General features: G+C 69.7%; 101 protein-coding genes, 1 tRNA gene and 9 pseudogenes (2 of these 111 only partly in view). 58 read left to right on the forward strand and 53 right to left on the reverse strand.

Annotation, left to right across the window (positions count from 1 at the left end; all coding sequences use genetic code 11):
• Positions 1 to 684, reverse strand: the start of a protein-coding gene (locus PQI07_RS08300) for a putative bifunctional diguanylate cyclase/phosphodiesterase (protein ID WP_078947229.1). The gene continues 1,113 nt to the left of window position 1, outside the view; only the first 684 of its 1,797 coding nucleotides appear in the window; it begins with the start codon at positions 682 to 684; its stop codon lies off the left edge, out of view.
• Positions 685 to 1,144: 460 nt separating this feature from the next.
• Between PQI07_RS08300 and PQI07_RS08305 the strand changes: the two genes are divergently transcribed.
• The 3 genes from PQI07_RS08305 (at position 1,145) to PQI07_RS08315 (ending at position 4,016) form a co-directional block, all read left to right on the forward strand.
• Complete coding sequence (locus PQI07_RS08305) at positions 1,145 to 1,573, forward strand: MerR family transcriptional regulator (RefSeq protein WP_043759986.1); 429 nt, start codon at positions 1,145 to 1,147, stop codon at positions 1,571 to 1,573.
• On the forward strand, positions 1,509 to 1,898 hold the full coding sequence (locus PQI07_RS08310; RefSeq protein WP_274926429.1) for a carboxymuconolactone decarboxylase family protein: 390 nt from the start codon (positions 1,509 to 1,511) through the stop codon (positions 1,896 to 1,898). The genes PQI07_RS08305 and PQI07_RS08310 overlap by 65 nt, the downstream gene beginning before the upstream one ends.
• A gap of 432 nt (positions 1,899 to 2,330) precedes the next feature.
• Positions 2,331 to 4,016, forward strand: coding sequence for a methyl-accepting chemotaxis protein (locus tag PQI07_RS08315; protein WP_274926430.1), 1,686 nt, complete (start codon positions 2,331 to 2,333; stop codon positions 4,014 to 4,016).
• A 105-nt stretch (positions 4,017 to 4,121) separates the two neighbouring features.
• Here the strand turns inward: PQI07_RS08315 and PQI07_RS08320 are convergent.
• Together PQI07_RS08320 and PQI07_RS08325 are read right to left on the reverse strand one after the other, a co-directional pair.
• Positions 4,122 to 4,253 (reverse strand): annotated as a pseudogene (locus PQI07_RS08320) (transposase); the annotation flags it as partial.
• A gap of 290 nt (positions 4,254 to 4,543) precedes the next feature.
• Positions 4,544 to 7,186 carry a bifunctional diguanylate cyclase/phosphodiesterase gene (locus PQI07_RS08325; RefSeq protein ID WP_274926431.1) on the reverse strand — a complete coding sequence of 881 codons (2,643 nt, stop codon included), beginning with the start codon at positions 7,184 to 7,186 and terminating at the stop codon, positions 4,544 to 4,546.
• 661 nt (positions 7,187 to 7,847) lie between these two features.
• On the opposite strand from PQI07_RS08325, the pseudogene PQI07_RS08330 reads away from it, so the two are divergent.
• From PQI07_RS08330 to PQI07_RS08365, 8 genes and pseudogenes are all read left to right on the forward strand, one after another.
• Positions 7,848 to 8,342 (forward strand): annotated as a pseudogene (locus tag PQI07_RS08330) (transposase); the annotation flags it as partial.
• A gap of 495 nt (positions 8,343 to 8,837) precedes the next feature.
• A pseudogene (locus PQI07_RS08335) lies at positions 8,838 to 9,463 on the forward strand (solute symporter family protein); the annotation flags it as partial.
• A gap of 403 nt (positions 9,464 to 9,866) precedes the next feature.
• Entirely contained in the window at positions 9,867 to 11,102 is a 1,236-nt protein-coding gene (locus PQI07_RS08340; protein ID WP_274926433.1) for an urea ABC transporter substrate-binding protein, read from the forward strand.
• A gap of 5 nt (positions 11,103 to 11,107) precedes the next feature.
• Positions 11,108 to 11,974, forward strand: a complete 867-nt coding sequence (locus PQI07_RS08345) for a branched-chain amino acid ABC transporter permease (RefSeq protein ID WP_043389184.1) — start codon at positions 11,108 to 11,110, stop codon at positions 11,972 to 11,974.
• On the forward strand, positions 11,971 to 13,032 hold the full coding sequence (locus PQI07_RS08350) for an ABC transporter permease subunit (protein WP_111473489.1): 1,062 nt from the start codon (positions 11,971 to 11,973) through the stop codon (positions 13,030 to 13,032). Before PQI07_RS08345 ends, PQI07_RS08350 begins: the two co-directional genes overlap by 4 nt.
• Positions 13,029 to 13,787, forward strand: a complete 759-nt coding sequence (locus tag PQI07_RS08355; protein WP_274926434.1) for an ATP-binding cassette domain-containing protein — start codon at positions 13,029 to 13,031, stop codon at positions 13,785 to 13,787. The genes PQI07_RS08350 and PQI07_RS08355 overlap by 4 nt, the downstream gene beginning before the upstream one ends.
• Before the next feature lies 1 nt (position 13,788).
• Positions 13,789 to 14,514 (forward strand): ABC transporter ATP-binding protein, encoded by a 726-nt coding sequence (locus tag PQI07_RS08360; RefSeq protein WP_053610315.1) that lies wholly within the window; start codon positions 13,789 to 13,791, stop codon positions 14,512 to 14,514.
• A 43-nt stretch (positions 14,515 to 14,557) separates the two neighbouring features.
• The gene (locus tag PQI07_RS08365) at positions 14,558 to 15,889 is read left to right on the forward strand and encodes an amidase (RefSeq protein ID WP_274926435.1); all 1,332 of its coding nucleotides are present in this window, start codon (positions 14,558 to 14,560) and stop codon (positions 15,887 to 15,889) included.
• Here PQI07_RS08365 and PQI07_RS08370 read toward each other — a convergent pair.
• Positions 15,876 to 16,579, reverse strand: a protein-coding gene (locus PQI07_RS08370) for an IS1 family transposase (protein ID WP_274926436.1) whose coding sequence is annotated in 2 segments (ribosomal slippage) — positions 15,876 to 16,255 and positions 16,255 to 16,579 — 705 coding nt in all. Because the reading frame shifts where the segments join, the coding sequence is not laid out codon by codon here. The two genes, PQI07_RS08365 and PQI07_RS08370, sit on opposite strands and share 14 nt — an antisense overlap.
• A gap of 103 nt (positions 16,580 to 16,682) precedes the next feature.
• Between PQI07_RS08370 and PQI07_RS08375 the strand changes: the two genes are divergently transcribed.
• From PQI07_RS08375 to PQI07_RS37850, 3 genes and pseudogenes are all read left to right on the forward strand, one after another.
• On the forward strand, positions 16,683 to 17,780 hold the full coding sequence (locus tag PQI07_RS08375; protein WP_274927698.1) for an aminotransferase-like domain-containing protein: 1,098 nt from the start codon (positions 16,683 to 16,685) through the stop codon (positions 17,778 to 17,780).
• A 368-nt stretch (positions 17,781 to 18,148) separates the two neighbouring features.
• Positions 18,149 to 18,437: pseudogene (locus PQI07_RS08380) on the forward strand (transposase); the annotation flags it as partial.
• A 7-nt stretch (positions 18,438 to 18,444) separates the two neighbouring features.
• A pseudogene (locus tag PQI07_RS37850) lies at positions 18,445 to 18,540 on the forward strand (IS5/IS1182 family transposase); the annotation flags it as partial.
• A gap of 27 nt (positions 18,541 to 18,567) precedes the next feature.
• Here PQI07_RS37850 and PQI07_RS08385 read toward each other — a convergent pair.
• The 6 genes and pseudogenes from PQI07_RS08385 to PQI07_RS08410 all read right to left on the reverse strand — a co-directional run bounded on the left by PQI07_RS08385 (position 18,568) and on the right by PQI07_RS08410 (position 26,324).
• Entirely contained in the window at positions 18,568 to 18,846 is a 279-nt protein-coding gene (locus PQI07_RS08385; RefSeq protein WP_075381168.1) for a hypothetical protein, read from the reverse strand.
• Positions 18,847 to 19,263: 417 nt separating this feature from the next.
• On the reverse strand, positions 19,264 to 20,919 hold the full coding sequence (locus PQI07_RS08390; protein WP_043388089.1) for a porin: 1,656 nt from the start codon (positions 20,917 to 20,919) through the stop codon (positions 19,264 to 19,266).
• A 482-nt stretch (positions 20,920 to 21,401) separates the two neighbouring features.
• Positions 21,402 to 21,613 (reverse strand): annotated as a pseudogene (locus tag PQI07_RS08395) (IS3 family transposase); the annotation flags it as partial.
• Positions 21,614 to 21,647: 34 nt separating this feature from the next.
• The gene (locus PQI07_RS08400) at positions 21,648 to 23,285 is read right to left on the reverse strand and encodes an efflux transporter outer membrane subunit (RefSeq protein ID WP_274926437.1); all 1,638 of its coding nucleotides are present in this window, start codon (positions 23,283 to 23,285) and stop codon (positions 21,648 to 21,650) included.
• 1 nt (position 23,286) lies between these two features.
• On the reverse strand, positions 23,287 to 24,861 hold the full coding sequence (locus PQI07_RS08405) for a DHA2 family efflux MFS transporter permease subunit (RefSeq protein ID WP_274926438.1): 1,575 nt from the start codon (positions 24,859 to 24,861) through the stop codon (positions 23,287 to 23,289).
• Complete coding sequence (locus PQI07_RS08410) at positions 24,858 to 26,324, reverse strand: HlyD family secretion protein (protein WP_274926439.1); 1,467 nt, start codon at positions 26,322 to 26,324, stop codon at positions 24,858 to 24,860. Before PQI07_RS08410 ends, PQI07_RS08405 begins: the two co-directional genes overlap by 4 nt.
• Before the next feature lie 125 nt (positions 26,325 to 26,449).
• Between PQI07_RS08410 and PQI07_RS08415 the strand changes: the two genes are divergently transcribed.
• Positions 26,450 to 27,106, forward strand: coding sequence for a TetR/AcrR family transcriptional regulator (locus PQI07_RS08415; protein WP_051976314.1), 657 nt, complete (start codon positions 26,450 to 26,452; stop codon positions 27,104 to 27,106).
• A 196-nt stretch (positions 27,107 to 27,302) separates the two neighbouring features.
• Positions 27,303 to 28,211: pseudogene (locus tag PQI07_RS08420) on the forward strand (IS630 family transposase); the annotation flags it as partial.
• Between the two features lie 283 nt (positions 28,212 to 28,494).
• On the opposite strand, the gene PQI07_RS08425 reads toward PQI07_RS08420, so the two are convergent.
• From PQI07_RS08425 to PQI07_RS08445, 5 genes are all read right to left on the reverse strand, one after another.
• A tRNA-Ser gene (locus tag PQI07_RS08425) sits at positions 28,495 to 28,584 on the reverse strand.
• A gap of 81 nt (positions 28,585 to 28,665) precedes the next feature.
• Positions 28,666 to 29,784, reverse strand: coding sequence for an ATP-dependent DNA helicase (locus PQI07_RS08430; protein ID WP_043379141.1), 1,119 nt, complete (start codon positions 29,782 to 29,784; stop codon positions 28,666 to 28,668).
• Positions 29,781 to 30,713: an oxygen-dependent coproporphyrinogen oxidase gene (hemF, locus tag PQI07_RS08435; RefSeq protein WP_274926440.1), complete on the reverse strand. Its 933-nt coding sequence runs from the start codon at positions 30,711 to 30,713 to the stop codon at positions 29,781 to 29,783. Before hemF ends, PQI07_RS08430 begins: the two co-directional genes overlap by 4 nt.
• Positions 30,714 to 30,817: 104 nt before the next feature.
• Positions 30,818 to 31,231, reverse strand: a complete 414-nt coding sequence (locus tag PQI07_RS08440; protein ID WP_043355411.1) for a PaaI family thioesterase — start codon at positions 31,229 to 31,231, stop codon at positions 30,818 to 30,820.
• Positions 31,232 to 31,640: 409 nt separating this feature from the next.
• Positions 31,641 to 32,459 (reverse strand): IS5 family transposase, encoded by an 819-nt coding sequence (locus tag PQI07_RS08445; protein WP_053622656.1) that lies wholly within the window; start codon positions 32,457 to 32,459, stop codon positions 31,641 to 31,643.
• A gap of 137 nt (positions 32,460 to 32,596) precedes the next feature.
• Here PQI07_RS08445 and PQI07_RS08450 point away from each other — a divergent pair, with 137 nt between their 5' ends.
• Positions 32,597 to 33,112 carry a Ros/MucR family transcriptional regulator gene (locus PQI07_RS08450; RefSeq protein WP_043355409.1) on the forward strand — a complete coding sequence of 172 codons (516 nt, stop codon included), beginning with the start codon at positions 32,597 to 32,599 and terminating at the stop codon, positions 33,110 to 33,112.
• 61 nt (positions 33,113 to 33,173) lie between these two features.
• Here PQI07_RS08450 and PQI07_RS08455 read toward each other — a convergent pair whose 3' ends face one another.
• Positions 33,174 to 33,353, reverse strand: coding sequence for a hypothetical protein (locus PQI07_RS08455; RefSeq protein ID WP_043379133.1), 180 nt, complete (start codon positions 33,351 to 33,353; stop codon positions 33,174 to 33,176).
• A gap of 276 nt (positions 33,354 to 33,629) precedes the next feature.
• Between PQI07_RS08455 and PQI07_RS08460 the strand changes: the two genes are divergently transcribed.
• From PQI07_RS08460 to PQI07_RS08470, 3 genes are all read left to right on the forward strand, one after another.
• Positions 33,630 to 34,091, forward strand: coding sequence for a GNAT family N-acetyltransferase (locus PQI07_RS08460; protein ID WP_043379130.1), 462 nt, complete (start codon positions 33,630 to 33,632; stop codon positions 34,089 to 34,091).
• Positions 34,092 to 34,161: 70 nt separating this feature from the next.
• Positions 34,162 to 34,518: a hypothetical protein gene (locus tag PQI07_RS08465; RefSeq protein ID WP_274926441.1), complete on the forward strand. Its 357-nt coding sequence runs from the start codon at positions 34,162 to 34,164 to the stop codon at positions 34,516 to 34,518.
• A 130-nt stretch (positions 34,519 to 34,648) separates the two neighbouring features.
• Positions 34,649 to 35,779 (forward strand): DUF2336 domain-containing protein, encoded by a 1,131-nt coding sequence (locus PQI07_RS08470; protein ID WP_274926442.1) that lies wholly within the window; start codon positions 34,649 to 34,651, stop codon positions 35,777 to 35,779.
• Between the two features lie 136 nt (positions 35,780 to 35,915).
• Here the strand turns inward: PQI07_RS08470 and PQI07_RS08475 are convergent, their stop codons facing one another.
• Complete coding sequence (locus tag PQI07_RS08475) at positions 35,916 to 36,122, reverse strand: hypothetical protein (protein ID WP_274926443.1); 207 nt, start codon at positions 36,120 to 36,122, stop codon at positions 35,916 to 35,918.
• A 253-nt stretch (positions 36,123 to 36,375) separates the two neighbouring features.
• On the opposite strand from PQI07_RS08475, the gene PQI07_RS08480 reads away from it, so the two are divergent.
• Together PQI07_RS08480 and PQI07_RS08485 are read left to right on the forward strand one after the other, a co-directional pair.
• Positions 36,376 to 38,268, forward strand: coding sequence for a sensor histidine kinase (locus PQI07_RS08480; RefSeq protein ID WP_274926444.1), 1,893 nt, complete (start codon positions 36,376 to 36,378; stop codon positions 38,266 to 38,268).
• A 27-nt stretch (positions 38,269 to 38,295) separates the two neighbouring features.
• Complete coding sequence (locus PQI07_RS08485; protein ID WP_043355396.1) at positions 38,296 to 39,012, forward strand: peptidoglycan-binding domain-containing protein; 717 nt, start codon at positions 38,296 to 38,298, stop codon at positions 39,010 to 39,012.
• 73 nt (positions 39,013 to 39,085) lie between these two features.
• On the opposite strand, the gene PQI07_RS08490 is transcribed toward PQI07_RS08485, so the two are convergent.
• Complete coding sequence (locus PQI07_RS08490) at positions 39,086 to 39,376, reverse strand: hypothetical protein (RefSeq protein WP_274926445.1); 291 nt, start codon at positions 39,374 to 39,376, stop codon at positions 39,086 to 39,088.
• 318 nt (positions 39,377 to 39,694) lie between these two features.
• Here PQI07_RS08490 and PQI07_RS08495 point away from each other — a divergent pair, with 318 nt between their 5' ends.
• Positions 39,695 to 40,033, forward strand: a complete 339-nt coding sequence (locus PQI07_RS08495) for a DUF1491 family protein (protein WP_043355392.1) — start codon at positions 39,695 to 39,697, stop codon at positions 40,031 to 40,033.
• 363 nt (positions 40,034 to 40,396) lie between these two features.
• Here the strand turns inward: PQI07_RS08495 and PQI07_RS08500 are convergent, their stop codons facing one another.
• The 5 genes from PQI07_RS08500 to PQI07_RS08520 form a co-directional block, all read right to left on the reverse strand.
• The gene (locus PQI07_RS08500) at positions 40,397 to 41,446 is read right to left on the reverse strand and encodes a ketopantoate reductase family protein (protein WP_043355391.1); all 1,050 of its coding nucleotides are present in this window, start codon (positions 41,444 to 41,446) and stop codon (positions 40,397 to 40,399) included.
• Between the two features lie 182 nt (positions 41,447 to 41,628).
• Positions 41,629 to 42,612, reverse strand: coding sequence for an N-acetyl-D-Glu racemase DgcA (gene dgcA / locus PQI07_RS08505; RefSeq protein WP_274926446.1), 984 nt, complete (start codon positions 42,610 to 42,612; stop codon positions 41,629 to 41,631).
• A gap of 1 nt (position 42,613) precedes the next feature.
• Complete coding sequence (gene dgcN, locus PQI07_RS08510; protein WP_274926447.1) at positions 42,614 to 43,627, reverse strand: N-acetyltransferase DgcN; 1,014 nt, start codon at positions 43,625 to 43,627, stop codon at positions 42,614 to 42,616.
• A 319-nt stretch (positions 43,628 to 43,946) separates the two neighbouring features.
• Positions 43,947 to 44,498: a GNAT family N-acetyltransferase gene (locus PQI07_RS08515; protein WP_179697539.1), complete on the reverse strand. Its 552-nt coding sequence runs from the start codon at positions 44,496 to 44,498 to the stop codon at positions 43,947 to 43,949.
• Positions 44,499 to 44,629: 131 nt separating this feature from the next.
• Positions 44,630 to 45,796: a type III PLP-dependent enzyme gene (locus tag PQI07_RS08520; protein ID WP_043355385.1), complete on the reverse strand. Its 1,167-nt coding sequence runs from the start codon at positions 45,794 to 45,796 to the stop codon at positions 44,630 to 44,632.
• A gap of 719 nt (positions 45,797 to 46,515) precedes the next feature.
• On the opposite strand from PQI07_RS08520, the gene PQI07_RS08525 reads away from it, so the two are divergent.
• The 7 genes and pseudogenes from PQI07_RS08525 (at position 46,516) to PQI07_RS08555 (ending at position 59,173) form a co-directional block, all read left to right on the forward strand.
• Positions 46,516 to 47,022 carry a GNAT family N-acetyltransferase gene (locus tag PQI07_RS08525; RefSeq protein WP_043355384.1) on the forward strand — a complete coding sequence of 169 codons (507 nt, stop codon included), beginning with the start codon at positions 46,516 to 46,518 and terminating at the stop codon, positions 47,020 to 47,022.
• A 504-nt stretch (positions 47,023 to 47,526) separates the two neighbouring features.
• Positions 47,527 to 49,626 carry a methyl-accepting chemotaxis protein gene (locus tag PQI07_RS08530; RefSeq protein WP_274926448.1) on the forward strand — a complete coding sequence of 700 codons (2,100 nt, stop codon included), beginning with the start codon at positions 47,527 to 47,529 and terminating at the stop codon, positions 49,624 to 49,626.
• Between the two features lie 124 nt (positions 49,627 to 49,750).
• Positions 49,751 to 51,253 carry a lipopolysaccharide biosynthesis protein gene (locus tag PQI07_RS08535; RefSeq protein ID WP_274926449.1) on the forward strand — a complete coding sequence of 501 codons (1,503 nt, stop codon included), beginning with the start codon at positions 49,751 to 49,753 and terminating at the stop codon, positions 51,251 to 51,253.
• 90 nt (positions 51,254 to 51,343) lie between these two features.
• Entirely contained in the window at positions 51,344 to 52,531 is a 1,188-nt protein-coding gene (glcE, locus tag PQI07_RS08540) for a glycolate oxidase subunit GlcE (RefSeq protein WP_274926450.1), read from the forward strand.
• Between the two features lie 146 nt (positions 52,532 to 52,677).
• A pseudogene (glcF, locus tag PQI07_RS08545) lies at positions 52,678 to 54,004 on the forward strand (glycolate oxidase subunit GlcF).
• 672 nt (positions 54,005 to 54,676) lie between these two features.
• Positions 54,677 to 57,757, forward strand: a pseudogene (locus tag PQI07_RS08550) (Rne/Rng family ribonuclease).
• 267 nt (positions 57,758 to 58,024) lie between these two features.
• Complete coding sequence (locus PQI07_RS08555) at positions 58,025 to 59,173, forward strand: methyl-accepting chemotaxis protein (protein ID WP_274926451.1); 1,149 nt, start codon at positions 58,025 to 58,027, stop codon at positions 59,171 to 59,173.
• Between the two features lie 40 nt (positions 59,174 to 59,213).
• On the opposite strand, the gene uraD is transcribed toward PQI07_RS08555, so the two are convergent.
• From uraD to PQI07_RS08580, 5 genes are all read right to left on the reverse strand, one after another.
• On the reverse strand, positions 59,214 to 59,723 hold the full coding sequence (gene uraD / locus PQI07_RS08560; RefSeq protein ID WP_274926452.1) for a 2-oxo-4-hydroxy-4-carboxy-5-ureidoimidazoline decarboxylase: 510 nt from the start codon (positions 59,721 to 59,723) through the stop codon (positions 59,214 to 59,216).
• 352 nt (positions 59,724 to 60,075) lie between these two features.
• Positions 60,076 to 60,381 (reverse strand): DUF2934 domain-containing protein, encoded by a 306-nt coding sequence (locus tag PQI07_RS37710; RefSeq protein ID WP_043759875.1) that lies wholly within the window; start codon positions 60,379 to 60,381, stop codon positions 60,076 to 60,078.
• Between the two features lie 13 nt (positions 60,382 to 60,394).
• The gene (locus PQI07_RS08570; RefSeq protein WP_075381142.1) at positions 60,395 to 60,565 is read right to left on the reverse strand and encodes a DUF3606 domain-containing protein; all 171 of its coding nucleotides are present in this window, start codon (positions 60,563 to 60,565) and stop codon (positions 60,395 to 60,397) included.
• A 255-nt stretch (positions 60,566 to 60,820) separates the two neighbouring features.
• Entirely contained in the window at positions 60,821 to 61,159 is a 339-nt protein-coding gene (gene yidD / locus PQI07_RS08575; protein WP_043355364.1) for a membrane protein insertion efficiency factor YidD, read from the reverse strand.
• Positions 61,160 to 61,163: 4 nt separating this feature from the next.
• A complete protein-coding gene (locus PQI07_RS08580; protein ID WP_043355362.1) occupies positions 61,164 to 61,607 on the reverse strand; it encodes an iron-sulfur cluster assembly scaffold protein in 444 nt (147 codons plus the stop codon).
• Between the two features lie 386 nt (positions 61,608 to 61,993).
• On the opposite strand from PQI07_RS08580, the gene folE reads away from it, so the two are divergent.
• From folE to PQI07_RS08600, 4 genes are all read left to right on the forward strand, one after another.
• Positions 61,994 to 62,665, forward strand: a complete 672-nt coding sequence (folE, locus tag PQI07_RS08585; RefSeq protein WP_483129542.1) for a GTP cyclohydrolase I FolE — start codon at positions 61,994 to 61,996, stop codon at positions 62,663 to 62,665.
• A 20-nt stretch (positions 62,666 to 62,685) separates the two neighbouring features.
• Positions 62,686 to 63,108 carry a phosphoribosyl-AMP cyclohydrolase gene (hisI, locus tag PQI07_RS08590; RefSeq protein ID WP_043355359.1) on the forward strand — a complete coding sequence of 141 codons (423 nt, stop codon included), beginning with the start codon at positions 62,686 to 62,688 and terminating at the stop codon, positions 63,106 to 63,108.
• Positions 63,105 to 64,088 (forward strand): patatin-like phospholipase family protein, encoded by a 984-nt coding sequence (locus PQI07_RS08595; protein ID WP_043379096.1) that lies wholly within the window; start codon positions 63,105 to 63,107, stop codon positions 64,086 to 64,088. Before hisI ends, PQI07_RS08595 begins: the two co-directional genes overlap by 4 nt.
• A 97-nt stretch (positions 64,089 to 64,185) precedes the next feature.
• Positions 64,186 to 65,757: an alkaline phosphatase D family protein gene (locus PQI07_RS08600; RefSeq protein WP_043355355.1), complete on the forward strand. Its 1,572-nt coding sequence runs from the start codon at positions 64,186 to 64,188 to the stop codon at positions 65,755 to 65,757.
• A 179-nt stretch (positions 65,758 to 65,936) separates the two neighbouring features.
• Here the strand turns inward: PQI07_RS08600 and PQI07_RS08605 are convergent, their stop codons facing one another.
• On the reverse strand, positions 65,937 to 66,368 hold the full coding sequence (locus PQI07_RS08605) for a CBS domain-containing protein (protein ID WP_043355353.1): 432 nt from the start codon (positions 66,366 to 66,368) through the stop codon (positions 65,937 to 65,939).
• 131 nt (positions 66,369 to 66,499) lie between these two features.
• Complete coding sequence (locus PQI07_RS08610) at positions 66,500 to 67,321, reverse strand: rhomboid family intramembrane serine protease (protein ID WP_043355351.1); 822 nt, start codon at positions 67,319 to 67,321, stop codon at positions 66,500 to 66,502.
• A gap of 350 nt (positions 67,322 to 67,671) precedes the next feature.
• Between PQI07_RS08610 and PQI07_RS08615 the strand changes: the two genes are divergently transcribed.
• Positions 67,672 to 68,271: a PAS domain-containing protein gene (locus PQI07_RS08615; protein ID WP_043379090.1), complete on the forward strand. Its 600-nt coding sequence runs from the start codon at positions 67,672 to 67,674 to the stop codon at positions 68,269 to 68,271.
• Positions 68,272 to 68,501: 230 nt separating this feature from the next.
• A complete protein-coding gene (locus PQI07_RS08620; protein ID WP_043355343.1) occupies positions 68,502 to 69,143 on the forward strand; it encodes a PilZ domain-containing protein in 642 nt (213 codons plus the stop codon).
• A 27-nt stretch (positions 69,144 to 69,170) separates the two neighbouring features.
• Here the strand turns inward: PQI07_RS08620 and PQI07_RS08625 are convergent, their stop codons facing one another.
• Both PQI07_RS08625 and PQI07_RS08630 read right to left on the reverse strand, forming a co-directional pair.
• A complete protein-coding gene (locus PQI07_RS08625) occupies positions 69,171 to 69,752 on the reverse strand; it encodes an SCO family protein (RefSeq protein WP_043355341.1) in 582 nt (193 codons plus the stop codon).
• Positions 69,753 to 69,857: 105 nt separating this feature from the next.
• Positions 69,858 to 70,361 (reverse strand): PRC-barrel domain-containing protein, encoded by a 504-nt coding sequence (locus tag PQI07_RS08630; RefSeq protein ID WP_043355339.1) that lies wholly within the window; start codon positions 70,359 to 70,361, stop codon positions 69,858 to 69,860.
• 178 nt (positions 70,362 to 70,539) lie between these two features.
• Here PQI07_RS08630 and PQI07_RS08635 point away from each other — a divergent pair, with 178 nt between their 5' ends.
• Both PQI07_RS08635 and PQI07_RS08640 read left to right on the forward strand, forming a co-directional pair.
• Positions 70,540 to 71,010 (forward strand): tRNA (cytidine(34)-2'-O)-methyltransferase, encoded by a 471-nt coding sequence (locus PQI07_RS08635; RefSeq protein ID WP_043355337.1) that lies wholly within the window; start codon positions 70,540 to 70,542, stop codon positions 71,008 to 71,010.
• 593 nt (positions 71,011 to 71,603) lie between these two features.
• Positions 71,604 to 71,960, forward strand: a complete 357-nt coding sequence (locus PQI07_RS08640) for a hypothetical protein (protein ID WP_274926453.1) — start codon at positions 71,604 to 71,606, stop codon at positions 71,958 to 71,960.
• On the opposite strand, the gene PQI07_RS08645 is transcribed toward PQI07_RS08640, so the two are convergent.
• The 6 genes from PQI07_RS08645 to PQI07_RS08670 form a co-directional block, all read right to left on the reverse strand.
• On the reverse strand, positions 71,954 to 72,952 hold the full coding sequence (locus PQI07_RS08645) for a lytic transglycosylase domain-containing protein (RefSeq protein ID WP_053609315.1): 999 nt from the start codon (positions 72,950 to 72,952) through the stop codon (positions 71,954 to 71,956). The two genes, PQI07_RS08640 and PQI07_RS08645, sit on opposite strands and share 7 nt — an antisense overlap.
• A gap of 6 nt (positions 72,953 to 72,958) precedes the next feature.
• Entirely contained in the window at positions 72,959 to 73,870 is a 912-nt protein-coding gene (locus PQI07_RS08650; protein ID WP_043379424.1) for a CsgG/HfaB family protein, read from the reverse strand.
• Between the two features lie 116 nt (positions 73,871 to 73,986).
• Positions 73,987 to 74,484 (reverse strand): curli assembly protein CsgF, encoded by a 498-nt coding sequence (locus PQI07_RS08655; protein WP_274926454.1) that lies wholly within the window; start codon positions 74,482 to 74,484, stop codon positions 73,987 to 73,989.
• A gap of 4 nt (positions 74,485 to 74,488) precedes the next feature.
• Entirely contained in the window at positions 74,489 to 75,052 is a 564-nt protein-coding gene (locus tag PQI07_RS08660; RefSeq protein WP_274926455.1) for a hypothetical protein, read from the reverse strand.
• 237 nt (positions 75,053 to 75,289) lie between these two features.
• A complete protein-coding gene (csgH, locus tag PQI07_RS08665) occupies positions 75,290 to 75,610 on the reverse strand; it encodes a curli-like amyloid fiber formation chaperone CsgH (protein ID WP_043379079.1) in 321 nt (106 codons plus the stop codon).
• A 113-nt stretch (positions 75,611 to 75,723) separates the two neighbouring features.
• Positions 75,724 to 76,542 (reverse strand): hypothetical protein, encoded by an 819-nt coding sequence (locus tag PQI07_RS08670; protein WP_274926456.1) that lies wholly within the window; start codon positions 76,540 to 76,542, stop codon positions 75,724 to 75,726.
• Positions 76,543 to 77,118: 576 nt separating this feature from the next.
• Here PQI07_RS08670 and PQI07_RS08675 point away from each other — a divergent pair.
• Together PQI07_RS08675 and PQI07_RS08680 are read left to right on the forward strand one after the other, a co-directional pair.
• Positions 77,119 to 77,790 (forward strand): hypothetical protein, encoded by a 672-nt coding sequence (locus tag PQI07_RS08675; protein WP_139239473.1) that lies wholly within the window; start codon positions 77,119 to 77,121, stop codon positions 77,788 to 77,790.
• On the forward strand, positions 77,787 to 78,182 hold the full coding sequence (locus PQI07_RS08680) for a hypothetical protein (protein WP_274926457.1): 396 nt from the start codon (positions 77,787 to 77,789) through the stop codon (positions 78,180 to 78,182). Before PQI07_RS08675 ends, PQI07_RS08680 begins: the two co-directional genes overlap by 4 nt.
• A 36-nt stretch (positions 78,183 to 78,218) precedes the next feature.
• On the opposite strand, the gene PQI07_RS08685 is transcribed toward PQI07_RS08680, so the two are convergent.
• Entirely contained in the window at positions 78,219 to 79,226 is a 1,008-nt protein-coding gene (locus tag PQI07_RS08685) for a dienelactone hydrolase family protein (RefSeq protein WP_274926458.1), read from the reverse strand.
• A 326-nt stretch (positions 79,227 to 79,552) separates the two neighbouring features.
• On the opposite strand from PQI07_RS08685, the gene phnD reads away from it, so the two are divergent.
• Genes phnD through phnE (PQI07_RS08705) form a run of 4 tightly spaced genes read left to right on the forward strand, consistent with a single transcriptional unit; the run spans position 79,553 to position 83,020 of the window.
• The gene (gene phnD, locus PQI07_RS08690) at positions 79,553 to 80,575 is read left to right on the forward strand and encodes a phosphate/phosphite/phosphonate ABC transporter substrate-binding protein (protein WP_274926459.1); all 1,023 of its coding nucleotides are present in this window, start codon (positions 79,553 to 79,555) and stop codon (positions 80,573 to 80,575) included.
• Positions 80,576 to 80,601: 26 nt separating this feature from the next.
• Complete coding sequence (gene phnC, locus PQI07_RS08695) at positions 80,602 to 81,405, forward strand: phosphonate ABC transporter ATP-binding protein (protein ID WP_051045083.1); 804 nt, start codon at positions 80,602 to 80,604, stop codon at positions 81,403 to 81,405.
• Entirely contained in the window at positions 81,402 to 82,208 is an 807-nt protein-coding gene (gene phnE, locus PQI07_RS08700) for a phosphonate ABC transporter, permease protein PhnE (protein ID WP_043356475.1), read from the forward strand. Before phnC ends, phnE (PQI07_RS08700) begins: the two co-directional genes overlap by 4 nt.
• Entirely contained in the window at positions 82,205 to 83,020 is an 816-nt protein-coding gene (phnE, locus tag PQI07_RS08705; protein ID WP_043379068.1) for a phosphonate ABC transporter, permease protein PhnE, read from the forward strand. The genes phnE (PQI07_RS08700) and phnE (PQI07_RS08705) overlap by 4 nt, the downstream gene beginning before the upstream one ends.
• Before the next feature lie 7 nt (positions 83,021 to 83,027).
• On the opposite strand, the gene PQI07_RS08710 is transcribed toward phnE (PQI07_RS08705), so the two are convergent.
• Positions 83,028 to 84,449, reverse strand: a complete 1,422-nt coding sequence (locus PQI07_RS08710) for a M20 family metallopeptidase (RefSeq protein WP_274926460.1) — start codon at positions 84,447 to 84,449, stop codon at positions 83,028 to 83,030.
• A 330-nt stretch (positions 84,450 to 84,779) separates the two neighbouring features.
• Between PQI07_RS08710 and PQI07_RS08715 the strand changes: the two genes are divergently transcribed.
• The 10 genes from PQI07_RS08715 (at position 84,780) to PQI07_RS08760 (ending at position 96,349) form a co-directional block, all read left to right on the forward strand.
• Positions 84,780 to 86,570 (forward strand): peptide ABC transporter substrate-binding protein, encoded by a 1,791-nt coding sequence (locus PQI07_RS08715; RefSeq protein WP_274926461.1) that lies wholly within the window; start codon positions 84,780 to 84,782, stop codon positions 86,568 to 86,570.
• Between the two features lie 15 nt (positions 86,571 to 86,585).
• Positions 86,586 to 87,545: an ABC transporter permease gene (locus tag PQI07_RS08720; protein WP_111473507.1), complete on the forward strand. Its 960-nt coding sequence runs from the start codon at positions 86,586 to 86,588 to the stop codon at positions 87,543 to 87,545.
• Complete coding sequence (locus PQI07_RS08725; RefSeq protein ID WP_053609320.1) at positions 87,511 to 88,443, forward strand: ABC transporter permease; 933 nt, start codon at positions 87,511 to 87,513, stop codon at positions 88,441 to 88,443. Before PQI07_RS08720 ends, PQI07_RS08725 begins: the two co-directional genes overlap by 35 nt.
• Positions 88,444 to 88,823: 380 nt before the next feature.
• Positions 88,824 to 90,674, forward strand: coding sequence for an ABC transporter ATP-binding protein (locus PQI07_RS08730; protein ID WP_043353309.1), 1,851 nt, complete (start codon positions 88,824 to 88,826; stop codon positions 90,672 to 90,674).
• Between the two features lie 382 nt (positions 90,675 to 91,056).
• Positions 91,057 to 91,269, forward strand: coding sequence for a hemin uptake protein HemP (locus tag PQI07_RS08735; RefSeq protein WP_043353304.1), 213 nt, complete (start codon positions 91,057 to 91,059; stop codon positions 91,267 to 91,269).
• Positions 91,266 to 92,144, forward strand: coding sequence for a heme/hemin ABC transporter substrate-binding protein (locus PQI07_RS08740; RefSeq protein WP_179697522.1), 879 nt, complete (start codon positions 91,266 to 91,268; stop codon positions 92,142 to 92,144). Before PQI07_RS08735 ends, PQI07_RS08740 begins: the two co-directional genes overlap by 4 nt.
• 24 nt (positions 92,145 to 92,168) lie before the next feature.
• Complete coding sequence (locus PQI07_RS08745; RefSeq protein ID WP_274926462.1) at positions 92,169 to 93,215, forward strand: FecCD family ABC transporter permease; 1,047 nt, start codon at positions 92,169 to 92,171, stop codon at positions 93,213 to 93,215.
• Positions 93,208 to 94,032, forward strand: coding sequence for a heme ABC transporter ATP-binding protein (locus tag PQI07_RS08750; protein WP_179697520.1), 825 nt, complete (start codon positions 93,208 to 93,210; stop codon positions 94,030 to 94,032). Before PQI07_RS08745 ends, PQI07_RS08750 begins: the two co-directional genes overlap by 8 nt.
• 181 nt (positions 94,033 to 94,213) lie before the next feature.
• Positions 94,214 to 95,230, forward strand: coding sequence for a TonB-dependent receptor plug domain-containing protein (locus PQI07_RS08755; RefSeq protein ID WP_274926463.1), 1,017 nt, complete (start codon positions 94,214 to 94,216; stop codon positions 95,228 to 95,230).
• 12 nt (positions 95,231 to 95,242) lie between these two features.
• Positions 95,243 to 96,349 (forward strand): TonB-dependent receptor domain-containing protein, encoded by a 1,107-nt coding sequence (locus PQI07_RS08760; RefSeq protein ID WP_274926464.1) that lies wholly within the window; start codon positions 95,243 to 95,245, stop codon positions 96,347 to 96,349.
• A 16-nt stretch (positions 96,350 to 96,365) separates the two neighbouring features.
• Here the strand turns inward: PQI07_RS08760 and PQI07_RS08765 are convergent, their stop codons facing one another.
• Positions 96,366 to 97,298, reverse strand: coding sequence for a glycosyltransferase family 2 protein (locus PQI07_RS08765; RefSeq protein ID WP_043355178.1), 933 nt, complete (start codon positions 97,296 to 97,298; stop codon positions 96,366 to 96,368).
• 4 nt (positions 97,299 to 97,302) lie between these two features.
• Entirely contained in the window at positions 97,303 to 98,337 is a 1,035-nt protein-coding gene (locus tag PQI07_RS08770; RefSeq protein ID WP_274926465.1) for a glycosyltransferase family 2 protein, read from the reverse strand.
• Positions 98,338 to 98,879: 542 nt separating this feature from the next.
• Here PQI07_RS08770 and PQI07_RS08775 point away from each other — a divergent pair.
• Positions 98,880 to 99,101 (forward strand): DUF6894 family protein, encoded by a 222-nt coding sequence (locus PQI07_RS08775; RefSeq protein ID WP_043355176.1) that lies wholly within the window; start codon positions 98,880 to 98,882, stop codon positions 99,099 to 99,101.
• 59 nt (positions 99,102 to 99,160) lie between these two features.
• On the opposite strand, the gene PQI07_RS08780 is transcribed toward PQI07_RS08775, so the two are convergent.
• Both PQI07_RS08780 and PQI07_RS08785 read right to left on the reverse strand, forming a co-directional pair.
• On the reverse strand, positions 99,161 to 100,237 hold the full coding sequence (locus PQI07_RS08780) for an acyltransferase family protein (RefSeq protein WP_043355174.1): 1,077 nt from the start codon (positions 100,235 to 100,237) through the stop codon (positions 99,161 to 99,163).
• Positions 100,238 to 100,414: 177 nt separating this feature from the next.
• Positions 100,415 to 100,567, reverse strand: coding sequence for a hypothetical protein (locus PQI07_RS08785; RefSeq protein ID WP_164706357.1), 153 nt, complete (start codon positions 100,565 to 100,567; stop codon positions 100,415 to 100,417).
• Between the two features lie 211 nt (positions 100,568 to 100,778).
• Here PQI07_RS08785 and PQI07_RS08790 point away from each other — a divergent pair, with 211 nt between their 5' ends.
• Positions 100,779 to 101,516: a sugar transferase gene (locus PQI07_RS08790; RefSeq protein ID WP_051045014.1), complete on the forward strand. Its 738-nt coding sequence runs from the start codon at positions 100,779 to 100,781 to the stop codon at positions 101,514 to 101,516.
• Between the two features lie 54 nt (positions 101,517 to 101,570).
• Positions 101,571 to 101,801: a hypothetical protein gene (locus tag PQI07_RS08795; RefSeq protein WP_043355172.1), complete on the forward strand. Its 231-nt coding sequence runs from the start codon at positions 101,571 to 101,573 to the stop codon at positions 101,799 to 101,801.
• Between the two features lie 243 nt (positions 101,802 to 102,044).
• On the opposite strand, the gene PQI07_RS08800 is transcribed toward PQI07_RS08795, so the two are convergent.
• Positions 102,045 to 102,878 carry a family 16 glycosylhydrolase gene (locus PQI07_RS08800; RefSeq protein WP_043355170.1) on the reverse strand — a complete coding sequence of 278 codons (834 nt, stop codon included), beginning with the start codon at positions 102,876 to 102,878 and terminating at the stop codon, positions 102,045 to 102,047.
• A gap of 202 nt (positions 102,879 to 103,080) precedes the next feature.
• Here PQI07_RS08800 and PQI07_RS08805 point away from each other — a divergent pair, with 202 nt between their 5' ends.
• Complete coding sequence (locus PQI07_RS08805) at positions 103,081 to 104,106, forward strand: glycosyltransferase (protein WP_075381129.1); 1,026 nt, start codon at positions 103,081 to 103,083, stop codon at positions 104,104 to 104,106.
• A gap of 31 nt (positions 104,107 to 104,137) precedes the next feature.
• On the opposite strand, the gene PQI07_RS08810 is transcribed toward PQI07_RS08805, so the two are convergent.
• The 8 genes from PQI07_RS08810 to PQI07_RS08845 all read right to left on the reverse strand — a co-directional run.
• Complete coding sequence (locus PQI07_RS08810) at positions 104,138 to 104,446, reverse strand: hypothetical protein (RefSeq protein ID WP_043355166.1); 309 nt, start codon at positions 104,444 to 104,446, stop codon at positions 104,138 to 104,140.
• A 183-nt stretch (positions 104,447 to 104,629) separates the two neighbouring features.
• Positions 104,630 to 104,935 carry a hypothetical protein gene (locus PQI07_RS08815; RefSeq protein ID WP_085987698.1) on the reverse strand — a complete coding sequence of 102 codons (306 nt, stop codon included), beginning with the start codon at positions 104,933 to 104,935 and terminating at the stop codon, positions 104,630 to 104,632.
• A 456-nt stretch (positions 104,936 to 105,391) separates the two neighbouring features.
• Positions 105,392 to 105,634, reverse strand: a complete 243-nt coding sequence (locus PQI07_RS08820; protein ID WP_043355164.1) for a hypothetical protein — start codon at positions 105,632 to 105,634, stop codon at positions 105,392 to 105,394.
• A gap of 97 nt (positions 105,635 to 105,731) precedes the next feature.
• On the reverse strand, positions 105,732 to 105,953 hold the full coding sequence (locus tag PQI07_RS08825; RefSeq protein WP_043355162.1) for a DUF6894 family protein: 222 nt from the start codon (positions 105,951 to 105,953) through the stop codon (positions 105,732 to 105,734).
• Between the two features lie 798 nt (positions 105,954 to 106,751).
• Positions 106,752 to 107,579, reverse strand: coding sequence for a LuxR C-terminal-related transcriptional regulator (locus PQI07_RS08830; RefSeq protein WP_043355160.1), 828 nt, complete (start codon positions 107,577 to 107,579; stop codon positions 106,752 to 106,754).
• Between the two features lie 695 nt (positions 107,580 to 108,274).
• Positions 108,275 to 109,510 carry a glycosyltransferase family protein gene (locus PQI07_RS08835; protein ID WP_179697517.1) on the reverse strand — a complete coding sequence of 412 codons (1,236 nt, stop codon included), beginning with the start codon at positions 109,508 to 109,510 and terminating at the stop codon, positions 108,275 to 108,277.
• The gene (locus PQI07_RS08840; protein ID WP_043355156.1) at positions 109,507 to 111,864 is read right to left on the reverse strand and encodes a GumC family protein; all 2,358 of its coding nucleotides are present in this window, start codon (positions 111,862 to 111,864) and stop codon (positions 109,507 to 109,509) included. The genes PQI07_RS08835 and PQI07_RS08840 overlap by 4 nt, the downstream gene beginning before the upstream one ends.
• 92 nt (positions 111,865 to 111,956) lie before the next feature.
• Positions 111,957 to 113,130: the 3' portion of a polysaccharide biosynthesis/export family protein gene (locus tag PQI07_RS08845; protein WP_043379172.1), read on the reverse strand. The gene runs 116 nt beyond the window's last position; the window shows 1,174 of its 1,290 coding nt (coding positions 117-1,290); its start codon lies off the right edge, out of view — the gene reads right to left on this strand; it ends in the stop codon at positions 111,957 to 111,959.

Consider the following 113,130-nt stretch of genomic DNA (forward strand, 5'->3'; position numbering starts at 1 on the left):
AAGTTGGTCGCCCACCGCGTGGCCGAACCCATCGTTGACGAGCTTGAACCGATCAAGGTCGAGACACAACACGGCGAGGGAACGACCCGGCATAGGCTGCCCCAGCATTCCGTTGCCAAACTCATGCAAGGCCATGCGGTTGGGCAAATCGGTCAGGGCGTCGTGCCGCGCCATGTAGGTGATACGGTCTTCGTTGCGGCGGCGCTCAGTCACATCCTCGAAAGTTGCGACCCACCCGCCGCCGCTCATCGCCCTGTGAGTCGCTGAGACCGTTCGCCCATCCGCGAGCTCCCGCAGGATTGACGTAGCCTGCCCCTCGATAAGCGAGGTCCGAGTGCCTTCACTCAGAGCATCGACCGTGGTGCCAGCTGCGTAACGTCCGAGGCCAACCAAGATCTCGATGATCTGTCGCTGGCTCATTCCGACATGCAACTGGTCAGCCTCAAGTCCGAAGATCTCCAGATATCGCTTGTTCCAGACCAACAAACGTCGGTCCGCATCGAACATGCACAAGCCTTGGTTCATATTCTCCAAGGCTGCATCGAAGCGTCGATTTTGTTCAATCAGTTGCTCGTGCGGCACAGAGGACTGACTAAGCCACGGCACGAAGGCAGCTGTGGCATTGGAATACCAACACCAAATGCCACAAGAGGTTGGTAATTCCCAAGCATCGAGAGCAGACATGGAATGCGGTCAGCGTGTTGAATTTGGCATACGATAAGATAGATATCTTAATTTATTAGCTGCCTACTCGATGGGCATATGCACTTACAATCATCAACTTGGCCAACCAAAGACAGGCGCTCACTACAGCTTGTCCGATTGTATCACGGGCCGGCCTCTGCACGATGCGCACCGGCAAGCGCTGCAGTGTCGGGAGCGGGACCCATCCGGTCGTCTGCTTTTGCCGTGCTCAGTAAAGGAAGCGGAAGAGCCGAAATTCACCCCGAGCCGCCATTCCGGAAGCGACCCAAGCCGGCCGTGCCGGCCGTTGTTAGGTTTTTCCGAAAGCGGTCCTTTGCAGGAACCCATCGACCTTGGCTCGCGGTATGGCGCGAACCGAGACATAGCGGCTGGATAGGGCCTTGACTTAGAGCGCACTCAAACTCCTAGCCTCAGATGCGTCGTGGCGAGAACGGTGCTCATGAAGATTGGCGAACTGGCGAAGCGTTCGGGACTGTCCGCTCACACCATCCGCTACTACGAGCGGATCGGACTGCTTCCCTATGCCGACCGGGACCAATCGAGCCAACGTGACTACGACGCATCGATCCTGATTTGGATCGCGTTCCTCGGCCGTCTCAAGACGACCGGAATGCCGATCCGGGAGATGCTGCGCTACGCAGCCTTGCGGGAGAGCGGCGTCGTCACCGAGGCTGAGCGCCGGGACATGCTGGAGCAGCACCGCGAGCGCGTCCGCGCCCACGTGGCTGACCTGCAAGCCTGCCTCCTCGTCCTCGACACCAAGATCACCGGCTACGCCGGTCCGGACGAGAGGACACAGGCCTATGACGAAATTCCCCCACAGCGGCAGCGAAAGCCGGCTCGAACGCGGACGACGGGCACTCGCTGAGATCGACGGCGAGGCCGGAGAGAAGGTCGTCGCCTCGCTCGCCGACATTGCCCCCGACTTCGCGACCTACCTGCTCGAGTTCCCCTTCGGCGACATCTACAGCCGCCCCGGCCTCGACCTGCGCGCCCGCGAGATCGCCACCATCGCGGCTCTGACAGCGATGGGCAACGCGGCCCCGCAGCTCAAGGTCCACATCGCGGCGGGCCTTTATGTTGGTCTCTCGCGCGAAGAAATTACCGAGATCATTATGCAGATGGCCGTCTACGCAGGCTTTCCTGCGGCACTCAATGGCCTGTTCGCTGCCAAAGAGGTGTTCGCGAAATGATGCGCCGACCGATGTGATTGCGGCGGGTCGAACGCAAACGTCATAACGGGGTCCGCTTCGAAGCGTTTGTCGCCCGAAAGCGGACCAGCGGAAAATCACCGAGAGCCGCCATTCCTATAACGACCCAGATCGGACGTCATGGACATGTCCCGGGCTTCTTGAAATCCGTCAGTCGCCGGCCGCCACACAAAGTCGGCTCAGGGGGATTGCGGGCCTAGACGCATGCCGAGCTTGCTCGTGTCGTTCTTCGAGAGCGAGCAACCGTGATCTACACTGTGATACCGCGTCCGGCCCCTCAGTCGAGCCGACCCTGTCGGCAGAAACAGATCTCACGGTTGCGCGATACCCGTAGCCGTTTAGGCAGGTGGTAACCCTTGCTGGATGGTATGCCATCGGACGCCTCGTAGCGTTCCACTATCCGCCGGATCATCGATGCGTATCTCGATCAAGGCCGCGCTTGCCGGCCTTTTTGCTTTACTGGCAGTCATTATAGCCGGCGAAAGTGCCCTCACGCTGCTCAAGCTCAGCGCGATCCGTCACAGCGCGACCGAAGTCGCAGGCAACTGGCTGCCCTCCGTTCAAACGCTCGGCGAGCTGAACTCAGCCGTCGATAAGGCTCGCGTGCGCCAGTACCGGCTCGTAGCCGCGACGCGTGACACACAGCAACTGGCCGAGCATCGTAAGCAGTACTTGTCGGCAATCGAAGCCGCTGAACAGGTCAGCAAACGCTATGAAGCGCTTATCTCCTCGCCCCAGGAGCGCGCTCTCCACGATCGGTTCGTGCAAGAGTGGACCGAGTTCGGAGCCATCGGCAAGCATGCGGTCGAGCTGATGGATGCAGGCCGCCAGCCGGAGGCGCTAACCGAGATTACGCAGCCTGAGATCGTGAGGCTCTACTCAGGCCTGTCTCAGATCATCACACAAGCTGTGGCCCTCAATCGAAAGGGTGCTCAGGACGAGGCGGACACGACCGTGTCCAACGTCGACGAAACAGCACGCGTGACCTACGTCGCGATGGTCGTCGCCCTTGTCCTTGCGCTTGCAGCGACGCTGTTCAGCCTCCTCCGCGTCGCGCACCCGATCACCCGCATGACGGCCACGATGGGCACGCTCGCGGCCGGCGATACCTCTGTCACGGTTCCCGGAGCCGACCGACGCGACGAGCTTGGCGCGATGGCCGCCGCCGTACAGGTGTTCAAGGACAACCTGATCCGCACCCGGCAGCTTGAAGCAGAGACTGCCCAGGCCCGTTTGGCTGCCGAGGAACAACGCAAGGCCGGCATGCGGCAGATGGCCGACAGCTTTGAGGCCGCCGTCGGCGGCATCATCGGCCTGGTGTCGTCCTCAGCGACCGAGCTGCAGGCGACCGCGCAGACCATGACCGCCACGGCGACGGAAACGGCGAGCCAGTCGACCACGGTGGCCGCGGCCGCCGAGGAGGCCGCCTCGAACGTCAACACCGTCGCTGCGGCCGCTGAGGAACTCGGTTCGTCCGTTCAGGAGATCGGTCGGCAGGTGTCCGGCTCGGCGGGTCTCGCGCGGACCGCTGTTACCGAGGCCGGTCAGACCGGCGGACCTGTTCAGGAGCTGAGCGCCGCGGTGTCGCGCATCGGCGATGTGGTCACAATGATCTCCTCGATCGCTGGGCAGACGAACCTTCTGGCTCTGAACGCGACGATCGAGGCGGCGCGCGCCGGCGCGGCAGGGCGCGGCTTCGCGGTCGTGGCGTCTGAGGTGAAGGCGCTCGCTGAGCAGACCGCCAAGGCGACGGGTGAGATATCGGGTCAGATCGCTCAGATCCAGGCCTCGACCGGTCAAGCTGTCACGTCGATCACCGGGATCACCGAACGGATCCGCGAGATCAGCGGCGTTGCGACCTCGATCGCCGCAGCCGTCGAGGAACAGGGTGCGGCGACTCAGGAGATCGTCAGGAATGTCTCTCAGGCGGCGCAGGGCACCGGTGAGGTGACAAGCAACATCGCGGGTGTTGCCGGTGCGGCCGAGGAGACGGGCGCGGCGGCGAGCCAGGTCCTCGGCGCGGCCTCGGAGTTGTCGCGCCAGTCAGAGCACCTCAGTGCTGAGGTTGCGCGCTTCCTAGCCACCGTGAGGGCGGCATAGAGCCTAACGAAGCCGTGCCTTTCAGGAGCACGGCCTCAACCATGCTGTCCGCTTCGCCACATCCCCTTACGAAAGCGGATCGGCTTAAAGCCGCCCGCTCAGCTCGAAGGTCTCGGCTGCAGGAGCTAGGGCGATCAGCGCCGTGGCGGTGATCGGACCGATACCTGGGATGGTCATCAGTCTGCGCGCCATCTCGTCCTCGCGAGCACGCTCGGCGATCTCGCGGTCGAGACTCGCAGGCCTGGATCTCCTCGCCCGAGACGTAGCCCCGGTCCGCGCCCATTACGAAGCGTCCATCCCGCCCTACCACCCTGGCGGACACTCTTAACAACCCAGGCGTTTCCCCACAGCCATTGTCGAGACCAGCCGTAAATGTCGGTTTGTGAAAGGCGTACGCAAATCGCCCGGACGTTCAGGGCGACAACAACGTAATGAGAAAAAGGCCACTCCCGAACGAGCGGCCCAAGTCAGGGAGGAAACGCCCACAAATGGGCTGCACGGTGTTGAGACGTGCGCCGCAGCAACTTTTATGCACTGCGGCGGTTCCGGAATGAAGCAGGCGGGTGACGGTCGACTGAGCGACGGCGCGCGTCCATGATCCGTTCTGGTCGACCGAACAGGTATCCCTGCAGCTCGTCGCATCCCTCAGCGACAAGGAAATCGCGCTCCTCGACGGTTTCAACCCCCTCGGCGAGCACCGTGATGCCCAAAGCGTGACCCAGGGCGATGGCGGCGCGCATGACGGCGACGCCCTGGCTGCCATTCGACAGGTTCCGAACGAAGGTCTGGTCGATCTTGATCTTGTCGAACGGGAAGCAACGCATGTAGTTCAACGAAGAGTAGCCCGTACCGAAATCGTCCATGATGATGGACACGCCCATCCGATGCAAAGCCTTCAGGATCTCCAGGTTCGTCAGGTCGTCCCGAAGGAGCACGCTTTCGGTGATCTCGAGCTCCAGCAGCTTCGCCGGCAGATCCGAACGTGCGAGTGCGCGTTCCACCACGGCGACGAGTTCCTTCTCTCGGAACTGCACGGCCGAGAGATTCACGGCCACGCGCAGGCCGGGCAGCCAACCGGCGGCGTCCTCGCAGGCGCGCTGTAGGACCCACGAGCCGATCTCGCGGATGAGGCCGGTCTCCTCGCAGATCGGAATGAACGCGGCGGGCGGGACGAGGCCGCGCGTGGGATGGCGCCAGCGCAGCAGCGCCTCGTACCCGGTCACCGCGCGGCTCGCCGCTCCGACGATGGGTTGGTAGTGCAGCTCGAACTGACCCTTCTCCAGAGCACAGCCGAGATCCTCCTCCAGCCGCCGCCGTTCACGGTTCTCGCATTCCATCTGCGGTTGGTAGAGGCACCATGTGCGCCTGCCGGAGGCCTTGGCCCGGTAAAGGGCGATGTCGGCGTTGCGCAGTAGCGTTTCGGGCGAGCCGTCCGCCACGTCCGCCCGCGCCACTCCGATGCTCGTCCCGATCGAGAGGTGGACGCCCTCGATAACGAACGGGGTTCCGAGAGCGGAGACGATGCGTTCGGCCAGTCGAACGGCATCCGCCTCTTCGTCCTGCCCGAATCGCACGACGGCGAACTCGTCCCCGCCGAGGCGCGCCAGGACGTCGGGGGCGGCGATCAGAGCCGAGAGCCGCGCCGCGACCGCCCGAAGCAGCGCATCGCCGAGGGGATGGCCGTGGACGTCGTTGACCTGTTTAAAGCCGTCCAGGTCGAGCAGGAGCAATGCCCCCCCGCCGCCATCCATCGGCGTGCGCCCGCGTTCGGCCAGCAGCCGACCGGTGGCTTCCTGCAACAGGACGCGGTTCGGCAACCCGGTCAGCGCGTCGTGATGCGCCATATGGGCGATCATGGCCTGGGCGCGGTGCCGTTCCGTGATGTCCTCGAAGGTGCAGACGATGCCGCCACTCGGCACGGTTGCGGTCGTCAAGCCGACGATGCGGCCGTCGGTCAGATCGCAGACCAGTGCCGCCGGGCGGCTCTCCCTCACACTGGCGGCGAGGATATCCGACAGTCGATCTCCCTCGGCCTTCGACATGGAGGCGATGATCTGACGGAGCAGGACATCGAGAGGGCTACCCGCTTCGCGTAGGAGCGGCGGGATGTCGAACAGCTCGGTCATGCGGGCGTTCAGGACGACGAGCCTGCTCTCGTGGTCGAGCAGCAGCACCCCCTGGCTCATGCTATCCAATGCGGTCCCGAGCCGGGCGTATTCGTCCCGCAGGCGGCGGTCCGCCGATGCCCTTTCCTCGGCGGCAGCCTGCGCCGCGCTAGACGAGGCGAGGCGCTCTTGGGCGCGAAGCTGCGCCTTGGCGATCCTGACGATGAAAAACACGCCGCCGACGAGCAGCGCCACCGTCGCGGTCAAGGGCAGGGTCTGCGCCCGCCATGGGGTCAGCGTCGCCGAGATGGTGCGGCTCGTGCCCATGATGATCGGATAATGCTCCATGAGCTGGGCCGCGACGATCCGATCCTGCCCGTCGATCGGTGTCGTCATGCGTTCCACGCCGGAGGTGGGACGTTCCGCCCCTTGGACCCGCATCCATTTGAGCCGCGGGACCTTGCGTCCGATCGCGCCGGGCGGACGCGGATGGCGTGCCAGCATGGTCAGATCCGTGTGGACGAACGAGATGACGTCGGCCTCGTCGGGGGAGACCCTGGCATAGAGCCGCTCGAAGTAGCGGAGGTCTACGGCTCCGATCATGTAGCCGACGGATTGGCCATCGATGTCCGCGATGCGGTGGGCGACGATCAGATCCAGGCCCGAACCGTCCGGCCGGGCCGTGCCGGCGACGATAATCGTCCGTTCGGAGGGATCACGGCCGAGATCTTCGAGGAAAGAAGGACGGGACGATTCTTTATCTGCGGGCCGGTCGATCGAGGAGTTGATCGTCCTGCCCTGGAGGTCGATGATTGATATCTCCTTGACCTGGGGTAGGGCCGAGACGCTGGCACGAAGCTTGTCGTGCATGGCCGTGCTCGAGCCAAGCGACGCGAACGAGCGGTCGGCCGACGATCGAGCGCTAGCAAGCTCCCTTGCCACGTCCAGCTGAATGACCTCCATCGCCTGCATCGACCTGTCGGCCTGCTCGGAAAGCAGGGTCGTGAGGCTGACAAGGCTTCGCTCGGTGCTGCGGATCTCCAGGTCGTAGAGCTTTTGCGCCACGAGGATCCCGGCCCCGGTGAGGACCACGGCAAGGACGATGCCTGCAGTCGTAAGCGACGTTGCGGACAAGGTTGGATGTCGTGCCAATCGGATCGCCCGGCGCGCTCTGGAGGATCCTCGCAACGTCCAAGTCGAAGGCATGTCCGCTTAGCGTCCGTCTGGGCAGTTGTTTGACACAAGCTCGACGAAGCGCCTTGCCATCCGTGCGGCTTCACCGTGGCATCCCGAAGTTGAGGCGGTGTGAACAGCGTCGACCCTCGACCAGACTGAGAATTCCGAGCCCGTAGAGCGCCGCGAACAGGCAAGCGACCGCCGGCGCGCTGCTGTCGCGACCGCTCGTGACGCGAGTGCAGCCCCAACAATGCCGGTGGTGAGCTTCCGGCGTCGCACGCCCGGAGCATCGATGCCGTAGTCCGGTTTTCCGGATGCGGCGGAGGCGGGCTGGAGGGCAAGGTCGAGGCTTTATGCTGCGGGCAGAACATTGCCCGTAATGACCATCGAGGCGTGTCGACCAGCGTCCGCTTTTTCATCGGTGCGTCTGGAAGCAGATGGGTGGATGGCGCCCGCTCCGACTGACGGCACCTGAGTGCCACGATGTGGTCGCTGTCGACGCAGCAGCCACGCGGCTGCAGGTGCCATCCCCCTGGAGATTACCACCGTCGTGGTGACCGGGCTGGCCGATCAGATCGGCGCCGTGCAGATCCCGCTCACCCGACTCGAGAAGGCGCTGCTGGCCTGGCATCGGGACAGTGACCTGTCGCGGCGCCTGGCGACGATCCCCGGTCTCGGCATCGTCTCGGCGACGGCGCTGGCCGCTTCGGTGAGTGAGCCCGAGCGCTTCCGCAATGGTCGACGGTTCGCCCCCTCGCTGGGCCGGACACCGCTGCAGAACTCCAGCGGCGGCAAGGAGCGCCTGGCCCGGGTCTCGCGCATGGGCGACCGCGACCTGCGCCGCCTGCTCGTGATCGGCCTGACCCCTCTGGTCCGGCGCGCGAAGGCGATGCCGACCTCGGTCGACCCGCGGCTGCCGGCGCTGCTCCAGCGCAAGCCGGTCCGCGTTGTGACTGTTACGGCGGCCAATCGCACCGCACGGGTCGCCTGGGCGATCATGACCCGCGGCGGTAGCGACCGCATACCGGCGGCCATTGCCGCCTGACGGCACGGCAAGGAGACTTTTCCAGGTTGCGCGGACGATGAGACTTGATGGCGAACCGGTCAGACCGGGAGCCGGGACACCCCGGAATACGTCGTCGGCGTCATGGCCCGCAAAGCAGAGTGGGACCCAGCGCGCGGATACCATCAGGGCCAGCGGTCAACATCAATGCCTGCATCGACAGGCCGGACACAAGACGGCACCCGACCAACGCGTCCGAAGCCCAACTCGTCACTTGCAATGCGGGCGCCTTCCACACAGGACGCTCCACCTTCGATTGTCGAAGAGCGTGTCAGCCCGCGAGTTTGCCTGCGATCCCATGAGGTCCGATTCCGCCATGATGTGGATGCTGTCCTGTCCTGCGATCGTCTGCTCGGCCAGGGTTGCCAGCATTCGTGGCGACGCCCGCCACTTCCGCGGCTCAAGCGAACGAGCTACGCTTCGATCGGCTCAGGGCGCGGCATGTTCGATCGGAATGACCTAACCTTCTTCCTGGAACTCGCCCTCACGGTCGGGGGAAGCGGGTTTTCGGCTTCATCTGCGCCGTGGCGTTCGCGACGATGCTTGCGGTCGTCGCAGGACGGACGCTGTCCGGGGTGGCGACGGTCTGCCACGACCTCTGGGTCAACGTCGTTCGCCAGGGGCATTCCTCCGAGTCCGAGCAGCTCACGGTCGCGCGGATCGCGACGGTCGCCATCGCCGCCCTGGCGGTGTTCCTGGGCATCGTCTTCGAGGGTCAGAACGTCGCGTTCATGGCCGGGCTCGCCTTCGCCGTCGTGGCCTCCGCGAACTTTCCCGCGCTGCTTCTGTCCATCACCTGGAAGCGGTTCATGACCCCGGCGGCGGTCGCCAGCATCGGCGTCGGGACGTTCTCCGCCCTCCTGATGATAGGGCTGTCACCCACCGTTCAGGTGGACATGCTCGAGAAGAACCTCGCCGACGCCTCGCGAGCCTGGTGGTTCGTCCCGATGAAAAACCCGGCCATCATCAGTATACCGCTGTCCTTCATCGTGGCGGTCGCCGTCTCGCTCCTCACTCGAGAGGACGGCGTCGCGAGCACCTTCCGCGAGGTGCGCCACCGGATCATGTTCGGGAAGGCGCGGGAAGCCTATCCGGAACGCTGACTTCTGGCCTCCGACGCAATGGGATGGGGTGTCGATTGACGCCCTGTCCCCGCGTTCAAGCTCCGGCGGACGGTCTGTCGGCATCAAGTTGCCTGAGAGAGACGGAGAGCGTTCTCGTCGCTGAAGGCCGGCGTGCGTGCGAGACCCTCCGACGGGACACCGTGCTTGGTACGACCGCACCGTGGCCCGGGTCACTGCCGCGGCCTTGTGATCGTTGTGTGGATTGTCTGCCGTCACGACGCCCCGCCTGCGCCTCGTCCCGTCGCTTGCACCGACCGTACGCGTCCGATTTTTGACCGATCTGTGAGATTGATTGGCATCGACCTTGCGAATGTCCTTTGCGCCCGCTTCCGGTCACCGGACCCGAAGCGCGACGTCGAGAGGAGTTCGGGGGATGAGTGCGATGGACCGTCGAAAGGTGCTGAAACTGGCGATGGCGTCCGCAGCCGGCACCGTCGCGATGCCGTTCGTCGCGCGGAAGGGCCTCGCCGCCGAACCGATCAAGCTCGGCAGCCTGCTCGACGGATCGGGCGCGCTGGGCCTCGAAGGCAAGCGGATGATCGAGACCACCGAGTACGCGGTCGAGCAACTCAACAAGACCGGCGGGCTGCTGGGGCGGCCGATCCAGCTCATCGCCTACGACACGCAATCGTCGATGCAGCTCTACACCCAGTATGCCCAGCAGCTCGCGCTCAAGGACAAGGTCGACGTCATCCAGGGCGGAATCACCTCGGCTTCACGCGAGGCGATCCGGCCCATCTTCGACCGCGCGAGGACTCTCTACTTCTACAACACCCAGTACGAGGGCGGCGTCTGCGACCGCAACGTGTTCTGCACCGGGTCGACCCCCGCGCAGACCGTCAACCACATCGTCGATTATGCCCTCAAGACCTGGGGCAAGAAGGCCTACATTATCGCGGCGGACTACAATTACGGACACATCACCGCGAGCTGGATGACGAAGTTTATGAAGGACGGCGGCGGCTCGGTGCTGGGCACCGACTTCTTCCCCCTCGACGTCACCAACTTCTCGTCCGCGATCAGCCGCATCCAGCAGGCGCAGCCCGATCTCGTCCTCTCGGCACTGGTCGGCGCCAACCATTCGGGCTTCTATCGCCAATGGGACGCGGCGGGCATGAAGTCCAAGATCCCGGTCGGGTCGAGCGTGTTCGGGCTCGGCGACGAACTGACGACGATGGATCCCTCCACGACGAACGGGATCATCACCTGCTACGGCTGGTACAACGACCTCGACACACCCGCGAGCAAGGCCTTCGTCGCCGGCATGCAGGCGAAGTTCGGCGCCGACGTCACGGATCTCAGCGAGCTCGACACCGCCACCTACGAAGGCATCCTGTTCTGGGCCGAAGCGGTGAAGAAGGCCGGCTCGATCGAGCGCGACAAGGTCATCGCCGCCCTGGAGAGCGGCCTGTCGATCGAGTCCCCGACCGGAAAGGTCACGATGGACGGCGCCACCCACCACACCATCCGCAACACCTATCTGGCCCGCCCGAAGGACCGGAAGTGGGAGATCCTCGCCACCTTCCCGAACTCGTTCCCGGCCGATACCGGCGGCGCCTGCGATCTGATCAAGAATCCGCGCACCAACAAGCAGTTCACGCCGGACCTGAAGGGCTGAGGCAGATGGATCTCGCCGGACTGCTCGCCTTCAACGTCATCACCGGCATCGCCACCCTGGTCCTGATCACCCTCGGCCTCGGGGTGATCTACGGGATGATGCGCATCATCAATCTCGCCCACGGCGAATTCATGATGCTCGGCGCCTACACGGCGGTCATGGCGAGCGGCGCCGGGGTCAACATCTGGATCGCGATGCTCGTCCTGCCGCCCCTGGTGGTCGGCGTGATCGGGCTGATCCTGGAGCGCACCGTCATCCGCTTCCTCTATGGGCGGATGATGGACACGATGCTCGCCACCTGGGGCATCAGCCTGGGCTTGATCGGGCTGATCACCACGCTCTACGGCAACGTGGTGCGCGGGGTCTCGACGCCGGTCGGCAGCTTCGACATCGGGCGCTACGGGGCGAGCCTCTACAGCCTCGTCATCGTGGCGACGGCACTGGCCGCGCTGGGAGCGATGTTCCTGGTGCTGCGCTTCACCAAGTTCGGCCTGATCCTGCGCGCGACCATGCAGAACCCGCGTATGGCCGCGGCGCTGGGGGTGCAGCCGAACCGCATCTACATGGCGACCTTCGCCCTCGGCGCCGCCCTGGCGGGCCTTGCCGGCGGGGTCCTTGCCCCGATCTCGGGCGTCTCCCCGGCCATGGGCGCGGCCTACATCGCCCGCGCCTTCATCACGGTTCTCGGCGGCGGCCCCGCCATCGTCACCGGCACCGGCCTCGCCTCCAGCCTGTTCGGCGTCATCAACGAACTCGTCTCGTTCAAGACGACGCCGGTCATCGGCGACGTCGCCCTCCTCGTCGCGGCGATCCTGCTGATCCGCGTCCTCCCGCAAGGCATCACCGGCCGCTACCTGAGGCGCAGCCTATGACCTCCGCAGCCCCCGCCCGCCGGCTCTCCGCCGCGGGATTCCTGGCGACGCTGGCCCTCGGCCTCGCCATCCTGTTCGGGGCGCCGCACGCCCTCGATACGTTCGGCCTCGTTCAATGCACCGGCTTCGCGGCGCTCGCGATGTTCGGCCTCTCGCAGGGCTTCGTCTGGGGCTTCGCGGGGGTGATGTGCTTCGGGCAGGCGGCCTTCCTGGGGCTCGGCGGCTACGCCTACGCGGTCGCGGTCCTCAACATGGGCGACAGCAGCGTGCCGGTGCTGCTGTCGATCCTGGTGCCGATGCTGTTTGCCGGCCTGCTCGGCTACTTCATGTTCTACGGCCGGATCAGCGACGCCTATATCGGCGTCATCACGCTCACCGTGTCGGTGATCCTGTTCCAGCTCGTCAACGCCACCTCGGGCAGCCAGTACCGGATCGGCGTGGCGGAACTCGGCGGCTTCAACGGCATCCCGGCGATCCCCGCCCTCAACGCGCCCGGCCATCCCGACGAGCCCCTGGACATCGAGGGGATCTGGTACGCCGCGATGGGCGCGCTGGTCCTCGTCTACGCCCTGCTGCGGGGGATCCTGGCGAGCCGCCTCGGCCGCGTGGTGGTGGCGATCCGCGAGAACGAGACGCGGGCGCAGCTGATCGGCTACGACCCGCGCCTCTACAAGCTCATCGCCTTCATGATCGCCGCCGGGGTCGCGGGCCTCGCAGGCTGCCTCTACGCCAACTGGGGCGGCTTCATCAGCCCGACGGTCTTCGCCCTGCCGATGTCGGCGCAGGTGATCATCTACGTGCTGGTCGGCGGTCTCGGCACCCTGATCGGGCCGATGCTCGGCGCGGTGCTGATCCAGGCGCTGATCATCGCCGCCGGCAGCCAGAGCGCGGTGGATTCCAACCTCGGCCTCGGTCTCGTCCTCGTCGGCTTCGTCCTGCTGGTGCCCCAGGGCCTCGTCCCGGTCGCCCGCAGCCTCGGCCTGCGCCTGCTGGAGCGGCGGCCGCGCAGGGTCGCCGGCACGGCGCAGGACGGGCTCGCCACGGGGAGCGCACGATGAACGCCCTCAGCCCGCTCACCGGCCATCACGGCGCGCCGCTGCGCCCCCTCGTCGAGGCTCGCGGCGTGACCATGCGGTTCGGCGGCGTGACCGCGGTCGCCGATGTCGATTTCACCCTCGGGGAGGTCGAGCTGCGCTGCCTGATCGGCCCCAACGGCGCCGGCAAGAGCACCTTCTTCAAGATCCTGACCGGGCAGCTCAAGCCCACCGAGGGCCTGATCCGCCTGCGCGACACCGACATAACCGGGGCCGAGCCCCACGCCATCGCGCGGCTCGGCGTCGGCATCAAGACGCAGGTGCCCAACGTGTTCAACGGCCTCTCGGTCCACGAGAACGTCTTCGTGGCGGCCGGGCGGCGCAAGTCCATCGCCCGCACCCGCCGCATCGTCGACGAGACGCTGACGCGCCTCAACCTCACGGGCATCGCCGGGCGGATCGTCGGCCAGCTCGCCCACGGCCAGCGGCAATGGGTCGAGATCGCCACCGTGCTGGCCCAGGAGCCCGAGCTGATCCTCCTGGACGAGCCCGCCGCCGGCATGACCCACGAGGAGGTCCACCGCACGGCGGAGCTGATCCGCGAGATCAACCGCACCCACGCCCTAATCGTGGTGGAGCACGACATGCCGTTCATCCGGATGATCGCCAAGACCGTGACGGTGTTCAACCAGGGCCGGATCCTCATGGAGGATACGGTGGACGCTGTGCTGGCCGATGCCCGCGTCCGCGACGTCTATCTCGGCAAGCAGGCCGCCTGACATGACCGCCTCAGCCAGCCCGCCGCTCCTCTCCGTCGAGGGCCTGCATTCCGGCTACGGCCGCATCCCGATCCTCGGCGGCGTCACCCTCGCGGTGCGACCGGGGGAGTTCGTCGGCATCCTCGGCCACAACGGTATGGGCAAGACCACGCTGCTGCGCACCCTGATGGGCTACCTGCCGGCCACCGCCGGGCAGGTCCGGTTCGAGGCGGCCGACATCACCCGGCGCAGCCCGACAGCCCGGGCCCGGATGGGCCTCGGCTACGTCCCCCAGGGCCGGGAGATCTTTCCGGCGCTCAGCGTGCGCGAGAACCTGCGCATGGGCTGCCTCCTGTCGAAGCGCGGCGAGGACGAGACCATCGCCGACATCCTCGCCACTTTCCCCCGGCTGAAGGCCTATCTCGACCGGCCCGGGGGCGCCCTGTCGGGCGGCGAGCAGCAATTGCTGGCGCTCGCCCGCTGCCTGTGCGGCGGGCCGACCATCCTGCTGCTGGACGAGCCGACGGAGGGCATCCAGCCCTCGATCATCGAGGAGATCATCGAGATCCTCCTGCGGATCGGGCGCGAGCGCGGGATCGCGCTGCTCCTCGTCGAGCAGAACCTCACCTGCATCACCGGCCTCTCGGAGCGCATCCTGATCCTTCAGAAGGGCGTCATCACCCGCGAGGTCCCGCCCGAGGTCGCACGCGACCGATCGCTGATCGACGAGTTCGTCGGCATGGCCTGAGCCGCCGACGCCCCGCCTGTCCGTCCCAAGCCCGGAGTTTCCGATGGATGCCGCCCCGACCGACGCGCCCGATCTTGCCGGGATGCTGTCCGAGATGACCGTCGCCGACGCCCAGGCCGCCTTCGCGCGCGGCGTGACGGCCGAGGCCCTGACCCAAGCCTTCCTGGCCCGGATCGAGACCTACAACCCGCGCTACAACGCGGTGATCTTCCTCAACCCGCACGCCGTCGAGGAGGCGCGGGCGATCGACCGCCGCCGGGCCGCCGGCGAGGCCCTCGGGCCGCTGGCCGGGGTGCCGGTCGTGATCAAGGATACGATGGACGTCGCCGGCCTGCCGACCACGGCCGGCTGGCACTTCCTCTGCGCCAAGGCCGGGGGCGTCGACCTGATGCCCGCCACCGACGCGCCCGTGGTGGCACGGATGCGCGCGGCCGGCTGCGTCATCCTCGGCAAGACCAACGTGCCCGTGCTGAGCGCCACGGGCAGCCACGCCAACGACAGCTGGGCCGGCCCGACGCTCAACGCCATGGCGCCCGACCTCCTGCCCGGCGGATCGAGCGCCGGCACTGCGACCGCCGTCGCCGCCAGCCTCGCGGTGTTGGGGCTCGCCGAGGAGACCGGCGGCTCGATCCAGAACCCGGCCTCGGCGCAGGGTCTCGTCGGCATCAAGCCAACCTTCGCCCTGGTGCCCAATACCGGGGTGGTCCCGCTCGCCGGCAGCACGCGCGACGTGGTCGGGCCGATCGCCCGCTGCGTGCGCGACGCGGCGCTGACCCTGGATGCCTTGGCCGGCTACACCGCGGCCGATCCGAAGACCGTGGCCGGGATCGGCCGCCGTCCGAAGGGCGGCTACGCTGCCAAGCTCTCCGAGACGGCCCTGCGGGGCAAACGCCTCGGGCTCTACGGGCCGGGCTGGCGCGACCGGGCCCTCTCCGCGGAGACGATCCAGCTCTACGCCCGGGCCCAGGATGAGATTGCCGCACGGGGCGCCACCCTGGTGGCCGATCCCTTCGCGGGCAGCGGCTTCGCGGAACTCGGCCAGCCCGTCGCCGGCCTCGATCACTACGATGCCCGGGGCATCGAGAGCGTGCTCTACGACCTCCACCACTATCTGCAACGGCTCGGTCCGCAGGCCGCCTACCGGACCCTCGCCGAATTCGATGCCGCCACGAAGGCGGAAGATCCCCTGGCCCCGGGCGGCGTCCTCGACTGGATGAATCAGGTGCCGGCCTTCGCGGCCTGTCGCGCGGATCCCCTCGCCCCGCCGGATCTCTCGGATTTCCTGGCGGCGCGCGAGCGCTACCTCGACATCTTCACCGCGGTCATGGCGGAGCAGGGTCTCGACGCCCTGGTCGAGGGTTTTAGGTCAGCATAGATAGCAGGTCGCTGATCCTGCTGTTCCCGGCAAAGCGGGCAAACAGGGCGAGGCTGACGTCCACCATGCGTTTGCTCTTCGAGACCACGATGGAGCGGCGTCGAAAGCGGGCGAGCCAGTGCCGCTGCCGGGCGTTGTCCCGCTCGATGCCGTGGGTCTCGTCCTTGCCGGTATAGTGCTGCCCGAGCGGCAGGAGGACGGTGTAGGCGGCGTAGGCGTCCGTGCAGTAGAGCCGGGTGCGCCAGCGCGCGAGCCGCTGGATCAGACGCTCGCAGGTGGCCTTGTCACGACCGCCGCACTCCCAGTCCACCAGTTGCCCTGAAGCACGATCCCAAGCCTTCCAGATCCAGAGCGGCTCGGACTTTTTTTGAGGTAGTGCCACATCTCGTCGAGCTCGATCACCACCGCCCGGCCTTCCGGCTCGGGCTTCTGCGCGTAGGCGGCGGCGAACTGCTCCAGCCAGGCCTGGATCGTGGGTGTCGAGACACCCAGCAACTTGGCGGTGCGGTTCATCGACAAGCCGCTGACATACAGCAGAACCGCGGTGGCCTTCATGGCCAGCGGCTTGCCGCGTGCGGGCGTGTCGGTGAAGTTCAGGCCGCAGGCCTTGCACCGATACCGCTGCTTGGAGCGCATCAGCCCGTTCTTGACCTGCTCCTCACTCCCACAGCGCTTGCACCGCAGCCCCATGATCGACCTCCTGAGGGACCCATAAGGATCCAGAAGGTAGGGCATCTATGCAGACCTAAAACCCTCCCTTCGGGAGCCGGTCCCACGCCAGACCTTCGTCGACCTGTCCCACAACTTCCCGGCGCATGCGATGCATCACCCTGCGCTGGCGCTGATCCGCCCCGAACTCGACGGCGCCGTCGATCTCGGGGGCCTGCTCGCGAGCCAAGTCGACGTCGGTCTTCTCAGGCATCGGACCATTGCAGCACGATGGCTCGGTCGCTTCGGGATTGAAGCCCGGGCCGACGAGGTGCTGGTGACCTGCGGCGGCCAGCACGGCCTGCTGCTCTCCCTGATGGCGCTGACGCATCCGGGCGATGCCGTCCTGGCCGAGGAGCTGAGCTTCTACGGCCTGAAATCCGCGGCCGGCATGCTGGGGCGCTCGCTGGTTGGGGTCCGCATGGACCGCGAAGGCATCGTGCCCGAATACCTCGACGTGGTCTGCCGCCGGACCCGAGCGAAAGTCCTCGTCTGCACGCCGACGCTGCACAACCCGACCACCGCCACGATGTCGGACGAACGGCGGCGGGAGGTGGCCGAAGTCTGTGCGCGCCACGACGTCCTGATCGTCGAAGATGATGTCTACGGCTTCCTGCCCGACCCCATCCTGAGACCGCTGGCTGCGTCAGCGCCGGACCGGGTCGTGCACATCTCAAGCTTGTCGAAGCTTGCGGGCCCGGGATTGCGCATCGGCTTCCTGCGGGTGCCCCGGCAGCTGGTCTCTGTTTTCGGTATCGCGCTGCGTGCGACCACGCTGATGGCATCGCCGTTCAACGCAGAATGGGCGACGCGCCTTCTGGAGTCGCGGCGGATCGATCAAGTCGTCGCCGCGATGCGTGCGGAAACGCAAGCGCGGCAGGCACTCGTGGCTGGTCTCCTGCCTCGGCAAGCCATCCTCACCCAACCGAACGCGTACTATTTCTGTCTGAAGTTGGGGAACGGCTGGTCGGCGGAAGCCTATACGCAGGCCGCGGAGGAAGCCGGGGTCGGGGTTACGCCGATCAGCCTGTTCGAGGTGTCGTCGTTGCACCAAAGCGATACCGTCCGGGTCTGCGTCAACGCAGCGCCCGATCGCGAAACGCTTGGAGAGGCACTGGAGAAATTGGCGGGCCTGCTTGAGGCGGGTGCACCGCCTACGGTTCGATTCAGGGGCGCGGTGTGAGACGGGGCTCCACCGCTTTGGTCCCCTGACGACGCGTCACGGGGCGTCGACATCACGCCGGAGCGATCGCGCCCTTCGAATTCCTGCGAATCTCCGCCAACCAGCACGCCGCCGACGCGGCGCTCCGGCCCGCCCTGACGTGAGATCTGTCTGGCTCGACATCCGCTTCGGAGGCGTTGTCCATCGGATTTGACCGTCCGGGTTGGGCGCATTGCTCCCGGGCTGGTTTCGAAGCCCCTCGCCATTGAAGCCGAGGGGCCGGAACACGCAAATCTCAGGTCCTTCGGCTGGGTGTGGACCGAACCAAGGCGTTGCAGAGTTTGTCGTTTTGTGATTCCGGGCGGCCGTTTTGCGGCCTGGAGGTGGCGATGGCGGACCTGTTCTGGCTCGTCCGATGAGCAGTGGGCGGCGATCGAACCGTTCATGCCCAAGGATCAGCCCGGACCCGAGCCGAAGGACGACCGGCAGATCATTTCGGGCATCCTGCACGTGCTGACATCGGGCTCTCGCTGGCGTGATTGCCCGGTCGCCTACGGCCCGCGTACCACGGTCTACAACCGCCTCAACCGCTGATCGCGGCGCGGCTTCTGGAAATCCACGCCCGCCGCGCTGGCCAAGGCCGAATGGGCAGGCGATGCAGCCGCCCTCGACAGCAGCCTCCGACCGCCTCAAAGACTTCCGCCGCATTGCCACCCGCTACGACAAACTCGCCCGCAACTACGCCTCGGCCCTCGCTCTGGCCGCCGTCATCGTCTTCTAATGCTGATCAAGTCCACACCCTAGAGCGTCACTTGCCTCCGCCGCTCCCGGTCGAACCGACGCGTGAGGGCTGTGCTTCATTGCCGGCGGCGGCCGAGTCCGTTGCGATGCCATCTTCCGCTCGGCCGGACGGCGAGTAGGTGAACGCATCCTCATCGCCGGTTGAGCCCGGCTGACGCGTGATCACGCCTGGCGCGCCAGGCGGGACGACGACGGTTGTGCTGGTCGGCGTCTCGATCACCGCCTGTGCGACAGCGGGGGTCGCGAGGATTGCAGCGAAGACTGCACACAAAACGATCTTTTTCACAGAATGCACCGTAGAGAAACGTGGGGCATTATCCCCTGGGTGGTGTCAAACACGGATTGGCCACTATCGATCCGGCCTGATCGGTCGCACCTTGAACGCAGTGTGCCAATGCACACGGCATGACCAAACATTGAACACAATATCGCGATCGATGTTGCCGATTCATTTCTGCATGAAATTCGTCAGATCCGCGCGCTAAATCTTTTATATATTCGTGCTTCTTCCAAATAGTATTTGGACCTTGCCCAGGCCATTTCGGAAGAAATCGGGCGGCGATGGATGTCGGCGCTGCCGCATTGCCGCATTGTCGCATCGTCGGACACAAAAAACCCGGCACAAAGGCCGGGTGAGTAAGGTCCCTTTGCACGGGGACATCAAGACCGGGAAGCTTTGGAGATAACCGGTCTCGATCTGGAATTAGAAATCGCGTTGGACGCGGAAACGAACCTGAGAGATCGAGTCTTTCGTCGCGGTGGCAACAGCGAAGGTTCCGTTGTTGATGCCGGAGATGTTGGAGTAGGCCGTTGGGCTCTTGTCCAAATCGATAGCGCGGCCGCTCTTCAGTCCGATTTGCGTGTAGAACGCCTCGACGCCGATATCGAGGTCTTTGACCGGCGACCAGATGATGCTGCCACCAGCGACGAACTGGTAGGTGTCGCGCAGCGCTTGGCTCAGCTGGTAGAACCGAGTGCCTGGCACACCGACGGCGTTGGAGCCGAAGGCATTCGTACCGTTGGGGTTTTCTAGGCTGAAGATGGCACCTTGCGCAAGGCGGGCCCCATTCGAGAAGCTCTGCTCGCCATACGAGCCGAAGAAGGCCGAGCGCCATTCCGGCGTCCAGTAGTGCAGATACGAGATCGTGGTCGTGAAACTCGTTGACGTCTCAAGCTGACCAGTGAATGGATTGAGTGTAGCGTCGGCAAAATACTGATTGAATTTCTGGCCCTGAATGGTCTGCGTGCTCTGCGTGTAGCAGCCGGTATAGGCGCAGTATCCGGTGTACATCTGCGCGCCATTTCCATAGGCGCCCTGCAAGTAGAGAGAGTCGCCCGGCGCGATGAAGGGCGTGTTGATCTTCAAGCCGCCCTGTACGGCCCATCCGTACACACTGTTGGTGTGTGGGATGCTCACGTTTGAGCCCGTGCCCGTACCGGCGCCGTTGGCGACGTCGCCGACGTTCAACTCGTGCGCCGCAGCTGAGAGCTGGGCCGTGCCCCAGGCTTGATCGACGCGCAGGACGCCGACGAAGTCGGGCATCCGCTCGCGCTGGATCACATCGACCTGACTATAGCGGGTTGGAATACCGTTAGTATAGCCGATGAACACCGGAGCTGGCGAATTGCTTTGTGCGAAGTTCGCAACGCTGGCGTTGACCGTGACACCAGCTGGGTTGTTCGTCGGCGAGAAGATCGGGGTTCGACGGAACACAGGGTCTTCTATGGACAGGGTCGCCGACAAACCATTGCCGAAGGTCGCCGTGTAGGCCAGCAGATTTGTAGAGAACACGTCGGATCCGAGAGTGGCGCCGGCGAACTCGAAATCGTGGGCGTAGAAATCGAAGAATGAGGAGGCGCGACCAGCGGTGAGCCCCGCGAACTGAATGAATGCCTTGTCGACATTCACATACTGCTGATCGCGGCCGAACTGATCGATGCCGAGACCGGGAAAGGCTTGACCGATGCGCTGCTGGGTTCCTGAAGTGCCGACACCGGAGTAGCCCGTCCGGGCGCCGGCATCGAGGCGCACGAAGGCTCGCAGGGTCCCATAAGCGGTTTGCGTGCGGGCATCGAGATTGATGCGCAGGCGCCCCTGGTATCCCGAGGTGTCACCACTGTTGGTGCCGCTTTGGCGGGTGTAGCTGGGCTGGTAGCCACCTTCGAACCGCGCACGGCCTCCGATACGGAGGCAAGTGTCAGTCCCAGGAATGTAAAAGAAGCCGGCGCCATAGGCGCCACAGACGCGGACGTACTCGACGGGGACAGCCTTATTGACCGGCAGGTCTGCGGCATGGGCTGCCCCCGCCGCTATGACTGCTGCAGCAGACGCAAGCAGCGCGCTTTTCAAGACACTCATCGATATCCTCAAAGCTTCGAGACCCGTGGTGCGGCAGCGCCCGTTTTCCGGATCTCGCCGCGAAGTGCATCGCCGCCTGCATCTGAAGGCAGGCTTGTACGGGGCGTTGGACTGCGATGCCCCGATGCAGGATCAGGATGCGCGGGTCGGCACGGTTGAGCAATGAGGCTTAATCCAGCTCAAGAACAGCGCGAATAATATGTGGCCATTTGGCAACAAAATACCCCCGTTTATCAGAAACAATCGAGCAATTTGGATGCAAATCGCGTTTCTCTTTGTTTCCGTATCTCTGCACTGCCCCAAAAATGATTCCGAAAATGACCATCGGTCGCAATTTAACTCGCAGGCAGGATCAAATAGACGTGACTTTATGCCATGAACTGCCATTTTTGTTTCGGTTCTGGCGATAAATTTCAATCGCTACACATTCTCGTTAGGCAAGGGATCGCAGGCTCTTCGTGACCGGGGAACACATCGTCGCTGAGCCCGTCGCCCCGCATCAGCCAGGCCACGCGTCGCCGGCCTGCCGCCACGCCCTGTTCGTGCAGCTCGTGCGTCACACGGGGCTGCCATAGGTCTCGTGCGAGAGCGCGAAGGTGGAGCGAACAGGGGTGAGCAGCACGAGATCCTCGCGCTGCCGCCTCGCAGCCGGGCGGCTCTTCCAGGCGAAGAAGCCGTTCGGGCAAACGTTTAAGGCGACGCCGACACCAGGCCGCTCGGGCCTGATCTCACAGACTCGGCCCGGCGCCCGCATGGGTGAGATCGGCAGCCGGGACAGAGACCCGGGACAGGTCTAGCGCCGGTGTCGGACCCGCCGGGAAGGTGCTTTCCCAGCCGCCTCCCAGCGCCTTCGACAGAGCCACAAAGTCAGTCGACATCGCCGCCGTCGCCTGGACGAGGTTGGTCTCGGCCTGCAGCACGGTCTGAGAGGCCTGGAGGACGGTGGTGAAGATCTCGACGCCCTGCGTGTACCGCGCCCGGGACAGCGCCAGCGCCTGCCGCGCATCGGCCACCTGCCGCGCCTGCCGCGCCCGGCGGCCCTCGTCGCCCCTGAGCGCAGCCAACGCGTTGACGACGTCGTGCCAGCCCTGGAGCACCGCCTTCTGGTAGGCGATCGCCGCCTCCTGCTGGCGGGCCCGCTGGAGGACGAGGTTCGACTTGAGCCGCCCGCCCTCGAAGAGCGGGATGGAGATCGACGGCCCCACATGCATGTATTGCAGGGACGAGCCCCGGAAGATCTTGCCCGGATCGACCGCGTTGACGACCGGGCTCGCCGACAGCGTCACGGAGGGGAAGAACTGCGCCTCGGCGACGCCGATCTCGGCGACCGCCGCGTGCAGGTTGGCCTCGGCCCGCCGGATGTCGGGGCGGCGCAGCACGAGGCTCGACGGTACCCCCACGGGGATTCGCGGCGGCACCGGCGGGATCGCGCGGCCGGTCACCAGCTCCTGCGACAGGGAGAGCGGCGGCTCGCCGAGCAGCAGCGCGATGGCATTGATCTGCTGGATCTCCTGCTGCTGGAGCTGCGGCAGCTGCGCCTTGATCGCTTCGACCTGCTGGGCGGCGTTCGCCGTGTCGAGGCCCGTGACGAGACCCCGCTGCTGGCGGATCCGCACCACGTCGAGGATCTGCTCGTTGACCTTGATGTTGGCGAGGTCGATCCGGATCTGTTCCTGCGTCCCGCGCAGCTGCACGTAGTCGCGTGCGAGTTCCGCCTGGCTTGAGACCAGCGCGTCGCGCCGCTGCTCGGCGGCCGCGTCCGCCTGCGCCTGGGCGGATTCCACCGACCGGCGGACCTTGCCCCACAGGTCGAGTTCCCAGGAGGCGTCGAAGCCCAGCGTATAGCTCTCGAAGCCGTTGGTCAGCGGCGCCGTCAGGTCGCTGCTGGAGGCGCTGGAGCCGCTGCCACCCGTGACGCCGCCGAGGGAGTTGGACAGGAGGCCGATCGTGCCGTTCTTGCTGAATTGCTGCCGGTAGACACTCCCCTGGCCGTTGAGGGTTGGCAGGCCGGCGGCGGCCGCGGTGCCGAGCTGGGCCCGGCTCTGGAACAGGCGCGCTGTGGCGGTCTGCACGTCGAGGTTCTGCGCCGCGACGCGGTCCTCGAGCTGCGCCAGGATCGGATCGCGGAAGGCGAGCCACCACGTCACCGCCGGCTCCATCGCGCTGGTGTGGGCGAGAAGCGGCAGCGGGGCCCGGGCCGGCTGGCCGGTATCGAGGTAGTCGCTCGATTCCGCGAGCGCCGCCGCGGGGGGCAGGAAGTTCGGTCCGACTGTGCAGGCCGTCAGCCCGGATAGGGCGAGGGCCGCGCCGCCGCGCAGCCACGGGCGGGGCCGGGAGGAGATGCGGGAGGAGATGTGGGAGGTCATGTCAGTGTCCTCCCCCGCCGCCCTGCGCGGTCTTGGCCGAGATCAGGAAGCAGAGCGGCACGACCATCAGGGCGATGACGGCCGTGTACTGGAAGATGTTGCTGTAGGCCAAGACCTGCGCCTGCTTCATGTAGGTCTGGTAGGTGTGGGCGACCGCCTGCTGATGCACGACGGAGGCTGCGCGGCCGAGTGAGCGGAGGGTGTGCTCACTCTCCTGGATCAGCGTGTTGTAGCCGGAGCGCAGCGGCGTCATGAACCCCGACAGGTGCGCTTGGTCGGCCTGCGTGCGCTCGGTGATGGCTGCGGTCGAGAGCGAGATCCCCAGCGACCCGAACACGTTCCGGAACATCGAGAACAGGGCCGCGCCGTCGCTGCGGTATTTCTGCGGCAGGGTCAGGTAGGCGATGGTCGAGATCGGCACGAACAGGAAGCCGAGCGCCGCGGTTTGGAGGGAGCGCATCAGCACCAGGGTCCTGAAGTCGATGTCGGGGGCGAGCCGGCTGGAATAGAACAGGGCTGCGCCCATGAAGGCGAAGCCGAACATGACGATGAAGCGCGTCTGGACGACCTTCATGAGCTGCCCGACGATGGGGATCAGGATGATCACCACGATCCCGCCTGGCGACAGGATCAGGCCGGATTTCAGCGCGGTGTAGCCCAGCACGTTCTGGGCGAATTGCGGGATCACCACGGCGCTGGCGTAGAGGGCGAAGCCCATGGCGCCGATGAGCACGCAGCCCATGGCGAAGTTCTTGTCCTTGAACACGTCGAGGTCGATGATCGGCTTCTTCGCCGTCAGCAGCCAGGAGATCGCCCCGAACACGCCGAGGAAGCCGATCGTCGCCATGATCCGTATGAACGGCGAGCCGAGCCAGCCGTCGTCCTCGCCGCGGTCGAACACGATTTGCAGGCAGCCGATGCCGATCACGATGAGGGACAGGCCGATATAGTCGATGCCGCGCTTGGTCTTGCGCTTCTCCTGCTCGGAGGGCGGGTCCTGCACCAGGATGCTGTTGGCGATCACCGCCAGGATCCCGACGGGGACGTTGACGAAGAAGATCCAGCGCCAGTCCAGGTGCTCGATCAGGTAGCCGCCGAGCGTCGGCCCGAGCACGGGCGCCACCACGGTCGCCACGGCGGTCACCCCGAAGGCCGCCCCGCGCTTGGCGGGCGGGAACGTGTCGAGAATGATCGCCTGCTGGCTCGGCTGCAGGCCGCCGCCGAAGAAGCCCTGCATCAAGCGGAACACGATGATCTGGCCCAGGCTCTGCGAGATGCCGCACAGGAAGGACGACACCGTGAACATCGCGATGCAGATCAGGAAGTAGCGCTTGCGCCCGATCGTGTCGGAGAGCCAGCCGGCGATGGTCAGGACGATGCCGTTGGCGACGAGATAGGCGGTGAGCGTGTAGGTCGCCTCGTCGCTCGAGGCGGCGAGCGACCCCGCGATGTAGGGCAGCGCCACGTTGACGATCGTGGTGTCGAGGATCTCCATGAAGGCGGCGAGCGTCACCGTGATGGCGATCAGCCAGGGGTTGTAGGCGGGTTTCCAGCCTTGGTTCGGATCGCCGCTCATTTCAGCAGCACCGTCGGCTCGACGCTGACGCCGAGGGGCAGGGGCTCGTCCTTCTTCAGCCCGGAATCGATCACGATCTTCACCGGCACGCGCTGGACGATCTTGATGAAGTTGCCGGTGGCGTTCTCGGCCGGGAAGGCTGAGAACTTCGAGCCCGAGCCGCGCTGGACCGAGTCCACATGGCCATGCAAGTCGAGGTCGGGATAGGCGTCCACCGTGATGGTGACCTGCTGGCCGGGCCGCATGCCGTCCAGCTCGGTCTCCTTGAAGTTGGCCGTGATCCAGACGTCGGTGGTGACGAGCGACATCACCTGCTGGCCCGCCGTCAGGTAGTCGCCGGCATTGACGTTGCGCCGGGTGACCCAGCCGTCCTGGGGCGCGCGCACGACAGTCCACTCGACGTTGAGGACGGCTTGGTCCAGCTGGCCCTTGGCCTGCTCGGCCTGCCCCTGGAGCTGGTCGACCTGCTGCTCGGACTGGCCGATATTCTGCTGGACCGGCATCGCCTGGATGACCCGGGCCTCGGCCTGCTCGACCTGCGCCTTCGCCTGCTGGTAGTTCGCGGCGGTCGTATCCACATCCTGCTGGGTGGTGGCCAGCTTCGGCAGGCTCTTCTGCCGGTCGTAATTCGCCTGCTGCAGGGCGAGGTTGGCCTTGGCCGAGGCGAGGTTCGCCTGCGCCAGCGCCAGCGCGGCCGGGAAGTTCTTCTTGGCGATCTCGACGCCGAGTTTCTGATTGGCGATCTGCGCTTTGCTCGCGTCGAGCTGACCCTGGGCCTGCTCCTGTCGGTAGACGTATTGCCGGGCATCGATGCGGAACAGCGGGTCGCCCTTGTGGACGAACTGGTTGTCGGTGACATCGAGGGAGATCACCTGCCCGGCGACCTGGGGCGCAATGCTGACGATGTTGCCGTCGGTATAGGCATCGTCGGTCGAGGCCTTGCCGCGGGTCGACAGCCAGAAATAGAGGCCGCCAGCCACCATCAGAAGGACCACGACCGCGCCGATGCCGATCACGAGCGGTCGGCGCTTGCTGCGCCGTTCAGCATCCTGATCCCGGCCGCCCTGTTCCGCATTGCCGGTCCGCCCATCGCGGCCCGATCCGTCCTGCCCGTCCGATCCTTTGCCGCGGGGGTGCTCTTCGTTCTGCTGACGCCCGCGGCGATCGGCATCGGCCGATCGATCCGCGTCCCGACGCCCGCGATCTCCTACGGATTCGCCTCCGTCATCGTCCTGATCGTCATCGGGATAATTGTCCTGCGCTTCGTCCCGGGCGCGGTCGGAGCTGCGGCGGCTCGTCTCGAACGCCACGGACCTTGCACCGTCCCACCGTTCCTCGCGGTCGGATGCGCGTGCCGCGCGGCGCCCGCGATTATCGGCTTCGGAGCCGAGATCGATATAGTCGCGGCGGTCGCGCGGGCGGCCACCGGAGCGCGATCGACGGTCAGTATCATCGTCGGCCATGAATCGGATTCGCAACCCTATCGACCGCGCAGCCGAAGGAACACTCGATCACGCGGCCCACTTGCCTTAGACGCGGTCAACATAACCGAACCCGGCGGTTCGGATGTGCGAGGGTGGACGGAGCGATGTCAAGCGCCGCAGAGGTCGATCAGAAGGCCGCGCGTGGGCCAATCCCGCGCGGGGCGCGGCGCCGCGCGGAGATTGCCCAGGCTGCCGAGAAGGTATTCCTCGAGCACGGTTTCGCTGAGACGACGATGCAGATGGTCGCTCTCGCGGCTGGGTCGTCCAAAGAAACGCTCTATCGGCATTTCGGCAGCAAGGAAGATCTGTTCATCGAAGTGGTGGACAACCGGAACAACGAAGTCCGACAAGTTCTCGACTCAACTCTGGAGAGCGATGGGCCCATTCCAATCGTCTTGCAATCGGTCGGCATCGCACTTTTGGAATGCATGTGCAGCCCCATGGTGGTCGCGCTGGCTCGCATGATCGTGAACGAGACTCACAGGCATCCGGCGCTCGGGGAGGCCTTCTACGCGATGGCGCCGGGCCGTACCCTGCAGAAGCTCACGGGCTACTTGGCCGAGGCCCGGACCCGCGGGGAATTCACCGGCGACGATCCGGCGCGGGCGGCGGAGATCTTCACCGGCAGCATCATGGGCAAATTCGTTCCGCTGATGCTGTTCACCCCGCACACCTTCGCCATCGACCCCGATCAGATCAAGGACCATGTCGCCGAGGCGGTCTCTGTGTTCGCAAAAACTTATGTCGCAAAGGATCGTTAGCGGATAGATTGTTTTTTGACCCAAAAAATCCAATCTTATTTGAAATCAACAAACTATAAAACATTTCACCTAACAGTATATTCAATTATTTGTCCAGATCGACTAGAGATTTTTCGGAAGGCGCTGAATCGGACGGTTGGGGTTCACACCGGGCATTTGGGCTGATTCATTGCGCGCTCCCTGTGAGGAGCACGTCATGGGCCGACCCGACAGCCAGGATCTACGTAAGCGGGTGGTTGACGCGGCAGGCGCGACATCGCGCCGGCAAGCGGCCAAGCACTTCGGGGTGGGTGCTGCGACCGCGATCCGCTTTATGACGGCACTGGCCACGACCCGGACGGTGGCGGCCCGTCCGCAAGGTCGGGCACGCCGCTGCAAGCTCGATCCGCACGAGGCGTTCCTGCGGGCCCTGATCGCCGAGCGGGATGACGTCACCCTGGAGGAGATGCAGGTCCGCTTGAAGGATGAGCACGACCGAACGGTTGGGCCGCGCACGCTGTGCAGTTTCCTGACGCGCGCGGCCTGACGTACACAAAAAGACAGCCCACGCCACGGAGCACGACCGTCCGGACGTGAAGGCCGCCCGCGAGGCGTGGTTCGAGGGCCAGTCCGATCTCGGTCTCGCCCACCTCGTGTTCCTCGACGAGACTTGGCCCTCGACCGACATGGCCCGCACCTGCCCCCCCGCGGCAAACGGCTTCGCTCGAGCGTGCCGCACGGTCACTGGAAGACCACGACCTTCGTGGCGGGCCTGCGCCTGTCGGGCCTCGCGGCGCCGTTCGTGCTGGACGGTTCGATCAACCGCGACGCCTTCCAGACTTCCGTCGAGCGCGTGCTCGTGCCCGAACTCGCTCCCGGCGACACCGTCGTGATGGACAACCTCGGCAGCCACACAGGGCCGGCCGGCGCGCGGCTGCTCTTCCTCCCGCCCGGCTCGCCCGACTTCAACCCGATCGAGATGGCCTTCTCAAAGCTCAAGGCGCTGCTGCGCAAGGCCGCCGAGCGCACTGTCGAGGGATTGTGGGCAGCCATCGGTCGGCTCATCGATACGATCACGCCCGATGAGTGTGCCACCTTCTGCGCCGCCGCAGGATATGAGCCAGATCAAATCGAAAATGCTCTAGCGAAATCCATCGCCCGCCGGAACACACGCATTGGATGCGAAAGGGCATCCTCCTGCCTCATGTCTCAGCAGTAGATGCGGCTCAGCCTGTACAGGAGCGCGGCGGGTTCCAGGCCTGCCACGATCGGATCGCGAGGCATCGAATTGCCAGGGCGAACAGTCCTTATTTATCGATGACGCACGCGCGTCAGCGATAAATTATGATGAGATCGTAGCCGGAAACGCGCCCAAAAACGAAAATCTATGGCGTGCGTCACGGGACGACTGGCGGAGAGGGGGGGATTCGAACCCCCGATGCCCTTGCAGGCATGCCGCATTTCGAGTGCGGTGCATTCAACCGCTCTGCCACCTCTCCGCAAGGTGCCTCGATGAGACCGGCGGTGCCTAGCACGCGCGGCGCAGCTTCACAAGCGAGACGTCGCCCGCCTGCGCCGGATCAGACCACCACCGTGATCGCCTGCGCGGCGCGGGTCAGGCCGGTGTAGAGCCAGCGCGCCCGGTGCTCGCGGAACGCGTAGGATTCGTCGAACAACGTCACCCGGTCCCATTGCGATCCCTGGGCCTTGTGCACCGTCAGCGCGTAGCCGTAGGTGAATTCGTCCGTCTCGCGCCGCAGGAACAGCGGGATCTCCTCGTCCGAGCCGGTGATCATCGCCCGCAGCACCTTGATGTCGGTGGGCTTTCGGCGCAGGGCCGGATCGTCCTCCGGCACCACGTCGAGCCGGATCAGATCCGGCCGCGGCGGTGCGCGCAGCGCCTGGACCGTCCAGGTCGAGCCGTTGAGCAGGCCCTTCACTCGATCGTTGCGCAGGCAGACCAGCTTCTCGCCGATCGCCGGCATCGGATCCGTGTGGCCGGCGAGTTCCCGGAGCCGGGCATTGTAGAGGCGGCGCGTCTTGTTGAGGCCGACCAGCACCTGGTCGCATTCGAGCACCTCGGCCGGATCCAGGGTGCGGCGCGATACGACCCGGCTCTGCCCATAGCTGCCGAGTTCCAGCCGGCCGCCCTCGCGGATCGTCATCGCCATCCGGACGATCGGGTCATCCTTGGCCTGCCGATGCACCTCGGTGAGCATCACGTCGGGCTCCGCCTCGGTGAAGAAGCCGCCGCCGCGCACCGGCGGCAGCTGCGCCGGATCGCCCAGAACCAGCACCGGCCGCTCGAACGACAGAAGATCGTTGCCGAGATCGGAATCCACCATCGAGCACTCGTCGATGATGATCAGATCCGCCTTGGCGGCCGGCCCCGAGCGGTTCAGCGTGAAGGTCGGTCCGCCCTCCTCCGCCTCCTTGGTGCGGTAGATCAGCGAGTGGATCGTAGCGGCGTCGTAGCAGCCCTTCTGGCGCATCACCGAGGCCGCCTTGCCGGTGAAGGCCCCGTAGACCACCGTGCCGTCGACATCCTCGGCGATCCGGCGGGCGAGCGTGGTCTTGCCGGTGCCGGCATAGCCGAACAGCCGGAACACCTGGGATCCCCCGTCCCGCCGCCACGCGGCGATCGCCTTCAGCGCCGCGTCCTGCTGCGGGGCGTAGGCGGCCGGCAGCCCCGCACTCACGGCCAGCGCACGGTCGGCGGCATCGAGGAGAGGATCGAGGCGACGTTGCCGCCGGTCTTCAGGCCGAAGATCGTGCCCCGGTCGTAGAGCAGGTTGAACTCGACATAGCGGCCGCGCCGCACCTGCTGCTCGTGGCGGTCCGCCTCGGTCCAGGGCGTGGTGACGTTGTCGCGCACGATCTTCGGATAGGCCTCCAGGAAGGCCTGTCCGACGTCGCGGGTATAGGCGAGTTCGGCCTGCGGATCGCCGCTCCAGAGATAATCGTAGAAGATCCCGCCGATGCCGCGCGGCTCGTTCCGATGCTTGAGGTGGAAATACTCGTCGCACCACGCCTTGTAGCGGGCGTGATCGATGCCGTGCGCCGTGCAGGCCCGCGCCAGGCAGGCGTGGAAATGGCGGCTGTCCGGATCGTCCTGATTGCGGCGCCGGTCGAGCACCGGCGTCAGATCGGCCCCGCCGCCGAACCACGCCCGCGTCGTCGCGACGAACCGGGTGTTCATGTGCACCGTCGGCACGTTCGGGTTCCAGGGATGGGCGATCAGCGAGATGCCGGTGGCGAAGAAGCGCGGATCCTCGGCGGCGCCGGGCATCTGGGCCCGGAATTCCGGCGCGAACTCGCCATGCACCGTCGAGATGTGCACCCCCGCCTTCTCGAAGACGCGGCCGCGCAGCATCGCCATGACGCCGCCGCCGCCGGGCCGGCCGGTATGGTCGGTCCGGTTCCACGGGGTCTTCTCGAAGGTTCCGGGGCCCTCGGGCGCATCGGGATGGAACGGGCCCGTCGCCTCCGCCTCGATGGCCTCCAAGGCCGCGAGGATGCGATCGCGCAGCGTCTCGAACCACGCCGCGGCCTCGGACTTCATGGCCGCCACGTCGGCCTCTGAGGGAGGCGCAGCCAGGGCTGCGCGCGCGTCATCCGGCATCGTCATGACACAGGCTTTTCCACCGTGCCGGGCGCACGTCAATGCGGGCGCGGCCCGACGTGACCGCGCAGGCGTCCGGAGCCGCAACCCACCGCGGCGGCGCGGGCGGTCTACGCCGGTCCCGGCCGCTCGCCGACGGGCTTGAGCAGCCCCGTGGCCGTCGCCACCAGATCCCCCGCCGCATCCCGGATCTCGGCCTCGCAGAAGATCACCGACCGCCCCGCCCGGGTCACCCGCCCCTCGGCGATCAGGATACCGCGCCCGGGGGCGAGGAAGCGGGTCTGCATGTCGAGGGTCACCACGGGGCGCCCCGCCTGCAGCCGGGCCGCCGTCCCGAGGGCGACGTCGAGCAACGTGCAGAGCGCGCCGCCATGGGCGATGCCGAGATTGTTGGCGTGCTCCGGCTGCAGGGCCAGGCGCAGGCGCGTCCGGCCGGCGCGCACGTCGAGGGCCTCGATGCCGCAATGATCCACGAACGGGATGGTGGCGCCGAAGACGGTGCCCGGTTCCGATTGCTGGTCCACGTCGATCGCCCCGGATCCCGTCTCACCCGGACGTTTATGGCCCAGATGCGCCCGAGGCCAGGACCGGCCCCGCGCAGATCACGTGACAGTCCGGCCGAAACGTTCATCCCGCGTCGACGCGCTGACGGGACATCGCGGCGGGCCGCCGCGTGAAGTTCCGGGCGTCTCATCAGACCCGAAACGGATCTTCGCAGAGGAAGCCCGCCGCTAGATCGCGACAGAAGGCATAATCGGCGCCCGTCCGCAGGCCGCGGCCACATCCAACCTCGCCTCCGGCATGTCGGTTTGCTCGACCAACGATTTCAGCTCGACCCACGGCTTCAACAATATGCGTGTTCATGACCGGGGCATTGTGTAGGGAAATGCTCGACGACGACTTGATTTTGCTGCACAGACGTTAGACCCCGTTTCATAACGCTCTGGCGAGCCGCCTGACGAGGATCATGGCCGCAGCGAGCACGAAGAAGGCGAGCGCGGAGGACGGGGTCGCTTCGTGGTCGCGCGCGAGCCTGCGGCAGCGGCTGATCCAACTGAATGTTCGCTCGATCACCCATCGCCTGGGCTGAACGGCAAAGCCCTTCTGCCCGGCTTCCGCCTCGACGATCTCGACCACGATGGCCGTGGCCCTGCCGACGCGCTCACCTCTGTAGGCGCGGTCAGCAAAGCAGTGCGTCAGGAAAGGGAATAGCCCGCGCGAAGCCCGCAACAGGGCGATGCCGCCGTGGCTGTCGTGCAGGTCAGCGGATGAAACGCCAGCCACGAGTAGGCGGCCGTCTGTGTCGGTCAGCGCGTGGCGTTTGCGCCCGACGACCCGCCGGGCTGGATCGTAACCGCGCTCACCTGCCACCCCCACGCCGCCCGAGCGCGCCGCTTGCGCATCCATGACACAGCCGGTCGGGCTGGCCTCGCGTCCGACCCGCTCCCGGTCGGCCATCGTGAGAGCGTGGGCGAGGCGCTCGAATACGCCTGTCTGCGACAGGCGCAAGAACCAGCGATGCACCGTGCTCCAGGGCGGGAAGTCCAGTGGCAAGTGCCGCCACGCGCAGCCAGTGCGCAGCACGTACAGGATGCCGTCGAGGATCGCGCGCACGGGCCAGCGCCATGGGCGGCCTGTGCTGGACGGTGCAGGTAGTAGCGGCGCGAGCACCGTCCATTCGGCATCGCTCAGGCAGGTTGCATAGGGCAGGCTCTCGCGCGCAAGCTCGGCGCGGGCGGCGGGCGTCCACATCGGGGTTCCTGGGTGAGCGTCAGATACTCTCCCAACGCCTGCGATGCCCGCCGCTCACCCAACCGCTAAGCTGTTCAGCCCGTTATGAAACGGGGTCTTAGAACCGTCTCACCACGGTCGGATAGAGGGAATCATCGATGGACGACACCGCCACTGAGCAGCAGCAGACCTTTATCGAGCAGGCGTCGGACATCGTCTCGGCGTATGTCTCGAACAATTCGGTGCCCATCAGCGAGTTGCCCGGTCTGCTCGCCGGCGTTCACGCCGCGCTGACGAAGCTTTCGGCCCCCGCGGCGACCGTGACCGAGACGGCCGACAAGCCGACGCCGGCCCAGATCCGCAAGTCGGTGACGCCGGACGCGCTGATCTCGTTCATCGACGGCAAGCCGTACAAGACGCTGAAGCGCCATCTGTCGCGCAACGGCCTGACGATCGAGCAGTATCGCGAGCGCTTCGGCCTGCCGCGCGACTACCCGTCGACGGCCGCGAGCTACTCGGCCCAGCGTTCGGAACTCGCCCGCAGCCTCGGCCTCGGCCAGCAGCGCCGCAAGTCCGCTGCGCCGGCGCCGGCGCCGGCTCCGGAGCCCGTCGCGGAGGTGGCCGAGAAGCCCAAGCGCGTGAGCCGCCCCCGCAAGGCCAAAGAAACGGCCTGAGCCCGGCCCCTCGGCCGGGCCCCTGGGACCCGGCCGGCCCGCAGCCCGCGTGCCGGCCGGATCACGCGAAGTCGGCGAGATCGTCGGCCAGGTCGCCCGCGGCGACGTCCGTCTCGGCCCTGTGCCGCTCGACCGCTTCGGCCTCTTCGGCCGTCCCGGGTCGCGGCACCGGCCGCTCGGTCTCCGGATGCGCCTTGCCGGCCGCGTCGTCGGTGGATTGATCCGTCACCCGACCCGCCATGCTGCGCGCTCCCCGAACTTGAACTGGGAAGCAAAGCGCCAAAGCCCGTGCGTGTTCCGCCCCGCGAACACTCCCGCGAACACTGCGGGTGACCCCGCCGAAGCCCGGTCCGGCGCTCGTTCGCCTTCCTGAAGACGCTCTCCAGATCCCGTCGAAGGACGAGGCCGAGGGCCACGACGGCACCGGCCTCGACGCGGCCCGTGCGGGCTGCGCCCGCGGGGGACGGATCGCGATGCGCCGCGTTGCACGTCCGGGCCGGCCGATCAGGAGCGGAATTTGGGCACTCGCTACGGGCTGGAGATCCGCGCTGCCGCGAGTCCCGACGCCGCCGGGCTCGCGGCCCTGCTGGGTGAGGCGGGGATCGCGGTCGGCGCCGCGGACCTCGCGACCCGGCTCGACGCCCTGCAACAGGACGGCGGCACCGCCCTCGTCGCCGTAGAATGGGGACCGCCGAGCGGCCTCATCACCGTGTCCCCCGTCCGGACCCTCGAGGCGCCGCGGCCCTTCGGCCTGATCACCAGCCTCGCGGTCGCGATCGAATCCCGCCGCCGGGGCATCGGCCGGGTGCTGCTGAAGGCGGCCGGCCGGGCGGCGCGACAGGCGGGCTGCGACCGGCTGCTCCTGGCCGCGGCGCCGGACCAGGAGGCCCTGCGCGCCTTCTGCAGGGCGGCCGGCTTCACCGATGCGGGGCAAATGCTCGCGCGGCCGCTGCTGAAGCGCGGCGCCGGAGAGGCCTGAAAGCCGCGACATCCTGGCCGCAGCCGACCGGGCCCATCGGGCGTTGTGACCGGAGACTGGAGTCCCCCCGATGACGCTGCGATCCGAGACCCCGCCGCCCCCTGCGAACCTGCCCTGCGATCCGCCGCCGGATTCCGACGCGCCGACCGCCGCGCAGCTCAAGGGTGACATCGACAGCGGCCGCACCGCCGACAAGACCCCGCACATGGATATCGGCGCGGCCCCGCTCGGGACCTGCGAGGAGGCCGGCGGGACGCCGCCGACGCCCCAGGAGGTCCGGATCGCCCGGCAGAACGAGCGTGCCCCCTCGGAGCAGGCGGCGAAGGGCTACGTGCACCAGCGGCAGCCCTGGGTCCTGCCGCTCTATGTCGGCATCATCGTCGCGGCGGCCGTGGGGCTCGGCCTCGTTCTCTGGCTGACGCGCTGAGGCCGAAGCGGGGCCGCGCGCGGGCCACCATGATGCAGGACGGCACGGTCGCGGCGGAGGCGGTTTAAAGGTCGATTCACGTCGATGCGGTTAGCGTGACCTTACTGCAGTCTTGCGTAACCGATCCTCCATGCCCCTATCCGTCGATGCTCCGCCGGACCTGTCCGGGCTCCTCGAACTCTCACGCATCGAGAATCTCGATCTCAAGCCGGTGATCCTCCGGGTTCAGACCGACCTGTTCGTCCGGGCGGCGGCCCGGGACAGGACCGAGATCGAGATCTTCGAATCGCTCGCCTGCGGCCTGATCCCCACGGTGGATGAGGAGACCGCCCGGGTGGTGGCCCGCAAGCTGGCCCCCTGCCCCGAGACGCCGCCGGCGGTGCTGGAGGCGCTCGCGCTGCGCGGCGGCGAGGCCCGCGACGCGGTGGTGGAACTGGCCCCGACCCTGAGCCATCGCCTGATCGAGGCGGCCCTGGCCGAGGGATCGGACATCGCCGCCCGCATCGCCGCCCGGGCCGGGTTGAGCCGCGAGGCGGTGGACGAGCTCTCCCGCGAGGGCCGCCCCGAGATCGACCGCGCGCTGGCCGCCAATCTCGGCCACACCCTGCGGGGGGCAGCCCTGGCGCGGCTCGTGAACCGCGGCCGCAGCGCCCCCGACCTCGCCCGGCTCCTCCTGGTCCGGCCCGACGTCTCGGCCGCCGACCTCGTGCCCCTGTACCTGCACGCCGATCCGATCCGCCGCACGGTGATCGGCCGGGCCGTCGAGGCGACCGCCGCCCTGCGCCCCTGCCCGCCGGCGCCCCGCGGCCTTGGCGAGACCCTGACCGGCCTGTCAGCCGCCCGCGACGTGCCGGCCTTCATGGCGGCCCTGGCCGACGGCCTCGGCCTGCCGCGCGATTTCCTGACCGTGGTCGCCGACGCCAGCGCCCGCTACGACCTCCTGACCCTGGGTTTGCGGGCCGCCGGCCTGCACGAGGAGGAGGCGGTCTACATCTTCCTGACCCTCAACCAGGGTGTCGCGCGCTCGGCCGAGCGGGTGGCCGACCTCGTCCGGCTGTTCCGCACCGTGAGCCGGCCAGCCTCCCGGGACCTGATCGCCGCGATCCTCGACCGGCCCCTCGCCGAGCGCGGGCGCGGCGAGGCCCATCAGCCGCTGCACGGCCCGGAGGCGAAGCTGCGCCAGGGCGCAGAGCGCGTCGCCGCGCAGCGCCCCTCCCTGCCGGTGCGCGCCCGGGCGGCGGGCGGCGGGGAGCCGGCCTGACGGGCTGGACGTCAGCGGGGATCCACGGGCGGATCGCGCTGCGGATCGGCGCCCCGCCAAGCGGGCTGCCGATCGGTCTCCTCAAGGGTGTCGGTTGAGGCCGTCGGCTCCGCGGCGCGGCGGCTCAGTTCGGCCATCAGGCCGCGGGCCAGGACGGCGCGGCACCGCCCGCTCGCGGGGCCTCGGCTGGCACCGCGTCGAGGGCCGCCGGCAGCGCCGCCTGGGCGCTGGGCACCGCGTCGGCGAGCCGTCTCGCCTCGGCGGCCGGATCCGTCCCGGCTCGCAGCAAGGCAAAGTAGGAGAGCACGCCGATCACCAGCGCGGCGCGCAGCAGGACGGTCATGAGACGATTCCTCCGCTCGAGATCAAGCGGAAGCATTCGACGGATTTCCTCAACCGGGCCTCAACCGACCCGAGCTTTTCCGCGCGATGGTGAATGAAGCTTGTCCGCAATCGGCTGGTTACCTCGCGGAAAGCATCCCGATCAATCGGACAAGTCCCGCAACACTCGTTTAAGCCGGCTCTGCGACCGTCCGGAAGTCGTTCGAAGTCGAACCGGAGGCGCGACGGATGCGGGAACGCATTCTGCGCGGCGCGTGCCAACCTTGACCATTAAGACTGTCCTGACGTCGTTGATCGACGACCGGCTCGCGGGTCTCGTCCACGAATCCGTGGCCGACAATGCGCCGGCCCGTGCGCGCCACCAGCGCTTCCTGGTGTCGCGGCTGGCGACCGGCGCCGTCATGATGGTCGGTCTGCCGCCCTATCTGCTCTGGCGCGGGGTGCCGTCCGGCTTCGAGGTCCTGGCGATCGCGAGCCTGCTGCTGCCGGTCTTCGCCGCCGTCCTGCTCGCCCGCACCGGGTCCCTCTGGATCGCCCACGCGGTCTCCTCGGCGGGCCTGACCGGCCTCGTCGTCGCCCTGGCGGGCGTCACCGGCGGCGCCGCATCGCCCGCCGCGGTCTGGCTGGTGGCGATCCCCCTGGAGGCGCTGGTCTCCGGCTCGCTCCGCGCGACGATCGCGGCCTCCGTCATGGCGGTTCTCGGCGTGCTGACCGTGGTGGCCCTCGGCGCCTGGGCCGGCGCCCTGCCGGTCATGGACATCTCGGCGGGGATCGCGCTCCCGGCCTTCGCGATCACCGCGATCGGCCATGTCGCCGCCCAGGCTCTGGAGCACATGCGCAACGAAGGCGTCTGGCGCGAGCGGCTGCGCGACAACGAGGCCCGCGACCGGCTGCTCCTCTCGGCGATCGACGATCTCGTGACCTGGCACGACCGCAACGGCCGCGTGCTGGAAGCCTCGGTCTCGGCCACGCGGCTGCTCGGCAGCGACCCGGCCCGGCTGCGCGGCCATGGGCTGCTGGAGCGGGTCCATGTCGCCGACCGGCCGGCCTTCCTCAAGGCGGTGAGCGACGTGGCGGCGACCGGGCGGCCCGCGACCCTGCCCCTGCGCCTGCACGTCGAGGCCGAGGCCGGCCGGCCCGACGGCGCGAGCCTGATCCACGCCGAGATGCGCGCCCACCGGATCGAGCACGGGCCGCACGAGGCCGCCATGGCGGTGGTGGCGGTCACCCGCGACATGACCGAGCACCACCGGCATGCCGTGGAGCTGGAGCGCGCCCGCGCCGAGGCCGAACGCGCCGACGCGATCAAGGGCCGGTTCCTGGCCAACGTGACCCACGAGCTGCGCACGCCGCTCAATGCGATCATCGGCTTCTCCGAGGTCCTGGCGGGCCAAGGCGCCGTCAGCCTCGGCCCGGACCAGGCGCGGGAATATGCCGGCATTATCGGCGCCTCCGGCCACCATCTGCTCGGCGTGGTCAACACGCTCCTCGACATGAGCCGGATCCAGAGCGGCAACTTCGACTGCGCCCCCGAATGCTTCGACATCGCGGGCCTGCTTCGGGCCTGCTGCGACCTGATGCGCCTGAAGGCCGACGCCGCCGGCATCGTCCTCACCGTCCCCCCGTCGGGCCCGGTGGAAATCACCGCCGATCCCGCCGCCTGCCGGCAGGTCCTGATCAATCTCATCTCGAACGCGGTGAAGTTCACCCCGCGCGGCGGCCGGGTCGACCTGTCCCTGCGCCGCGGCGCGGGCAGCCTGGACATCGTCGTGGCCGATACCGGCGTCGGCATCGGTACGGACGACCTGCCCAAGCTCGGGACCCCGTTCTTCCAGGCGGGCAGCGGCGGCTACAAGCGCCAGCACGAGGGGACCGGCCTCGGACTCTCGGTGGTGCAGGGCCTGGTCGGCTTGCACGGCGGCGCCCTGCTGATCGAGAGCGCCCCGCAGGTCGGGACCGTCGTGACCGTAACCCTGCCCCTCGTCTGCCCGGCTCCGGCGGCCGACCATGGGCCGGCCCCGATCCGCACCGCCGTGCGGGGCGCCCCGGTGTCGCGCCGCGTGGTGCGCCTGCCGCTCGGCCTGTTCGACGCGGAGCCGAGCGCCGCCTCGGTCCCGGCCGACCCGGTCCTGCGCCGCACCGCCTGATCGGCAGATCCCCCGGAAGGAGACATGATGTCAGGCTACCGCGAGATCACCGTACCGGGCGAACCCAGCCGCGCACGCCGTCCCGCGCCGCGCCGCGCCGCCGTCCAGGGCGACTGGCGTGCCGTCCTCGTCGGCGCGCTGAAGGCGACGGGCGCCACCTGCCGGACCAGCCCGGGCACCGTTCTCGGCAGCCTCGCGGCCCTCTGCGCGGCGGGCTTCGTCTGCGTCAACGCCCTCGGCTACCAGACCGGGCGCCATCCGGCGCCGATTCTGCCCAAGCTCGCCCAGAAGGCACCTGCCGCGCGCGAGGCGGCCCCGGCCGCCAAGGAGCCCGTCCGGGAGGCGGCCCGGGATCCGGTGCGCGTCATCGATCCCGAACGCGTCGCCGCGCCGGCGCCCGCCAAGCCGGCGGCCCGGGACGCGATCGGCGAGCTGATCCGATCCGATGAGACCACCGCCTCGGTCACCCCGAAGGCGTCGCCGGTCCGCCCGGCCGCGAAGCCGGCTCCGAAGGAGACGAAGGACGCCGCCAAGACCGCCAAGCCCGAGAAGGACGGTGATCCGGTGATGCGGGCCCAGAAGGCGCTGTCGAAGCTCGGCTACGCGGTGAAGCCCGACGGCGCGATGGGACCGGGCACGCGGGCGGCGATCGAGAAGTTCGAGCGCAGCGCCAAGCTGCCGGTCACCGGCGAGGCGACGGGCCGGACCCTGCGCGAGCTGATGGCCCGGGCCGGCCACGGTTAGGCGAGACAGGGCGGCACCCCCGCCGCGCTTGCGGCGCGGGTGCCGATCGGCGTGAGAGCGCGGAGGCGGGCCCTCAGTATTGCGTGCCGGTGAACCGGCAGATCGTCTTGCAGCGTGGACCGCCATTGGCCTGCCAGGACTTCGCGTGTCCGATCGATCCGGTCATGTCCTGCGTGGGATTACCCCCGGGCCGATGCACGACGATGTTGCAGCGATCCTGCGGCGTCCGCTGGTAGCGCGGGCAGGATGCGGAATCGCGGTTGCCCAGTGAATCCATGAGCGTCTCCGGACGGGCGTGGGCCGACGGCACAACACCGCACAGGCCGGCGACGATCAGCGCCGCAAGCGAGGTCATTCTCCACATCGGAGTGCTCCTTAAATCATCGTGAGATGCAAATTCGGGCGCCCTTTGCTCAGATAATCAGCAAACAATACTATAGATGTGCGTTGTCGCACATCGATCAATTCTATTTTAATCCCGATAAATACTCGATTTTCTGAAGGAATATTCCGCCGCCTGAACCGTTATGGAGATGCCGAGCCGTGCACCGGCGGTTGCCCGGACCGGCGCTTTCGCGCATGGCGGAGGACGCGCCACCCGGCGCTCGCAGGGTTCCGGATCCGGCTGATCCGCCGGGACACAGGCCCTGCGGCGAACGGATCCTCACAGGGCTACAGACGCATGCGCCTGCGCTCCGATTTCTGGGTTTCGGCCCATCTGCGGCGTCTGGATGTCGCCGGCATCCCGGCCGTGCTGCGGCGGCGCGGGTCCGCGGAGGCGGGTGCGATCTTCGTGAAGGTCGACCGGCTCGACGGCAGCGCCGACCTCTACGGACCGGCGCCGCAGGCCCTGTTCGAGGCCGAGGAGAGCGGCGACCGCCGTTTCGCCGGGATCGTCACCGGCGGCAGCCCGCTCGACGTGGAGGAGCGCCTGACAAAGGAGATCCGGTTCGATTCCGATCTCTGGATCATCGAGATCGACGACCGCCAGGGGCGGCATTTCCTGGACTTGGCGGAGTGATGGAGGGCCGCGACCGGTCGGGCTGCGCCTGACGGAGGGCCGTCCCACACATCGCCAGCGTCCTGAGGTGCTGCGCAGCGGCCTCGAAGGAGCCCTCCGGGGATCGCGCGGCTGGCTGGAGCTTTCCTTCGAGGCCTCCGCTGCGCTCCGGCCCCTCAGGATGAGGGGAGGGCCGGAAGGACCGAAGGCCAGAACGCCGTGTCCCGTGACGCGACGCGCTCCGGGGGAGCGGCTCCAGCGCCCGCTCGCCGTCGTTGCGAGCGCGGCGAAGCAATCCAGCGACGCCACGGCCGCCGATGTCGCGCGACCTGAATCGCTTCGCTGCGCCCGTGATACCGGGGCGGAGCGAAGCGACGGCGCCCGTCAGCCCTCGATGATGCGCTCGTCGAGCTTGCGGTCGACGGTCTCGACGGTGCGGTCGATCTCGGCGTTCGGATCACCGAGCTGGTGCGAGATCAGCTTCACCAGCAGATCGACGCGCTCGATGTAGGGCGCACCGTTGGCCACCGCGCGCGCCGCCGAGGACGGCTTCAGCAGGCTCTCGGCCGCCTTGGCGTATTTCTCGAACGGCACCTGATCGGCCGGGTCGGCGCCGAGCTTCCGGGCGATCCCGTCGACATGGTCGTAGATCGCCCGCGAGCGCGCGAGGTCGCCGTGGACGGCGTCGTGGATCGATTGCGGCGCGCCCGGGGTGATGCACCGGTAATTGCCGGTGAGCAGCATCGACCACTTGGCCAGCGGCACGAACAGCGAGTCGAACACCTTCAGCTTCACCGGCACGTCGTGCCCGTCGAGGCGCACGGCGTCGATGTCGGCCTCCAGCTCGCGGAGAAGCGTGTTGTGCGCCTCATCGGCGAAGGTCGCGGCCTTGAAGTTGGTCGGCAGGCCGACATGGAGGACGTTGGCCTCCTCCTCCGGCGGCCGGAAGGCCTGCGGGTCGGGGGAGCAGAGCGACACCAGCCCCGGCTCGAACCGGTCCCAGACGCCGGCATTGGTGTAGGCATCCTCAAGATCCATGGCGGCGAGCGCCGGGATCCGCTTGAGGTAGGGCAGCGGCGGCATGTTCATGATCGACAGGCACGGCAGCTTCGCCGCCGCGATCTTGATCATCAGGACGCGGATCGTGTGGTTGTTGTACTGCGGCTCCTGCATGGCGAGGCCGACGAGGTCGTAGCGCGACACGTCGACGTCTTCCGGCGGCATGGCGTCGACCTTGCCGGGCAGGTCGCGCGAGTGGATCGCGCGGTGCTCCTTCTCGTCGCGGAGCTTGATGCGGACCTCGGTGCCCTCGCGGTTGATCAGGTCGGCGGTCTTCCTGCGGCAGACCAGGGTCACGTTGTGACCGGCCATCAGGAGCTTGGTCCCCAGGAGCGAGCCGTAGGAGGCCCCCAGGATCAGGATGTTTCTGGCCACGTCGTTCCTCCCCAGCATTGAAGACTGCTGTTGTGTTGTCTGGCTGCGGGGAACAGCGCGTCCACGCCACGGCCCCATCGCACCGCCGATGGATGGCAGCCGGGCGGGCGGAACGCAAGCCTTCTGGTATACCTAATCCCAAACCCGTTGTGACGCCCCGCCGGTGACAGGCGAGGCGAATCCTATCCCCACAGCTCCGGCGTGGGCGGGTGCATCAGGCTGCCGTCGTAGCGGAGCGGCGGGTCGCGGTCGCGGGCGAGCAGCAGCGGCCCGTCGAGATCGACGAAGTCGGCCCCCTCGGCGAGGAGCGCCGCCGGCGCCATGCCCAGCGAGGTGCCGAGCATGCAGCCGACCATGATCGCGAGCCCCCTCCCCTTCGCCTCGCGGGCGAGCAGCACCGCCTCGGTCAGGCCGCCGGTTTTGTCGAGCTTGATGTTGATCGCGTCGTAGCGCCCGGCGAGCGCGTCGAGGCCGGCGCGGTCGTGCAGGCTCTCGTCGGCGCAGACCGGCACCGGATGCGCGATCTCGGCGAGCAGGGCATCGGCGTCGGCCGGCAGCGGCTGCTCGATCAGCGCGACGCCGGCCTTCAGGCAGGCGGCGAGGTTGGCCTCGATGGTCTCGGGCCGCCACGCCTCGTTGGCGTCGACGATCAGCCGGGCATCGGGCGCGCCGGCCCGGACGGCGGCGATGCGCTCCGGGTCCCCTACCCCGCCGAGCTTGACCTTGAGCAGGGGCCGGTGGGCCGCCTTGCGGGCGGCCTCTTCCATGCTCTCCGGCGTGCCGAGGCTCAGCGTGTAGGCGGTGATGACCGGCTGCGGCGCCGGCAGACCGGCGATCGCCCAGGCGGGGCGGCCCTGGAGCTTCGCCTCGAGGTCGAACAGCGCGCAGTCCAGGGCGTTGCGCGCCGCCCCCGCTTTCATGCGGGTCATCAGCGCATCGCGCCCGATCCCGGCCGCGATCGCCTCCGCCTGCCCTTCGATCAGCGCGCTGACGCTCTCGACGCTCTCGCCATAGCGCGGATAGGGCACGCACTCGCCGCGCCCGACCGTGTCGCCGTCCGTGAGCGTCGCCACCACGACGGCGATCTCGGTGCGGCTGCCGCGGGAGATCGTGAAGGCGCCGGCGATCGGGAAGCGCTCGACGGCGAGGCTCAGGCGACGGGCCATGTCAGATCTCCGGAAACTCGGCGACGATCCGGTCGACCAGCCCGTCGACGCCGAAGCGCACCGGGTCGGTGGCGGGCAGGTCGTGCTCGGACGCGAGCGTCTCGAGGAGCGCCCGCGCCTCGCCCTCGGCAAGCGCCTGGGTGTTGACCGCGATGCCCACCGGCCTGATCGCCGGGTTGGTCAGGCTGCCGAGCTGGACGGCCAGGTCGATCACCTGGCGGATGGTGGGGAGCGGGTGCTTCACGCCGCGCATCGTGGTGCGGGTCGGCTCGTGGCAGACCACGAAGGCGTCGGCCTGGGCGCCGTGCAGCAGGCCGAGGCTCACCCCCGCGAAGGACGGGTGGTAGAGCGAGCCCTGGCCCTCGATCAGGTCCCAATGGTTGGAGGCCGCCTCCGGCGAGATCGTCTCGACGGCGCCGGAGATGAAGTCGGCCACCACGGCGTCGATGGCGACGCCCCGGCCAGAGATGAACACGCCGGTCTGGCCGGTGGCGCAGAAATCGGCGTCGAGGCCGCGCTCGCGCATGCCGCGCTCCAGGGCGAGCACGGTGTACTTCTTGCCGACGGAGCAGTCGGTGCCGACGGTGAGCAGGCGCCGGCCCGACCGCTTGGTGCCCTTGCCGGTGGGGAAGCGCTCGTCGGTGTGGCGGACGTCGTGGAGCTGGCGGTTACGCCGCGCGGCGGCCTCCGCGATGGCCGGAATCGTACCGAGCTTGACGTGCAGGCCGCTCGCCACGTCGAGCCCGGCCTCGATCGCCGCGACGATCTCCTTGACCCAGTGATCCGGCAGCACGCCGCCGGCATTGACGACGCCGATCACAAGGGTCCGGCAGCCCTTCGCCAGGGCCTCGGGCAGGGTCATGTCGGGGATGCCGAGATCGGCGGCGCAGCCCGGCAGGCGCATCTGGCCGACGCACCATTCGGGGCGCCAGTCCTTGATCCCGTAGGCGGTCTTGGCCGCCAGCGTATCGGGCACGTCGCCCAGGAACATCAGGTAGGGCGTGGCGATCTGCATCGGTCGAGCAACCTTCTCCGGGAGGCCGGCGGACCGTCTATGCGGGATCGCGGGCGCCGGGCGCAATGCACGAGACCGGCCAAGCGGGTGGACGCGGCCGCCGTCGCGGGCATGACCGGGTTGCGCCATCCGGAAGGGACGCCCCTCCGACCCTCTCCCGCAACCCGAGGTGCGGCAGCGCAGGGAGGCCGCGAAGGAGGCCTCCAGGGATCGCGCGGCTGGCTCGAGGGCTCCTTCGAGGCCCGCTCACGCGGGCACCTCGGGATGAAATCGCGTTGGGGAAAGCCGATCTCACCCCCGCGGCGTCTGGTGTCCCCGTTCAGGCGGCGCGTCGTCGCGCCACCCCCGCCTCGTTGGCCACCGCGCCCACCGGCGACTGCACGCCGGTCGCCCGGACCATCCCCTCGACGCCCGCCAGAGCGCCCGCGCGCAGCTCGAGACCGAGGAAGCGCTCGCGCTCGAACGGCCCCGGCAGGGTCAGGCCCTCCGCGAGCGCCCGGTCGAAGCCGAAGCGGGCATAGTAGGGCGCGTCGCCGACCAGCAGCACGGCGCCGTGGCCGAGGGCCTCCGCCCGGCCGAGGGCCGCCTGCATCATCACCGAGCCGAGCCCCTGCCCCTGGATCGCCGGATCGACGGCGAGTGGGCCGAGCAGCAGCGCCGGGCGGGCGGGCCCGGCCTCGACGTGCCACAGCCGCAGAGTGCCGACGAGGCGGCCGCCCCGAATCGCCGCGAAGGCGAGTCCGCGGGCCGGCCGACGGCCTTCGCGCAGGCGCTCCGAGGTCTTGGCATGGCGGTTGCCGGGAAAGCACGCGTCGAGCAGGCGCTCGCGCGCCGGGACGTCGTGGACATGCTCCGCGCGGATCTCGATCATGGCTGTGCCCTCCCCGGGCCGGCAAGCGGGAGAAGCGGTGGGTTCCGACGGACGGCCGAAGGCGATCCGTCGATGCGACAGCGGGAGATCGCTCCCGGCAGCGACACGCTGCCGGGAGGTTCTGCAGCAGGTCAGATGACGATCTGCTGAAGGGGCGGGAAGCCGTTGAAGGCCACCGCCGCGTAGGTGGTGGTGTAGGCGCCCGCACCCTCGATCAGCACCTTGTCGCCGATCGAGAGCGAGACCGGCAGCGGATAGAGCTGCCGCTCGTAGAGCACGTCCACCGAGTCGCAGGTCGGGCCGGCGATGACGCAGGGCTCGGTCGCGTCGCCGTCCCGGGCGGTGCGGATCGGGTAGCGGATCGCCTCGTCCATGGTCTCGGCCAGCCCGCCGAACTTGCCGATGTCGAGGTAGACCCACCGGACCTCGTCGGCGTCCGCGGACTTCTTCGACACGAGCACGACCTCGGCCTCGATCAGGCCGGCATTGCCGACCATGCCGCGGCCCGGCTCGATGATCGTCTCGGGGATCTGGTTGCCGAAATGCTTGGTCAGGCCCCGGAAGATCGCCTCGCCGTAGCTCTCCACGCCCGGCACCGCCTTGAGGTACTTGGTCGGGAAGCCGCCGCCGAGATTGACCATCGACAGGCCGATCCCGCGCTCCGCGCACTCGCGGAAGATCGCCGCCGCGGAGCCGAGCGCCCCGTCCCAGGCCTCGGTGTTGCCCTGCTGCGAGCCGACATGGAACGAGATGCCGTAGGCCTCCAGCCCCTGGCGATGGGCGTGCTCCAGCACGTCCGCGGCCATCTCGGGCACGCAGCCGAACTTGCGCGAGAGCGGCCAGTCGGCGCCCGCGCCGTCGCACAGGATGCGGCAGAACACCCGGATCTCGCCGGTCGGCACGTCCGTGGCCACGGCGGCCCGGGCGATCTTCTCGACCTCGGCCTGGCAGTCGACCGCGAACAGGCGGATGCCGAGCTTCAGGGCGCGGCCGATGCAGCGCTCCTTCTTGATCGTGTTGCCGAAGGAGATCCGGTCGGCGGTGGCGCCGGCGGCCAGCACCATCTCCATCTCGGCGACGGAGGCGGTGTCGAAGCACGAGCCCATCTCGGCGAGCAGGCGCAGCACCTCGGGGGCCGGGTTCGCCTTCACGGCGTAGAACACGCGGGTGTCCGGCAGGGAGCGCGCGAAGGCGGTGTAGTTGTCACGCACGACGTCGAGATCGAGGACCATCACGGGGCCCTCGTCCTGACCGAGGTCGCGGCGCACGCGCAGGAAGTCACGGATGCGGTCGGTCATAGTCGTCTCCCGGCACGGGTTCGCGAGCGCCCTACGCGGGGCGCGCTGTCGAAGATGACGGCCAGGACTGGCCGTCGGCGTCAGGGGGCGATGCGTCGCGCGGACCCACGCGCTTTGGAGACGCGTGCGTCAGTGCGGGCGCAGAGCACCCGGAAGCTGCCGTGGATTGGAAGGGATGACCCCCACCGCACGCCGGGCAAAGAGAAACAAGCCTCTTCGGTGCCGGCCTGTGGAGGGCCGACGAGACCAAAAAAGCCCGTTCGTCGTTGCTTTAAGCTGCGTCCCCCGTGGAGAGCGGGGTTCGCCGGTTTCGCCTCCGGCTGCCGGTTGTTGTCGGGGTCCGGTGTTGCCACCTGGATGCCGGCCGTAGGGATCCACCCTTGCGACCATCGATCCTTTAAGACCCCTGGCGGCTGTCCGGCAGTTGACCGGATGCCCACCAACCGACACGCGGCCACAGGCACGTGCGAAATTGGGCACGGCGCATATACGGAGACAGGCCCGGCCCGGCAAGGGGAAGATGCCCCGGACCGCCCGCTTTTCCGCCCGGAATCCACACCCCGTGCGGCCCGTTGCAAAAACGACGCAGCCCGACCGGGCCGAAGGCGCCGTGCGGGCTTCCCAAGCGGGGCGGAAGCGGGCATCTGACCGGAGCGGGCAGAACACGCAGGTAAGCAAGCGATGGCCGGGCCGACCAGATCCACCGCGACGGCGCGGGCGTGAGCGCCCCCCTGCGCAACCCGGTCGGCGACGGGCTCCCCGAGCCGACGATCCGGACCGCCACGCTCGCCGATCTCGACGCCCTGGTCGCCCTGGAGCACGCCGCCTTCGCCACAGACCGGGCGGAGCGCCGGGCGATCCGCCACGCGATCCTGTCGCCCACCATGGACGTGCTGGCGGCGCTGATCGACGCGCCGGATGCGGACCCGACGCCGGTCCTCGTCGGCGCCGCGGTGCTGGAGCGGCGGCGCAGCAGCCGGATCGCCCGGCTGGCGTCGATCGCGGTGGCGCCGAATCGCGGCGGCCTCGGCCTCGGCGGCCGACTCCTCGACGCGGCGGAGGCGCAGGCCCGCAGCCAGGGCTGCGACCGGCTCCGGCTGGAGGTGCGCGCCGACAACGGCGCCGGCATCCGCCTCTACGAGCGCCGGGGCTATACCCGCTTCGCCGTGCGGCCGGACTATTACGAGGACGGGATGGAAGCCTGGCGCTACGAGCGCGGGCTGTAGGCGTCGCGCAGGGCTGCCGCCGATACGCGGGCCGCCTGCGGGCCGGCAGCCATCACGTTGACATCCGGATGCGATCGAAGCCGTCCGCTCCCGCGGCCCTGTTCGTCGTCACGAGGGGACGCGGCGGCCCGACGGGCAGGACACCGAGCAGGCGAGCCCCGCCCGGGACTGCTTCGCCGCACGCTCCCGCAGGGTGCCGGCAGGCCGGCCGCGCTCGGCCTCGGGCCGTTCGCGGATGCGACCGCAGGGCGCCAGATCCGCCTCGCGCCGTTCGACCGCGGGGAGCAGCCCCGCCGCGCCGCCCAGGCCACGCTGATTTCAGCGCTTATAAATTCGGCACAACCCCCGTAAATTGACTCGCCTCTCAATCAAATTCGCGTTCTATTATAAAATCTCGATGACAATATCCGTATAAAATCGCAATTATACAACACATGATCCGCCGATTGCCTGACAAAACCTAACGTTTTAAGACAAAGCATCGCAGACCTTGAGACTTTACCCATGACTCGCTGGCTGGGGCGCTTCTCGATCCGGACGTTGCTGTCCCTGGTGATCGTCATCATGGCCTGCATGGCGCTGGCCAACGCCACCAGGACACTCATCGACGAGCGGGCGCAGGCGATGGGTGCGGCCAGGGCGGTGACCTTGACGCAGGCGAGCCAGGGACTCCTCCGGACCATCCTGCCGCTGCGGCTCGAGCGCGGATCGACCCTCGCCCTCGGGGGTGAGGCGCCCGCGGACGCGAAGACCCTGTCGACCATCGCGGGCAGCCGGCAGGCGCTGATCGAGAATTACCGCCAGGCTCAGCGCAGCCTGAGCGATCTGGCCGAGCCGACGGTCAGCGCGACGCTCGATCGCCTGAATGCGGCCCAGGAGGCGATGGCGGCCCTGCGCCCCCGCATCGACGCGGCCCTCAGGCTGCCGAAGGCCCGTCGTGAGCCGGCGCTGCGGGACGCCGCGATGGCCGCCTTCCAGGACCTGCTCGAGGCCCTGACGGCCACGCTGAAGGCGGTCGACGCGGCCATTCCCCGGTCCGATCCCGTCCTGGAGCGCTATCTCGCCCTCAAACAGGCGGCCTGGGACACGCGCGTCGCCAGCGGCAACGTCGCGGTGCGGGTGCAGACCTCCCTGATCGCCGGAACGTCGTGGTCCCTGCCCGAGACCGTCGCGGCGGCTGAGGAGCGGACCGAACTACTGTCCGCGTGGCGGCGCACGACCGAGGCCGCGACCGACGTCTCGGAGACGGTGCGGGCCGCGTTCGTGCGGGCGAAGGCCGACAATTTCGAGGGCGACACCAAGGCCATCGCTCAGGCGGTCTTCGACGCGCTCAGCACGCACACGCCCCCGCGCCACACCTTCGCGGAACTGCGCGACCGCAACACCGAGAACCAGCGCTCCCTCGTGGCCCTCTGCGACGCGGCCCTCGACGCGATGGTGGCGCGCGCCGAGACTCTCGCCGACGCGGCCCGGACCGACGTCGTGCACAGCGTCGCGGCGCTGCTGGCGGTGATCCTGCTGGTGGCCCTCGGCCTGTGGACCCTGTTCGGCGGCGTGCTGCGCCCGCTCCGGGCGCTGACGGCGACGATGCAGGCGCTGGCGGACGGGGACGCCTCCGCCACGGTCCCGGCGCGCGCCTACCGCAACGAGATCGGCGCGATGGCGCGGGCCGTCCAGGTGTTCAAGGACAACCTGATCCGCAGCCGCCAGCTCGAAGCCGAGGCCGCCGAGGCGCGGCTGGCGGCGGAGGCGCGGCGCCGGTCCGACCTGCGGGCGATGGCCGAGCGCTTCGAGCAGACGGTCGGCGGCATCATCGCTCAGGTCTCGGACTCGGCCACCGCCCTGCAGGGTACGGCCCAGACCATGACGGCCACCGCGACTCAGACCGCGAGCCAGTCTAGCACCGTGGCGGCCGCCGCCGAGGAGGCCGCCGCCAACGTCAACACGGTGGCGGCGGCGGCCGAGGAACTCGGGGCCTCCGTGGAGGAGATCGGCCGGCAGGTCGAGGGATCGACCAAGCTCGCCCAAGGGGCCGTCTCGGAGGCGGGACAGACGGGCACGCTGGTCCGGGACCTGAGCGGCGCGGTCGCGCGGATCGGCGACGTGATCGGGCTGATCGCGGCGATCGCCGGCCAGACCAATCTGCTGGCGCTCAACGCGACGATCGAGGCCGCCCGCGCCGGCGAGGCGGGCCGGGGCTTCGCGGTCGTCGCCAGCGAGGTGAAGGCGCTGGCGGCGCAGACCGCGCGGGCGACCGAGGAGATCGCCGGCCAGATCGCCGGCATCGAGGGCGTGACCGGCCGGGCCGTCGCGGCGATCGGCGCGATCACGGGGCGGATCGAGGAGATCAGCGGCGTGGCGAACGCGATCGCCGCGGCGGTGGAGGAGCAGGGATCGGCCACCCGGGAGATCGTCCGGAACGTCGGGCAGGCGGCCGTCGGCACCGGCGCGGTGACCAGCACCATCCTGGGCGTCGCCGGGGCCGCCGAGGAGACCGGCCGGGCCGCCGACGCGGTGCTGGCGGCGGCGTCCGCGCTGTCGCGCCAATCCGCGACGCTCACGGCCGAAGTCACGCGCTTCCTCGACACCGTCCGGGCCGCCTGACCGGACGGTGTCGGAGGCCCCGCGGGTCTCCGCCCCGATCTCGCCCGGTTAGGGGAGTCTTACGGCTCGCGCGCTACAGCGCGGGAACGGGCGGGGCGACCCCGCCGCGCATGAGACGCCGTCCATGGCCGTGATCGCCGCCTTCGTCATCAATGCGGGGCTCAACTTCGTCCTCGGCCTGCTGATCGCCAAGCTGCTGGGGCCGGCCGATTTCGGCCGGTTCGCCCTCGCGACCACCGGCGCCATCGTGCTGAACACGGTGCTGTTCGAGTGGCTGCGCCTCTCGGCGACGCGGTTCTACTCGGGACGGGTGCGCGTCGACGAGCCGTGGATCCGCCATGGGCTCGACCGGGCCTATCTGCGCATCGGCCTGCTGCTTCTAGCCGCCGCCGCCCTGTGCGGGGCCTTCGGCTTCGCCGGCGGCGCCGACGGGCGCGAGGCGGTCCTGTGCGGAACCGGCCTCGCGGCGCTCGGCATCGGCGTGTTCGACTACCACGCGGCCCTCGCCCGGGCCCGGTTCGACGGCAAGCTCTATCTCGGCCTCGTCGCGGTGAAGAACGTCCTGTCCTTCGCCCTGATGGCGGCGGCGGCGTGGTGGCTGCCCCAGCCGGCCTGGGTGCTGGCGGCGGCGGGGCTCAGCCAGCTCCTCGCGGTGCTCCTGCTGCGCCACCCCCTGCGCGACCCGCACACGCCCTTCGAACGGCCGCGCCTGTCGGCGACCTGGAGGGTCTTCGCCCGCTACGGCCTGCCGCTCATCGCCGCCAACACCGCCTATCAGTGCCTCGCCTTCGTGAACCGGGGCGCCATCGCCAGCCATGCCGGCTTCGCCGAGGCCGGCTACTTCGCACTGGCCGCCGACGTCACCGCGCGCGCGATGACGACGCTCGGCACCGCCCTCGACCTGCTCCTGTTCCAGCTCGCCGTGCAGGCAGAGGAGCAGAGCGGCCGCGCCGCCGCCGAGGCGCAGGTCGCCGCCAATGCCGGCACGGTGTTCGCCCTGCTGGCACCCTGCGCGGTCGGTTTCTGGGCGGTGCTGCCGGCCCTCCAGGGACTGGTCGTGCCGGACGCCTATCGCGGGCCGTTCGAGACCTACAGCACCGTGCTGATGCCGGGCCTCTTCTGCCTGTCGATGATGTTCTACGCCCTCAACCCGGTCTTCCAGATCCGCCGCCGGACCCTGCCGGTGGTCGCCGCCGCCCTGGTCGGCCTCGCGGTGAACGGCGCCGGCCTTCTGATCCTGCCGGACCGGATGGGCGGGATCGGCGTCGCCCTGGCGCAGACCGCCGGGCTCGCCGCCGCGGGATTGTGGCTCGGCTGGTGTGCCCTCACCGGCGCCGAGCGGATCGTGCTGCCCTGGGGGGAGATCGGCGTCGCGGCCCTCGCCTGCGCGGCGATGGGCCTCGCGCTCGCCCCCTTCCGGCACCTGCCGCCCGCCACCGCGCTGGCGGTCCTGGTCCCGGCCGGGACGGCCCTCTACGGGGCGCTGGTCTGGATCTTCGACATCGCCGGCCTGCGCCGTCAGGTCCTGGCGCGTCTGCGTCCCGCGCGGACCCTGGCGGCGGAGCAGGGTTCCAGGCCCCAGGCAGGCGCCTTCGCGGCAGCCCCGCACAGGAAACCCGCCCGCTGAAACCCCGCGACTCCACCTCCGCTTGAATCCGCCGCCGGATCCGGCGACACCCGTCCTGGAATGGATACAAACAGGACCGGGACGGAAACGATGGGCGTGTACGAGCCCGGCACCGAGGCGGAGGCCGGGGAGATCGTGCGGGCGGCCGCCGGGCGCGGCGAGCGCCTGCGGCTCGCGGGCGGCGGCACCGCCGCGGGGCTCGGTCGGCCCGCGCAGGACAGCGCGACGCTCTCCTCGAAGGCGCTGACCGGCGTCACGCTCTACGAACCCGCCGAGATGGTGGTGGCGGCCCGGGCGGGCACGCCGCTGGCCGAGGTCGAGGCGCTGCTCGCCTCCCGGGGCCAGATGCTGCCCTTCGAGCCGATGGACCTGCGCGGCCTCTACGGCAGCTCCGGCGCGCCGACCCTCGGCGCGGTGGCGGCGATCAACAATGCCGGCCCGCGCCGCATCAATGCCGGGGCGGCCCGGGACAGCCTGATCGGCGTGCGCTTCGTCAACGGGCGGGGCGAGGCGATCAAGTCGGGCGGGCGGGTGATGAAGAACGTCACCGGGCTCGACCTCGTGAAGCTGATGGCCGGCGCCCACGGCACGCTGGGCCTGCTCACCGAGGTCACCTTCAAGGTGCTGCCGGCCTGCGAGCGCGTGGCGACCCTCGTCTTCTCCGGGCTGGACGATGCCCGGGCGGTGACGGCCCTTTCGGAGGCCCTCGGCTCGCCCTTCGAACTCACCGGCGCCGCGCATCTGCCGGCGGGGATCGGAGCCCCGGAGGCGCGGACCCTGATGCGCCTCGAAGGCTTTTCCGACTCCATCGACTACCGCACGGGCGAGCTGCGCCGCCTGCTCAAGCGCTACGGCCAGCCCGAGATCGTGGACGGCGAGGCCGGCGCCGCCCTCTGGCGGTCCGTGCGGGACGCCGCGCCGCTCGCCGAGCCGCGGGAGGCCGCCCTCTGGCGGATCTCCACCGCGCCGACCCACGGGCCGGCCCTGGCGGCGGCGGTGGCGGCGGAGCGCCCCGCGCGCTGGTTCTTCGACTGGGGCGGCGGCCTGATCTGGCTCGCCACCGGTGCCGAGGGCGATGCCGGCGCCGATGCGGTGCGCCGGGCCGTGAAGACCCAGGGCGGCCACGCCACGCTGGTCCGCGCCCCCGACGCCGTGCGCGCCGCCGTGCCGGTGTTCCAGCCGCTGGCCGAGCCGCTGATGCGGCTCACCGCCGGCATCAAGGCGGCGCACGATCCCGCCGGGGTGCTCAACCCCGGCCGGATGTACGCGCAGGTTTGAGGTTCATCCCCTTCCCCCGCGGGGAGGGGCCAGCAACGGGGTGGCTGAGGACCGGGCGCAACGGTGCCTCCTGCGCCCCCCATGCGGGATCCGCGATCCCGGAACTCCGCCCCGCAAGGGGGGCGGAGAGCAGGCAGGAAGAGACCGTGCAGACCAATTTTGCCCCCGCCCAGCTCGCCGATCCCGCCATGGCGGCCTCGGAGAAGATCCTGCGGACCTGCGTGCATTGCGGCTTCTGCACGGCGACCTGCCCGACTTACCTGCTGCTCGGCGACGAGCTCGATTCGCCGCGCGGTCGCATCTACCTGATCAAGGACATGCTGGAGGGCGGCAAGCCGGCCTCGCAGGAGGTGGTCAAGCATATCGACCGCTGTCTCTCCTGCCTGTCGTGCATGACCACTTGCCCGTCCGGGGTGCACTACATGCATCTCGTTGACCATGCCCGGGCCCATATCGAGAAGACCTACGCGCGACCGGCCGGCGACCGGTTCCTGCGGACGCTGCTCGCCCAGGTCCTGCCGTACCCGAACCGGTTCCGCCTCGCCCTCGCCGCCGCCAAGCTCGGAAGCCCGGTCCGCGGGCTGGTGGCGCGGCTGCCGCGGGTCGGCAACCGCCCGCCGCCATGTCGACCTGGCGCCCGCCGGGATGCCGCCCCGCGAGCCGACCAACCGGCCGGGCCGGTTCCCGCCGACGGGCGGCCCGGCGACCAAGCGCGTCGCCCTGCTGCGAGGCTGCGCCCAGAGCGTGCTGCGGCCGGACTTCAACGCGGCGGCGATCCGGCTGCTCAACCGGCACGGGATCGAGGTGGTGCACGCCAACGAGGGCTGCTGCGGGGCGCTGACCCACCACATGGGCAAGGAGGATTCCGCCCACGCCCATGCCAAGCAGACGATCGACGCCTGGGACGCCGAGATCGCCAAGGGCCTCGACGCGATCTTGGTCACCGCGTCCGGATGCGGCACGACCATCAAGGATTACGGCTTCATGTTCCGCGACGACCCCGCCTATGCCGAGAAGGCGCGGCGCGTGTCGTCCTTGGCCAAGGACGTCACCGAGTATCTGGCGTTGCTCGACCTCGCTCCGGTGGCCGAGAACGACCTCGTGGTGGCCTACCACTCCGCCTGCTCGATGCAGCACGGCCAGGGCATCCGGCTGGAGCCGAAGACGCTGCTCAAGCGGGCGGGCTTCACCGTGAAGGACGTGCCCGAGGGCCATATCTGCTGCGGCTCGGCGGGGACCTACAACATCCTGCAGCCGGAGCTGGCTGCGAAGCTGCGCGCCCGCAAGGTCGCCAACATCGAGCGCGTGCGCCCCGACGTGATCGCCACCGGCAACATCGGCTGCGCCACGCAGATCGGGAAGGGCACCGGCATCCCGATCGTCCACACGGTCGAGCTGCTCGACTGGGCGACCGGCGGCCCGAAGCCCGCCGCGCTCGCCGGGGTGGCACCGCGGATCGCGGCGGCGGAATAGGATCCTCCCGGCCGGATCGCCGCCCCGGCATCGCGCGCGCACGCACCGGGCCCCGGGGATGCGCTACGACGCAGGACCGCGCACGCAGGGACGGCGGCTCCGCCCTCGCGCGCCATGACAGCCCCGTGACATCTATTCACGCTTGACCCTTGCCAAATCCGCACAGCGGTCTGTAATGATGAGGACCCCTCTCCGGTCCCGCCGGTCGCCGCAACGGCCCGCGGACGTGACCGAATTCCTTGCGAAAACGGTCGCGGTGTCGCGGCGGGCCGTTTCGGTCCGCCTGACGGCGACGGGTGTCGCCCGTGATCGGGCAGGTGTCACACGACGCGGCGGAGCTTCTCCGCCGCACCCCAGAATTCACGGCCGGTCCCCATCGGCCGAGATTGTTTCGCGAGGTCGGGACCACGATGGACGGACGCACGGCCCAGCATAGAGCTGCGCGTGCCCCGGAGGCGCAAGAGGCGCGTCGCACCGGTCCGTCCCTCCTCCCGGCCTGTTTCAACCCCAGGCGCCCAGGGCGCCGAACGGCGGTTGACGGCAATTTCCCCTCGAACCCATCCGCCTCGGCGACGAGGCCGGCACCCCACCCGACAGGTTTGACGTCGGGCGAGGCGCCGCCGGGACCACGGGCACGGAGAACGACGTCGGCCGCCATGCCGAGAGTCCGACATGGCCAACAAAATGCTGATCGACGCGATGCACCCGGAGGAGACCCGGGTCGTCACGGTCCACGGGTCTAGGGTCGAGGAGTTCGATTTCGAAGCCGCCAACCGGCGTCAGCTGCGCGGCAACATCTATCTCGCCAAGGTGACCCGGGTGGAGCCGTCGCTCCAGGCGGCGTTCGTGGAGTATGGCGGCAACCGCCACGGCTTCCTGGCCTTCAACGAGATCCACCCCGACTATTACCAGATCCCGCTCGCCGACCGGCAGGCGCTCCTCGAGGAGGACGCCCGCGACGCCGAGGAGCACCGCGAGCGTGAGGAGCGCCGCCGCCGGTCGCCGCGGGCCGCCCCGCGGCCGCCGCCGCGCCGAGGCCCGCGCCCGCGGCGCCGACGAGACCGTGAGCGCCGAGGACGGGCACGAGGCGTCCCAGACCGAGGATCAGGCCGAGATCCGGACGGAAGCCGGTTTCGATCCGGCCGCCGAGCCCGATACGCTCGCCGAGCATCCCGAGGCCGTGCGGGAGGCCCTCGCCTCCGAGACCGCCGCCGGCGACATTCCCGTGGCGCAGGACGAGCCGGCACGGGACGAGCCGGCGCAGGCCGCCGAGCCGGCGGCCGAGGCGCCGTTCGACGCTGCCCCCGCCGAGGCCGCCCCTGCCGAGGCGCAGGCGGCGCACGACATGGCCGGGCCGGTCGCTGACGACGACGCCGCCGAGCAGGACGCCCCGGTCGAGGCCGAGGCCCGCATCGCCGTGGCGGGGGCGCTGACCGTCGCCGAAGCGCCGGCCGAGTCCCTCGCGAAGGAGACCGCCGAGCCGGCGGACGCCGACGAGGCGGATGACGCGTCCGACGAGGACGACGAGGAATCCGACGACGAGGATGAGGACGAGGACGAGTCGGAGGACGACGAGGACGAGTCCGACGAGGATGAGGACGAGTCGGACGAGGATTCCGACGATCCCGACGCCGAGCCCAAGATCGCCCAGGTCGGCGGCAACGGCGACGCCCTGGCCGAAATCCCCGAGCGGCCCCGCCACTACCGCCGCCAGTATAAGATCCAGGAGGTGATCAAGCGCCGCCAGATCATCCTGGTTCAGGTGGTCAAGGAGGAGCGCGGCACGAAGGGCGCGGCGCTCACCACCTACCTGTCGCTCGCCGGCCGCTACTCGGTGCTGATGCCCAATACCGGTCGCGGCGGCGGCATCTCCCGGAAGATCACCTCGGCGGCCGACCGCAAGCGCCTCAAGGAGGTCGTGCAGGATCTGGAGGTGCCCGAAGGGATGGGCGTCATCCTGCGCACCGCCGGCGCCTCGCGCTCCAAGCCCGAGATCGCCCGCGACTTCGAGTACCTGATGCGGCTGTGGGAGTCGGTCCGCGAGCTGACGCTGACCTCGATGGCGCCCGCGCTGGTCTACGAGGAAGGCTCGCTGATCAAGCGCGCCATCCGCGACCTGTACAACAAGGATCTGGACGAGGTTCTGGTCGCCGGCGAGGACGCCTACCGCGAGGCCAAGGACTTCATGCGGATGCTGATGCCCGGCCAGTCCAAGGTCGTGAAGCCCTACCGCGACCCGACGCCGATCTTCGCCCGCTTCGGCGTCGAGCAGCAGCTCGACGCGATGTTCTCCAGCCACGTCTCGCTGAAGTCCGGCGGCTATCTGGTGATCAACCCGACCGAGGCCCTGGTCTCGATCGACGTGAACTCGGGCCGCGCCACCCGCGAGCACGACATCGAGGACACCGCCCTCAAGACGAACCTGGAGGCCGCCGAGGAGGTTGCCCGCCAGCTGCGCCTGCGCGACCTCGCGGGCCTGATCGTCATCGACTTCATCGACATGGAGGAGAAGCGCAACAACCGCGCCGTCGAGAAGAAGCTGAACGAGTGCCTGAAGAACGACCGCGCCCGCATCCAGGTCGGCCGGATCTCGCCCTTCGGCCTCATGGAGATGAGCCGCCAGCGCATCCGCACGGGCGTGCTCGAATCCTCCTCGATCCCCTGCGCCCATTGCGGCGGCTCGGGCTTCGTGCGCGCCACCGCCTCGGTGGCCCTGCACATCCTGCGCTCCATCGAGGAGGCGCTGCTCAAGTCGGCGAGCCACAACCTCGTGCTGCGGACCCGCACCGAGGTCGCCCTCTACATCCTCAACCAGAAGCGCGGGCACCTGCGCGAGTTGGAGATGCGCTTCGGCGTGACCATCACGATCGCGGCCGACGAGCGGCTGGCCGCCACCGCGGCCTTCCAGCTCGACCGCGGCGAGCCGGCTCAGCGCGCCGAGGGTCCGGTGACGGGCGTGCGCGCCCAGGCGATCTCGCCCACCACGGAGTTCGAGGACGAGGACGAGGAGGCCGACGAGGTCGAGGCCGAGGTCGAGGCGGATGCCGAGGGCGAGGCCGAGGAGGGCCGCGCCGAGACGCGCGAGGAGGCGACGCGCGAGGAGGGTGAAGGCCGCCGCCGGCGCCGCCGCCGCCGCCGCCGGGGCGGGCGTCAGGACGGTCGCGCCGAGGAGGATCGCGGCGACGATGATCGCCAGGAGGGCGAGCGTTCGGACGAGGACGGTCGGGACGAGGACTGGGACGGCGAGGAGCCGGCCGCAGCCGAGGCGCCGGCCGAGGCCGTCGCAGCCGAGGCCGGGAGACCGACGAGGCCGTGGCCGGCCCCGACGAGGCGGCCCGCGCCGAGGACGAGGGCGGACGCCGCCGCCGCCGCGCGGACGCCGCGGCGGTCGCCGGACGGAGCGAGGGCCGCACGCCCGGACGCCGCCGAGACGGAGGATGCTCCGAGGCGGTGGGCGAGACGGTGGCCCTGTCGGCGGAAGAGCCGGTGAGCGCCCAGGCGGTGGCGGAGGCGGTCGAGGCCGCCCCGGCGGCCGGCCGCACCGAGACCGCCGTGGATCTGCCGGTGGCGGAAGCCGAAGCCCCTGTGCCGGCCGACCGGGAGCCCGCCGCTGCGCCGGACGCCGCGACCGCTGCCCCGGCGGAGGTCCCCGCGGAGCCCGTGGCGGTGGTTCTGACGCCGCCCGCCGATCCGGACCGTCCCAAGCGCGCGGGCTGGTGGTCGCGCACCAAGGCCGCTCTGACGGGCGAATGAAGCATTGCGCCTCCAGATAGATCCATATCTGGAGGCGCAACCTCTGGCAGCGCCGCCGATTGCACTTCCGCAGAGTGCTATATCGGCGGCGGGCAGATCCGGTTATCCTTCACCATTGATTGAAGGTTCTGTGCGAGGGTCCGCTTCGATTCGGATATCGGAGTGTCCCGCATGTTCAGTTTGCGTCGGCAGCGTCACGTTTCTGACGCGGTCGCAACCCCGGTCATAACGCCTGCGCCGTCCACGATTCCGGCGGCGGCGCTGATCGTGGAACCTCTGCGTCCCGAACCCGAATCGACCGTCGATCGCGAGTGGCTGTCGCTCCTGGCGCGCCTGTCCGCCTCCGCCTCCGACGCCGGGACCTCCATCGGCTGGATGACCCACGACGCCTCCGGCACCGCCGAGCAGGCCCGTCTGATCGCGGCAGCGAGCGAGGAACTCGCCGCGACGACGGGGGAGATCGCCGCCCGCTCCTCCTCGGCGGCCGAGACTGCCGAGACGGCCCGGGCCGGTATCGTCACCTGCGTGGGCGACCTTCACCGCGCCACCGAGGGCATGCGCGGGATCGAAGAGGGGACTGAAGAGATCGGCAGCCGGCTCGACAGCTTCTCGACCGCCGCCCTGCGGATCGAGGAGATGGCCGGCACCATCGCGGCGATCTCGGCCCAGACCAATCTGCTGGCGCTCAACGCCACCATCGAGGCGGCACGGGCCGGCGAGGCCGGCCGCGGCTTCGCGGTGGTCGCCGCAGAGGTCAAGACGCTGTCGGCGCAGACCGCCAAGGCGACCGACGAGATCCGGGCGCGGGTCAGCGGCCTGCGCGAGGAGATGGCGGCGATGCAGGCCGCGGTGACCCGCAGCCGCAACGCGGTCGAGGCCGGCGCCTCCGCGATGATGCGGGCCAATGCCCGCGTCGAGGCCGAGAGTGGCGCCGTGGCGAATGTGGCGGCGCAGATGCGCGAGGCCTCGGAGATCCTCGGCCAGCAGATGCAGGCCACCGGCGACATCGCCCAGAATGTCGGCCGCATCGCGGAAGGCACCGACAAGGCGCGCCGGGAGATCGGTGATGCCCTGGCGCAGTTGAGTCGGATCGAGGATCTGGGGCGTACCCTGCTCGATCGCCAGATCGGGACCAGCGCGGATCAGCAAGTGATCCGCCTTTCGGCGGATTGCGCGGCCTGGCGCCGCGCGATCGCGGCGACCCTGGTCGGGATGCGCTCGACCGACACGCCGCCGGAGGGGATCCCCGCCGATTCGACGCGCGCCGCCGCCATCGAGCGGCCGCTGACGCAGGCTCGCGAACAGGCAGCCGCCTTGATCCGCCACGTGCGCAGCCAGGCCTGGGATCAGGCGACCACGGCCTTCGTCGCCTTCGAGGCGGCCGTGAAGGAGGCCCGGTCGGCGATCGAGGCCTGAGACCCGGGCCGGTTCCGGGACCGCCGCGTCGCGGGTCGTCTCACGGCGTGATCAGGCGGTCCAGGCGCATCCGGGTGATCTGGGCGACCTCCTCCAGCGCGGTCGCTTCCTCGACCGCCGGATCCCGGCCGAGCCGAGCCTCGAAGATGGACCGGATCTCGGCCCGTCCCCGGCCTCGCACGGCGATGATGAACGGGAAGCCGAAGCGCGCCCGGTAGGCGGCATTCAGGCGGTCGAAGACTTGCGCGTCGGCCTCGCCCATGCGGTCGAGGCCCGCACTCCCCTGCTCGCTCGCGGAATCCGCGGTGAGGCTGCGGGCGCGGGCCTCGGGCCCGGCGAGTTCCGGATGGCCGTTCAGGAAGGCGCGGCGGGTTTCGACGGGGGCGGCACGCACCGCCGCCATCATCGCCGCGTGCAGATCGGCGATGCCGGCGAAGGGCCGCCGGGCCCAGGCGGCCCGAGCCACCCAGGGCGCATGCTCGAAGACGCTGCCGAGGAGCGCCTCGAAGGCCGGCGCATCCATGTCGTTCAGGGCGGCGAGACCGGTCACGCGACCGGTCCAGCGTTGGCACCGGGCCGGTCGCGGGCAGCGGGGACGGAAGGCTTCAACGGGGACTCCTGTCGCACGGGTGAGCGGACGGCCCGTTGCGGTGGAGACCGGGCCTTCGGGGCCGAAGGTTTCTCATGGCGCGCGACCGCGCAAGGCCCAGCGCAGATCGCGCCCTACGCGTTGCGCGGCCATGCGGGCGATCCCCCGCGACCTTGTGGTGGCCCTCCACCGATCGCGCACAGGCCGGCCCCGCCGACCAGATTCCGCGGCCCGTGCGGCCTCATCCCGGGGGCTGTCATCCCGCGCCGCCTGGTCGATGGCGGATGATGCCCCGGTCTCGCTAGACCGCCGCTCAGGCCGGCGGCGAACCGGATGCCGGATGGTTCGGCCGATCCGCGCTCTTCCGGCGCTCCCGCTCCTTGCGCAATTCCCGCTCGGCCAGCAGCCAGAACTCGATCTCGAAACCCTCCGGCCGGTGGTTGCGCTCCCAGAGTTCGTAGGCCCGCTCGCGGATCTGCTCGAACGTGAGGGCATCGGGCGACCGGGCCGGAGGCTGGGTTACAGCGTCGTCGGATCCGGACGAGGGCCCGGGCTCGACCGACGGCGTCGCCGCCGCCGGAAGCTCCGGGGGCGGTCGGAAATCGGGGGGCACGTCCACGATGCCACCGCGCTCAGGAGGCCGGCTTGTCGAGATAGGCGGCCACGCTCGTGATCCGGCTTCCAACCATGGTCACAGCCTTGCGCAGCCGCTCCTCGCTGACGCCGAAGCGCTGTGCCCACTCCTCGCGGATGGCGCGGTCATAGATGTCGATATGCGTCTTGCCTCTGAATTCGGTGGACATTCTGTGCCCGCTCCGGTTCGCCGTGAGCCGCGGACATGCCGGGCTCTCCGCAAGGACAACCGGGGTCGAAGCCTTCGGTTGCGGCCGGTCGCACGGCGAGCGCCGAGGGCTCGCGGACCGCGTATCCCGTACCGGGTGGACGAGGCCCTGTGACGGGCCGGAGCGGCCAGACGCCGGAGCGGGCGGGCTGTTCGGCGCCTGGGCATCGACCCCGTCGCCTGCTGCTTCAGCTGAAACAGGCCGGGATCGCGACCTTCACCGCGCGTCCGCTCCACGCCCCTCCGCCACCGCCTCACAGGCGAAGGGTGACGGCGGCGCCTCGACGCCGCGCCAGCGGCCATAGGCCCAGGGGCGGTACCACGCCGATCCCGCGGGCAGCTGCTCCGGCACGAGATCGATCCCGTGGGTTCCGAACGGGCCGCAGCGGCAGATCCGGGCGACGCCCATCCAGCCGCCGGGCCAGACCCCGTGCCGGGCGATGGCCGTATCGGTGTATTCGGAGCAGCTCGGCCAATGACGGCACTGGCGGCCGATCAGACCCGACAGGGTGAGCTGATACAGGCGGATCGCCCAATGGGCGGCGCGCCGGACCATGCCCTCAGGCGGCCCGTCGCTTGGCGGCGATCTGATCGAGGGCGTCCACCACCGCGTCGAAGGTCAGGAGCGTCGAGGCATGGCGCGCCTTGAACGCCCGCACCGGCTCCAGCACCGCGAGGTCCGCCCAGGCGCCATCGGGCGCAGGCCCGTTCTCCTTGAGCATCGCCCGCATGGTCTCGCGGACGCCGCGCAGCTCCTCCGCCGTGGTGCCGACCACGTGCCGGCCCATCAGCGACGAGGAGGCCTGCCCCAAGGCGCAGGCCCTCACCTCGTGGGCGAAATCCGTCACCCGGCCGTCCTCGCCGAGGACGAGGTCGACCGTCACGGTCGAGCCGCACAGGCGGGAATGGGCGGTGGCGCTGGCATCCGGGTTCTCCAGCCGACCGAGCCGGGGGATATCGGCGGCGAGTTCCAGGATACGGCGGTTGTAGATATCGTCGAGCATCGGGTCCTCAACCGGAGGCGTCAATCCCATCGGGACTCTGCCGCGTGCATCGCGCATTGCGCGTTGCCCCGCGAACGATGATATAGGCGCCGTACGGTCGCTTCGCGAGGAGGCGGGCCGTCGACCAGGGTCGCGCCCACGGCCACGGTGGTGCTCACGGCTTTAGACCATCCCGGGGCGCCGGCTTGAAACCTTTTCGAGCCCGGGAACTTCCCTCGAACGCCCGACCCGATCCGACGATGTACGCAAAGCCCGACAGCACCCCGATGAAGTCCCGCATCGCGCGGGCCGGAGATGCCATGGATGCCGCGCTCAAATCCTTGTCCTACCAGGGCGATGGCCAGGGTTTCGGCCGGAACGGGAGTGATGGGCAAGGGCTGAACGGCATGCGCAATGACAATCGGCCGGTGGATGACGGGCGTCCCATCGAGGTCGCGCCCGAGCCGGCTTCCGCCACCCGCGTCCCGGACGGGATCGAGACCGGCCGCCCGAGCCGCGCCGAGGCCGAGGCCGCCGTGCGCACGCTCCTGCGCTGGGCCGGCGACGATCCGACCCGCGAGGGCCTGCTCGACACGCCGGCCCGGGTGACCAAGGCCTACGAGCAGCTGTTCGGCGGCTATGGGGTCGATGCCGAGAAGCTCCTCGAACGCGTCTTCGAGGAGGTCGAGGGCTACTCGGACATCGTGCTGGTGCGCGACATCCCGTTCCACTCCCATTGCGAGCACCACATGGTGCCGTTCATGGGCCTCGCCCACATCGCCTACTACCCGACCCGGGGCGTGGTCGGCCTGTCGAAGCTCGCCCGCGTGGTCGACACCTTCGCCCGCCGCCTGCAGACCCAGGAGACGATGACCGCCCAGATCGCCGACGTGATCGAGAGCATCCTCAAGCCCCGCGGCGTCGCCGTGATGGTGGAGGCCGAGCATCTCTGCATGGCGATGCGCGGCGTCCAGAAGGCCGGCGTCTCGACCATCACCAGCCAGTTCCGCGGCGTCTTCAAGGACAATGCCAACGAGCAGGTCCGCTTCCTGACCCTGGTGCGCGGCGGCGCCAAGTAGCCTCAGGCGACGACCTGCCCATGACTGCCCGCGACATCGCTTTCGCTCCCCCCGGCACCCGCGCCGAGGTCGAGGAAGGTACGGCCCTCACGCCCCGATTCGACCGCGACGGGCTCGTCGCCTGCATCGCGGTGGACGCGCAAGACGGGCGGGTGCTGATGCTCGCCCACATGAACGCCGAATCGCTGGCGCGCACGCTCGAGACCGGCGAGGCTTGGTACTGGTCGCGCTCGCGGGGCGAACTCTGGCACAAGGGGGCGACCAGCGGTCAGATCCAGCGCGTGGTCGAGATGCGGGTCGATTGCGACCAGGACGCCCTGCTGATCCGCGTCGAGGTCGGGGGCGACGGCGGCTGCTGCCACACCGGCCGGCGGGACTGCTTCTACCGCAGCGTCGTCCGTGAGGCGGACGGCCAGGTCGTCCTGAAGGCCGCCGGGCGATGAACCACCCTCTTGCCACACGGTGGCAAGACGAATCCGCCGATCCCCATTTCCTTCCCGGAACCGTCGAGCCGGTCCGGCCGTCGCCGAGTGCCGGACCGCGGGTCGGGCTCGCGCTCGGCGGCGGCTCGGCCCGGGGCTGGGCGCATATCGGGGTGATCCGTGCCCTGGAGGAAGCCGGCATCCATCCGACCGTTGTGGCGGGCTGCTCCATCGGCGCGGTGGTCGGCGCCTGCTACGCGGCCGGGCGCCTCGACCGGCTCGAAGCCTTCGCCCGGGCGCTGACCCGGCGCCGCGTCGTCGGGCTCATCGATCCCCGTCTGCCGGGCTCCGGCCTGATCGCCGGCAACCGTCTGCGCCAGCGCCTCGCCGCGGATCTCGGCGCGCGCCGCATCGAGACGCTGCCCATCCGCTTCGGCTGCGTCGCCACCGAGTACGGCACCGGCGACGAGATCAGCCTCACCGAGGGCCCGGCGGTGGATGCGGTGCGCGCCTCCTACGCGATTCCCGGCCTGTTCCCACCGGTGGCCCACGCGGGCCGCGTGCTGATGGACGGGACTCTGGTCAACCCGGTGCCGGTGGCGTTGGCCCGGGCGCTGGGTGCCGACCTGGTCATCTGCGTGAACCTCAACGGCGATACCGGCGGTCCGGTGGTGCGCGAGGCGCCGCACCCGCCCCCGCGCCGGGGCCTTCTGCAGGTGGTGCGCGGACGCCTGCCGGGTTTCGACCGTCCCGAGCCCGAGCTCGCCGTACCGGGCATCGCCCGGGTGGTGCTCGACGCCTTCAACACCACCCAGGATCGGATCTCGCGGGCGCGGCTGGAACGCGACCCGCCGGACGTCGCCATCGGCCCGGATCTCGGCGCCTTCGGGCTGTTCGATTTCCACCGCGCCGCGGAGGGCATTGCTCTGGGGCACCGCGCCGCCCGGGCCGCCCTGCCCCGGATCCGCACTATGCTGGAAGGTGCCGCGGCTCGGGCGTGAGGCTGTCGGGCCCCGATCCAGCCCGCCTGCGTGCTTGCCCGTCATCCGGCTGTCGCGACCGCCTGCGATGGGCGCCCTGCATACTGGAGGGCTTCCAATGTATACGAGTCGCCGTCAGATCCTGCTGTCCGGGGGCGCGAGCCTCGTCGGGCTGGCCTCCGGCCTCGGGCGCCCCGGCCTGAGCCGTGCCGCCGACCGGCCGGTCCTCACACACGGCCTGCAATCGGGCGATGTCGGCACCGACTCGGCGGTCGTCTGGGCGCGCTCCGACCGGCCCGCCCGGGCGATCGTCGAATGGGCGACCACCGAGAGCTTTTCCGACATCCGCGGCGGCGTCTTCGCCGACGCCCTGCCCGAGACCGATGGCACCGTGAAGGTGGCCCTGACCGGGCTGCCGGCCGGCCAGGACGTGTTCTACCGGGTCCGCCTCCAGGACATCGCCGCCCCGACGATTGTCGGACCGGCTCAGATCGGCCGGTTCCGTACCGCGCCGGCGGACAGGCGCACGGTGTCGTTCTGCTGGTCGGGCGACACGGCGGGCCAGGGCTGGGGCATCGACGAGGCCCGCGGCGGCATGACGATCTACTCGGCCATCCTGAAGAACCGGCCGGACTTCTTCATCCATTCCGGCGACACGATCTACGCCGACGGGCCGATCCAGTCCGAGGTGAAGCTCCCCGACGGCAGCCTGTGGCGCAACCGGGTCACCGAGGAGGTGGCCAAGCCCGCCGAGACGCTCGCGGAGTTCCGGGGCCGGCACAAGTACAACCTCACCGACCGGAACGTGCTGGCGATGAACGCCGCCGTGCCGATCCTGGCGCAGTGGGACGACCACGAGGTCACCAACAACTGGTGGCCGGGCGAACCCCTCACCCGGGCCGAGCACCTCAAGAAGAAATACTCCGACCCGAACGTCCTGGCCCTGCAGCTGCGGGCGGCCAAGGCGTTTCACGAGTACATGCCGATGCGCTTCGAGCCGGCGGAACCCGGCCGGGTCTACCGCAAGATCGCCTACGGTCCGCTGGTCGACGTGTTCATGCTCGACATGCGCTCCTATCGGGGCCCGAACGGCGAGAACAAGCAGACGGAGTACGGCCCCGAATCCCACTTCCTCGGGCCGCAGCAGCTCGCGTGGCTGAAGCAGGCGCTGCTCGACTCCCGCGCGACCTGGAAGGTGATCGCCGCCGACATGCCCCTCGGCCTCGTGGTGACCTACGACGTCGACCGGAATTTCGGCTCGGAGGCGGTGGCGCAGGGCGACGGGCCGCCCCTGGGGCGCGAACTGGAGATCGCCGACCTCCTGCGCTTCATCAAGAGCGCGGGGATCCGCAACACGGTGTGGCTCACGGCCGACGTGCACTACACGGCCGCCCACTACTACGACCCCAACAAGGCGCAGTTCCAGGATTTCGACCCGTTCTGGGAGTTCGTCTCCGGCCCGCTGCACGCGGGCACCTTCGGGCCGAACGCCCTGGACAACACGTTCGGGCCGCAGCTGCGCTTCGTGAAGGCGCCCGACAAGGGTCAGGTGAACCTGTCGCCGGCCGCCGGCTACCAGTTCTTCGGCCACGTGGCGGTGGACGGTCGGACCGAGCAGATGACCGTGACCCTCAAGGACGCGGCCGACACCGACCTCTGGCACGTCACCCTCGATCCCATGAAGGCGTGAAACGGACCGCGGGTGATCATGGGCTTGAGCTGTCGGCCCGCTCGTCCGTCGACGCGGAGGCGCGCAGGTCCCCTCTCCCGTGCGGGAGAGGGCGCGCGTCGCGCTCCGGCACCGCCGGCCTGCTCTGAACCGGTGAAGCCCGGGGGCGGAGGGCGCGAGAGACGTGAGGCTTCGCGCCCCTACGCCATCGTGATGTAGTCGCGCAGGGCCTGCTGCTCGGCCTCGACGGAGGCGATCTTGCGCGCCACCACGTCGCCGATCGAGACCAGGCCGATCAGCCGCCCGTCCTCGCAGACCGGCACGTGGCGGAAGCGCCCGTCGGTCATCAGCGCCATGACCTCCTCGATCGTGGTGCTCCGACCGCAAGTCGTGACCGCGGTGGTCATATGGGCCGAGACCGGCGCGTCGAAGGCCGAGCCTCCGTGCCGGGCCAGCGCACGCATGATGTCCCGCTCGGAAATGATGCCCGCCACCGTCCCGTCGGCATGGGCGGCCACCAGGGCACCGATCCGCTTGTCGGCGAGGATCTGGATCACGTCCTCCAGGGTCTTGTCGGGGCTCACGGTGACGACGGAGCTTCCCTTCTCGGCGAGGATGCGTGCGACGGTCATGGCTCTCTCCCTTGTGACGCGTCCGGTACGCCGTCAGCCCGCGGCGCCCTGATTGCGTTCTCGGCCGGGTTGGGCCCGGCGCGTTCACATTGTGGCGAGTGTGTGACCGATCCGGCCGGATGGCAAGGTGCTCAGTGCCGCCGCGGCTCCCGAGGGTCGACGAGGGGGAACAGGAAGAAGCCCGCGATGAAGCCGCCGAGATGCGCGTCCCAGGCGATGGCGGCGTTCTCGCCGACCAGCGGCATGCTGACGAGGCCAAAGAGCAGGTTGGTCAGGAGCCAGATCACCAGGAACGACACGGCCGTCCGGTTGCGCAGCAATTCGGGGATCGTCTCGGCGGGCCGGGCCGGCGGCACCTGCCAGGCCGGCGCGCCGTAGCCGGAGACCGGCGGCTGGAACACGAAGCGGGCGGCGGCCGCCATCAGGGCCGAGATCCCCGCCGAGGCGCCGACCAGCGGCCCGGCGCCCAGGGGATCGATCAGGATGTGGAACAGGCCCCCGGCCGCGGTGCCGGCAAGGGCGAGGACGCACCAGCGCAGGGCGCCGCAGCGGCGCGCCACCGGGGCGCCGAAGGCCGCGAGCCAGACGCTGTTGAAGATCACGTGCATCCACGAGCCGTGCAGCAGCGCGTAGGTGACGAGCGTCCAGGGCTGGAGGGCGTGCTCGCCCACGATGTAGCGGGCGAAGGCCTCGCGGGCCGCCTCAAGGCTGGGATCGCCCGTATCGGCGGCCGCGCGGATCACCTCGGTGGCTTGGCCGGGATCGAACCAGAGGGTCCAGCGCGCCGGGATCAGCGCCAGATCGAGGACGAGGCGGATGTCCCAGGTGTCCGGCAGCAGGAACTCGCGCACCGCCTGGATCGCCAGAAGAAGCCCGATCGCGAGGGTGACAACCCCCGGCATGTTGAACACGGGCACGCGGCTCTGCCGCGGAAAGTCGGGGGAGGCATCCATCGCGGCACCATGTCGGGGCGCGGCGCGACTGGGCAAGCCCCGGCGACGTATTGAAGCTCGCAAAGACGCAGAGGATACCAGTCCATCACACGGCGCCCATCTGTCTTCGCACCGGTTCCGCCCCGGATGACGGCTGAGCGCCGCGCGGGGTGCGACGATTGTGTCGCCGGCCCTGACGCGCTAACCCCCGGGCCGCGCGTCGCCGGTCGGTCCAGCGATGCGCGGACGCACCGGGCCGGCACGGCCCATGCGCCCAGACGCGGTGAGCGCCCGGATCGGCCCGTCACACCCGCGCGGATGTGCCAGAGTGATCCGGGGATGAACCACAGGCGTTGAGAATCGGGACACCGATGAAACATCCCACCAGCCGCATGCTCCACGCCTACTGGGAGCGCCTGCGCGGAGAGCGGGCTGCTCCGGAGCGCGCCGAGATCGAGCCGGGCGAGATCCGGCACCTTCTCGCCGACAGCCTGATTTTGGAACTCGACATGCTCGCCCGTTCCGCGACGATCCGGCTCGCAGGGACGCGGGTCTGCGCCCTGTATGGCCGTGAACTGAAGGGTGAGCCCTTCGCCCGGCTCTGGGGCTCCCGGGCCCCGGATCCCTGGCGGATCGTCGAGATCGTCGCCAGCGACACGCTCGGCGTCGTGGCGGGCCTGCGCGGCACGAATGCGGCCGGCGAGGCGGCGGACCTCGAACTCCTGCTCCTGCCCCTGCGCCACCGCGGCCGGACCCAGGTCCGCGCCCTCGGCACCCTGAGCCTCGACGGTGCGCCGCACTGGCTCGGCCTGCGCCCGCTGATGGAAGCCGAGACAACCTCCCTGCGCATCCTGCCCAGCCGCCGTCCCGAGGCGGGGCCGCCCGCCCGCACCGCCGTGCGCACGAGCGCCACCTATCCCGGACCGGTGCGCCACGGTCACCTCCTCGTCCACGCCGGCGGACGCGCCTGAGGATTGTATTCATTCAAAGATTCACTGGGATGACGCTCGCTGCCACGAGCGGATCCGCGCGGGAATCCGAGAACACCGTCACGGCGAAAGTCGATCGCGCCCGTCGAGGCAACGTCCGATAGTGAATGCTTCTACAGGGCCGAAACACGCAGAAGCAGGAAAAAAGGGTTTCGTAACAGTCCGAGCTTAGTCTGTACCGGCCTTTATCTCGGCGTAGGACCTATCTCGGAATGATCGCGGTCGCGGCCACCGCCGGAACAGATCGACGCGGGGCGCCCCCCGAGCCGGCGCGCGGTGCGGCCGACCAGCGCCGGCACCAGCGCGTGCGGGTCGCCGTGCTCGGCCGCTACATGCTGGCCGATCGTCGGGAGTACCCCTGCCAGACGGTGGACATGTCGCCGGGCGGCGTGCGGCTAACCTGCGCGGTGCAGGGCGAAGTCGGCGAACGCGTGGTGCTCTACCTGGAGCATATCGGCCGGATCGAAGGCGTGATCGCCCGCCCCTGCGCGGACGGCTTTGCGGTCCAGCTCAACGCCACGCCGCGCAAGCGGGACAAGCTCGCCTCCCAGCTCACCTGGCTGGCCAACCGGGAGATGCTGGGGCTGCCGGAGGGGCGCTCGCACGAGCGTCTCGTCCCGACCAACACGGCCGTGATCCTGCGCGTCGAGAGCGGCCGCGAGATCAGGGCACGCCTCATCGACATCTCGATGTCGGGCGTGGCGATCTCCTGCCCGGTGCCGCTGCCCCTCGGCGCCGCCGTCACGGTGGGCAGCACGCCGGGGCGGCTGGTCCGCTATTTCGAGGGCGGCTTCGGCGTGCAGTTCCTGCTGCCCCTCTCCCCCGACCGCTTCCATGCCGGGATGACGCTGTAGCGCGTCCCCGGCCGGACCGCACCGCGCTCAGATCTTCCTGGCGAGCTGCGCAGCGACCTCGTCGGCCGGCCGGGTCAGGTCGAGGGCGCCGAGGAAGTGATTCTGCGCGTCCATGATGTACACCAGGGCGGTATGCTCCATCGTGTAGTCGCCGTCCTTGGCCGGCACCTTCCGGGCATAGGCCCGGTACGCCTTCTCGGTGGCGGTGACCTGCTCGGGGGTCCCGGTGAGGCCGGTGATGCGCGGATCGAAACTCGACAGGTAGGTCTTCAGGCTCGCCGGATCGTCCCGCTCGGGATCCACCGTGATGAAGGCGACCCGCATCGCCTGGCCCTTCGGCCCGAGGGCGGCCAGCACGGCGGAGATCTGCTGCAGGGTGGTCGGGCAGACATCCGGGCAGTGGGTGAAGCCGAAGAACACGAGATGGGTGGCCCCGGCGAAATCGCGCTCGGTGACGGTGCGTCCGTCCTGGTTCACGAGGGTGAACGGGCCGCCGACGCCGGGTACGCCCACCGGCGCCTTGTCGGGCAGGAACGCGAACACCGCCGCCCCGGTGAGGCCCACGAGGCCGAGGCAGAAGGCGAGAAGCGGGACGAGGGCGCGGCGCATGGGACGGGTTCCGACCTCCGGGGGAGGCCGGCACAGCACACAACGGCGCGCGGAAGCAAGCCGGCGCGGTGCCGCCGGCCGCCCGGCCCCGCGCCGTCGGCGCGGTCAGGGCTTCTGCGCCGGCTCCCCCGCGGGGCTCGCCGGAGCGGCGCCCTTCGGCGGCTCCTTGCCGAGATAGACGTATTCCGGCGCCGCCCGGAGCTGGTCCTTGGTCGTGTCGATCCGTGCCTGAAGGGTCTTGCCGTCGGTGCGGTCGAGCTTGAGCACGGACGGGTCGACCGCGACGTATTTCGAGCCGATCCCCAGGAAGCCGCCGACCCCGATGATCCAGGCCTTCACGGCGCCCTTCTGGTCGAGGACGAAATCGGCAATCTGCCCGATCGTCTCGTTGGCGCCGTTGACGACGCTGGAGCCGATCAGCTTGCTGGCGACCATGTCGTCGGGGGTCTGAGCCACGAAGGTCGGGCGCAGGTTGTCGGCCATGGTGGCGGGTGCGCCGGGAACCGGGGTCGCGGCGCTGCCGCCGTCCGGCTTGGTGCCGTCGGTCTGCGCCGAGGCGGTGGCGAGGCCGGCCAGCAGGAGGGCCGAGGCGAGGAGCGGGGTGCGCATCGGAGCAGGTCTTTCAGACGGGGGCCGAACATGGGGTGGCGCCGCCTCAAGGTTCTGGCGGGGCTTAAGTTCCGCCCGGTCTCGGCGTCGGCGGGGGCCGCCGCGGCGGTTTGCCGGCTGTGCGTCGTCGGCGCGGGCCTTTGACGGCGCGGGCCCCACCCCGCACAAGGCGGGTGTCATGCTCCGCCTCGCCCTCTACCAGCCCGACATTCCCCAGAACACCGGCACGATGCTGCGCATGGCCGCCTGCCTGGGGCTCGCGGTGGAGATCGTGGAACCCGCGGGCTTCGATGTCTCCGACCGGCACCTGCGCCGCTCCGGGCTCGACTACCTCGACCACGTGGCGATCACGCGGCACCGCTCATTCGCGGCCTTCGCGGCGTGGCGGGCCGAGGCCGGGATCCGGCTCGTCCTCGCAACCACGGCGGGCGCCCTGCCCTACACGGACTTCGCCTTCCGCCCGGACGATTGCGTGATGATGGGACGCGAATCCGCCGGCGTACCGGAGGCGGTGCACGCGGCGGCCGATGCCCGGATCGTGGTGCCGATCCGGCCCGGCCTGCGCTCGCTCAACGTCGCGGTTGCGGCCGCGATGATCGCCGGCGAGGCCCTGCGGCAGGTGGGCGGGCCATCGCGGGCGGGCGTCTAGAATCTGAACGCGGCCGGATTGGCCGCGCGCACGGCTGCGTTCGACCCGATACCGTCACTCAGCGGACTGTGACGCCATCCCATAGGCGGACCGTGCGGGCTGCGCGGGGCCGTCGGCAGAGTGATCCGCCCCCGTGAAGGGGCAGTCCTTTTGGCGCTGCAGCTTGCCGCGCTCCGGGGGATCGCCTTGAGCGGCCCTCACCGACATCCCACCGGATCGCTGTGCCGTTGCCGATCAGGCCCGTCCCGCAGGCATCGGTCGGACGAGGGGGCGCCTGCGCCAGGTGCCGCCGCTTGCAGGCCACTAGGAGCCGGCCGTCTCGCCGACATGACTTGCGGATGTGGAGATGACCCCCTCGGCGACGTGGCGCGGCGGTCCGCCGAGCGCCGGTCGATGCTGCGAAACGGGGCGGCGAAGTCGGGCGGGCCTCGGCCGCGCGCCCGACCGGCGGCCGCGGCCCAGATCTGGCCTCTGGAGATCGAGCGAAATCAGAATTTCGGAACTGGCAGGATAGGTGAATGTTCTGATAGACGCTGAATAATGTAGGTTCAGGCCGACGCAGCGACTCGCCTGCACGGCCGTGAGGTTCGTCCATGTCCGGATTTGCACTGCGGACGATTGTGTTCGCCGCCGCCGCCGCGGGGAGCATCACCGCCGCTGCGGCGCAGGGCGCGCCGGTGCCGAACGTGAACGACTGCACCTTCATCCGCGACCCGACGGCCCTCCGGGACTGCATCGAACTCTACGAGGGGCAGCGCCTCGCGCCCGGCCCGCGACCGGCTGCGTTTCAGCGGGCGCCGGTGATCGACCGGTCCCTGCTTGAGGCGGCGGGCCCAATCCCGGCGGCGGGGGCATCACGGCGCGGGAAGCGGCGCAGGCTTCGGCAGTGCCGCCAGCCGACCACGCCCGCCCAGGCGGTCCGGATCGAGCAGCTCGCGCCCCCTCAATAGACCGCCTGGACGAGGCAGGTGCGGCCTTCGCCGTTCAGGACCGCGCAGAGGGCCTGCTCGGAGCGCGGCTGCGGGCTCCGTGCCGACGGGCGCTGGGACCTCGTCCTGGCGGAGCGCGCCGTCGACGGCACGGGCCCGTCGCGCAAGACCGGCTCGGTCCCCAGCAGGGACGCAGGACGCAGGAGCGGGTCGGCGCGGCCGGCCCAGGCAGAGCCGAGACTGCGCGGGGCGAGGAAGGCCAGCGCCGTCCCCGGCAGGGACCGGCCGCTCTGCAGGGCCCACTCCTCCAGGGGGCGGCCCGTGATGCGGATCACGTAGTCGCGCGTCTCGGCGGGCATGCCCGAACGGCCGTCGAGCCATCCGCGCACGCGCTGAGGGCCGGCATTGTACGCGGCGGCCGCCAAACCGAGATTGCCGAAGCGCGCGCGGTGCTCGCGCAGGAGTTCGGCGGATTTCGGAATCGCCTCCACGGGATCGAACGGGTTTCGCAGGCCGCGCTCGGCGGCGGTCCCGGGCATGAACTGGGCGATTCCCTGTGCGCCGACCGGACTGACCGCATAGGGATTGAGGCCGCTCTCCTGACGCAGAAGGCGCAGGAAGAAGTCGGGCGGCAGGTCGTTGGCCGCGGCCGCGGTCGCGATCAGCCGGTCCAGGTCGCCATCACCCCGCGAGAACAGCAGCGACGCGGCATCGATCGGCTGGAACGCGCCCCGATCCAGGACCAGAAGGTCGGCCATGGCCGGACTGATCGCCGGACTGATCGCCGGCCACCGGACCAGGCTGGCCACCGGCCCAATCGGCGGCGGCGCACTTTGCGCGAAGGGTGTGAGGTCGGCCGCATCCGGCGCCATCGGGGCACGCGCGGTGCTCGATGCCCGGGGCGCGATGATCGGGGTCAGGGCGGCGGCCAGAACGAGACAGAGGGCGAGCGGCCCCCGCACGCCCCTGCGGCGGTGGCCGAACCGGAGCGGGCGTGCGACGGGCTCCAGCATGGCGGTTCAGGACTTGACCACCACCGGCCCCACCGGCGCCACCGGCGCCTCTGCGGCCGGAACCTCGAGCGGCGTCGGCTTGTCGCGGGCGAGGTACGCGTCGACCAAGCGCGTCCCGAGCACCGGGTCCCGGAAGCGCCAGAGCTTCTTGCGCGTGCCTTCCATGATCGTCGCGTAGACGGCGAGGTCGATCGCCTCGCGGACGGCCATCTGGGTCGGCTCGTTGCGGGTCACGCCCGCCTCGACCTGCAGCAGCTTGGCCACCGCCACGTAGCGGTACGCGTTGGCGTTGAGGGCGACCGAGTAGATCGTCTTCGTCACCGTGACGCTGTTGAGCACCTCGCCGCTCTGCACGGAGACGATGCGCATCGCCACCGTCACCTCGTCGCGCCGGTATTTGGTGTCGCCGCCGATGCCCAGAAGGTTGGCGCCGGCGCCGCCCGTGACGGTGTTGGCATCGTAGCCGATGATGCCGCCCTCCACGATCAGGCCGGCGAACCGGATCGGCGGCAGCGGCTTGGCCTCCACGCCCTCGAATTCCTGGCGCGTGGCCCGGATGAGCTGCCGCTCCTGCAGCAGATTGGCGAGACCGGTGCGCTCCACCACCGAGAACCACTGGCCGCGGCCGGCGCGCCGCAGGGCGTCGACCACGAAGGCGCCCCCGCCCTGCGTGACCGCGCGGGAATATTCCGCGATGTTGTCGTTCGGCTTGTTCTGACCGGTGAGGTCCGGGAAGCTGTAGATCGCGATGTCGACCCGGCGAGTCGGCGGCGGCAGCGTCTCCAGATTGAGGTCGGTGGGCGACGGCGGCGTCACCACCGGGGCCTGGGCGAGCAGCTCCCGCTCCCAGGGGGCGCAGGCGGCGAGGCCCGCACACAGGATGACGGCGCCGACCAGGCTGTTCAGAAGGCTACGCACGGGCAACGCCGTCTCCGTTCCGGTCCGCATGCCGGTCCGCCGCGTCCGCTCGCGCGGCACAGGTCGGCGAAGCCGGCCGCCAAGGATGATCGGTTTGCATCGTCCTGCGCCCGGCTTCAGGGCGCGCCCGAGAGCGGCGTCGTGGCGATCGCGCTGCCGCCGGCCGCCGCCGTCGCCGGGACGACGATGGTGGTGGTCGACTGGCCGTCGAAGATCTGGAGCTGGATGTTGGTCCCCAGACGCTGGAACGTGACCTGGGATCCGCCGAAGCTGTAGCTGCCACTCTGCTGGGCGTTCTCGCCGAAGAGGGCCTGGGTGATCTGGTTCGCCAGCGAGCTGTAGATCTGCGTCTGCAACTGCTGGGCGAAAATCTGACCGGGGGTCTTGGTGTTGGCGTTGCTCTGGGCCGCCGAGAACAGCTGCTGGTCGCGCTGGGCGGACCGTTGCGCGTCGTTCTGGGCGGCGGCCTCGGCCTGCAGCCAGGCGCCGTTCAGGGGGCTTCCCCCGAAGGACGGGTTGATCGGCTGGTAGACGAGGCTGCTGGCCTGCGCCTCTGCGCCCGCAAGGAGAGCCGCACCGCAGACGAGCGGCCCGAGGAGACGGGACAAGCGCATGGGGTTACCTCCGGGTGACCGAGACGTTGGCGCCGTTGCCGACTTGCGTGATGCTGATCGGCAGGGCGTTGTTGCCCTGCTGCTGCGCCGAGATGGCGTTGTTGTCGCCGCGGACCGTGATCGTCGCGGCCGCGCCGCTGCCGTCCTGCCGGGTACCGACGGTGTTGGAATCGCCGAAGACTGAGACTGTCGACTGATTGTAGGAGCCTGTCTGCTGCTGCGTCACCGTATTGCGCGCGCCGATGATGCTCTGGACCGCGACATTCCCGTAGCCCGACATGTCGATCGTGGAGATGTTGCCTGTTCCGACCTGAAGGGCCCGGGCTTGATTGGCTGCCGGCTGGGGCGGGAGGCTCGGGCTGAGCAGCAGGATGCCGGACTGGTTGCCCAGGATGTAGTCGCTCTCCTGGATCGCCCGCCCCGGAGCACCGGCCGCGGGGCGTTGGGCTAGGGCTTGGATCTGTTCGATCGCGACGCGATCCTGGGCCGCCGCCGAGCCGGCCATGAGCGGGAGGACGAAGAGCAGCACTTGACCTGCGGTCCGGCTGCGGCGCGTGCGGCGCATCATCTGTCCCCCCTGCTTGTTTGGCCCACCTTAAATCAGTGCTATTCGATAACGTACAGCAAAATATCTTATCCACATGGCTTCTAAGCCGGCGTGTGGTGACTATGGCACAATGAATTCTGATAAGAATCGAACCGCTGCCGCCGTTGGCAGCCCATGTCAATGAATCGACGGATAATTTCCCGATAACGAAAAAGTGGTATGTCAACCGACTGACATCGGCGATTATCGATCGGCCGATCAAAGATCGTATATGCTGATATGACCGCAGTTGATCTTGCGCCCGTCGATCAGCACGGACGCGTCGATCCGGAGCTGGCCGTTCGGCAGGACGCTGACGGTCAGATTGCCGACATCCCGGGTTTCGCCGGGGGCGAGGTCGAAGCCACCGCCCTGCTGCATCGTCGCGGTGCCTGCCGGATCCGATTTCCGCACGACCAGGCTGTACCGCCCTGCGGTGCCGCGGGGCGCCTCGACGCGAAGAGCCAGACGCGTCGTTTCGGCCGAGCGGCTCTCGACCACGCGACAGAGGACGGGCGGATCGACGGTGAGGCTGGGCATGATCGAGACTGCGCCTGCGATTGAAGACGCTGGGATGGCGAGAGAAGGGACGCTCCCGCAGGAGCGCCCCTTCCAGGACACGTCAGACTGGGGATGGGCCTCAGCCCGATCCATTAGTGCTGGCGGATCGTCACGCTGTTGAAGCCGCCGATCTGCGCGAAAGCAGCATTGGCCGAGTTCGCCGACTGCGTGATGGATCCATAATTGCCGAAGCCGTTCTGATAGCCGAAGGCGCCGACAGACGATCCGGTCTGCGTGATCGACGCCTCGTTGCCTCGGCCGATCTGGAGCAGGGCGGCGTAGTTGGTGTTGCCGTTCTGGCTGATGTTGCCTACGTTATAGTCGCCGGACTGGACGATCGCTGCATAGGCGTTGTCAGCTCTGTAGTCTTGCGTGATGCGGGCCCTGTTGTTGTCGCCGTTGAACTGGAAAATGCCCGCGTAGGTGTTCTTCGATCCGGCCTCGGCGGTGATCCACGCCTTGTTCTTGTCGCCGTTCTGCTGGAACTGCGCCACGCCGTTGGTCCCGAGCTGATTCGAGTCGACGTAGTTGGCGATGCCTTGCTGGAACGAGCCGTTGGCGACGCCGATCGTCGGATTGCCGTAGCGATTGCCGGCGATCGTGCTCACGGTGTTGTTCGAGCCGCCCTGCGTGACCTTCAGTTCGTTGAACGCACCGTTCTGCAGAATGGTCTGGGCGCCGTTCGAGACGCCGTTCAGGTTGCTCTCCGACAGATTCGGGACTGACAGGTCGACATTGGTCGAGAGCTTGCCGGCCTTATTGTTCGTTCCGGTCTGATCGACAGTCGCGGAGTTCGATAGACCGCGCTGGATGACGAAGGCTTCGTTCGCGGTAGTTCCAGCGCCCATGACGGGGGTCTGGGACTGCGCCGAGGCGCCTGTCGCAAAGGCCGTCAGACCGGCGACCGCCACGGACGCCAGAACAACTGACTTGAACATAGATACACTCCCATTTTTATTTATGTGTCCTCTCGAACACAATCTATGCCATCGCAGTCGCTCTATCGTTACAGCGATTTAACGGCTTGTTAAGCGTATCCATAAGCCGATGATGGGTGTCAAGCGTGAGTTAGGCAAAAATCTACAATCTTTACAATTTTCTGGATTCATTTTTCAGATAAAAATGCCGTGAATTCAGTATGGATGGCGCGTCGAAAGACGAACATTCTCAACTGTTTAAAGTGACCCTGCCGCGATCGCTGACTTAGAATCCATTCCACGGGATAGGCAGTCTTCGTTAGTGCCATCACAGGTCGGTATAGGCGTGTTAAATTGGTCACATCAGTTATGGCTGAAAGTGGTATGTTGCTGGCCAAGCAAGAATGCTCCGAAAGGTGATGTGGGACGGGTCTCACAGGGCCATGCCGCCGTCGCCGCTTAGGATCCGTCGACTGTGCTTGAGCCGAAAGGTTTTCGCGGACGACGAAGAGATCGAATTCACCGCAAGACGAAAAATCGTCTGCGATACGCGTTGGGTGGGAGGCTACGATGAGGCAGCGCGGCCGATCGCTGATGCAGGTCCTGCTCGCCACCGCGACCCTGGGGTCCGTCGGCGCCAACTCGGCCGAGGCTCCGCCCGCGGCCCCGGCCCCGCCGGCAGCCTCACCACAGACACCGCCCGCGCAGCAGCCAGCCTCCGCCAGGGCCGCGTCGACGCAACCGGCGCCCGCCCCCGCGGGCTGCGACGCCACCTGCGTGCGCGCCAACAACGAGATCGCGTCCCAGATCTGCGCGCCGCGGATCGAGGCGCAGGCGCCGACGGATTTCGAGTGGGTCTCGCGGCCCTTCGCCAAGATCTTCCAGCAGGCGGAGGCGCCCGAGGGCGCCGCCACGGTGGTGCGCTATCGGGGGGATTCGATCCGCTTCCTCAGCCCCGCGAAGGAATGGGTGCGGGTGACCTACGAGTGCGGGTTCGATGCGGCCAACCGTTCGGTCGCGTATGTGCGGGTGCGGCTCGGCCGGCTCGACCAGGCGGACGCGCCCGCACAACCGCCGCAGCAGGTCCGGGCCAATGCTCCGTCCCCGCAGCCGATGGCGCCCCAGGCGCAGCAGCAGGCTGGCCGCGTCGGGGCGCCGGTCCCACGCAGGCTGCTTCCGTCGGAGCCGAGCGAGGTCGAGATCCGGCAGGTCAACCCGCGGATCCGGCAGGCGCAGCCATGATCCCGACCCGGTCCCGGCAAGCCAGGTCCCGGCAAGCCCGGTCCCGGCAAGCCCGGGCCGTCCTGGCCCTGCTGGCCGGCCTCGGTGCGGCCCCCGCCGCCGCGCAGCCGAGCCCGCTCTCGGTGAACGATTGCACCTTGCTGCCGGACCCGGGCGCCCTGCGGCGCTGCCTCGATCAGGCGGAGGGACGCGTGGTGGCGCCCCTGCCGCCGGTCGCGGGGCCGGCCACGTCCGAGCGCCCCGAACAGGTGGTGCAGGCCGCGCGCGGCGCACCGGTCGCCAAGCCCGGCGCCAAGCCCGGCGCCCTGCCGCCGACGGACTTCCTCGGCAACAGGCGGGAGCCCGCACCGCGGGCCCATCCGTCGGGACGGACGGTCATCGATCTCCAGTGACGCCTGCACGGCGTCGATCCGGCGACGATCCGGCCGTCACGGCCGCCGGAACGCGGCCTCGAGCGCGTCCGAGACGCTCGACAGGGTCGCGGCGCGGGCGGCGGCGTCGGAGCCGATATGCGGGTCGTGCTGCACGCACGGGGCGGTATAGGCGAACGGCGTGGCGTTCGGGCCCTCCACGAGGGCGCCGCCCTCCGCCTCGCGGATCGCGCAGGCCCGGACCGTCTGCGCGCCCTTGGCGACCACGGGGTGGGCCGGCCCGTTCGGGTTGTCGAAGACGTGCTGCGCGCCGGGATAGACGGTCAGGCCGACATCGGCGCCGGCCGCCTTCAGTCGCTCGGCGTAGGCGGCGCAGGTCGCGGCCGGATTGTAATCGTCGCCGCTGCCCCCGAACATCCGGATCGGCCGGTCCACCAGGGCGGTGTCGTCCCGGAATCGGATCGCGCAGTCGGGATAGACCGGCAGGTAGAGGGCGGGGGTGACGCCGGAGCGGTTCCAGGCCGCGTCGAAGCGCTTGAGGCTGGCATACAGCGCAGCCTGGCCGCCGCGCGAGAAGCCCATCACGGCGATGCGCGACGGATCGACCCGCGGATGCTGGGCCAGCACGCCCAGCGCCCGGTAGATGTCGAGGATCAGGTTCGTGCGCGCGAGGAGACTCTGATCGGTGTTGACGCTGGTCAGGCCCCGGCCGGTGAAGCCGTCGATGGCGAAGGTCGAGATCCCCCGCGCCGCCAGCGCCCGCTGCCAGAACTCGATGTTGCCGCCGAGGCCCCCGGAGCCGTGCATCAGGATCACGGTCGGCAACCGCTCCGACCCCGGCTTGGCGATGCGCAGGAGCCCGGCGACCGTGACGGGCTTCGCACCCTCGGACGTGCCGGCTAGGAACTGCCGGTCGGTCAGCGTCAGGCTCTCGAAGGGATGCATCTCCACGCGGGCGGCATAGCTGCCGAGATCGGCGACGCCGTCCTGCGCCGGCTCGGCGGAGGCCGCACGCGGGCTGCAGGCCAGGAGGCCGGCCGTCAGGAACAGGATTGATCGCCGCATCGAAACGCTCCACAGCCGCGCGATACCGTATCAGCGGCGCGGCGGCCCTGTCGCGGCGCGCCAGGACGGAACCGGTTTCCCTTCGGCGCCCGGTGTCACGCCCTGGGGCTCCGGCGGTGGGCACCTGGATGCCGACGGAAACGGGACGCTTCGGATCCGCCGCAGGCCCCTGTCACCGGGCCGTGTCCTTCAACTTCTGTTCCACGGACTGCCTTGCATCGCCCGGAAGCCGCCGCCTACAAGTTTGCCGACTTAAGGCTCGGCCGCGATCGAGCGAGGACATGACGGCGCCGGCCCGAGGCACGGCTCCGCAGGGAGGATACCGCGTGACATTCGCCCGATACGGCGCAGCCCTGGCGCTGCTCTGCGGCTTCGGTTTCCTGTCGCCCGTCAGGGCCGACGCGTGTCCCAACCGCGGCCAGCTCGACGATGCCTATTGCGACGCCGACAAGGATCTCGTCGCCGACGTCCCGGCCAAGACCCGCGACCCGAGCGTCATCGTCTTCGCCTACACGCCGGTGGAGGATCCCGCGGTCTACGAGAACTCGTTCAAGCCGTTCACGACCTACCTCAGCCAGTGCACGGGCAAGCGGGTCGTCTACTATCCGGTCCAGTCGAACTCCGCCGAGATCGAGGCGATGCGCTCCGGCCGGCTCACGGTGGCGGGCTTCTCGACCGGGCCCCTCGGCTTCGCCGTCAACATGGCCGGCGCGGTCCCGTTCGCCGCCAAGGGCACCGAGAAGGGGTCTGAGGGCTACAACCTGATCGTCGTGGTGAAGGCGAGCAGCCCGTACAAGACGCTGGCCGACCTGAAGGGCAAGCGGGTGGCCCACACGGCGCCGTCGTCGAATTCCGGCAACCTCGCCCCCAAGGCCCTCTTCCCCGAGCAGGGGCTGAAGCCCGGCGAGGATTACAAGCTCATCTATTCGGGCGGGCACGACAAGTCGGCTTTGGGCGTCGGCACCGGCGACTACGACGCCGCCCCGGTGGCCTCGGACGTGTTCTACCGGATGGTCGCCCGCGGCACGATCAAGGGCGACGATTACCGGGTGATCTACACGAGCGAGAAGTTCCCGACCTCGGGCTTCGCCTATGCCCACGATCTCAAGCCGGACCTCGCCGAGAAGCTGAAGCAGTGCTTCTACGATTTCCGCTTCCCACCCGACATGGTGAAGGATTTCGAGGGCGACGACCGGTTCGCGCCGATCACCTACCTCAAGGACTGGGCGATCGTCCGCAAGGTCGCGGAGGAATCGGGCACGCCGTACAACAAGGTCGCCTACGAGCGCGAGGCCGCCCGCGAGGCCGAGGCCGCCCGCAAGAAGGCCGCGGACGCGCCCAAGCCGTGATGCAGGCTGTGACGGCGGGAAGCGCGATGCGCGCGGTCAAGGACGGACCCGACGGCGATCCCCGGGCGGAGGATCCCCGCGCCCTGGTGATCCGCGGGCTGACCAAGGAATACCGGCCCGGCCAGCCGGTCCTGAAGGGCATCGACCTCGTGGTGCCCGGCACCGGGCTCACGGCGATCATCGGGCCGTCCGGCACCGGCAAGAGCACCCTGATCCGCTGCATCAACCGGCTGGTCCAGCCGACCGCGGGGGAGATCCTGTTCCGCGGCGAGGACCTCGCCCGGCTCTCCGGCCCCGCCCTGCGCCGGGCGCGCCGCCGGATCGGGATGGTGTTCCAGGAGTACAACCTGGTCGAGCGCCTCTCGGTGATGGAGAACCTGCTCTGCGGCCGCCTCGGCTACGTGCCGGCTTGGCGCGCGTGGCTGCGCCGCTTCCCCGAGGCGGACATCGCCCGCGCCTTCGACCTCCTCGACGCGGTCGGCCTGTCGGGCTTCGCCACGCGCCGGGCCGACGCCCTGTCGGGCGGCCAGCGCCAGCGCGTCGGCATCGCCCGGGCGATCATGCAGGAGCCCGAGATCGTGCTCGCCGACGAGCCGACCTCGTCCCTCGATCCGAAGAGCTCCGTGGAGATCATGGAGATCCTGTCCCGGCTCGCGGCCGAGCGCGGCGTGCCGGTGGTGGTCAACATCCACAACGTGGCGCTCGCCCAGCGCTTCGCGGCGCGGATCGTCGGCATGTCGGGCGGGCACGTGGTCTATGACGGGCCGCCCGACCGGCTGAGCGAGGCCGACCTGCGCGGCATCTACGGCGGCGAGAACTGGCTCGAATGATTCCGACCGCCCGACCGGCCTCCTCCGACGCCGCCGGCCGCGTCGCGTTCCGGCCCAACTGGACCGCCCGCGCCGGCTGGGCGCTCCTCGCCCTCTACGCGGTCTACGCGGCGACCCAGCTCGGCTTCTCCCCCGAGCGCTTCGCCGGCGGCCTCGCCCACGGGCAGCAGTTCCTGGCCCGGATGTTCCCGCCGAACTTCTCCCGCTGGGAGCTGATCCAGTCGGGCATCCTCGAGAGCCTGCAGATCGCCGTGATCGCGACGGTGATCGGCATCGCGGTCGCCCTGCCGATCGGCTTCCTGGCGGCCCGCAACCTGATGCCGCCCTGGGTGACGTGGCCGACCCGCATCCTGATCGCGCTCTGCCGGTCGTTCCACCCGATCATCGTGGCGATCCTGTTCGTGAAGGCGATCGGCTTCGGGGCGCTCGCCGGCGTCATGGCGCTGATCGTCGCCTCGGTGGGCTTCATCGCCAAGCTGTTCGCCGAGGCGATCGAGGAGATCTCCCTGAAGCAGGTCGAGGCGGTGCGGGCGACCGGTGCCGGCTTCCTGTCGACCCTGATCATGGGCGTGCAGCCGCAGGTTCTGCCGCGCTTCATCGGCTTCGCCACCTACCAGCTCGATTCCAACCTGCGGAACTCCACCATGGTGGGCATCGTCGGCGGCGGCGGCATCGGCGCGACGCTGTTCACCGCCTACCAGCGCTTCGACTTCGACGTCGTGCTGGCGATCCTGATCGTCATCGTCGCCCTGATCATGGTGGCCGAGATCGTCTCCGGCTGGGCCCGCAAGGTGTTCCAGTGAGCGTCGCCCTCGCCCCCGCTTCCGCCGGCCCGCGCCACTGGCAGCGCTTCCCCCTGTGGAAGCGGCTGGCGCGGCTCGCCTTCACGCTCTGCGCGGTGGCGGCCTTCGTGGCGAGCCTGCGCACCATCGAGGTGATCCCGGAATTCCTCTACGACGCCCCCGAGCAGCTGGCCGACCTGTTCGGCCGGATGTGGCCGATGGATGCCGGCTATGTCGGGCCGACCCTGCGGGCGCTGGTGGAGACGCTCCACATCGCGACGCTCGGCACCCTGATCGCCATCGCGATCGCGGTGCCGATCGGGCTGATGGCGGCCCGCAACGTCACGCCCAACCGCGCGCTGAACCTGTTCGCCAAGTTCGTGTTCGTGACCTCGCGGTCGGTGAACTCCCTGGTCTGGGCGCTGCTGTTCGTGGCGGTGTTCGGCCCGGGGCCCCTGGCCGGGACCCTGGCGATCGCGCTCCGCTCCGTCGGCTTCACCGGCAAGCTGTTCGCCGAGGCGCTGGAGGAGGCCAATCGCGGCTCGATCGAGGCCCTGCAGGCCGCGGGCGCCGGCCGGCTCTCGACGCTGCTGCTCGGCTACTGGCCGCAGGTGAAGCCGGCCTTCTGGTCGATCGCGCTGTTCCGGTGGGACATCAACATCCGCGAATCCGCCGTGCTCGGGCTGGTCGGCGCGGGCGGCATCGGCGTCGCGCTCGATACCGCCCTGAACCTGCTCTACTGGGATCAGGTCGCCGTGGTGCTCGCCGCGATCTTCGGCGTCGTCATCCTGGCCGAGATCGTCGTGACGGCGCTCCGCGCCCGGACGCTCTGAGGGGGCCTCACCGCCCCAGCGACATGCCGAGCGGCGGCGCGACCTCCGGCGGCAGCGGCGAGACGTAGCCGGACGCGCCGACCCGGCGGGCGAGGTCCGCCTTCGCGGCGTCGCGCAGGGCCGCGTCGGTCACCGCCCGGGCGCCGGTGGCGGCCATCGCCTTGGCGACCTGCACCATCGCCTTGTGGGCCGCGGGCGTCTTTCCCTGCGCCACCACCTGCCAGGTATGGAACGGCGTGCCGATCGCCACCGTGGGTGCGTGGGCCTGGACGGTCGGCACCACCCAGCTCACGTCGCCGACATCGGTGGAGCCGACCGCCGGGTTGCGCGGCGCGTCGAGGGGCACGAGGAAATCGGCCAGCGGTGCCTCGTTGCGCGGCATGCCGATGGCGCGGAACACGGCGTCGATGTCGCCGTCGGTCAGCGTCGACCGGATCTTGCCCGCGAAGTCCCGGTCGGCCTCGTCGAAATGCGGCGGCCCGAGCTCCTCCATCACGCCGTGCAGCGCCCGCTCCAGGGGATCGTTGCCCAGCAGGTTCGACACCGCGCTGACGATCCGCACCTCGAGGGCGGTCTCGGTCATCAGGGCGGCGCCTTCCGCGATCTTCTTCACCCGCTCGACCAGCGCCAGCATGCCCGGCAGGTCGCGGGCCCGGATCGAGTAGCGCACCGTGGCGCCGGCCTGGACGACGTTGGGGGCGATGCCGCCGGCGTCGAGATAGGCGTAGTGGACCCGCGCGTCGGACGGCATGTGCTCCCGCATGTAGTTCACGCCGACGCTCATCAGCTCGACGGCGTCCAGCGCCGAGCGCCCGAGATGGGGTGCGGCCGCCGCGTGAGCGGTGCGCCCGGTGAAGACGAAATCCGCCCGGGTGTTGGCGAGCGCCACCGGCGGCGCCACCTCCCAGAAGCTGCCCGGATGCCAGGAGATCGCGATGTCGGCATCCGCGAAGGCGCCGGCGCGGACCATGAACGCCTTGGCGGCGCCGCCCTCCTCGGCGGGACAGCCGTAGTAGCGCACGCGGCCGGGGGTGCCGGTCTCGGCGAGCCAGTCTTTCACGGCGGTAGCGGCCAGCAGGGCCGCCGAGCCGAGGAGGTTGTGGCCGCAGCCGTGGCCGTGGCCGCCCGCCTCCACCGGCCGGTGCTCGGCGACGCCCGCCTCCTGCGACAGGCCCGGCAGGGCATCGTACTCGCCGAGGAAGGCGATGACAGGCCCGCCTTCACCGGCCTCGCCCATCACCGCGGTGGGGATGCCGGCGACCTGCTCGGTTACGCGGAAGCCCTGGTGGCGCAGCTCGGCGACGTGCTCGGCGCAGGAGCGCGCTTCCGTGTAGCAGACCTCCGGCATGCCCCAGACCCGGTCGGACAGGGCGATCAGCCGCTCCGTCTGCGCGTCGACGTGGCGCCACACGGTGTTGCGGTTGTCCATCGTGTCGTCTCCCGGAAGGTCGCGCGTCGCGTTCGCCCCATCATAGCGGGCTCCGCGCCGTCATCACGAGCGCAGCGAAGCGACCCAGGGCTGCGCACGGTCAGGGGCCGTGGCGCTGCTGGATTGCTTCGCTGCGCTCGCACAGACGGCGGCGTCGCGCTGCACGGCTCGGTGCGGCAGGAGAGGGACTGGCATGCAGGGCCGGGGCCATGCTGTGCACGAAGCGAACCTTCCTCAACACGTTTCAGTTGAACCGTCACTGGCCCGCCCCTTGCCAAGGCCGCCACCGGAATGTTGCTGTGCCGCGCGGCGGTCAACGGGAATGCGTACATGGACGAGCGGGATCTGCGCGGCCTCATCGGGCAGGTGAAGGGCGGCCGCTTGTCGCGGCGCGCCTTCGTGCAGCGGATGGTGGCTTTCGGCCTCACCGCGCCCATGGCCGGGCTGATGCTGGCCGGGAACGGGGTCGCGATGGCGGCCGATATCCGGGCCGGCTACAAGCCGACCAAGGCCGGCGGCGGCGGCGCCCTGAAGCTGCTCTGGTGGCAGGCGCCGACGCTGATCAACCCGCATTTCGCCATCGGCACCAAGGACCAGGACGCCTCGCGGATCTTCTACGAGCCGCTCGCCGCCTGGGACGCGGACGGCAACCTCGTGCCGGTGCTGGCCGCCTCGATCCCGTCCAAGGAGAACGGGGCGCTCGCCGCCGACGGCCGCTCGGTGGTGTGGACGCTCAAGCCCGGCGTGACGTGGCACGACGGCAAGCCGCTCACCGCCGACGACCTCGTCTTCACCTGGGACTACGCCCGCGACCCCGCCACCGCGGCGGTGACGGCCGGCTCCTACAAGGATTGCAAGGTCGAGAAGGTCGACGACCTCAGCGTCCGGGTGCTGTTCGACAAGCCGACGCCCTACTGGTGCGACGCCTTCGTGGGCATCGTCGGGATGGTGCTGCCGAAGCACCTGTTCGGACCCTACAGCGGCGCCAAGTCCCGGGACGCGCCCCAGAACCTCGCCCCCGTGGGCACCGGCCCGTACCGGTTCGTGGAGTTCCGGCCCGGCGACATCGTCCGCGGCGAGCGCAATCCCGACTACCACCTGCCGAACCGGCCGTACTTCGACACGATCGAGATGAAGGGCGGCGGCGACGCGGTCTCGGCCGCCCGCGCCGTGCTCCAGACCGGCGAGTACGACTACGCCTGGAACATGCTGATCGAGGACGAGGTGCTCAAGCGCCTGGAGACCGGCGGCAAGGGTCGGGTCGACGTGGTCTACGGCGGCAAGCTCGAGTTCCTGCTCCTCAACGCCACCGACCCGAACGTCGAGGTCGACGGCGAGCGCGCCTCGATCACCACCAAGCACCCCGCCTTCTCCGACCCGAAGGTGTGCCAGGCGATGAACCTCTTGGTCGACCGCAAGTCGATCCAGACCTACATCTACGGCCGCACCGGCAAGCCCACCGCCAACACGGTCAACGGCCCCGACCGCTTCGTCTCGACGAACACGAGCTTCGCCTTCGACCCGGCCAAGGCCAACGCGCTCCTCGACGAGGCCGGCTGGAAGAAGGGCTCCGACGGGATCCGCGCCAAGGACGGCAAGAAGCTCAAGCTGGTCTTCCAGACCTCGATCAACGCCCCGCGCCAGAAGACCCAGGCGATCATCAAGCAGGCGGCCGCCAAGGCCGGCATCGAGATCGAGCTGAAATCGGTCACCGGCTCGGTGTTCTTCTCCTCCGACCCGGCGAACCCCGACACCTGCACGCATTTCTACGCCGACATGGAGATGTACGCCTACAGCATGACGCAGGCCGATCCGGCGATCTGGCTGCTCATGTACGCCTCCTGGGAGGTGGCCCAGAAGGCCAACAAGTGGCAGGGCCGCAACGTCGTGCGCTGGCGCAACGACGCCTACGACAAGGCCTACAACGCCGCCCAGAGCGAGCTCGACCCGGTCAAGCGCGCGGCTCTGCTGATCACCTGCAACGACCTCGCGGTCTCCGAGAACGTGCTGCCGCTGATCCACCGCGCCGAGGTCTCGGCGGTGGGCGCGACGCTCACGGCGCCCCGCAGCGGCTGGGACAACGACCTGTCGTTCCTGCCCGACTGGTACCGGGAGGCCTGAGCGGGAGCGCGGGCCATGGGCGCCTACATCCTGCGACGGCTCCTGATCGCGATCCCGAGCCTGCTCGGCATCAGCCTGATCCTGTTCACGGTCCTGGCGCTCGCGCCGGGCGATCCGTTCGGCGAACTCGCCAGCAACCCGAACGTGCCCCCGGAGGTGCGGGCGGCGCTCCGCGTCAAGTTCGGCCTCGATGACCCGATCCTCACCCGCTACCTGCACTGGCTCACCGCCATGCTGCAGGGCGACTGGGGCTTCTCGTTCGCGAGCCGGGTGAACGTCGACACGCTGATCCTGCAGCGGCTGCCGACGACCCTGTTCATCGTCGGCTCCTCCCAGGTGCTGGCGCTGCTGATCGCCGTGCCGGTGGGCCTCTACGCCGCGCGCCGGCCCTACTCGCTCGCCGACCAGGTCGCCAACACCCTGGCCTTCGTGGGCTTCTCGCTGCCGACCTTCTTCACCGGGCTGCTGTTCATCCTGCTGTTCTCGATCAAGCTCGGCTGGCTGCCCTTCGTCTACCAGGCCGACCTGCCGGGCTCCGGCCTGCCCTGGGTCTGGGCGAATGTCCGGCAGGCGATCATGCCGGTGGCGGTGCTGGGCTTCTTCCAGGCCGCCTCCTACACCCGCTACGTGCGCGCCTCGGCGCTGGACGTCGCCCGCCTCGACTACGTCACCACGGCCCGCGCCAAGGGCCTGTCGGAGGGCACGGTGACCCGCCGGCACATCGCCCGCAACGCCCTGATCCCGGTGGTGACGCTCGTCGCCCTCCAGATCCCGGCGGTGTTCGGCGGCGCCATCGTCACCGAGCAGATCTTCCGGATCCCCGGCATCGGCTCGCTGCTGATCGACGCGATGCTGGCCAACGACACGCCGGTGGTGATGGCGGTGACCTTCGTGTTCGCCGGCCTCGTCATCCTGTTCAACCTCGTCGCGGACCTGCTCTATGGCTGGCTCGACCCTCGCATCGCCCTCCGATGAGGCGGTGCCCGTCGCCCGCGCGCCGGCCTCGCCGGGGCGGGAGACGTGGCGGCGCTTCCGGCGGCACCGGCTGGCGCTCGCCAGCGTCGGCGTGCTGGCGCTCCTCGTCGCCGGCGTGGTGTTCGGCGGCCTGCTCTGGCCGGTCGCCATCGACGACATCGACTTCGCGGCCCAGCTCCAGGGCCCGTCCTGGGACCACCCGTTCGGCACCGACGATCTCGGCCAGGATCTCCTCGCCCGGATGATCTACGGCGGCCGGATCTCGCTCGCCGTGGGCTTCGCCGCCATGGCGGTGGCGAGCCTGATCGGCGTGCTGGTGGGCGCGCTCGCCGGCATGTCGCGCCGCCTCCTCGACCCGGTGCTGATGTGGCTGACCGACCTGTTCCTGTCGCTGCCGCAGCTGCCGCTGCTGCTCCTGGTGATCTACCTGTTCCGCGACAGCCTGAAGGCCGTGTTCGGCAGCCAGGGCGGCGTGTTCCTGATGATCGTCGCGGTGATCGGGGGCCTGCGCTGGATGCCGGTCGCCCGGCTGGTGCGGGCGCAGTTCCTGAGCTTGCGCGAGAAGGAGTTCGTGGAGGCGGCCCGCTCACAGGGGGCGACCACCGGGCACCTCGTGCGCCGCCACATCCTGCCGAACGCCCTGGGGCCGGTGATCGTGGCGGCCTCCATCGAGGTCTCGTCGGCGATCATCGCGGAATCGACGCTCTCCTTCCTGGGGCTCGGCTTCCCGCCCGACATCCCGACCTGGGGGCGGCTGCTGTTCGACGCCAAGGACCATCTCGACGTCGCCCCGCACTGGGCGCTGTTCCCGGGGGGCGCGATCTTCCTGACGGTGCTGTCGATCAACTTCATCGGCGACGGTTTGCGCGACGCCCTCGACCCGCGCCGGGTGCTCTAGGGCATGCCGCGGGGCTTCGAGGGCTGCCGGCTTGCCGTGACCGCGCCTGCCCCCGCAGAGGGGCGGACAGACCGAAAGGCCCTTTCCGGCACTGGGGCTTCAGGATCGGGCGCGGGTCCCCTCTCCCGGGCGGGAGAGGGACAGGGTGAGGGATCAGGTCTTTCAGGATGGGGCGCGCCCTGTCGGAGCGTCGACGGTGTGCTCGGTCCTGAACCTTCTCATCCCTCACCCCAACCCTCTCCCGCACGGGAGAGGGGGCCCGTCGCGCTCCGTCATCAGCGTCGGTGCGCATCGGAGAGGCGGGAACATCGTCGCGTCGGAGGGCGCGGGGACGGTGTGGAGTCGCCCCGTCGAACCCCGCTGGATCAGGAGTGAAGCCCGTGACGGATCCGATCCTCTCGGTCTCCGACCTCACCGTGTCCTTCCGCTCGGAGGGCCGCTGGCGCGCGGTCGTGCACGGCGTCTCCTTCGATGTCGGGCCCCGCGAGACCGTGGCGCTCGTGGGCGAGTCCGGCTCCGGCAAGAGCGTCAGCGCCCTGTCGATCCTGCGCCTCCTGCCGCGGGATGCGAGCCGCATTGGCGGCAGCGTGCGCTTCGCGGGGCGCGAGCTGCTCACGGCCCCCGAGGCCGAGATGCGGCGGGTGCGCGGCGATTCCATCGCCATGATCTTCCAGGAGCCGATGACCTCCCTGAACCCGGTGCTCACCATCGGCTTCCAGATCGCCGAGGCGCTGATCCGGCACCGGGGCCTGTCGCGGTCCGCCGCCGAGGCGGAGGCGCTCCGGCTCCTCGACAAGGTCCGGATCCCGGCCGCCCGGTCGCGCCTGCACGAATACCCGCACCGCTTCTCCGGCGGCATGCGCCAGCGGGTGATGATCGCCATGGCGCTCGCCTGCCGGCCGAAGCTCCTCATCGCCGACGAGCCGACCACGGCGCTGGACGTCACGATCCAGGCCCAGATCCTCGACCTCATCAAGAGCCTGCAGGACGAGGAGGGCATGTCGGTCCTGTTCATCACCCACGACATGGGCGTGGTCGCCGAGATCGCCGACCGCACCGTGGTGATGTACCGGGGCCGCGCCGTGGAGGCCGGCCCGACCGCACGGATCTTCGACGCCCCCGCCGAGCCCTACACGCGGGCGCTGCTGGCCGCGGTCCCGCGGCTGGGGACCATGGCGGGCCGCGCCCGCCCGATGCGCTTCCCGGTGGTCGACCGGGCGACCGGCCTGGCGGCGCCGACGCCCGAGACCCCCGACACCGTCAGGGCCGCCGAGCGCCCGGTGCTGGAGGTGCGCGACCTGACCGCCCGGTTCGACATCCGCTCCGGCCTCCTCGGCCGCGTGACCGGCCGCGTCCACGCGGTGGAGCGGGTCTCGTTCAGCCTCGCGGCCGGGGAGACCCTGGCGCTGGTCGGCGAATCCGGCTGCGGCAAGTCCACCACCGGCCGCGCGATCCTGCGCCTCGTCGAGCCGCTGTCGGGCTCGGTCCTGCTCGACGGCGAGGACATCACCGGCCTCGACCCGAAGACCCTGCGCACCCGCCGCCAGCGCATGCAGATGATCTTCCAGGACCCGTTCGCGAGCCTCGACCCGCGCCTGAGCGTCGGTGCGGCGGTGGCCGAGCCGCTGCTGATCAACCGCCTCGCCGCGCCCCGCGCGGCAAGGCTTCGGGCCGAGGAGCTGCTCGCCCGGGTCGGACTCGCGCCCGAGACGGCCGGGCGCTTCCCGCACGAATTCTCCGGCGGCCAGCGCCAGCGCATCTGCATCGCCCGGGCCCTCGCCCTGACCCCCCGGCTGATCGTCGCCGACGAGGCGGTCTCGGCGCTCGACGTCTCGGTGAAGGCGCAGGTCGTGAACCTGATGCTCGATCTCCAGGCCGAGTTCGGCCTCGCCTACCTGTTCATCTCGCACGACATGGCGGTGGTGGAGCGGGTGAGCCACCGGGTGGCGGTGATGTATCTCGGCGAGATCGTGGAGATCGGACCGCGCGCCGCGATCTTCGGCGACCCGCAGCACCCCTACACGAAGAAGCTGCTCGCCGCCGTGCCGGTCCCGGATCCGGCCCGGCGGGGCGCGCGGCACGCCCTGCCGGACGACGAGATCCGCAGTCCGATCCGCGCGCCCGACTACATGGCGCCGGAGCGGCTCTACCGGGAGGTCGCGCCTGGCCACAGCGTCCAGGATTGGGGGGGCGACTGGGACGCGGGCCCGCGTCAGGGCGCGGCGGCCTGACGCCGCTCAGCTCCGGCGATCCGACGCAGCGCCTCGCCCGCCTCACCGCTGCGGCGATCGCGCGGCCGGACTGGGCGCGCAGCGTGGCGGCCCATGCCGGCCCGCTCTGGGCGCGGGCCCCGATGGCACCCGGTCGTCGCGGTCGACAGCGCTCCGGCCGATATCGCTCGGGTCGAGGGTCTCGACGGAGCCGAACCGGTCCAGCGCCGCATCGGCGGATCCGAAAATCGGAATCGCCCGGCCTCTACAGGAGATTTATGAAGTATTACGACGCCACCGCAGCGGGGTGGCGCCCGCAATCGATTGCCGCTAAGCTGTTTCTCTATCCAAGTAAGTCTTTCATTTGAAGATTTACAAACAACAGCTCTGGAGCGATCGGTCCATGTTGCGTGCCGAAGGAGAGGGGCAGCGCGGCTTTCCGGCTGGGACCCGCGCGGGGCCCGGCGCGACGCAGCCCGTTCCGCTGCCGGAGCCGGCGGCCGAGATCGGCTCCGCGCGTCTCCTGCAGGGGCGCCGGGAGATCGTCATCCGCCACGGCGGCCACGCCTATCGCCTGCGCGTGACCGCGAGCGACAAGCTGATCCTGACCAAATGAACGCCCCCGCCCCGATATCGCGCCGCACCCTCCTGGCCGCCGCCGCGGCCGGTGCGCTCGCCCCGCGCGCCGCCGCCGCGCAGGCGGCCACCCGCATCGCCGCACTGGGCGGTGCCGTCACCGAGATCCTCTACCGCCTCGGCGCCGGCGGCCGGATCGTCGCGATCGACACGACCAGCCTCTACCCGCCCGAGGCGCTGCGCGAGAAGCCGAATGTCGGCTACCTGCGGGCGCTCTCGGCCGAGGGCCTGCTGGCGCAGCAGCCCGACCTGATCATCGCCACCGAGGGGGCGGGCCCGCCCGCGGTCCTGGCGCAGCTGCGCGAGGCCGGGCTGCGTGTGGAGACCGTGACGGAGCCGCCGAGCCCCGAGGGCGTGCTGGACAAGATCGAGACGGTCGGGCGCCTCGCCGGGCTGGAGCGCGCGGCCGAGGCCCTCGAGGCCGAGGTCCGCGCCCGTTTCGCCGACCTCGCGGCCCGGCGCGCCCGGATCGCCCGGCCGGCCCGGGCCCTCGTCGTCCTCTCGGTCCAGGGCGGCCGGACCGTCGTCGGCGGTGCCGGCTCCTCGGCGGACGGCATCCTGACCCTGGCGGGCATCGCCAACGCGGCCACGGGCCTGGAGGGCTTCAAGCCGATGACCGACGAGGCCATCGTGGCCGCCGCTCCCGACGCGGTGGTGATGATGCAGAATGGCCCGGAGCCGCCGAAGCCCGAGGGTATCTTCGCCCCCGGCACGGCCCTCGCCCAGACCCCCGCGGGCGCCCAAGGCCGGCTGGTGGCCATGGACGGGCTCTACCTCCTCGGCTTCGGTCCGCGCACGCCGCAGGCCGCCATGGACCTGATGCGGGCGCTCTACCCGGACCTGCCGCGTGACTGAGCCGCGCGGCGGCGGGCGGCGCGCGTGAGCCGGCGGTCCACGGCGCCCTGGGTGCTGGGGATCCTGGCGGCCCTGGTGGTGGCCGCCGCCCTGCTCTCCGTGAGCCTCGGGGCGATCCGCATCCCGGTGGAGCGGGTCCTCGCGGTCCTGCTGGGGGACGGCAGCGATCCGGCGCGCGCCCGGGACGCCCTCGTGATCCTCTCCATCCGCCTGCCCCGCACTCTGCTGGGGCTGATGGTCGGGGCGGGGCTGGCGGTCTCCGGCGCGCTGATGCAGGGGCTGTTCCGCAATCCCCTGGCCGACCCGGCGCTGGTCGGGGTCTCGTCGGGGGCGGGGCTCGCCGCCGCGCTCATCATCGTCCTCGGCGACCGCATCCTCGCCCATCTCGGGCTGCCCGGGCCGCTGCCCTACGCGGTCCTGCCGGCCGGGGCCTTCCTCGGGGGCCTGGGCGCGACCCTCATCCTGTACGTCCTCGCCACGCGGTCCGGGCGCACCGCCGTGGCGACGATGCTGCTCGCCGGGATCGCCCTCGGCGCGCTGACCGGCGCGCTGACCGGCCTGCTGACCTTCGTCAGCGACGACCGGCAATTGCGCGATCTCGCCTTCTGGTCCCTCGGCAGCCTCGGGGGCGCCACCTGGGCCAAGGTCGCGGCCTCGGCGCCGCTGATCCTGCCGGTGCTGGCCGCGGTCCCGTTCCTCGGCCGCGGCCTGAACGCCCTGGTCCTCGGCGAGGCCGAGGCGTTCCATCTCGGCGTCCCGGTGGAGCGGCTGAAGCGCGCCTGCATCGTGCTGGTGGCGGTCGCGGTCGGCGCCAGCGTGGCGGCGGCCGGGGTGATCGGCTTCGTCGGCCTCGTGGTGCCGCACGCCCTGCGGCTGCTGGTCGGCCCGGGGCACCGGCTGCTGCTCCCGGCCTCGGCGCTCCTCGGCGGCGCCTTCCTGATCCTCGCCGACGTGGTGGCGCGCCTCGTCGCCGCGCCCGCCGAACTGCCCATCGGGATCGTCACGGCGCTGGTCGGGGCGCCGGTCTTCCTGTGGCTGCTCCTCGACCGGGTGCGGGCGGACGATGTCTGATCCGGCCCTGCTCACGGCGCGCGACCTGACCGTCACGGTGGCGGGGCGCGACCTCGTGCGCGACGTCTCCCTGGGGGTGGAAGGCGGCACCCTCCAGGTGATCGTCGGCCCGAACGGGGCCGGCAAGTCCACCCTCCTCCGCCTGCTCAGCGGCGCCCTGCGCCCGACCCGGGGCACCGTCGCCTATGCCGGCGCGGCAATTGAGACGATCCCGCCCTGGCGGCTCGCAGCGATGCGGGCCGTGCTGCCGCAGGCGGCGCGCCTCGCCTTCCCATTCACGGCGGCCGAGGTGGTCCGGATCGGCCTCGACGGCATCGGCCGGGGCCTCGGCGCCCGCGACCGCGCCGCGATCCTGGCCCGGGCCCTCGAACAGGCCGACGCGGCCCATCTCGCCGGGCGCGCCTATCCGACTCTGTCGGGCGGGGAGCAGGCGCGGGTGCAATTCGCCCGCGTGCTCTGCCAGCTGGAGGCCGGCCGCACGGTCGCGGAGCGGCAGGTGCTGTTCCTCGACGAGCCGACCGCGAGTCTCGACCTCCGCCACCAGGGCGCGCTTCTCGACGCGACGGCCGGGCTGGCAGCGGCCGGCGTCGCCGTGGTGGCGATCCTGCACGACCTCAACCTCGCCGCGGCCTATGCCGACCGGCTTCTGGTTCTGGACGGGGGCCGGCTGGTCGCGCGCGGGCGACCGGCCGAGGTCCTGACGGACGAGCTGATCGCGCGGGTCTTCGGCGTCCGCTGGCCGGTCGGCCGGGTGCCCGAGGGCGACCAGCCCTTCCTCCTGCCGCATCGGGATGTGGCCGGCCGGACACCGACCTGACCGAATTTCGTGGATCCTCGACGTCGTCCGGCCGGCGCCAGGACGGCCTTCTCGGCATGCCGGCCCGACATCCCAGAAAAATCTGTTGCGCATCGCCGTCGCGATCGGCGAGAAAAGCTTCAGCAAGCCAGCCATCCGCCAGCCAGCTCTTGGAAACGACTGTGCGGGGGCGACCGTCATCATGGCTTTTGCTTTCCACCGGGCGCTCGTCGCCCTCGGCGTTGCGCTGGCGACTCTGCCGGGCGCCCGGGCGGAGGAGTCCGGCCCGGCCGCGCGCCTCGAGCCCGAGATCGGCCTCGATACGCTGTCGGTCACCGCGACGAAGACCGCCGTTCCGGCCGTCGACGCCCTGGCGGGCACGAGCGTCGTCCCGCGCGCGGCCCTCGACCGGCTCCAGCCCGGACGCCTGTCCGAGGTGCTGCGCGACGTGCCCGGCGTGACCACCCAGGAGAACCGGACCGATCCCGCGCAGGCGATCAACATCCGCGGCCTGCAGGATTTCGGCCGGGTCAACGTCCTGGTCGACGGCGCGCGGCAGGACTTCCAGGTCTCGGGCCACGGCGCCAACGGCGTGTTCTACCTGGATCCCGAACTCGTCGGCGGCGTCGACATCACCCGCGGGCCCACGGCGACGATCTACGGCTCGGGCGCCATCGGGGGCGTCGCGGCGTTCCGCACCCGGTCGATCGACGACATCCTGGCCCCCGACGAGACCGCCGGCTTCGTGCAGAAGCAGGGCTTCGGCACGAACGGCCAGCGCTTCGTGAACAGCTCGGCGCTCGGCGCCCGCATCGGCACCGCCGCGGACCTGTTCGGGCAGTTCGTCTTCCGCGACACCGCGCCCTATCGCGACGGCGCCGGCCTGCCGGTGCCCGATACCGGCAGCGACCTGAATGCGGGCCTCGCCAAGCTCACCCTGCGGCCCGCGGACGGACACGCGATCCACGCCACCGCGCTCCTCCAGCGCTTCGACTTCGTCAATGGCGGCGACACCGGCGGCGGGGCCCGCTTCGCCAACGCCGTGCAGGCCGACACCTACACCGTCGGCTACCGCTTCGCCCGGCCGGACGTGCCGCTCGTCGATCTCAGCCTCGACGGCTACGCGACCACGACGCACGACGCCCTGACTTTCCTGCAGGACTCGCCGCGGGGCGTTTACGGCCGGCTCGGCACCCGGGCCGGCGACCGTCTGACCTAAGACATCGCGACGATGGGCTTCGACGCCCACAACACCGCCCGGTTCGAGACCGGTCCGGTCGCGCACGCGCTCACGCTCGGCGGCGACGGCGTGGCGAATCGCGTCCGGACCACCGACCGGGCCGGCGGCTTCGCGGCGGCCTTCACGCCGTCGGGGCGGCGGGACCTGGCCGGCGCCTTCCTGCAGGACGAGATCCAAGCCGCGCCGTGGCTGCGGATCGTCGGCGCGCTCCGGCGCGACAGCTACCGGCTCGACGGCGGGGCCTATCGCGCCGGCGGCGCGCGGGTCTCGCCGAAGATCACGATCGGCGTTACGCCGCTGGGCGGACTCGAACTCTACGGCACCTATGCCGAGGGCTATCGCGCCCCCACCGTCACCGAGACGCTGGTGCAGGGCCTCCACCCGTTCCCGGCCTTCACGATCCTGCCGAATCCGGCCCTGCGGCCGGAGGTGGCCCGCACCGTCGAGGGCGGCGTCAACCTGCGCGCCGACGCCGTGATGGGGCCGGAGGATTCCCTGCGCGCCAAGCTCGCCGTGTTCGACACCGCGGTCGACGCCTTCATCGACATGCAGGCGGTCGGGCCGACCTACTTCGTCCCGGCGATTCCCGGCATCCCGACCTCGGCCTGCGCCGCCCGGCCCGGGCGCTTCCCCTGCGTGATCCCGGTGCGCTCCTACCAGTACCGCAACATCGCCCGGGCCGACCTGTCGGGCGTGGAACTGGAGGGCATCTACGATTGGGGCCGGGGCTTCGTGTCGCTCGCCGCCACCCATATCGACGGTCGCGACCGAGCCACCCGCGAGAGCCTGCTCACGGTGCCGCCGGACCGGATCGGCACGACGTTGGGCCTGCGCTTCCTCGCCGACCGGCTCACCGTCGGGACGCGCCTGACCCTGGTGGATGCGCGCACCGACCTCCCGGCGGGTTCCCGGAACCGGGCCACCAAGGCCTACGGGCTGGTGGACCTCTTCGCCACCTATGCGGTCACCGACCGGGTCACGGCGGATGTCGTCGTCCAGAATGCCCTCGACCGGCGCTACCGCCAGTACCGCGACGCCCTGGCAAGCCCGGGCCTCGTGGCCAAGGCGGCGCTCAGCATCGCGTTCGCGACCCGCTAGGAGACGCGAGGAGACGCTACCGGTAGCGCGACGGGTGATATTCCCGGTAGCTCAGGCCGATGACCGCCGCGAGCAGGCCGGCCCCCCGGCACAGCGTATAGCCGCCGCCGATCAGGGTCTCCGGCCTGAGGGACAGGCCGGCGATCCCGAGCCGCAGCAGGCCACCGCCGAGGCGCGCGAGGCCGCGGCCCGCATTGGCGAGGCGGCCGGTCACCGTCTCCGGGCGGAGCCGGCCGAGATAGGCCTCGACGTTGCCGCTGCGGTACCAGCGGGCCAGCAGCCAGCGCACCCGCATCCGGTGCGTCGGGATGCTGTCGTAGACCAAAGCCGTCTCGGCCCAGGCGATCCGGTGCCCGGCCTGCAGCAGGGACCGGAAGAAGAAGGTGTCCTCGCCCCCCAGGGTGTTGAAGCGCATGTCGAAGGACAGGCCCAGCGCCCGGATCACCCGCAGGTCCAGGAGCGCGTTGGCGGTGTAGCCGTCCTGCACGAAGCCGTCGCGGACCGGCAGGCGCTTGGCGAAGAAGCCCCCCGCCGCCGCCCAGGTGGGCGGCACCCGGTCGAAGAACGGCACGACCGGCCCGATGCAGGCCGCGGCCCCCGTTCCGAGGGCGGTCTCGAGCAGGTTGTGGAGCCAGTCCCGGTCGGGGAACTCGTCGTCGTCGATCAGCGCGACCCAATCCGCGCCGGCCGCGGAGGCCTCCGCGAGGCTCCGGTTGCGGACCGCGGCGAGGCCGCGGGTCTCCTCCCGGGCATAGGTGACCGGGAAACGGCCGGTCGCCCGGTAGGCCTCCACGACCGGCACGGCGGCGCGGCTGCGCCCGTTGTCGATGATCAGGATGCGCAGGGCGGTCTCGGCGAGGTTGCCGAGCCGCTGCTGGTCCAGCGCCTTGAGAAGGCGCGCGAGCCCGACGGGCCGCTCGCAGGTGCAGATACAGATGCACAGGCGCATCGTCTCACCTCTGTCCGATTGGGAGGGCGTGTAGCCTCGGCCGCAGGCGCTTGCCCGCCGCTTCCAGCAGCGTCGCGGCCAGGGATTGCCACATCCGGGGATGCCGGAGCGCCAGGGCGGCGCCCTGGATCCACCGGCCGGCCTGGGCGGCCTCGATGACCTGGGCCATCATGCGCATCATCGCGAGGCCGTCGCGGTAGGCGCGGCTGCCGTGGCGGATCTCAGCGGACCGCGCCCGGGCCTCCGCGAGGCGGCCGTGCTCCGCCCGGGCCGCGAAGGCCGCCTCCAGGCGCGCGATGTCGGCTTGGCGCAGCCGGTGGGACAGGGAGGTCGGGCCGCGCCGATAGCCGTAGCCCGCGTCGCTGGTGACCACGAACCGCGCGCCCGCCGCGAGGGCCTCGAGGCACAGCAGGAAGTCCTCGCCGATCCGGACGCCTTCGTCGTACCGGATCTTGTGCCGGTTGAGGGTCTCGGCCCGGATCATGGGCTTGAGGTAGCCGAGCTTGGTCCCTGGCCTGAGAAGTTGATTGCAGGCGATGTACTTGGCGAGATCGATCTCGAACAGGTACGGCTCCCGGCCGCCCTCCATCATGCCCGGTCCCCGGGGATCGAACACGTCCGTGAACGGGATCGGGTTGTCGGCGACGATGTCGGCATCCGCCGCCAGGGCAAGGTCGAGCAGCGACCGGGAGCGATCTGGGAGGATCAGGTCGTCGGCGTCGAGGATCGCGATCCAGCGGCCCCGGGCGGCGTCCAGGGCCGCGTTCCGGGCGCTCGACGGGCCCCGGGGCGATCCCGGCCCGGCCCCGGCGAGGGAGATCACGCGGACGCGCCGATCGGCCTCCGCCAAGCGCGCCAGCACGGTCCCGGTCCCGTCCCGCGAGCCGTCATCGACCGCCACGACCTCCACGGCGACGCCGGTCTGGGCGAGGGCGGAGCGAACGGCCATCTCGATCCAGGGCGCCGCATCGTGCGCGGCCATGATGAACGAGACGTCCACGGACGTGCCCCGGGCATCGGACAAGAGTTGATCCGCCATCGCGTTTCCTGGCCCGACGGGCGCGGCCTCCCGGGCCGCCCTCGACATGAGCCCGAAGTGATCGGCGCGCACGACGCTCAAAGGGCGTAGGGCCGCCGGCAGCCCTTCCTCTTGCGGCGGATGGCCCCGGTGGCGGGGGGCGCTCAGCGTGACCCGGGCTTCGATTCGCCGCCGGGACGCGGCTCCTGCGGGGTGAGGCCCTGCGTCAGGATCGACCGGACATGGGCGCGCAATTTCTGCTTTCGCTCCGCCGAGGCGGGAGAATCCTTCTTGAGGCTCGAATCGCCGGAGGCTGTCATGTCGAACGCCGCTGAGGCCCGTCACCGCGCGTCGCCATGGCCGACGCGGCCGGAAGGGTGATCGGCGATACCTATAATGGATTATTTGGATGGAATCTCGACATTATTGCAACGCGACTGGCGAAAACAGTTTTGGTGTTTGTTAAGGTTTATGTCTCCTACTGAGCATTGTCGGGCACGGGCGAACTACGTAGGTAGTATCCGAGGGGGCCCTCCCGAGGGCAGCATTCAGGGAGGAGATGGGTGCCCAGTCGCTTCTATTTCGATATCGAGAACGGCAAGGAAACGATCCGCGACGCGCAGGGCGTGGAAGCCGAAGACCTGGCCGAGGCGCTGGCGGAGGCCCGCAGCGTGATCGACGAAGTGGCAGGCGATCTGGGTGCCGCAGGCTCGGACGGCAGGTGGACGCTCGTCGTGCGCGACGCCACCGGTGCCGAGGTCGGCCGGTTGCCGATCAAGAGCTAGACGGGGCCCGCCCGCGGGCATCCGCAAACCGGCCCGGCCGCTGCCGCCGCGGGACGCGGCTACGGGCCGATCAGCGCAGACGAGCCGACCCGCCGGGGTGGCGCCCGCAGGAGCCGGCGGGCCGGCGCCTCGAGGAGCCGCCACGACAATTCCGCCAGCAACAGCGTGAGGATCAGGTCCAGCGCCATCGAGACCGGGCGCGGGCCGGCGACGTCCAGGCCGATTGGCGCGAGCACCCGTTCCGCGTGGAGCGGAACGTGGAACAGGTAGGCGGCGTAGCTGATCACGCCGATCCGGCGCAGCCACGGGATCTCCAGCAGGGCGACCGCGCGGCCGTCCCGCACCTGAACCACCTGCAGCAGGAGCAGCGCCGCCAGGACGCCGCTGAGGCGGCCGAGGATCAGCCACCAGCCGGTCGGCGCGACCACGAGCGGCAGGGTCAGGAACAGGATCGCCACGCCGGCCAGGGCGGCGTCGTGGGCGAGCCAGGCCGGAAGCGGCTTGGTGCGCAGACCGGCGAGGCCGCCCAGCGCGATCAGCCCGAGATTGGCCAGCGTATCGACATCGAAGCGCGTCGGCCCGGCGCCCGACAGCCACAGGGCGCCGTGCGTCACGACGCTGACCCCGATCAGGATCCCGCACAGCGTGCCGAGGTGCCGCCGCGGCAGGAACAGCGCCGCCGGCGCGAACAGCAGGTAGAATTGCTGCTCGACTGCGAGGCTCCAGAGGTGGCCGAGTTCGGTCCCCCAGCCGTTCTGCGCGATGTAGACGTTCGTGACGTAGAACCACGTCGCGCCCTTGAACGCTGCGGTGCCGAGACTGGACGGGTCGCCGGGCCGGACCGTGTAGAGCACGAACAGGAAGACGTAGTAGACCGGCACGATGCGGGCGATCCGGTTCCGGTAGAACAGTCCGAGGCTGCCGAGCGGCGTCGCCGTGCCGGCCTCCACCGCCGCGCGGGCGGCGTCGAGGATGCGGACGATCAGGAAGCCGCTCAGGACGAAGAACAGCCACACCCCGGCTGTGCCGACGGCTTCGGTCCTCGGGCTCGACGCCTTGTGGCTGATGAAGACCATCAGGAACGCCACGGCCCGGAGGCCGTCGAACCCGATGATGCGGCGCTCTGGAGGGGCCACGGCGCGCCTCGTCCGGTGATCGTCCGCGCCGCGCCGGGGCAGACCTGAATGCCGATCTCGCCCGTGCGGCTTCGTTCGCGTCCGGGAGGGCCGGACACGCCGCCATAGACCGGGCTGAGAGCCGGAGGTCCCTACCTCGATCGGGGGAGCGGGGCTCCCCGAAAGCGGTCTTGCCGCTCAGCGGCGCCGGGCGAGGAGGGCGACGAGGCCGACGGAAACGGCCGCCGCAGCCTGGGCGGCCAGCAGCGCGACCAGGATCCCCTTCGGCAGGACCAGTGTGAAGCCGATCGCTCCTCCTATCAGCGCAGCGAAGACCAGCACGACCAGCAACGATTTACCTCCATTGATGGATCGGCGGCCGTCTTGTTGCCGAACCTCTCGCCGGCCCAGAGTCGGCGCAAGGGTTCCGCCTGCGATCGACGCCCCTTCGGACCGGCTGACAGCCGTCGAAGCCGGCTGCGGCGACGCGGGCCGGACCGGCCGGGCGCGCACGCCGCTCCGCAGGTTCGGACCCCGTCTCGCTTCGAGTCAAGGAGCCGACATGTTGCGCCCGGCCGGGACCCCGACGCCGATCGAGTCGTCGACGCCGCAGGATGTGGTCGAGACGATCAACGAGGCCTTGGTCAAGACGTTGCCGGCGACGGTGCAGGCCGGCCCGGGCCTCAGGGCGAGCTGGGTGACGAAGCGCATCCTCGACGCCACCATCGCCCTGACGGCCCTGCTCCTGCTGCTGCCGCTCCTGCTGTTCATCGCCCTGCTGATCTGGGGGAGCGACGGCCGGTCGCCGATCTTCCGCCACAAGCGCCTCGGCCGGTACGGGCGCCCCTTCGGCTGCCTGAAGTTCCGGTCCATGGTGCCGGACAGCGACACGGTTCTGACGCGGCACTTCGCCGAGCATCCCGAGGCCCGGGCCGAGTGGGAGGCGTCCTACAAGCTCACGCACGACCCCCGCGTGACGGCGCTGGGCCAGGTCCTGCGCAAGACCTCCCTCGACGAGCTGCCGCAGCTCTGGAACGTGCTGTGCGGAGAGATGAGCCTCGTCGGTCCGCGGCCGATCGTGCAGGCGGAGGTCGTCCGCTACGGCGCCGACTTCATCACCTGCTTCTCGGTTCCGCCGGGGCTGACCGGCCTGTGGCAGGTCTCCGGGCGCAGCGACACGGGCTACGCCGAGCGCGTCGCCCTGGATTGCGCCTATGCCAGCCAGTGGAGTCTCGCCCGCGACCTCGGCATCCTGCTCAAGACGGTGCCGGCCGTGTTGAGCCAGCGCGGCAGCCGCTAGGGCCATGGCCTGGCGGCCGCGTCCCAATCGCCGCGCACACCGTGGAATACGCCGATGAAGGGCATGATGCTCAACGCCCTGCTGGGCGTGATGCTCGGACGCTTCGGTTCGGTCTGGCGGCTGCTGGTCTTCGTTCCGATCGTGGCGGCGGAGGTCGGCTACGGCCTCTGCGTCTACAACCTGAGCGCAGGTGCGTGTCTGCGCCGCGGTACGGCGCTGCTGATCTGCGGCCAGCTGGCCTTTCTGCTCGGCGCGCTGCTGCGGCCCATCGCCAATCAGCGGTGACGCCCCCGGGGCCGGCCCGGGCCGCCGCGGCGACGCGGGCACGTCAGGCCGCATCGTCCTCGGCGGTGGGCGCCTCGATGCAGAGGCGCCAGAACTCCACGAATCCGGCAGCGTAGGCGGCGATGACGAGGCTCGACCAATGCATCGCGCAGCTCCGGGCAAATTCGCGGGCTGAGCGTGATGCGGAGACGTTAAGATTCCGCCCCGTCCGGTGTCCGGGGCGCGGCCGACAGACGGGGGCCGCTACCGGCAGACGATCGATTCCTTGAAGCCGCACGGATCGCCCATCCGGGTGAACGCCACCCGCTCGAACAGCGCGGTGACCGGCCGTCCCGGATAGACCGTCGGCCCGAGCCAGGACGCGAAATCCTGGCCCTGTCCCGACCAGACGCTGAGCATGATCTTGCCCGGATGCGACGGGAGCGGCCGGTCGGGCGCGGCGCGCACCTCGCGCAGCAGGCGTCCGTTGACGTACCAGCGCAGGCGGTCGGGCAGCCACTCGAGGGCGTAGTCGGCGGTGGCGGTCGCGGCGTCGAATCCGAGCGGGTCGAAGCTGTCGTGGCCGCCGACGCCGCCGACGAAGTAGTTGAGCTGGACCTTGCCGGTGTCCTTGCCGAGGAACTCGAAGTCGATCTCGTCGTTCGTGCGCCGGTCGCCGTTCTCGGGGCCGTTGTAGGTGAAGAACGCCGAGACCATGCCGGACCCGGCGCCGGGCCGCATCCGGACCTCGTAGGTGCCGTAGCCGTAGCGCTCGTGGGTCTGGATCTCGGCGCAGCTGAACGGGCGCTCCTTGTAGGCGATGTTCGCCAGGGCCAGCGTCAGTTCGCCGGGCTTGGCGATCCGGACGCGCTGCTTCGACCACATGCAGCCCTGCCAGTCGCCGTTGGCCCAGCCGTCCGAGATGTACCAGCGGCGGTCGCTCAAGGTGTTGAAGGTCTCGACGAAGGATCCGCCGCCCTGTTCGGCCGGGGCGCCGGCCGGCGGAGCGGCGGTCTCGCCGGCGCTGCCGGGATGGGCCTGCAGGAGGAGCGTCGCCGCCACGCAGAGGCGGCGGACCGGGCCGGACCAGATCGTCATGCGCGCGTCCTTATCTTCGCCGCCCGATCGCGGCGGTGCGGATCGTAGCGACGGGGGCGCCGCGGACCGGTGATCATTCGGACGATCCGGGCCGGGGCGCTCCCTCTCCTTTCGGACGATCTCGCACCCCGCGGCGGAGCCGTCCTACCGTGCGGCGGACCGGCCGCGGCGCGGACCGGCCCGAGAGTCGCGGAGTCGTCCGGTGCGCAGATTACAGGCCCCGTCCCCCGTCCCGGAGGTCTGCGTCATCATCGCGGCCCGGGACGCCGCGGACACGATCGCGACCGCCATCGCCTCGGCGCTCCGGCAGCCGGAGGTCGCGGAGGTCATCGTGGTGGACGATGCCTCCGCGGACCGGACCGGCGCGGCCGCCGCGGCGGCCGACGACGGTTCGGGCCGCCTGAAGCTAATCCGGCTGTCCGTCAATGTCGGACCCGCGGCCGCCCGCAACCGGGCCATCGCGGCCGCGACCGCCCCGCTGCTCTGCATCCTCGACTCCGACGACCACTTCATCGACGGCCGGCTCGGCCGGCTCCTGTCCGCGCCCCGGACCTGGGACCTGATCGCCGACGACATCATCATGGTCCGCGGCCGCGAGGCGGGCTCCGCCGCCGGCCTCGTGACCGGGCCCGGGCGGCCGCAGCGGCTCACCCTCGCGACCTTCGTGGCCGGCAACATCCCCCGTCCCGGCGCGTACCGGCGCGAACTCGGCTTCCTGAAGCCGGTCATGCGGCGGGGATTCCTGGAGCGGCAGGGGCTGCGCTACGACGTGCGCCTGCGCCTCGGGGAGGATTACGCCCTCTACGTGGAGGCGCTGGCGGCCGGGGCGGTGTTCGCCGTGACGGCGCCCTGCGGCTATGTGGCGGTCGAACGGGCGAACTCGCTGAGCGCCCAGCACCGGACGGACGATCTCGCGGCGATCCTGGCCTTCGACGACGCCATGCTGGACCGGCCGGGGCTCACCCCGGACGCCCGGGCGGCGCTCCGGGCTCACCGGACCGCGACGGCCAAGCGCTGGCAACACCGGCGCGTTCTCGACCGGCGACGCGCCCAGGGCTACGCGGCGGCCGTGAGGGAACTGCTCGGCACGCCCATGGCGTGGCGGCACATCCTGTCGGTGACTCTGGCGGCCAAGCTCGCGCGCCTGGTGCCCGCGGCTGCGCCGGACCGGGAGATCCGGCCGCGCCTGCTCCTCGGGCCCGAGCGCCGCCTCGAGCCCGTGCGCTGATCCCAGGCTCCGGCCGAGCCTGCCTGGCGGATCAGCGGTCGCGCTCCGCCTTGCGGGTGCGGACGGCCGCCACGTCGGAGCAGACGTCGTCCAGCGCGCAGCGGACCCGTTCGAGGGCGGTCGAGAACGCCGCGTCCAGATTCGGATCGACGGCGTCCCGCTTCGTGCCCTGGTGGAAGCTGTCCAGCAGGTAGGGCATCATCTTGCCATGGAGCGCCACGTAGGCACCGGGGCTGGACAGCTCGTAGACCACCGCAAGAGCGTGATAGGCCCGGATCAGGACCTCGAGCGCGACATCCGCACTGCGCGCGCCTCGATCACAATCATCGCTGCATATCATCGTGATTGATATTCTATTGCTGCCCTTTTCTCCGGGTAACATGCTCAATTATATCTGTCGATATTGAGGCCAATTGCACTTTTCGACAAGGCGTGCCGCACGGCGATTTAGCGGAGGCCCATGGCTCGACTGCAACAGTCTCGGAACGGACAAGCTCAGCGCAAGCCTATCTCAAGACGATACCTAGCTGCGCATAGGTCGTGTCGGCCGGATCATCGTGGCAATCTTGTTTTCAACCTCAACGAGGACGCTGTTCACAAGTTGAACGGCGTCGTCGACTGTCCCGGTTGTCAGGCTTCCGTTGCGGCTTGTTTCTTGAATGATGCGGAAATTATCTTCGACGAACGTGCGGATCTTCTGCTGGACATCGCCGAACTCGCCAGGATGAGCCGTCTCATAGAGCAGAGCGAGGGCCAAATAGGCGCGCCCGACCATGTCCAGCGCCAGGGTTGTGCTGATATCCGAATTTTCCGCTTCTGGCGCCGGCACGACGACTGAATTTCCTGTCGCAAGCTGAGCTGCTACTCTATCACACTCTCAATTCGACGCCAGCCATGTCGAATTTTTTCAATGGGATGGCGCCTTTCACGCATCCCGTTCGGACCGCGACCGTCCCGAACCCGCTTTCCGGCGGAGCCGGCCCGCGGGGGGACTGTCCAGGACACGGCGTGCCGCTTCGGCCGGATCGGGCGCGAGGCGGGCGACCGCACGTGGAGAGCCCGCATCCGCCGGCGCCGACAGGCAAGGCCGCCGCATGGCTCGATCGGCGGATCGGCCGCCCCGGGGGCATCGGTCAGGGTCGGGCCCGTCGCAAGACGGGGCAGGCGCCGGCCGTTAAGGCGCGGCGAGCAATCGGCGCCGGTGCGGGCGTGGGGGCCTGTGCCCGGGACGCCCTGTCTCAAGGGGAGCGAAACCGGGCGTGCCGCGTCGCTCCGGGCGGAACCGTCAGCGGGTCGCGCTGCCCTGACGCCGGACGCGGTCGCGGCTCGGGAGCGGCGCGAGACCGTGCTCGACCCGCAGCTTGAGTCCGAGGATCCGGTTGTGCCGCGCCATGGCGCGAAGCGATTCGGCCGTCTCGATATCGCCGCGCAACTGCAGGGCGTCGGCGGCCAGCGCCATCTGGGCGGCCATGGCATCAGCCTGCAGGGCGGCGCGCGGGTCGGTCGAGGAGAGGGGCATTCCGGCCATGGCTGCCACGGTGCGAGGGCTGGCCCGATCCTCAAGACGATCCGTTAACGATATCTTAACAGGCGCGCCTCGGAGGCGGCGGGTGCGGCCAGTGCCGTCACTTCCGGATGGGCAACCGGCCGACCAGCCAGCCGGCCTCGTTGCGCACGAGCAGGGTCCAGAGCGGTTCCCGGCCGCCTCCGGTGATCTCCTCGGCCATCTCGGCGATCACGCTGCGGGCCTCGATCAGGGCTTCCTCGAGGCCCGCGGCCTCGACGCCGACCAGGTCGCGGATCGTCTCCTCGGCATTTGCGATCTCGAAGTAGAAACGCGCCGCCAACAGGATTCTCCTCGGTCGGAACTCTTTCGGGAGTTCTCTGCTATAGCCCGATGCGCGCATCTTAGCCGCGTGCGCCCTGAGATGAAGCGGTCAGAAAAGAGCAGCCGTCTTTGGCAATTCGGGTGATGCCTGTGCGCAATCTTCGCCGGATCGCCGAAGGATGGCTCGACGTAGGCCGAAGGGCGTAGCCGTCTGACACCCGCGATGTCCGGACGGTGATGTCGGGGCAGCACGGGTGCGGACCGAAGGACGGGGGATGTCGAGCCCTGTGCGGACGTGCCGGCACCTCCCAGGCTCCCAGGCTGGGGCGGGGGGACGCGTCCGGCGCCGCGCTACGGGGCGCCGCCAAGCGCGAGGCGGGCGTGGCCCTGAATGCGGGTGGCGGCGGTCGGCGGCCGGGTGCGCGATGCCTGGACGGGCGGCGGCCCGCCAGCGGCCGAAGCGGCCAGTTCCGGTGCGGCCCGGCGCCCGCATGCCCGACGGGGCGGGCGAGACGCTACGCGAACTGCCCGCGACGGATTGGGGCGGCCGGCAGGGAAGCGATCTCGACTTCGCCCGCGATGGGGCCCGTCGCCGCGCGAGCCGGGATCTGCGCCGATGATCGCGCCCGCCGGGGCGGCGCGGGCGATCCGTCCGCTTCAGGAGCCCGATGCCTCGAGCGGCGGCGAGGCTGACGAGGCCCCTCCCGGGCCGATCAAGCCGTCGACCGGAGAGGAGTCCGTGAAGCCTCGCTTGGCGCCGCCGGATCGCGGTCTCGCCGGGGTCACCCTGCGACCGCGGGAGGGGCGCCGGGGGCGATCAGGCCGCGGGGGCCTTCACGCTCGCCAGGCTCGAATCCTCACGGAGGAAGTACTTGTTCGTCAGATAGGCGACTTCCGTCCGGTTCTTGGCCTTGAGCTTCTTCATGATGTTGCGGACATGAACCTTCACGGTGCTCTCGCACATGTTCAATTCATACGCGATGATCTTGTTCGGCGTGCCCTTCCGCAGCGCCCGCGCCACGCAGAGCTGCCGCGGCGAGAAGATCTCATCGTCGCCGGCCTCGACCGGCTCGTCCACCTTGATGTTGGCCAGCAGGGGCAGGAGGCACTCGGCCGGGATGTAGACGCCGCCGGCCTGCACGAGCTGGAGGGCCTGCAGGGCGATGTCGACGGAGGTCGTCGTCGGAATGTAGCCTTTGACCCCGAGCTTGATGATCCGCACGATCTGCTCGAGGTGCTCGCCGTCCGAGATGACCGCCACCGGCGGCGTGCCGGCCTCGCCCTGCAGGAAGGTCAGCTCCCGGGTGATCTCGGCCCACTCGGTCTCGGACAGATTGCCGTCCGGCCGGCAGAGGACGACCACGCTCGCCGGAACGAAGGGCGTCTGACGCTTCCACGATTCGATGTCCGCGAAGACTTCGAACGAAGTCTCCCGGTCGGCCTCGCTGAGCGAGGCGGCGAGGCATCGGCCGACGAGCTGGCGTCGATCGATGATCACGATGCGGCTGGAGCGGCCCCGGGACTGGTCCCGTTGCTCGACGACGGCCGGGTTGTCACCGGCATGTGCACCCGAAAAGCCGCCGCGGCTCTCGGCCGTGTCCCGCTCAACGATGATGAGCGCGTCTCGAGTACCAAGACTGGCCATGAGAAATTACCTCCTTTCGAAGGAAGTCCATTGTCAGCGATGACGTGAGTACCCAATGAGCCCGCCGACGGCGTGACACTGAGATACGCGGTCGCTCCGGTCGTCTGGGGCGATGGCCGATGACCACGGATACAATGCTAACTTTCGTAAAATCGCCTGTAAATACCCTGTATGAAATTAACTGCCTAAATTTCTTCTCTAAATACAATCATCGCTCACTACGTACGTACAGGGTGATTTGTTTGATAGCCGGTTCTTGAACTGATCGAGATGTGCATTCGCAAGGTCGTTTGTCGTCGGGCAGCGATCGGTCTCAAGATCTTTGCGAATGTAGTCCATCGTTCATCGATTTTCTGAATGATCAAACTTTGCTTTGCTTGCCTCCGCTTATTGCTAAGGCGTTTGGCTTGGCTTTCGAACCGATTTCGATGATCCGAATGCGCTTCAGGTATTCGATTGCAAGTATTCGCCCCAATGCGATCCGGTGTCAAATGATGAGGCTAAAATGCAACATATGTGGGTGTTTGTTGGGGCTGTTTTGAGTCGAGTACTGATTTCATGGGTACGCTGCGGTACCGAATGGCAGGGCATCCGGATCCGCGGCGCGGCTGGGCGTGCCGCCCGGCGCGGCGGGCGAATCAGCCCGCGCCTGCGCGCCGGAATTGCGATGCCCGGACTGCTCTGAAGAGGCCTGTTCAGTCCACCCGGACCAGGAGATCGCGCATGCCGCCGACATCGACGAACGTGGCGAGGTCGCAGGCGAGCAGGCGGGCGTGTCGCTGCGCGTAGACGGCGGGCGTCAGCGTCCGCAGGAACGCCGTCACGGAATCCGCGAGCGGCTCGGGGAAGGCCCAGCCGAGCCCTTCGGCGACCGCGTAGCGCCCGGTGGCGGTCGAGGCGCGCGCGAGCGTCAGCGCCCCGCACAGGCCGCCCTCGTAGAGCCGGTTCGGCAGCAGCCAGTCCGAATTCAGTCCATCGTCGAGGTAATCGACGGCCCAGCTGAAGTGGATCCCGCTGTAGATCTCGGGGAGATCGCGGGGATTGGCGTAAGGACCGCGGAACGCCATGTTCGCACGGCCGTCCAGGGTTTCGGCCAGCATGTGCGGGGCTATGTCCTCCTCGGAGAGACGCCCGGCCAGGACGATCCGCACCGAGTCGCCAAGGGCGTCGGCAATGGCGGCGAGAAGCGTCAGGCTCCTGCGGCAGCGCAGCGTCCCGAACCAGCCGATCACCCAGGGCGGCTCAGCCGCGCGGGTGCGATCGAGCCGGTCCGCCACCTCGCCGAGGCGATGGCCCATGACCTTGTTCTCCAGCAGATGCCACGCGCCGGTGAAGCCTTGGACGGGCCGGAAGTACCGGTCGATGAAGTCCGGTGCGCTCACGACGAGGAGGGCGCTGCGGCGGAGGAGCCAGCGCTCGACCGTGCGGGCGATCCACCCCGGGGCGTCCGGCCGGACCATCAGCCGCTGGATGTCGAGCACCTCGTAGACGAGGCGCGCGCGGCTTCCGGCGAGGCGTGATGAGGTCCAGGCCACGAGGGCCATGTCGAGGTTGCGCACGTAGATCACGTCCGCCGCGCGCAGGTCGGGCCCGCGGCGCAGGGCGCGGAGGATGCCGAGGGCGAGGCGCGGCAGCCGGCTTGCGTAGTTCCGGTCGACGGTCCGGCCGAGCGGGACGGTGTCGTCCGCCTCCCGGGGCGTGGCTGCGCCGCCGGGTCGGGCCCGCTCGAAGGCGTAGACGACCACGGACCAGCCGGCTTCCCGGATGGCATCGACCCGCTTCCGGACCGTCGGCTCGGCCAGATCGTGCCCGAAGAAGGCGACCCGACGGCCGGGCGCGGTCTTCGGGTTCGCGACCGCCGGGGGCGCGGTGGCCGCGCCCGGCCCGAAGGCCGAGGTCCGGCCGATGCCCCGGCTGAGCGGGCCGATCACAGAGCCGCCTGGGTTGCGTCGTGGGGCCGCCGCGGGGCCGTGGCCCAGCGCCGGAGCGCGCTCCTGAGGCCGCCGCGCCGGACCGTCGTCCCGTCGCTCGTCTTGTTGAGCACGATGCCCAGGACGGTGCTGCCGCTCGACTCGAGATCGTGGACGGCGGCGGCGACCTCGTCGATGCTCGTCCGCCCCGCCTCCACCACGATGATCAGGCCGTCGAGGCTGTCGAGGAGCGGCTGAAGCGTGGGCAATTCGTCCACCGGCGGCAGATCGACGACGACGCGGTCGAGGGTGGTGCGCTCGTCCCCGACGACCGACGCGACGCCTTCCGGGGTCATCAGGTCGCTGAAATGGGGGTCGTTCGGGTGGCGGTTCCCGCAGGCGAGCAGGCGGACTTCCCCGGGCTGGGGCCGGACCGCCTCCGTGGCGCAGCAGCGGCCGGCGAGCACATCGAGCAGGCCGCGCTGGTCCGTGGCCCGGTTGATCTGCGAGAGCGTCGCACGCCTGACGTCCGCGTCGATCACCAGCACCCGCCCGGCGCTCGACCGGACGCGGGCGAGGAGCTGACCGAAATTGCTCGCGAACAGGGTCTTGCCCGCGCCGGACCCCACCGAGGTGACGCCGATCGCGAAGACCGCACCGCGGCGATCGCTGCCCAGCACATGGGCCTTCAGGCTGTGCAGGCGCTCGACGAAGACCGATTGGGGCATGAACCGCACCGCGCTCGCCTTGAACGCTTCGACATTGGCCGGGCGCTGCGCCTCGCTGGCATGGGCCTGAGCCAGCGCCAGGGCGGCCCGGAAGCCCGGCTCGCGCCGCAGCTCGGGGAGAGCGGCGAGGCAGGTCAGGCCGTGGCCGGTGAGCTGCCGGGGCGAGCGGATCGTCCGGTCGAACCAGTGCCGCGCGAAGGCGCCGCTCACCCCGAACCCGGTGCCGACGAAGAGGCCGAGGAGCAGGATCAGGCTGCCGCGGGGCGCGCTCGGAGCCTCCGGCACGGTCGCCGGCGTGATCACGTGGGCGGAGGGCTGCGGATAGGATTGCTGGTTGACGGCGTCGATGTAGCGCTGGAGCAGGTTCGTGTAGATCTGGTCGTAGGTCTCGGCGGTGCGGTCGAGTTCTTTCGCCTTGACCCGGGCATTGCTCATGATCAGCGTCTTCGAGATCAGGGCGTCGAAGGCCGCCGTCATGCTGTCCTCGCGTGCCTTGGCGACCTCGTAATCGTGGTCCAGGGACATGGCGAGGCGCTCGAGTTCGGTGCGCAGCGACTGCTTGGCCGCCTGAATGTCCCGCTGGATCGCCTGGACCGCCTCGTGGTCGGGGCCGAGCCGGCGCTTCAGGTCGTCGGCGCGCTGCACGAGGTCGACATATTGCCGGCGCAGCTGGATGATCACGCTATCCTTGAAGGCCTCGGTAATCCCGGGATCGGCGATGTCCGAATCGAGGAGCCCGCGGATCTGGTCGCGCACCGCCCGGGCATCCATGGTCTTGGCGCGGGCCGCGGCCACGGCGGTGTTGAGCTCTTCCACCTGCTGCTCGCCCACGAGGCCGCGCTTGCCCAGGTCGATGATGGTGTGCTCGGCCTTGTAGGTCTGGGCCTCGCGCGAGGCCTGGCTGGCGCGCTGCTGGAGTTCCTTCAGCCGCGGCAGCATCCACTCGCCGGCGACCTTCCAGATCTGGGCCCGGTTCTCCAGCTCGGTGCTGACATAGGCCTCGGCCACCGCGTTCGCGACGGCGGCGGCGGTGGTCGGGTTGTCGGCGCTGTACCCGACCTCGATGACGTAGGCCGCGCCGATGCGGTTGGCCTCCACGTTCTCCCGGAGGGTCCGTGCCTGGCTCAGTTCCGGGCTCACGGGGGCAGTCTCCCGGACCGGCGGTTCGGTGCCGATCAATCGATGGGGGAGCGCCTTGAGGGCCTTCACGACCTCACGGATCTTCGCCACCAGCGGGTGCGAGGGCACCGCGAGGTCCTGCAGGGGGGGGAGGCCGAGCCGGCGCACGGCGGCCAGCGCGATCTTCTCCGAGCGTATGTACTCGACCTGGCTCTCCACCTCGGCGATCTCGAGCGGGGCCCCGGCATTGGGCGTGTCGCGGGCCGTCACCGGGCTGGTGCGGCTCTCGATGTAGATGCGCGTCCGGGCCGTGAAGATCGCGGGCGCGGTCGCGACGTAGAATCCGGCGCAGACCAGGCCGATGGTGGCGAAGACCAGGATCGACCGCCAGTTCTGCCGGGCAATCGTCAGGATGGAGACCTGCGCCTCCGTCTCGGACGAGAACGGCAGGCTGCGCCAGGGGCCCGTCCCACCGGCGCGGGCCGCACCGATCGGCAGGAAGGACGCGCTGGTCGAGTGTCGGTTCATGGCTCTCTCCTCACCGCGGCGGACACCGCCTCGGAGCGCTCTCTGTCAAAGGGGGTGTCGGCTCGGCCCATGGGGTGCCGAACCGGGGGGCGTCAGTTCTGGCCGGCTCCGTCACCGATGCCCCGCAGGGTGGGATCCGGCTTTAGCGCGACCTCCAGGACGTCGCCCGGCTGAAGCTCCATGTCCTCGGCGGCGTCGAGCTGGGTCCGGGACGTGCTGCCCTGGCGGAAGACCGAGATCGCGGCCTGCGCCCGGCTTCCGGATAGGAGCTGGGCCCGCAGGGCGCCGGTGTAGACGAGCTTGTCGTTGATGCTGTTCAGCTTCGAGCGAAGTGCCGACAGGTTGCTCTCCGCGGCCTGGAGCTTCTCCAGGGCGTCCATGGCCTGCAGGTCTTCGACCCGCTCGAGCTTGCGGGCGACGTCGCTCTTGTCACGGTCGAGCTGGGTGAGCTGGACCGTCGTCTGCAGGGCGCGGGTCGAGGAGAGCAGCACCGCCCGCCGGGCGTCGGTCAGCCGCGTGGTGACCACCGCGCCGCGCTGGAACAGGGCACGCACCGTGTCGTACTCCTCGGCATCGGCGTTGACGCCCTCCTTCTCCTTGACCTGCTGCTCGCTGAGATTCGCGTACTGCGTCTGGGCCCGGGCGAGGGAGCGCTGCAGATGCTCCTTCTCCTTCGCGATGTCGGTCAGCTGGATCCGGAGCTGCTGCTCGGCGAGCTTCTGCGCCGGTGTCGGGCGGCCGCCCGAGGCGGCCTGCGGGTCCGCGGCCGGGGCGCTCCTGTCCCGCGGCGCGGCGATGATCGCCTTCAGGCGCCAGATCGTCGCATTCTCCCGCGCGATGCTCGCCCAGGTCGCATCGTAGTCGGCGCGCAGGTTCGCGGATTCGATGATCGGGTTCTCCATCCGGAACCGCAGGAGATTGTAGCCGCCCGCGAGGGCGACCGCCTGCCGGACGGTCATGCCCGGATGGAACGGGTGCTCGCCCTGCTTGGTCACGTCGCCGCTCAGGTAGATCGGCTGGTACTTCGCGACCCGCACGCCGATCTCGTCCGGCTCGATCACGGCGATCGTTTCCCTGCCGTCCGGGCCGCGCTGCCGCACCGCCTTGGCGGCCAGGGTCTTCTGCAGGTTCCGGCGCAGCTCCGCGAGGGTCAGGCCGGCGGCCGGCACGTCCCCGAGCAGCGGGACCATGAGGGCGCCATCGGTCGAGACCGTGGATTCCTGCTTGAAGTTCGGGAGGCTCAGGGCCGACACCTCGATCGTGTCC

The organism is Methylobacterium sp. 092160098-2 (assembly GCF_028920805.1).
Lineage (GTDB): Bacteria > Pseudomonadota > Alphaproteobacteria > Rhizobiales > Beijerinckiaceae > Methylobacterium > Methylobacterium fujisawaense.

Bases quoted from the DNA above. Each gene is read 5' to 3' on its own strand.
- PQI07_RS08685 (WP_274926458.1), bottom strand. From the start codon at position 79,226: ATGCGGCGATCAATCCTGTTCCTGACGGCCGGCCTCCTGGCCTGCAGC.
- PQI07_RS08490 (WP_274926445.1), bottom strand. From the start codon at position 39,376: ATGTGGAGAATGACCTCGCTTGCGGCGCTGATCGTCGCCGGCCTGTGC.
- PQI07_RS08390 (WP_043388089.1), bottom strand. From the start codon at position 20,919: ATGAGTGTCTTGAAAAGCGCGCTGCTTGCGTCTGCTGCAGCAGTCATA.
- PQI07_RS08765 (WP_043355178.1), bottom strand. From the start codon at position 97,298: ATGCGCCTGTGCATCTGTATCTGCACCTGCGAGCGGCCCGTCGGGCTC.
- PQI07_RS08810 (WP_043355166.1), bottom strand. From the start codon at position 104,446: ATGATATGCAGCGATGATTGTGATCGAGGCGCGCGCAGTGCGGATGTC.
- PQI07_RS08655 (WP_274926454.1), bottom strand. From the start codon at position 74,484: ATGCGCTTGTCCCGTCTCCTCGGGCCGCTCGTCTGCGGTGCGGCTCTC.
- PQI07_RS08830 (WP_043355160.1), bottom strand. From the start codon at position 107,579: ATGGCCAGTCTTGGTACTCGAGACGCGCTCATCATCGTTGAGCGGGAC.
- yidD (WP_043355364.1), bottom strand. From the start codon at position 61,159: ATGGTCCGGCGCGCCGCCCATTGGGCGATCCGCCTGTATCAGCTCACC.
- dgcA (WP_274926446.1), bottom strand. From the start codon at position 42,612: ATGGCCCGTCGCCTGAGCCTCGCCGTCGAGCGCTTCCCGATCGCCGGC.
- PQI07_RS08800 (WP_043355170.1), bottom strand. From the start codon at position 102,878: ATGACGATCTGGTCCGGCCCGGTCCGCCGCCTCTGCGTGGCGGCGACG.
- phnE (WP_043356475.1), top strand. From the start codon at position 81,402: ATGATTCCGACCGCCCGACCGGCCTCCTCCGACGCCGCCGGCCGCGTC.
- hisI (WP_043355359.1), top strand. From the start codon at position 62,686: ATGACTGCCCGCGACATCGCTTTCGCTCCCCCCGGCACCCGCGCCGAG.
- PQI07_RS08365 (WP_274926435.1), top strand. From the start codon at position 14,558: ATGGATGCCGCCCCGACCGACGCGCCCGATCTTGCCGGGATGCTGTCC.
- PQI07_RS08455 (WP_043379133.1), bottom strand. From the start codon at position 33,353: ATGGCGGGTCGGGTGACGGATCAATCCACCGACGACGCGGCCGGCAAG.
- phnC (WP_051045083.1), top strand. From the start codon at position 80,602: ATGCGCGCGGTCAAGGACGGACCCGACGGCGATCCCCGGGCGGAGGAT.
- PQI07_RS08495 (WP_043355392.1), top strand. From the start codon at position 39,695: ATGCGCCTGCGCTCCGATTTCTGGGTTTCGGCCCATCTGCGGCGTCTG.
- PQI07_RS08615 (WP_043379090.1), top strand. From the start codon at position 67,672: ATGAAACATCCCACCAGCCGCATGCTCCACGCCTACTGGGAGCGCCTG.
- PQI07_RS08595 (WP_043379096.1), top strand. From the start codon at position 63,105: ATGAACCACCCTCTTGCCACACGGTGGCAAGACGAATCCGCCGATCCC.
- PQI07_RS08790 (WP_051045014.1), top strand. From the start codon at position 100,779: ATGTTGCGCCCGGCCGGGACCCCGACGCCGATCGAGTCGTCGACGCCG.
- PQI07_RS08630 (WP_043355339.1), bottom strand. From the start codon at position 70,361: ATGCGCACCCCGCTCCTCGCCTCGGCCCTCCTGCTGGCCGGCCTCGCC.
- PQI07_RS08310 (WP_274926429.1), top strand. From the start codon at position 1,509: ATGACGAAATTCCCCCACAGCGGCAGCGAAAGCCGGCTCGAACGCGGA.
- PQI07_RS08345 (WP_043389184.1), top strand. From the start codon at position 11,108: ATGGATCTCGCCGGACTGCTCGCCTTCAACGTCATCACCGGCATCGCC.
- PQI07_RS08795 (WP_043355172.1), top strand. From the start codon at position 101,571: ATGAAGGGCATGATGCTCAACGCCCTGCTGGGCGTGATGCTCGGACGC.
- glcE (WP_274926450.1), top strand. From the start codon at position 51,344: ATGGGCGTGTACGAGCCCGGCACCGAGGCGGAGGCCGGGGAGATCGTG.
- PQI07_RS08410 (WP_274926439.1), bottom strand. From the start codon at position 26,324: ATGGCCGACGATGATACTGACCGTCGATCGCGCTCCGGTGGCCGCCCG.
- PQI07_RS08610 (WP_043355351.1), bottom strand. From the start codon at position 67,321: ATGGATGCCTCCCCCGACTTTCCGCGGCAGAGCCGCGTGCCCGTGTTC.
- PQI07_RS08580 (WP_043355362.1), bottom strand. From the start codon at position 61,607: ATGCTCGACGATATCTACAACCGCCGTATCCTGGAACTCGCCGCCGAT.
- PQI07_RS08840 (WP_043355156.1), bottom strand. From the start codon at position 111,864: ATGAACCGACACTCGACCAGCGCGTCCTTCCTGCCGATCGGTGCGGCC.
- PQI07_RS08680 (WP_274926457.1), top strand. From the start codon at position 77,787: ATGATCCCGACCCGGTCCCGGCAAGCCAGGTCCCGGCAAGCCCGGTCC.
- PQI07_RS08675 (WP_139239473.1), top strand. From the start codon at position 77,119: ATGAGGCAGCGCGGCCGATCGCTGATGCAGGTCCTGCTCGCCACCGCG.
- PQI07_RS08620 (WP_043355343.1), top strand. From the start codon at position 68,502: ATGATCGCGGTCGCGGCCACCGCCGGAACAGATCGACGCGGGGCGCCC.
- PQI07_RS08465 (WP_274926441.1), top strand. From the start codon at position 34,162: ATGACGCTGCGATCCGAGACCCCGCCGCCCCCTGCGAACCTGCCCTGC.
- PQI07_RS08405 (WP_274926438.1), bottom strand. From the start codon at position 24,861: ATGAGCGGCGATCCGAACCAAGGCTGGAAACCCGCCTACAACCCCTGG.
- PQI07_RS08760 (WP_274926464.1), top strand. From the start codon at position 95,243: ATGGGCTTCGACGCCCACAACACCGCCCGGTTCGAGACCGGTCCGGTC.
- PQI07_RS08755 (WP_274926463.1), top strand. From the start codon at position 94,214: ATGGCTTTTGCTTTCCACCGGGCGCTCGTCGCCCTCGGCGTTGCGCTG.
- PQI07_RS08470 (WP_274926442.1), top strand. From the start codon at position 34,649: ATGCCCCTATCCGTCGATGCTCCGCCGGACCTGTCCGGGCTCCTCGAA.
- hemF (WP_274926440.1), bottom strand. From the start codon at position 30,713: ATGACGATGCCGGATGACGCGCGCGCAGCCCTGGCTGCGCCTCCCTCA.
- PQI07_RS08640 (WP_274926453.1), top strand. From the start codon at position 71,604: ATGTCCGGATTTGCACTGCGGACGATTGTGTTCGCCGCCGCCGCCGCG.
- PQI07_RS08350 (WP_111473489.1), top strand. From the start codon at position 11,971: ATGACCTCCGCAGCCCCCGCCCGCCGGCTCTCCGCCGCGGGATTCCTG.
- PQI07_RS08645 (WP_053609315.1), bottom strand. From the start codon at position 72,952: ATGCTGGAGCCCGTCGCACGCCCGCTCCGGTTCGGCCACCGCCGCAGG.
- PQI07_RS08535 (WP_274926449.1), top strand. From the start codon at position 49,751: ATGGCCGTGATCGCCGCCTTCGTCATCAATGCGGGGCTCAACTTCGTC.
- PQI07_RS08400 (WP_274926437.1), bottom strand. From the start codon at position 23,285: ATGACCTCCCACATCTCCTCCCGCATCTCCTCCCGGCCCCGCCCGTGG.
- PQI07_RS08355 (WP_274926434.1), top strand. From the start codon at position 13,029: ATGAACGCCCTCAGCCCGCTCACCGGCCATCACGGCGCGCCGCTGCGC.
- PQI07_RS08520 (WP_043355385.1), bottom strand. From the start codon at position 45,796: ATGACCGACCGCATCCGTGACTTCCTGCGCGTGCGCCGCGACCTCGGT.
- PQI07_RS08725 (WP_053609320.1), top strand. From the start codon at position 87,511: ATGGCTGGCTCGACCCTCGCATCGCCCTCCGATGAGGCGGTGCCCGTC.
- PQI07_RS08770 (WP_274926465.1), bottom strand. From the start codon at position 98,337: ATGGCGGATCAACTCTTGTCCGATGCCCGGGGCACGTCCGTGGACGTC.
- PQI07_RS08625 (WP_043355341.1), bottom strand. From the start codon at position 69,752: ATGCGCCGCGCCCTCGTCCCGCTTCTCGCCTTCTGCCTCGGCCTCGTG.
- PQI07_RS08305 (WP_043759986.1), top strand. From the start codon at position 1,145: ATGAAGATTGGCGAACTGGCGAAGCGTTCGGGACTGTCCGCTCACACC.
- dgcN (WP_274926447.1), bottom strand. From the start codon at position 43,627: ATGCAGATCGCCACGCCCTACCTGATGTTCCTGGGCGACGTGCCCGAT.
- PQI07_RS08720 (WP_111473507.1), top strand. From the start codon at position 86,586: ATGGGCGCCTACATCCTGCGACGGCTCCTGATCGCGATCCCGAGCCTG.
- PQI07_RS08515 (WP_179697539.1), bottom strand. From the start codon at position 44,498: ATGATCGAGATCCGCGCGGAGCATGTCCACGACGTCCCGGCGCGCGAG.
- PQI07_RS08715 (WP_274926461.1), top strand. From the start codon at position 84,780: ATGGACGAGCGGGATCTGCGCGGCCTCATCGGGCAGGTGAAGGGCGGC.
- PQI07_RS08450 (WP_043355409.1), top strand. From the start codon at position 32,597: ATGGACGACACCGCCACTGAGCAGCAGCAGACCTTTATCGAGCAGGCG.
- PQI07_RS08710 (WP_274926460.1), bottom strand. From the start codon at position 84,449: ATGGACAACCGCAACACCGTGTGGCGCCACGTCGACGCGCAGACGGAG.
- csgH (WP_043379079.1), bottom strand. From the start codon at position 75,610: ATGCCCAGCCTCACCGTCGATCCGCCCGTCCTCTGTCGCGTGGTCGAG.
- PQI07_RS08740 (WP_179697522.1), top strand. From the start codon at position 91,266: ATGAACGCCCCCGCCCCGATATCGCGCCGCACCCTCCTGGCCGCCGCC.
- PQI07_RS08600 (WP_043355355.1), top strand. From the start codon at position 64,186: ATGTATACGAGTCGCCGTCAGATCCTGCTGTCCGGGGGCGCGAGCCTC.
- PQI07_RS08445 (WP_053622656.1), bottom strand. From the start codon at position 32,459: ATGTGGACGCCCGCCGCCCGCGCCGAGCTTGCGCGCGAGAGCCTGCCC.
- PQI07_RS08570 (WP_075381142.1), bottom strand. From the start codon at position 60,565: ATGTCCACCGAATTCAGAGGCAAGACGCATATCGACATCTATGACCGC.
- PQI07_RS08635 (WP_043355337.1), top strand. From the start codon at position 70,540: ATGCTCCGCCTCGCCCTCTACCAGCCCGACATTCCCCAGAACACCGGC.
- PQI07_RS08750 (WP_179697520.1), top strand. From the start codon at position 93,208: ATGTCTGATCCGGCCCTGCTCACGGCGCGCGACCTGACCGTCACGGTG.
- PQI07_RS08660 (WP_274926455.1), bottom strand. From the start codon at position 75,052: ATGATGCGCCGCACGCGCCGCAGCCGGACCGCAGGTCAAGTGCTGCTC.
- PQI07_RS08360 (WP_053610315.1), top strand. From the start codon at position 13,789: ATGACCGCCTCAGCCAGCCCGCCGCTCCTCTCCGTCGAGGGCCTGCAT.
- folE (WP_483129542.1), top strand. From the start codon at position 61,994: ATGCGCAATGACAATCGGCCGGTGGATGACGGGCGTCCCATCGAGGTC.
- PQI07_RS08415 (WP_051976314.1), top strand. From the start codon at position 26,450: ATGTCAAGCGCCGCAGAGGTCGATCAGAAGGCCGCGCGTGGGCCAATC.
- PQI07_RS08605 (WP_043355353.1), bottom strand. From the start codon at position 66,368: ATGACCGTCGCACGCATCCTCGCCGAGAAGGGAAGCTCCGTCGTCACC.
- PQI07_RS08475 (WP_274926443.1), bottom strand. From the start codon at position 36,122: ATGACCGTCCTGCTGCGCGCCGCGCTGGTGATCGGCGTGCTCTCCTAC.
- PQI07_RS08315 (WP_274926430.1), top strand. From the start codon at position 2,331: ATGCGTATCTCGATCAAGGCCGCGCTTGCCGGCCTTTTTGCTTTACTG.
- PQI07_RS08735 (WP_043353304.1), top strand. From the start codon at position 91,057: ATGTTGCGTGCCGAAGGAGAGGGGCAGCGCGGCTTTCCGGCTGGGACC.
- PQI07_RS08340 (WP_274926433.1), top strand. From the start codon at position 9,867: ATGGACCGTCGAAAGGTGCTGAAACTGGCGATGGCGTCCGCAGCCGGC.
- PQI07_RS08820 (WP_043355164.1), bottom strand. From the start codon at position 105,634: ATGGCCGGAATGCCCCTCTCCTCGACCGACCCGCGCGCCGCCCTGCAG.
- PQI07_RS08485 (WP_043355396.1), top strand. From the start codon at position 38,296: ATGTCAGGCTACCGCGAGATCACCGTACCGGGCGAACCCAGCCGCGCA.
- PQI07_RS08530 (WP_274926448.1), top strand. From the start codon at position 47,527: ATGACTCGCTGGCTGGGGCGCTTCTCGATCCGGACGTTGCTGTCCCTG.